We start from the raw sequence: 115,343 nt of genomic DNA, 5'->3' as shown, positions 1-115,343 counted from the left end.
GTCCATCAGCCAGCCCATTTCGTCAGGCCCCGTTCCCATGTCAGGTGCAGGTACATCTTTTTCCGGGCCGAAAATATCAGATAGTGCTTTGGTATACGCTCTTGTAATTTTTTCCAGTTCTGTTTTCGAAAGTGTTCTCGGATCACAGATTATCCCGCCTTTTGCTCCTCCAAATGGAATTCCCGTTACAGCAGATTTCCAGGTCATCCAGGCAGCCAATGCTTTTACTTCATCAAGATTTACGCCTGTGTCGTAACGAATGCCTCCTTTAGACGGTCCTAATGCCGTATTGTGAATGACACGATAGCCTTCAAAATTCTGGATGGTTCCGTTGTCAAGCGTAATTGCAAAATTTACAACGATTTGTTTTTCAGGACGCTGCAATTTCTGCCTGATGGATTCATCCAGATTAAGAATATCGGCGGCGATATTAAATCGATCAATCATGGATTGAAAGGGGTTCTGTTTTATTATTTCTGTACTCATTTTATATCTTTTTAAATTGGGGATTTTCTTTTTTTCAGTGCTTCTAATTCCTGCAACACATACAACATGGTATTTTCATCAGACAGCACTGCATCATTATGTTGGTATTTCTATTTGATCTCATCTTATCATTTTTTAATAATTCTAAAAAAAGCCTTTCATGGTGCATGAAAGGCTAAAAAAAAAAATAACTAACAAGTCCATTTTCTATTAAGGCCATTTCATTGCATAGTTCATCATGCAACACATCGTGAAGCTGCACATAAACGGACTGCTATTTTGGCTATAGTTTTTCATTGTCATTGCAAATTTATAAATTACTTTATATATTCTATAGAATTAGTCGAATTAATTTTAAATAAAATGAAATATATTATAAAACAGGCTGTAAATAAAGACTTTAGAAAAGTAAAAAAATTACTGTAATTGTGAAAAAACTATAAAAACAATGGCAATTAAGGCTAAAAAGAGCCCAATGAAATTAATTTTGGATAGTTTTTCCTTAAAAAAAAGCAGGCCCACCACACTCCCAAGAATGATGACTCCCATATTCATTCCGGCAAAAACAGTCGAAGGATTTTCAGCAAATGCTTTATGCGCTTTCAGGTAAAACAGAATATTTCCGAAATTAAAGAGCCCTACCAAACCCCCAAAAAGAATGTTTTTGGATTCGAATCGCGCTTTTTTATTTATAAATTCATAAGCAATAATAAGCAACGCGACAAATAATGCAATCGCAAAGACGACCAATAATGATGTGGGATAAGGCAACGTAGTAAAAAGAGCAATTTGCTTAAAAAGAATATCGATAACCCCAAAACCAAATAGGACAATTGCCGGATACATCCACTTATTTCCGGTATTTGCAGCTGGCTTTTTTAAGATCAGTAAGAGTGCCACAAAACCTGTCAGAAGCCCAATGACCTTATAGCGGTTGAATTCTTCGTTAAAAATAAACCAGGCAGCCAGAATAGGAATAAACAGTGATAATCGCTGGGCTGCATCGGTTTTTACGATTCCCATGTGCTTTATCGACGCCACCAAAAACAGGAACACCACAGGCAGCAAAATTCCAATGGCGACATAAATCGTCCAGGGTGCGTTTACAGTAACCTCAGTCAGATCCGGACTGAAAGTAAAATAACAAAGCAGCATGGCAAAAACATAATTGAAAGCGACAATCTGTGCCGGATTTGTATTGTATTTTCTGGTGATTTTAAAAATAATGCCCACAACAACACTGCAGATAATACTTAAAGCGAGAAATAACATAAGGTTTCTTTTTGAATGCAAAAATAACGTTTATCTCTTTTAAAATTTCCAAAAAAAGTATATTAATCCACCTTAAGCCAGCCCGTAATGCTCATTCGCGTATTTTGGGTAACCAAAACTTCGTGCACCAGTTCGTCACTTTTGAAGAAAACAGTTTTACCCTGAGTTGGCGAAATCTTCTGATTGTTATTGAGTTGATGAATCAGCAGTTCTCCGCCATCCACTTCCTGCCAGTTGCTATTGAGATAACTGATCATTGAATACTTGCGACTGGGATTGTTTTTGAACTGATCTAAATGTTTCAGGTAAAAATCTCCTTTTTCGTATAGTGCATAATGAAACTCATAGCCTGTAATTCCGGTATAGCAGCTTTCATTGAGGTACACTATAAAAGCTTCGATTTTGGTAAAAAATTCATTTTCAAAAACATTATTATGCTTTTTATCCAGCCAGTAAATAGAATCGCTTCTGATGGCTCCATCGTACAACAGTTTATCCGAATTTCCGATTCCGGCGGTTACCAATGCATTTCTCTGATTTAAATCGAGTAAATTCTGTTTTAAGTGATTGGCCAGTTCAGGGGTTAAAAAATGCTCCGCTATGCCTACTTTATTCTCGATGTACGAAGCAATCAGATCTTCAAAACTATCTTCCATTTTATTTTTAGGAAAGACTGCAATTACAGCCAACGGAACAAGGTAGTTGAATTTAAACTGGTAAAGGGGATTTTAGAAATAATAAACTGTTTGGATATTATTTACTAGTGTTTAAAAAATAAACCCGACAGGTTAAAAAAACCTGTCGGGTTTGAAATTCTATACTATCACAACTATTTACAATTTACTAATGTAACTTCCATACATATCTTTAAACTGATGTCCTTTTGCAAAACGGTCTTTACTCAGCTTTTTGTATTCAACTAAAGCCCATAAAATAAACTCTTTCATGAAATACTCATCTTTTTTATCGAGCTGAGGCTGGTATTTTTTCACTAAAACATCCAGAGGAGTTACTTCGTCTAAGATACTTTGATATTCTTCGTCAGTGCAATCGTCCAGCAATTCGAAACCGCTTTCTGCAAAGAACCATTCAATCAAATCAGAATAAGGTGTTTTTTCGCCCGGCTTTTCTAATTTTTCAATCTTAGGAAAATGCTCCGAAAACAACGTTCTCACTGCCAAGCCTATCAAAGTCTGCGCTACAAAAGCTGCTCCCTCCTGCTCGCCTTCGTAAACTAATTCGACTTTCCCTGTGATAGCAGGAATGATTCCAATGAAATCAGACAAACGAAGAGTAGTTTTATCTGCTCCGGCAATCAAAGCACGACGTTCTGCGGTACTAATTAAATTTTCGAAAGCCGTAATACTCATTCTGGCACTTACCCCACTTTTATTATCAATATATTCACTTTCGCGCGCTTCAAAGCTTATTTGCTCCAGAATATCTTTAGCCAGACCGGGAACGTATACCGTTTCGCTTTGGTTTTGATCTAATTTAGCTTCCTGCTCCGTAATGGTTCTGGCGATGGATACTGTTTCAGGATAGTGCGTTAAAATTTGCGAACCAATTCTGTCTTTTAGCGGTGTAACGATACTTCCCCTGTTGGTATAATCTTCCGGATTTGCAGTAAAAACAAACTGCATATCAAGCGGCATTCTCAATTTGAAACCTCTGATCTGAATATCGCCTTCCTGCAAAATATTAAACAAAGCCACCTGAATTCTGGCCTGTAAATCCGGTAATTCGTTAATCACAAAGATACAGCGGTTTGCTCTTGGAATCATTCCGAAGTGGATCACGCGATCGTCTGCATAGGACAATTTTAGATTTGCAGCTTTAATCGGATCGACATCACCAATTAAATCCGCAACCGTTACATCCGGAGTAGCCAGTTTTTCGAAAAACCGTTCACTCCTGTGCAACCAAGAAATTGGAGTTTCATCGCCTTTTTCAGCAATTAAATCTTTTGCGAATCGGGAAATCGGATTCAACGGATCGTCATTGATTTCAGAGCCTGAAACAAACGGAATGTACTCGTCCAGCAACTCGATCATTTTACGGGCCAGACGTGTTTTTGCCTGTCCGCGCAGTCCTAATAAATTGATATTGTGACGGGATAAAATGGCTCTTTCCAATTCCGGAATTACCGTGTTCTCAAAACCGTGCACGCCTTCAAAAACAGGCTGTCCGGATTTGATCTTCTCCCGAAGATTGTTTCTCAATTCGTCTTTGATACCTGTACTTTTATATCCTGAGGCTTTTAACTGACCTAATGTATTTATGTTCTTTATTTCCATTTTTATTGAAATAGCTATTTTGTTATTTATATTTTTTGTTTTGTACAAATGCAGTTACTTTGAGAAGACGCACTGCTGTGCGCCTCTACGGATATTCGTTGTCTAAAAAACGCTTCGACTCCGCTCAGCGGGACAATCAAAATCTATTTAAAAAAACCTTTGAACCTTTGCTGCTATGAACCTTTATGCCTCTTCAATTTCGATTCTTCGCTGTGAGGAGACGCACTGCTGTGCGCCTCTACGATATACGATGTCCAAAAAACGCTTCGACTCCGCTCAGCGGGACAATAAAAACCTATTTATAAAAACCTTTGAACCTTTGCTGCTATGAACCTTTATGCCTCTTCAATTTCGATTCTTCGCTGTGAGGAGACGCACTGCTATGCGCCTCTACAAGATACGTTTTCTAAAAAAAACGCTTCGACTCCGCTCAGCGGGAAAATCAAAACCTATTTAAAAAACCTTTGAACCTTTGCTGCTATGAACCTTTATTCCACTTCAATTTCGATTCTTTGCTGTGAGGAGACGCACTGCTATGCGCCTCTACAAGATACGTTTTCTAAAAAAAACGCTTCGACTCCGCTCAGCGGGACAATCAAAACCTATTTAAAAAAAACTTTGAACCTTTGCTACTATTAACCTTTATGCCTCTTCAATTTCGATTCTTCGCTGTGAGGAGACGCACTGCTGTGCGCCTCTACGATATACGATGTCCAAAAAACGCCTCGACTCCACTCAGCGGGACAATCAAAACCTATTTAAAAAAACATTTGAACCTTTGCTGCTATGAACCTTTATTCTTTTTCAATTTCGATTCTTCGCTGTGAGAAGACGCACTGCTGTGCGCCTCTACGATATCCGATCTCTAAAAAACGCTTCGACTCCGCTCAGCGGGACAACCGAAAACTGAGACTGAGACTGAAAACTACCTAACCCTCTTCTTCCTATTCGTTTCATAATCCTCAAAAATCATTTCACCCAAACCTTTCAGTCCGGTGTAAAATGCTTTTCCCTGATTCGCTTCTGTAAAATGATTTACAAAACGCTGCAAATAAGGATCATTTGCAATCATAAAAGTAGTAATCGGAATGTGTAATTTTCGGGCTTGCTGTGCCTGTGTGTAACATTTATCTACAATATAGTCGTCGAGCCCGTTACTGTTCATATAATAGGAACCATCACGCTCACGCACGCAGCTTGGTTTCCCGTCGGTAATCATAAAAATCTGCTTGTTGGTATTTCGCTTTCTGCGTAAAATATCCATCGCCAACTGAAGTCCCGCAACGGTATTGGTGTGATAAGGACCCACTTGTAAATACGGTAAATCTTTAATTGGAATGGTCCAGGCATCATTTCCGAAAACCAAAATATCAAGTGTATCTTTCGGGTAACGGGTGGTGATCAATTCAGCTAAAGCCATGGCTACTTTTTTGGCCGGTGTGATTCGGTCTTCGCCGTACAAAATCATACTGTGGCTGATATCAATCATCAGGACAGTGCTCATTTGTGCCTTGTACTGTGTCTCTTCTACTACCAAATCATTTTCGGTAAGCATAAAACTCTCCACACCATTATTGATTTGGGCATTTCTTAAACTTTCTGTTAAGGAAATACGTTCTAAACCGTCTCCGAAATTAAATTCACGAAACTCTCCGGTATGCTCATCACCGTTTCCGGCATGTTTGGTTTTGTGGTTTCCGCTTCCGGAACGCTTTAAATTACCAAAAATCTGATCTAAAGCCTGCTGCCTTATTGCACGTTCTGTTTTAGCAGTGATTCCAAAGCCAGGCGTACCATCGTCTTTGGCTTCGTCTTTTATGTAACCTTTCTTTTTTAAATCTTCGATAAAATCATCGATTGTGTAGTTCTCGTCGGTAAGTTTGTACTCTTTATCGAGCTCCCTGAGCCAGTCTATAGCTTCGTCAAAATCACCCGAAGTATGGGTGATCAGCTCTTTGAAAATACCAAAAAGTTTTTCAAACGGAGACTGAAACGGGGCTTCGTAAGTCTTAAAATAAAAACCTTTTTTAAAATCATTTTTCATAATTCTAAAATTACGGTTTTTTAGAATTACGAAAAAAGAAACGTTTATTAATTTTTAGTTAAAAAAATATCAGACAATAGACGGAAATTAGCTATAAATCTATAAATTATTCAAACTTTCCATCCCTATAAAACCAGACACCGTTTTCACACCTGAAAGTTGAAAATTCGTAATGTGTCTGAGGCTTTTGATCCGCATTTATAAAATAGGCCTTAAATTCAACCGTATCTTCAGAAGAACTTAGAATTTCCAATTTTTGCCACTGGTTAGCGGTCGCCCATTTCAGAATTTCTGCTTTTGAATAATACTGTCTTTCCGAAACATGTGTGGTTTCTACAAGATAGTCGGCATGGTGAGTCGCATAGGCCGAATATCTCGAACGCATTAAAGTCAATGCATCAGGTGCTTTTTGATTTTGCTGAAGATACAGTCCGCAACAAGTCTCAAAAGGCAAACCCGTATCACAAAAACATTTTTTACTCTCCATCAACCTGCTCTTCTCCGTTGATTTTTACATGCAGCTGATTCAGTAAAACCTGGTATCTGCTGATTTCTCTCAATTCTTCATCTTCTTCAGCATGATCCAGCATTTCATCTAAGGTTTCATTTACTTCCAGTAATTTATTGTTGGCTTCCCTGTCATTTTTTGCGGCAATCAAATCAATTATTTCCTGCACGCTTGCTTTTAAATCTTCGAATTTTGTATTCATATTTAATGTTCTTTTTTGGTTTCTGGTTTAAAATTTTATCACCACCTGAAACTATTTTTCTATTCTTCCTTTTTATCTTCGTTAAACTTTCTCACAATCTCTTTTAGCTTTTCCTTTCGTGCGATTACAGCCTGCTTGGCTTTATCCTGCGCTTTATGCAGCTTGTCATTGTGTTTTTTAATATTTCTCTCGTTGTTGCGTCCCATTATATCTCTCTTTTAATTTCGTCTAATGTTTTTTCGGTATAGATCAGTTCTGTAATTATTTCCGCTCTCAAAACATCTATATCTTCTTCAAAATGTTTTGCCCAGGAAGTTAATTGCTGCAAATTCCGAATCTGTTTGATGCGTTTGGTGGTTTCAAAACTGGTTCTTAAAACAGCTTTCTTATCATAATCCGGATTATTCCTGTGCTGATACGTAACGGTATTTTTTTCAAAATCTGCCTGAATATAATACAATTTATCTGTAGTATTGTCCGGGTAAAATTCGCTCCAGGCAGCAAAACCGGTTTTAGTTTTCGATGGAGTTTCGGGTTCCATCGCCACTAAACGCCACTTGCTGTTGGCCAGTCTTCCCCAGTGGTTGGAAACCCTGTACATTCCTTCTTCTGTATAATAATAGGTGCTTCCTGCTTTGCTTTCGAACTGAATTTTTAAACCGGTAACTTCATCCTGTAAAACTTCATGAAAAACACAAAATGTATTTTTAAAAGAATTCGGATGGGGTCTAAAGTTTTTTTGCATATGCAAATATACTGAGATTGTCGCAAACTCCCCAAACAAACAATATATTGATTAACTTTGCAGCTTCAATTCTAAAAATAAAAAGTCATGTCGAAAGGATCACACGAAAAAATGTTGCAAAAAGGAGTTTACACCGGCATCATTGAGAAAGATGAAAACAACAATTATTTTTGTGGAGAATATCTTTTGGATTATAAATTAGCGCACTCCAATTTTAATGTAGGAGATATGATCACAATCAAATCTGTTATTGAGAATCCAAGCGATATCAGCTACGACAAATATCCTAAGAAGTCTAAAAACTTCGATAAGGCGAATTACAAACCGGAGCAGAAGTAGTTTTTAGTTTTCAGTCGCAGTTTTCAGTCGCAGCCGTGGTTCTAGTATACTTTCCCGCTGAGACTGAAGACTGAGACTGAGACTATAAAAAAAACGAATATTTTTTCCTTCAAAACTAAAAAGTTAAAAAAAAGTGTACCTTTGCAAAAAATTTGTCGTTTTGAAGTATTAAATACAGATTTCAAACTAATAGACAATAAGTTACCTTTTATTTATGAAAAAAATAGTTGAATACCGTAAGTTATTAAACGTAGAAAAAACTGCAGAATTAAAAGATTTGAAAACCATTTATCGTAATGCGATGAAAGAATCTCATCCTGATAAATTTCAAGGTGATGAAGCTGGTTTGAAAGCTGCAGAAGAAAAAAGTAAAGCTATCATTGAAGCTTATCACTTTTTGGTAAGCATTAATCCTGAAACGATTAAAGCTAACTTACCTGAATACACTGAAACAATTTCGACTTGTTCAATTACAGATTATAAATTTGTTGAAGGTCGTTTGATTATCGATTTCTCTAACGGTAGTGTTTATGAATACATCAGTGTTCCTAAAGCTACTTATGTAAAAATGGTAAACGCAGATTCTCCCGGAAGATTTGCTAAAAGACATATTCTGAACTCTTTTACCTGGAGAAAGAAAACAAATCAGGAATAGATTTACATTCAAATTATCTATAAAAGCATTCTGGCAACAGGATGCTTTTTTTATGCTTTAAAATTAAAGAATTATGCTTTTACATCCTTAATTCTGTTATTATTAAAAGTTTTTAATTAAATTTCACACACAAATACCCTGATAACATGCGAATTACGCACTTAAAAACTATAACAAAATTTTAGGCAACAAAATTCTTTATATTTTATATTTTTAGATACTTTTGTTGCACAAATCAATTAACTAATTAATTTTTTATAATGAAAAAAATATTTTTTTTACTTACTGCTTCTGTAGCAATCATTTCATGCAGCAAAGTTAAAGACGGAGAGTACCTAATTACAGGAACTGCAAAAGGAATTGAAAACGGAAAAACTATCATTCTTCAGGGTCAGGATCCTACTACAAAAATGGCAGTAGCCCTTGATACCGTAAAAGTTGAAAACGGAAAATTTGAAATAAAAGGAAAAGTAACTGAACCAGCTTTCCATACGTTGATCCTTCAGGGTGCTAACGGACCAATCCCTTTTATTCTGGAGACCGGAGAAATCACTATCGCTATTGATAAAGACAGTATCCATAAATCTAAAATTTCAGGAACTTACAATAATGATGAGTATGTGAAATTCAATGAAGAACTTACTAAAACTCAAAAGAGATTAGCTGATTTTCAGAAAAACAACACTCAGAAAATGCAAGCGGCTCAACAAGCTCAGGATACTGCAACTATCAATGGTTTGATGAAACAGTATATGACTATTCAAACTGAAGTACAGGCTGATTCTAAAAAGAAATATGTAGCTTACGCTGAAAGTCACCCGAAATCATACATTTCTGCTTTAATTATTCAGGGTATGTTAGGAGATCCTTCTACTGATATTAAAAAAGCTGAGACTTTGTACAATTCATTAGATGAGTCATTAAAAAATACAGCTCCTGGTAAAGAAATCAAAGCAAAAATAGGTCAAGCAAAAATGCCTGCAGTTGGTGCAACAGCTCCTTCTGTTGGTAACGCTAAATGAAGATCAGATTTTTCTGCGCCTAATCCGGAAGGGAAAGTAATTTCTCTTAAACAAAGTTTAGGCAAAGTAACAATTGTTGATTTCTGGGCTTCATGGTGCGGACCATGCAGAAAAGAAAATCCGAACGTTGTAGCTATTTATAAAGAGTTACATTCAAAAGGACTTAATATTGTTGGTGTTTCTTTAGACAAAGAAGCTGGTGCCTGGAAAGAAGCCATTGCAAAAGACGGATTAAACTGGACACAGGTTTCAAACTTAAAATACTGGGACGAACCAATCGCTAAACAATACAATGTTGAATCGATTCCCGCAACTTTTATACTTGATGCAACAGGAAAAGTAGTTGCACAGGATTTAAGAGGTCCTGAATTAAGAGCGAAAATCTTAGAGCTTTTAGCTAAATAATACCAATATTCAGCATAAAATAAAAAAATCTCCCTAGCGGAGATTTTTTTATTTTATTCAATACCAACCAATTAAAAAATATCTTGAAAATAACTTAAAATTAAGTGCGATTTTAGTTTGTAAACATCAAAAACGTTTATATATTTGCAACCGCTTAGCACAACAAAGCGCATCAATACAAGCTTCGGGGAGATACTCAAGCGGCCAACGAGGGCAGACTGTAAATCTGCTGTGTGAACTTCGCAGGTTCGAATCCTGCTCTCCCCACCAAAAAAGTCCTAATGAAAATTAGGACTTTTTTTTATGGATAAAATTGAAAAAATCTAAATTCAGGATTCTCAGTTTTTTTCATTTAGAGCTCAAAAATTTTGCGACAATATCCTGGCACATTTTAGTATGGAGCTGCCGTCAATTTTGCCACAAAAAGTTACGGTGTTTCTTAAAGATATTCATTAGTCTAAGTTTTGTGTCAGAATCGCGGCATATAAGTATTTTTGAAATCCAGATATCCAGAAAAAGCAATATTACACCCTATACATAAAACGATAAAAGACATCTGAATGCAGATGCCTTTTATAAGTTAGCCGTTATAGTATTATTATGCTATCACTACGTTTACGCAGAGAAGACTCTTATTTTTAATTCTTATGAGAAATATTCTTTTCAGAAACAAAAAATATATTTTTAACGGGATTCATTAAAGCTTTTGTCCAGTGGAGCATGAATACTTTTTTCAAAATGAGAATAAATCCGGTAAAAGAACTTGGTTTTTGTATGTAGAGGTTTGCCCCCTTTTCAAAAGTCTCTTCAATATCTTTAGGATGATTGGAAGTAGAGAGCATAACCGCAGGAATCTCCTTAAGTTCCTGATCGCTCTTTATTTCTGCGAGTGCTTCCTTGCCTCCTTTAACAGGCATATTTATATCTATAAAAACAATATCAGGTTTTGATTCAGCCGGATCTTTCAGGGTATTAATCAATTCCTCCCCGTTTTCTACCGTAATAACTTCAGAAGGGACTTTTGTTGCATTAAGCGCTTCCATAAATAATTCCTGATCATCCTGATCATCCTCAGCTAATATAATTTTTACTGGTTCTTTTTCTTCTGGTTCATTAGAAGTCACGACTGAATTTTTAAGACTTGTCATATTGAAGCGATTTTACAATTTCCAAAAGTACTATATAAATGCTTAATAAAATTTAGACAAAGTAATAATATTTAAATATATTTTTTTTACTTAATATTCACAGAACATAACTGTTAGGGGACTAATTATATTGAAGTTGTGCAATCATTAGTATTAATTGTATAACATAACTTTTTAGGCAGCGCACTACTTTAGTATAAACCATAAAGCTAATAGATGTGCAGAATAACTTAATTTTTCTACAAGATATACTACTACATACTCCAATCCCCACTGCAGTTTATTGTACTGACGATTTAGTAATTTCCTTTGCTAATCCCGCCATGCGCAATTTATGGAATAAGGGCGAGCAGGTTATTGGCAAAAAATTCGCTGATATTATTGCTGATTTTCACAACGATTCGATTAGCGAAGAAATTCTAAGGGTAATGAAGACCGGAATACCTTTTCAGTTCAATGACCAAAAAATAAAGGGAGCACAGACGCCACTTTTTTTTAATTATAATTTTACCCCTCTTCGCAATGAACAGGGAGTTATTTATGGCATCTTACATACTTGTACAGAGGTCACCAAGTTACATGAAGCAAAAAGTCAAATAGTAAATTCCGATGAAATGCTGACCATGGCGATCGAAGCCTGTGGCATGGGAACATATGAAATCGACCTTATAACAAACAAGATAAAAACTTCTGATAATTTTAAAAAGCTCTGGTCCATCGACTCTGAAATTACCAGAGAGACACTGGTCGCAAAATTAAATCCGGACGATTTCCATCTCCGGGAAAAAGCTCATAAAAATGCACTGGAAAACGGAGTAGTCTGCTACGAAGCCAGAGTCATACAGAAAAACAACTCCGAAAAATGGATTAAGGTTTTTGGAAAAATCATAAAAGACGAAAAGGGTGATCCATCGACAATCTTAGGAGTTGTGCAGGATATACATGACCAAAAAGAATTTGAAGCAGCACTGCAAAGAAAAATCGAAGAAAGCACCTCAGAACTCCGACGATCTAATGATGATCTGCTGCATTTTGCCAATGTGGTGAGTCATGATCTTCAGGAACCGGTCAGGAAAATTAAAATCTTTAATGACTTCTTAAAAAATGAGATTGCAAACCAGTTACCGGATCGCTCCGTTATGCACCTAAACAAAATTGACCATTCTGCAAATCGTATGCAATGCATAATTGAAGGGCTCCTGGCCTACTCTACTATTGACAAGAACACTCAGCCAGTTGAAAAGATTTCCCTAAATGACCTATTGGAAAACATCAGAACAGATCTTGAGCTTATGATAAAAGAAAAAGACGCTATTCTGATTATAAACGATCTTCCTGAAATTGAGGGAGCACCTATTCTGCTTCAACAGCTATTCTACAATCTTATCCAAAATGCATTGAAATTCACAAAAGCCAATCAGCCTCCCAGAATTATTATTACATCGAGCATAAAAAATATCGATTCGGTTGAATCTATTGAAATTTCCTTCAGGGATAATGGCATTGGCGTGGATCCTCTTTATGCAGAAAAAATATTTACTGCTTTTGAAAGGCTTCATTCCAAGAATGAATACGAGGGAAACGGAATAGGTCTGGCACTTTGTCAAAAGGTAATCAAGAGACACAATGGAACTATAGTGGCTAAAGGAGAAAAAGAAAATGGTGCCGAATTTATAGTTACCCTCCCCCTTAAGCAAGCCACCAAAAGCATCTAGAAATAACTATTATTGCCACAAAACTTTGTATAATATTTCTATTTAAAGAAAACTATTCGGCTAACCCTTTTGCAAAAAAGATATACTATACAAACAAAATCAAGCAATTAGAAAACAAATAGTCATCCTGCCATCGATACCAGTACCTTTCAAAGACGGACTTGAACTGACAAATTCCCCGCTTACACCCTGTACTTCTTACTACCCATAACATAAGTTCGAAAATAAAAATACCTCGCCATGAAGTTATCGTAGGCACTACTAAAAATGAACTAATCTGATCTACTGTGATAAAAAAGGCAGCTCTAAAATGTGAGCTGCCTTTTATATTCATGAAAACATTACAGTACAATTTTAATTAATGTGCCTATTATCAACCAGTCGTACTATTTTTTTGACATTATTACAATAGCTTAAAATAACACTATTTTTTTAGAAACCGATTGTTTTTTGATCGGTTTTTGCTTTTTAAGACTTATTCCGTTATAAGATAAATTGCAAAAGTTACCTTTTTAACTTGTTTTAATAGTTTTTTACTTATATTTTAGATGTTTTTAATGAATTTTCTTCTTTTTTTAAATATTTATATTTTTTGTATAAAATCAGTCAGTTGGCTATTAAATTATTATTTTTTATTTTAATTTTATTTTACTATTGAATTATTCGTATTTATTTTAGTCAATAAATATTTTTAATGTTTTTATTTTTACTATTTTTTGCTTATAATTTAAATAAAACAAAAAACAACCGATTGTTTTATTAATTGTTTTTTTATATTTGTTAGTGATATAATTACCTCAAACTGATTCATTTTGAATCAATCTTGAAAAAATCAAAATAGTAACTAAATAAATAGTACCACTTATGAACTAATACAATTAGACTAAAAACCATTTAACTATTTAAACCAAATAAAAAAACTATTGATATGAATTTAAAACTCAAAATTGCACTAATCGGACTGCTGATCGTGGGCAGTCATAGTATCATGGCACAATCAAAGACCATTTATGGCGTGATTACTGACCCTTCGGGGATTCCGTTACCGGGTGCCAGTATTAATGTAGAAGGAACGCAGAATAGCGCATCAACAGATTTTGACGGTAAATACTCTTTAAAAGGGGTTAATCCTACCGATAAAATAACTTATTCCTTTGTTGGATTAATCTCACAGACTATCACAGTGGGTGAAAGAAGTTCAATTAATGTTACTCTTATTCAATCCACACAAAATTTAAATGAAGTCGTTATAGCCTATGGTACTCAAAAAAGAACCAAGATTACAGGAGCGGTTTCGACTGTAAGTTCAAAGGACATTACTGCGGTACCTATTACTAACGCTGAATCAGCTTTACAAGGACGTGCCGCGGGGGTTACAGTTGTAAATGGCGCACCTGGTTCCAATCCCACTGTTAGCATTCGAGGTCTGGCTACTATGGGAAACAGTGCTCCCTTATATGTGATTGACGGGGTTTTAACTGGTAATCTTTCTGGTTTAAGTCCAAACGATATTGAGAGTATATCTGTTCTGAAAGATGCTTCTACCACAGCTTTATATGGCTCTAAGGCCTTTAACGGTGTTATCGTAGTTACCACTAAAAAAGGAAAAAAAGGTCCGGGACAGCTAACCTTTAGTACTTACGTTGGCGGACAGGAAGTGACAAAGAGATATAATGTTTTAAATACCCAGCAGTATCTTCAATACGCAAAAGCTTTAGGGAGTGATTTAACAGCAAGAGCGGCTGAATTTGGAAATATAACTACAAACTGGCAGGATCAGATTTTTCAAACCGGAATTATGCAGGATTACAATTTGAGTTTTTCAAATGGTACTGAGAATTCTACAAGTCGTTATTCTGCTGAATATTTAAAACAGGAAGGAGCTATTATTAATACAGGTTTCGAACGTTATTCTTTTAGGGCAAATAACACGCAGGATATTGGCAAGCTAAGGATAGGAAGTAACATTGGCGTTTCTTTCAGTACTATTGATCCTGAACGTGCTTCAGGAGGAAGAACATTATTAGAGCATGCCATTAAAATGGCCCCGTATTTTCCAATTTACAATGAAAATAGTGTAGGCGGCTATCAGGGACCTAGCGCTATAGATGGTAATGACGCAGAAAACCCTGTTCGTGTGGCTAATTTAGGATATCAGAAAATAAATAACTTATCCATTATTGGAAATATTTTCGCTGAATTAGAAATTTATAAAGGACTGAAATTCAGATCACAAGTTTCCTTAGATTATTATACAGGTAAAGATCATACTTTTGTCCCAAGCTTTCAGGATGGTTCTTATCATAAACAGGCATTTTCTACAACAAACGAAACAAATTCCCAAGGCCAGACTATCGTTTTTGACAATAGTTTAACTTATAAAACAACTATTGCAAACAAGCACAATCTTGAAGTGTTAGGAGTTATTACCAAAATTGATGGAAAATCACAAAATGTAGCAGCCGGAAGCCGCTACTATATTTCAAACGAAATTGATCAGCTTCGCTATAATGAGGGAAGTTTAGGATCTGCCAATTATGAAGAAAAAAACATTGGCTATATTGCCCGTATCAATTATGACTATGATGAAAAATATATCCTGGCTGTTTCAGGACGCAGAGATGCATCTTCACGTTTTGGGGCTAATAACCGCTGGGGAAATTTCTATTCTGTTGCTGTGGGCTGGAATATAGCTAAGGAAAATTTCATGCAGAATTCTATTTTCAGTACATTAAAACTTAGAGCCAGTACAGGAACGACAGGAAATGACAGGATAGACAATTATCAGTATAGTGCTACTCTACTGGCAAATTATAATTATCCAATTGGAGGTGCGAATGCGCCAGGTGTTTCTTTGGGTGTTGCGGCTAATCCAAACTTAAAATGGGAGTCAAAACTAGACAGGAATATCGGTTTTGATTTTGGTCTTTTTGATGAAAAAATAACGGGATCCTTTGAATATTTCAATAATAAGAGCAGTGATATTCTTTTTGCGGTACCTCTTGCAGCTTCTGTTGGATCTGCGGGCGGCGGAACTCAAATTCAAAATATTGCAGACGTAAAAGTAAGCGGTTATGAATTGTCAATTGGTTACAATGACAGAAAAGGAGATTTTACATGGTCTGCTGTGGCTAATTTGGGAACAAGCAAAAATGAGGTAGTGAGCCTCGCGCCAGGAGTGTCAGGTGTATTAGGAGGTCCTTCTGCCAGAGCAGGTTTAGAAAATTTCTCCAGATTAGAAGTCGGACAGCCCTTATTTTATTTTTACGGATATCAGACCAATGGAATTTATCAAAACCAGGCAGAAGTTGATGCGGTTTTTGGACCGGGGCAGACTACTATTAAACCGGGGGATATTAAAATAGTCGATAGAGACGGTAATAAAATTATCAATGCAGATGATAAGACAAATATCGGAAATCCATACCCGGATTTCACTTACGGTTTAAACCTCAGTGCAGCCTATAAAAACTTCGATTTCAATTGTTTTATAACTGGGGTTGCGGGTAACGATATTTATAATGCAAATACTTTTGATCTAAAAGGAATGAACCGCTTGTTTAACGCCAGCACAGATGTTTTAGACAGGGCAACTGTTGTAAATGGCGTTGTTACAAATCCTTCGGCTACATTACCAAGAGCACAGGGAGCAGATATCAACTGGTCTTCAGCAAACCAGCGTTACATAGAAGATGGTTCTTACACCAGATTAAAAAACATCGCTCTGGGATATACATTATCAGGAGATGCTTTTAAAAGCTATTTTTCAAAAGCAAGATTCTATGTAAGCGGACAAAACCTTATAACAATTACAAACTACTCCGGTTTAGATCCTGAAATTACCCGTGCTGATGCCAATGCAAATTCAGCAGGGATTGATTTGGGAAGGTACCCACAGCCGAAATCGGTGATTTTTGGAATTGATGTTACATTTTAATATTTAGAGACGATGAAAAAAATTAAATATATACTTATAGTACTGTCCGGAGTTTTAAGCATAACTTCATGTGACACGAGCGAATTAGAATTAACTAATCCTAATACTTTATCGCCTGAAACTTTCTTTAAAAACGAAACACAGGTTCAGTCTGCCGTAAATGCTTCCTATGCAAATCTTCAGACAAGAGGTCTGTATGGCAGAAATCTTTTTTTCGCCATGGATCTTATGGGGCATGATGCTTTAGGAAACCCGCAGTTAGAGGGTAACAAGAAACCTTTTCAGGATTTTTCTTTTAACGGGGGAAATGATATTATTCAATATTACTGGGAATCTTGTTATACGGGAATCTCCAGAGCAAACTTTGTACTGGATAACGAGCCGAAAATCAATGCTCTTTCAGATATTGTTTTATCTCAGGAAAAAAAGAAGAAATATTTAGCAGAAGCTCATTTTTTAAGAGCATACTATTATTTTCTGTTAGTAAGACGTTTTGGTGATTTACCAATTTATAAATCAGGCACTATAATCGGAAACGCCAGAAGCCCCAAAGCAGAGGTATATGCCCTGATTGAAGACGATCTTGTATTTGCGTCACAAAATCTTTTGCCAAAAGCTTCAGAATCGGCAGGGAGAGCTAATAAAGAAGCGGCTTATGCGCATTTGGGCAAGGTGTTATTATATCAAAAGAAATATACTGAAGCTTTAGCTGCTTTTAACAATGTTACAGGTTACAGCCTTGAAGACAAAGGTAATTTTTACAACAACTTTATGGAAGAAACAGAACATGGTAAAGAATCGATTTTTGAGATAGAGTTTGACGAGAAAAATGGAACTGGTGATCAATGGGGAGCTGTTGGTGATAGCGGTGGAACGGGTTTTGAGGAGTCAACACTCAGAGGTCAGGAATACGGAAATCTGAGCTGGTACAATGTTTATCCGTCAGATAATCTGTTAGATTCGTATGAAGCAGGTGATAACCGTTTTGGCGATACTTTTTATGTGCCAGGTTCCTCTTATTTAAAAGGAACCAAGGTAATGGTAGCAAGTAATTTTACTACCTCTGCAGGTATTAGAAGAGCGGGCTGGAAAAAATATCAAAATTATTACACAAGGGAAGATGAAGCAACACGATCAAGCATTAACTTTAAAGTGATGCGTTATGCAGATGTATTGCTTATGAAAGCCGAATGCGAAAACCAAAGAGATGGCGGTTCGCAGACAGCAGCTATTGCATACATTAAAGAAGTCCGCGACAGAGCAAACCTGACAACTACTATTGCACCAAACAAAGATGCGGTTTTTGCCGCAATTGTTCACGAACGTCAGGTAGAATTTGCCGGAGAACAATCTCGTTTTGATGATCTCATAAGATGGGGCCTAGCAAGTACTGTATTACAAGGAACAGGTTTTACTGCCGGTAAAAGCGAATTATGGCCAATACCAAACAGGGAAACATCTTCCAATCCTAAAATAAAACCAAGTGATAATAATCCTGGTTATTAAGGAAATTTAAATTTTGGTTAGTTTAAGTTAAGTTAGTTGGATAAACAGCGCAATGAAATGCGCTGTTTATTTGTTTACAGAAATGCAATTGAAGAAAAACGAATTGCATTTTCAAATTATTTAATTAAGTCAAAAAATGAAAAATACAGATAAAAAGAATCAAAGATTGAGTTTAATTAAAATTTCAGTTTTGGTAATGATCTTTATTTTGACTGCTCCCATTTTAATGATAGGGCAGAATAAGAAAACGGATAAATCAGAACTCAAAAGACCTCAATACCGGAACCTTTTCAAAGAAGCAGGGTACAGCCAGAACGAAATAGACAAGAAATTAGCCAAAGCCTATTATGATGTTTTTGAAGGACCGGATAAAGTTTATTTTGAAGAAGGCGATTCATTAGGTTACGTTTCTGATGTCAAAAATAAAGATGCCCGTACCGAAGGAATGTCATACGGAATGATGATTGCCGTTCAGCTCAATAAAAAAGATGTTTTTGATCGTCTCTGGAGATGGTCAGTAAAATACATGCAGCATCAGGAAGGACCAAGAGAAGGGTACTTTGCATGGAGTGTAAATCCGGAGACCAAAAAACAAAACTCTCCCGGTTCTGCTTCAGACGGGGAATTGTATTATATCACCAGCCTGCTTTTTGCTTCTAATAAATGGGGTAATGAGACGGGAATAAACTACTACAAAGAAGCTAGAAGAATTTTAGATGCCATGTGGAAAAAAAATGGTACTGACAATGTGCATAATATTATAAATACAGAACATAAGCAGATTTCCTTTGTGCCGGAAGGAGGAGGTTACAATTGGACAGATCCTTCTTATCATATTCCTGCATTTTACGAAATATGGGTATTGTATGCCAAAGACGGTCATGAGAAGTTTTATAAAGAATGCGCCGATGTTTCGCGTAATTTTTTACATAAAGCCTGCCATCCTGTGACGGGGCTAAATTCAGATTATACGGAGTTTAACGGTGAACCGCATCCAACACCCTGGATGCCTCCGGGATTCCGCTATGACTCCTGGCGCGTTCCTATGAATATTGCAATGGATTATACCTGGTACGGAAAAGATAAAGAATGGCAGGAAGACTATGCCAAACGATTTCAAAATTTCCTAAGATCGAAAGGATTAAATACATATAAAGATCAGTTTAATCCGGATGGTTCTTCTCCAGAGTTTATTCTTCAGGCTGGTCCGGTCAAAAAACTTAGACATTCGATCGGGTTAGTAGGAACCGCAGCAACAGCATCATTAGTTAATAAAGATAAAGCAAGTATGGATTTTGTTCATGCTGTTTGGAATGCCAAACTTGAACCTTATGAAGACGGTTACTTTGATCCATATTATGATGGATTACTATATCTCTTCAGTTTAATGCATCTTAGCGGAAACTACCAGATTATAGCCCAAAGGGTTCAGTAAATTTTAAATCTCTGATCCTGCTGCAGGATTGTATTATTATTTTTCAGAAAAACATAACGTCCTGATTTATCTTCTTCCAGTATAATATCATCCGCTTTGCCATGCATAATGCAATATACTAATTGCTTTGTTTCGCTATTTCAAAAATATAATTTGGTTAAAACTTTGCCATACTTCTTGCAGCAATAATTATAATGGTGTTTACCAGCTCATGTACCAAATCCTCTTTATATAAATCCTTTTGGGTTTGTTCCTTGTATATTGCCTCAATCACCCAGGGTATAAAGCCCTTGTCAAATACATTCCTTAGAATACAATCATTAATATGGCTGGCATTCTTTAGAATATATTCCAATCGTTGTAAATTGTGTCTGCTGAAATTATTATGCTCTATATGAATATTATTAAATCTTAGAAAAAAGAACTCTGTCTCTTTTTCCACTGTAAAATGATGCGTATCCTCTGGTGTGATCAAAAAAAGCTGGCCAGCATGATAATCGCATTCTGACTCATTTAGATAATGCTTACCTGTTCCTGAACGGATAAAGACCAGTTCGAAAAAGTTATGCCGCTGCTCAATCTTGGAAAAAGCACTGGCTGCTATAAAAAAGATTTCGTAAGGGCTATGTATATTTTCTTTTTTCATGGTATAAATCAGTAAATAACCTTAACTAAAAGATTGTCGGAATGCTATGGGGGACTGATTAGTCTTGCTTTTAAATAGTTTACTAAAAGATTGAGAGTGCTCAAATCCTAACAGGAAGGCTATTTCACTCACCGAGTAGTTTGTAATCGACAGCATTTCCTTTGCTTTTTCAATTAGCTTTTCATGTATATGCTGCTGTGTGGTTAATCCTGTCATAGATTTTAGCATTCCGCTTAAGTAATCTGAAGAAACATGAAGCTGCCCGGCAAGGTAACTGACTGAAGGCAGACCTCTTTGACTATTATCCAATCCATCGAAATAGACGGTAAGCAATTCATTCAGGCGATCTAATATTTGATGGTTAGTGATTCTTCGTGTCATAAATTGGCGCTGATAAAACCTTTCGGAATAACTAAGAAGGGATTCAAGCTGCGTTATTATAATATCATGGCTGAACTTATCCATATTATTACAATATTCCCGTTCAATATTTTGAATAATTTGAGTCAGTATCAATTCTTCTTTATCTGAAAGAAACAGCGCTTCGTTGACGGAATAACCAAAGAAATCAAATTTTCTTATTTTTTGTGTCAGCGAAGTATTCCAAAGCAGATCAGGATGAATAAGCAGCATCCAGCCCGATTGTTCAGCACTGCTGTATTTTTCAGGATTTAAAACGGATATCTGGCCGGGTGCCATAAAACTTAAGACACCATTATCAAAATCATATTCCTGCTGGCCATATTTAAATTTTACAGGCCCCTTAAAATTCTTCTTTAGTGATATACTATAAAATCCATAAACAATTGATTCCGGCAGATTTACCGGAATCTCTTTAAAAGGCTTTATCTGAATTACACTGATCATTGGATGCTCAGGTTTATCCAGGTGCAGCAGCTTATGAAACTCGCTGATTGATTTAATCTGATAGGGCTTTGCTCTCTCCATCGAATAATAATAACTTAGTTTTTATAATATACTTTAAGTGCGCATTCAACACTTTGTTTATAAGAAAGTGTGGGACGGCTTAATAATTGGCGTATGTCGGAAGGGTCTCCTACCATATCGGCCCCTAACCCATCAAGTACTCCTTTAATTGCTCCTTTTGGCGACTTGGAAATTAGCTGTATGAGCGGTGAAAAAAAACGCAGTAAGGCAAATGGAATATGAATTTTTGAAGGATGCCTGCGGCCCAGCACATCGGCAGCCGAATCAATTAGCTGATCCGCTGTAAGCACATCATCACTGCCCACCTCATAACATTTCCCATAAGCCTCTTCTTTATTTTGTACTCCGGCAAGATAGTAGGTAAGATCATTAATAGCGATACATCTAAATTTATTTCGCCCGTTTCCCAGAACAAAAGATACGCTTTTTTGGGCATTTGCCAATGCCATATTAAATCCTTGTCCGCCAATGCCGACAATCATGCCTGGTTGTATAACTGTTACATTAAGGCCGCTATTCAATAAATACTGCTGTGTTTTCCATCGTCCTGACGTCCATGCGTCCTTGTTCCCCTCTGAAATTCCTAACGATGTCAAATAGACAATACGATCTACCCCATTGTCTTTACAAGCCTGCACTATGTTTTGCAGTCCATTTAACTCGATGTCCATGAATTCCTTTTCTAAAGTATTTTCATGCTGAGGTGCAAGGGTATGAATACAGATATAAACAGCATCAATTGCTGCCAGAGCACTTTTAACAGATGCAAAATCTGATATATCCCCTTTAAAGATTTCACAGCCCTCCTCAGCAAAATATTTAATCTTATCAGGACTTCGCGCCAGACAGCGCACTTTATAGCTGTCTGCCAACAATTGTTTTGTTAAATAGCTCCCTACAAATCCTGATGCGCCGATTACTAAAACATTTTTCATAATATAGTGGTTTAAGATTGTAAAGGTCATCTTATATGTAGCAGCAGCTGTAGCCAAAAACGGTCTTGTTGTAGTCAAAATCCAGTAACGAATCCATTTCCACAATGTAATTAAAAGTTATACATCTTAAGCGAGTAAAGTATATTTTCAGCATGCAGGCCTGCTTTTTTACGTACCCAGTTATTAATCCACCTGCCAATAACCGGAAAGTGTGAGTAATGTACTTCTACGCGAGTACAGGTATCACTGCCTCTAGGTTCGAGAATAATGTAATAAAGCATTTTCCTGACAACATTCGCATTGAGTATTTGCTGGGCATAGACTGTCTTATCCGGCCAGGGATTAGACACTGTTTCAATTTTAAGATTGTGGGAATCAAGAACGCATATATGCCTTGTCCCAACCCGGTTGAGCTGTTGTGTTATGGAAAATACCTTCTTTACTTCTCTATCCCAATCGGGAAGCAATGAAATATTTATAAGAAGTTTATGAAGCTTTTCTGCAGCATGGTTCAGCAATTCCTCCCGCACAACAGGATCAGGCATTATAAATGGTTTACTCAGGTGTTTAGGAGGATGAAGTTTTGAGCGAAGCAAGGAAAGCGGATGAAACGTATAGGTAAGGTTTCCCAGATCTTCATAGTAGGACTGATCCTGAAAAGTATCCAGCCAGGTGGGATCGGAAAGCGATTTGGATTCAGTGTAGGCATTGAACTGTGATGTCAGCATCAGGTACTCCTGGTGTGGAATAGAATTTTTTAGCAGCCTGTGCAGGCGGATAAGTTCAATACCGAATGGCTTGCGGAACCCGCGTACTTTCAGCAGTTCTATCGTACCGGCATGAGCAATGATTTTAATGGTAAGATCTTCAGCAGTGGCACATGCCCCGCATTGGCATATTCGTGACTCCCGGTATCGTGACAGGTGATTATGAAAAGCCAGAAAAAAACGCTCTGAAAGCTGAAGCACTTCAGCACGGGAGGCCATACGTTGATAACGGTAGAAAAGGACAGCATCCCCTTCTATCTCTGCCACGGTCAAACCCAAAAAATCAGCAGCAATCACAGCCTCCAGCAGTTCGGCAATGATATGCTGGCTGTGAGTGATCTCAGTCTCGTTGACAAAGCGGGTAAATCCGCTGATATCTGCAATTACAAGCAGGGATGCTTTAGCTTCTGACATAGTTAATTATTTTGTTTACACATCCTATCTGAAATAGGCAATTACGAGTGTTCCGCCCATGATGACAGCTGCACTTACCTTTTGGCGCAAAGAAAGATGCTGCCTAAGTAGCATATTAGAGAGGAGTGCAAGAGGAACAAATATTTGTCAATTTACAGGTAACTTCCGAAACGCTCGAAATGGCAGCTATAACCTCCGGGATTCTTAATCAGATAGTCCTGATGGTACTCTTCCGCCGGCCAGAACTTTGTAAATGGCTCGAGGGTAGTAACTACCTTCGAAGGCCAGCGTTTCGAATCATCGACTATACCGATAACCTCCACGGCAACTTCTGCCTCTTGTTCATTTTGTATAAATAATGCCGAGCGATAACTTGCACCTCTGTCATTGCCCTGCCTGTCAACAGTAGTTGGGTCATGTAAGGTAAAAAAATAATCCAGCAGTTCTTTGTAAGAAGTTATATTTGCGTCATAAGTAATCTCAATACCTTCAGCATGACCGGGATGATTCTTGTAGGTTGGGTCATCATTTTTCCCTCCCAGATAGCCGACTTCCGTATCTGTAACTCCGGGGCGTAATCTGAAGAGATCTTCCATACCCCAGAAGCAGCCACCTGCCACATATGCTTTTCGTATATTTTCCATGTTATTAGATTTTAAATGCGTTTTTTAAAATAGTGAATCATTCGTTGATTTGTTCCAGGGCAACTGCATTTATGCAGTATCGCAGACCACTTGGTGCGGGTCCGTCAGGAAAGACGTGCCCAAGATGTGCGTCACATACATTGCACAAAACCTCTATCCTCTCCATACCATAGCCCTTATCTCTTTTATGGGCTATATTCTCTATTGCTACAGGTTGGGTAAAGGAAGGCCATCCTGACTTGCTTGCAAATTTTTCTGATGCGTCAAATAAGGCTGTACCGCAGCAAATGCATTTGTACCTTCCTGGTTCAAATAAGCTGCACATCTCGGAGCTGTGGGCTCTCTCCGTTCCTTTCTGCCTGGTTACAAAATAAGAATCGGGGGTCAGTAATTCCTTCCACTTCTGATCGGTCATCTCTACCCTTGTGGGTGGTTTTGGATTTTCGCCAGAAGCGAACCTGATAACGTCATTCCAGTCAATCATAACATATTAATTTAAAGGTTATTTTAAATTGTACGATCTGTATCTAAAATTGGTGCAACCAGTATTTGATTCCTTAGCCTTCGATATACCGACTTAGTAAATCGTACATATACCCTGTCTTTAGTGTCATAGCCCACCAGCTCCTGTACATTCCCAAAGGGACAGCCCGGGGCGCCTGCGCTATGCCCGTCAACCAGGATATAGCGTGTCGGCTGCGCATCATAGGATGCCGCGTTAACCCTTTCATCAATTGTTTTCATTGTTTTGTTTTTCTTTTAATTTGCCATGATCTAAAGGTTAAAATCCTTTCACCGCAATTAAAAATCTTCTCTGACCCTAGCTGCAAACCTGCTGCGTAATAAGTTGAGTTTTGGACTGATATAAAGCTGGCAGAAAGGTCCACCTTTGTTTTTACTGTAATAGTTCAGCTGATTTTCTGCATTCAGCCTAAATTCCTGCAAAGGCAATATTTGAGTAATATAATGGGTTTTGTTTTCACTGGAGAGTCGTGCCACGCTGGCATGAAGACCTGTGCTGTCCTTATCGTCAAAATAATATAGTGCCGATCGGTACTTGGTCCTCATTTTATGCTCATTGCTGCTGCTATGGGTAAGCAGGTGTATCTCGATGAGTACATCATAAGGAATAATATTGTTGTCAAAATTTACGATAACACCTTCAGAAAAATCATCGTAGGGTGCGATCGAGGCGATCCATCCCTGCTCTACTTTGATTACGCCATGCAGGGCCTGAAAAACAGCTTCGGTGCACCAGTGGCAGCCGCCTCCAAACCCAAGTTTAGTTATATTTCCCATAGATTTTCTTTTGTGCTCAACGCTTGCATCTACTCTATACCTGTTATCGAATTCCCTTTACTAGTAATAGTAAAGGCTTACAATAATGGCTATTATTGATGCTATAAGCGCTATCCCGGCAAGTATGACTGAGTAAAGAGTAAGTTTGTTATTAAACGATGAATTGTTATAAGAGATCAGCTTTAGACAGGCGTCGCCCTTCATTACGAAATTGCATTCCAGATGGCTATCCAGCTCATGGTACTCTATAGGTCCATGATCGCTGAGAGCATGATGGAAAGTATCATAGAACCAGGTCTTGACAGCTACCTCAATATAATAGTTACTAAAATCATAGCCTTCCTGCTCCAGTTTCTCACGAAGCCTAATAAAAGAAAGACCACTCTCAACATTAGCCCTGCCTATTTTCAAAATATCCAAATAGAGTGAATCATAGACTGTCATAATATGCTGTGCCATATTTTTGGGTATGGTTTTATGGGCAAACCAAAAGCAGTTATTTACTGATCGGTTTTGGACTCACCACCGGGTTTTTGTATTTATAGTCCGTTACTAAACCTTCACGCGTGTTCTCATTCTCAGGATTCCCATCACCATATCCTTTTGCTGCAAGGATAACAGGATAATATTGGTAGAATACGTCGCCGTCAATGGCATGCTGAACATGGCATGACGCACACTGGTTGCCTAATGGAGCAGACTTTTCATTTAACTTATTTTTCTTGAAATCCGCATAGCCGAAATAGTTCCATCCCTCGTGCATATCAGGAAATCGTTTGCTGTCTTTTACAGCAGCTGCAAGTTCAAAATGCGCGCCCTGGAAAAACCCATTTCCTACGGATGAAATTGTATCACCGGAATGCAATAGTTCTTTTACAAGAATAGTGCCTTCTTTCCAGGTTCCGTGTTTTTTCCAATATGCATAGCCCACAGGATCTACATAAACATTTTGGAAATCAGGAAATACAGCTTTAGGGTCATGTGATTTTGGGGTGGTGGCTGTTCCTGCAAAAACCCATGTTCTGTAATTTACGGGTCGGATCAGGTTGTTGTCAGCATCAAATTCAGCATAAACTGTTTCCTTTTCAACTTGTTCACTTTGTCCGCTCTTGGTTTTTGTATCCTGACAAGAATACAGTGTCGCCGCCAGCATGCTAAACATTAAAAGCAGCACAACGGATTGGTTTGAATTGATTTTCATAAGTACATAATTTTGTATTAATAATGGTAATTATAATGGCAATGCTTCGTTTACTTACTGTGAGGATTTCAGTTTTGCCTCAGGTGCTGCTCGATGCGGTGCCTGAGCAGCTTCTTATAACCATCGTCCAGCTTTATTTCGGGGTGATGCTTCTTAAAAAAGTTTCGTACAAGCTTATTAATCAGAATGCTCTGCTTCATATATATTATACACGCAGCACACCCCTTCAGATGCAGTTCCAGTTCAAACTGTTCCATAGTCGAAATGGGTTCTATTTGCTGTTTTTCGATAAGCATAGTGGCTTTTTTGCAGTTGTAAGCTATTTTCTCTAACTCTCTCTCATTTAATATTTTCATTTTCATCTCCATTTAATTAGATCCAGTTTTTTTGAAGACATGACCTTAAGTTCACCTTCGCCCTGTGAATAATAACCCAGAAATTGGATGGGGATAAGCCCATGACTTCACAGATCGATTTGGAGGGTTCCTCGTCGACATGCTTCATCGTAAATACGGCTAGCCACAAGGCAGGCAGCTTTTTCATGCATGCCTGCAGGATTGCTTGGAATTCCCTGTCTTCTATAATATCAGGCTGCTCGCAAAAATACTCAGCAGGGTTATGACCACTATTCCAATGCCCGTTATCGGGGTCAAAAAATTCTTCTTCCTGCCCTTGCGCCGCACGGTTATTGGTACGCAATCCGGAAGACCGGCTGCGGTATACATCTGCAATTTTGTGTTTTAGTATTGCGGTAAGCCAGGTCTTTTCAGAGCTAAGCCCATTAAAACCCTTCATAGCCGCCAGGGCAGCCAGAAATGTTTCCTGAACAAGGTCTTTCGCAAGTTCGTCGTCATACAACCTGACTGCCGCGTAGCTGTAGAGATAATCGGAATAATTTTCAACCCAATTATTGGGATCCAGTTTCTTTTTTTCCTGTATATCGACTCTTCTTTCGCTTCCATGCATAGCATAAATATTTCGTTATGGTTAAGGTTCCGCTCAATTATAAATTGTCTTCTCTTTTACCGCTTAGTCGGGGGGAGCCTAAGAACCTTACAAAAAAGTTATCTAGTGCTGGAATCTGCTGATAAGCTGAAAATTATCTATTGGAATGCCACGGCAGATGCATCATTTGGATTAGCCTGCCAGCGTATAATGCCTGGATATATCAAAGAACTTCTGCAGAAAAGGCTTCTTAGAGCTGTGATTTTTTCTTATTGTAAGCAATAAGCGCATCAGCTGCAGTCCACATGGCACTGCCAAGAAGTACAATATCCTTGAGTATAAAGCCTCCGTCACTCGGTACCGGAAGACCCTCCTGGGTTATCCACATTCCCGGTGTTGAAATCAGAAAAGTAAGACTAGTGATAAACATAAGCACAGCTCCAAAGCTGCCATAGGCAGAGAGTTTTGGTTGCCATGGTTTTATGGCTATCAGAACGGCAAGGACAATTTCGACAGCACCAATCAGTGCAGACACCTGTCCAACACTTAATAATCTGTAAAGCCATGACATAAACGGACTGTTTGCTACAAGGGGCTGAATTGCCTCAGCTTCAAAGGCATAAAATTTGAATACCCCAAAGCTCAATAGCAGTAAAACCAGCGAATAGCGGGTAGCTACTGTACCAACAGTGTTAAGCTGCTCTGTAGTAATACTGGAAAAAATAGTTTTGGAAATACTCTCAGTTTGAAAAGAATTACCTTGGTAAGCGGATGATGAATTTTTCATAATACTTAAATTTAATAATTAATAAAACTTTATTTGTTACATTTAAAGATGTGTCTTTAATTACAGGGAATAGCTAAAATATTAATATAAAACTTTTAAAGTTATATTTAAAAAGCTGAATTATCCCTGCTCTTTCATGTGTTTTTATTTACACGCCACACTGACTAATTGATTTTCTGAATCAAGGACATGTTGAAGTTTCGTATAAAGATCTGCTATAGTTTGTTTTTCAAGTACAGGTCGCATCGCAAGTTCGGCAGCGCTGAATGGTGCATTCACCAATTGCGATAAATTTCTGCTTACCGGGCATTCCGGGTTTACCTTAGGCTTATTGAAAAGTTCACGGTCGCTTACAGCAAGGTAAATTTCCCATAGCGAGATTTGTTCTACCTTTTTAGTCAGATGAAATCCCCCCTGTTTTCCTGCCACACTCGCCAATATACCGGCAGAACGCAATTCGGTTGCTATGCGGCGTATTACAACCGGATTAGTATTGACACTCTCCCCTAGCTCCTTGGAAGACAAAAGCGCTTCTCCCCTGAAATGGAGGTAAAGGCAGATATGAATGGCGGTAGTATATTTTGCGTCAGCTTTCATCGTTCGTAAATGTTTTTACAAATGTAACAAATAAAGTTTCATTTAAAAAAATATTTTGCAATATTTTTTTCATTATTTCATTATAATCCCTGTAAACACTGTAGAATATTTTAATAACTACTGCTATTTTATTCTTTAAACTGCCACAAAACTTTGAAATATTACTCATTACCATTAAGTAAAAGCATAAAAATATACCTCCCACTCTTTGTATCTGCCGCCTGCAAGAAATTGGAATCGCAAAAAGTTAAACCAGTTCAACCTTATTTCCTAAACCAGTTCATTTTTATTTTTATTATTCTGTCCAAACTTTGCAATGTCAATAAAGACAATTAATTTAAATATAATAAAAATGAAAAATTACATCCTGCTTTCGGCTTTTTCCATTCTTTCCATAGCATGTAACAACGACGATAAAGATTCAAAGCCTAAGCACCCATCGCTGCAAGAAAAATACACTATCAATGAAATTGGAGTGTATCCTGAGGGAATTGATTACGATTCCAAAAATGAAAAATTTCTATATGGCTCCATGTATAAAGGCACGGTATATTCTCTGAGCCCAAAGGGAGAAGTTAAATCATTTGCAACAAGCAGCAAATTGGTTTTACCAACCGGACTATTTACAGATGAGGTGCGAAACAGGCTAATAGTAGCCAACGCCGATTTAGGAATATCTCAGAAAAGTACTGAAGGAAGCGCCGGCTCAGTCGCAACCGTCGCTATATTTAATCTTGATACAGGTGCACTAATTAAAGAAATTGACTTAAAAAATTTCACTCCAGGTGCGGGATCATGCCCGAATGATATTGCTGTGGACTCTAATGGAATTATTTATGTTACCGATTCATTTTCCCCAGTTATCTATAAAATTGACAACAACTATACTGCATCTGTCTTTCTAAATAATGCTTTATTTGAGCCCGCAGCTGGTGCATTTGGTCTGAATGGAATTGTTTTCCATCCTGACGGTTACCTGCTGGCTGCTAAATCTGACACTGCAAAAATATTTAAGATACCCCTTTCTAACCCTCAAAATAGTACTGAAGTTACAGGTATGCAGTTCGCCTCGCCCGATGGACTCGAACTGGACAAGGACAATAACCTTGTTGTGGTTGAAAATGGGCTTGGACTTGGAAAGAGCTACACATTTAAAAGCACTGACAACTGGGCAAGTGCTTCGAAGGTCAGCGAAACAAATATCGGAAAGGATGAGTTTCCTACAACAGCAGCTCTTGCTTCAGATGGCAATGTTTATGTTATCAATTCTAAATTAGGGAAACTACTGGGCGGCGATCAATCACAATCCACTTTTGTCATTCAAAAAATAAAATAATTCCCGAGTTATTAAGATAAACCCTATGTCCAAAAAAACGACATAGGGTTTTATTTTTCATAAATATTTAAAACACCAATCTTCCACATAACCTTGGTTAGCCAAAAAGCGGGTTGAGTAGAGAGATCCTCTTCAATTTACAGCCATAAATATAGATTCTTATAAGGCAATCATAAGGGTTACCTTATTGACCACTCCGACTGCTGCGGATGTTCTTTTCAATAAACCACTTTGTAAAACCGCTACCTCAGCGGGCTTCTAAATTATCAAAACCAACCGTTACTCATTACGTATAAAAATACAGCGTTGAATGTACAATATAGCTGATGTAACAAATAGATTTTTCATCATTTGATATTCAAAATGATCAGGCAGTTTTGTCTCAGCAGATATGTGATCTCGAGAAATTTGAATTTTATTAAAATAAAAATTATAATAATTGTAAGGAGTTAGCTACTGTTCCGACTAAGGGATTAACGATATAATCATAATAACATATTTAAAACGAGCAATATGGAAAAACGAATTATCAATAAATAACTACCAAAAGAGTACCCGGACTTCACAGTTACGGACTCTTGCCTTATAATAAAAGTATTTACTAATTCATAAAAATCAAAATCATGAAAATCAAAATCACAATCCTGACCCTCTTAATTTCGTGCATAACCATATCCGCTTTTGCTCAGAAAAAAGAAAAAACACCTGATTATGCGGCAATAGTCCGTAAGTTCCATGACAACTATTCCAAAGGGCTTGTTGAGGCTAACGGGGAAATGGTTGACCCTAATGTTATAATTGAAGTCAACGGCGGGGCCAAAAATAAGATCAACGGCGAGACCTTCACAGGGAAAGAAGCCTTCGTTGAATTTTTAAAACGTGACAAACGTATGTTTAAGGATGGCAAACTCACCCATCTTCAATTGATTACCCAAGGGCGTGAGGTTGCAGTTCGCTTTTATATGGAAGGAACACATACCGGTCCTATTCAGACCCCCGACGGCGTAATAGAGCCTACCGGAAAAAAAGTGCATTTGGAGGTTACCGAATTTGCCTATTTTTCACCTGAAGGCAAGTTGCTGCATGTACACACGCTTTACAACACTCTGGGACTTCTGACGCAGCTCAAAGCCAAATAAATCCGAAGATTAACCCACGTCGGCCCAGCTGACCAGATAATTATTTTTTAGAATCTTTAATCAATTGGAAGTATTTAAATATAAATCATGACGATATAAAGCTCGCAACTCCATACGAATAGCAATTTGAGCGTACCCAATATACTTTCATGATCGTTCTAACAATTAAACCGAAATAAATATGAAAAAATTAATTTATCTCTTAGCAATCTCTGCATCATTAGCTATGCAGTCGTGCAAAAACAATTCTGAAAGTTCAACAAACAATTCTGACAGCACAGCAAATGCGGTCAATAACAAAAAAAAACAAATTATGGAAAAACGAATTATTAATCCTTGGGATTATCAGGACAATTTTGGATACGTTCAGGCAGTTGAAATTAAAAACCCACAAGGAACCTTGTACTGTGCAGGGCAGGCGGCATTGAATGCAGAAGGACAGCCTAGTTCGGCCGATATGCCGGGCCAACTGACGCAGTCACTCGAAAATCTGGAAATAGTCATTGCTAAATCGGGGTATAATTGTAAGGATATTGTCAGACTGAATTTTTATACGACATCAGTTCCGGAATTACTTGCTTGCTGGAAGATCTTCACTGACTGGGCGGCCAGGCACGATGTGAAACAGGCAAGCACGATGCTCGAAGTAAAAGGACTCTTCATTGAGTCATTGAAAGTAGAAATAGAAGCTACGGTCGTTAAATAACCGAATTAAACAAGAAGTTATCTGCAAGATGATTTTAGTTTTTTTTGGAATCAATAGGGATTCTTTAGATGTAAATCATGACGATTTGAAGCATATGGGGATAGAAATTTTAATACATCCAATGCTTTTAAGATCGTTGTAACAATTAAACCAACATACATATGAAAAAATTAATGTATCTATTCGCAATCTCTGCATCCATAGCCATGCAGTCCTGCAAAAACAATTCTGAAAGTTCAGCAGATATTGCTGGCAGCACGGCAATTGCAGCCGATTCAGCCAGCACATCCGAAACACCTGCAGCTGAAGTGGCTTCGGGCGGCACCGACATTAAAGGAATAGTCTGGAAAGAGCTAGAGAAGCTACCGCTGGCGTCCGATCCCGCGAAGGAAGAAAGCATCGGTATTGCGGTGATCCAGCCTAGCGCACCAGCCGAGAAGCATAGTCACGCGGAAAATGAGATTGGTTACGTTCTCGAGGGTGAGTCTGAGCTCGAGGTAGAGGGACAGCCATCACGCACTATTAGAGCCGGCGACAGCTTTGCGATCCCGGCAGGCAGGGTACACCGGGCCAAGCCTACGGGAAGCGTACCGCTTAAGGTAGTCGTAACCTACATCGTTGCAAAAGGGGAACCGCTGGCAAGGCCTGCAAAATAATTCATTCTGGCGGCCGGTCACTGCTATGGCATCGCCTCATAGATTTTCAAGAATGTGACTGGTTTGTATACTTTACGCAGCGCAAATTGGTTTTGTTACGGTTTCTAAATTATCACAACCATAAGTAATCGAAACGTTTCTTAGCAGGAATATTATACACTCTGCCACTGTGCAATTTGGCCGGCCTGATGTTACAATTGTCTTTGATGTAAATGCAGAACAGGCTGCAGCATCAAGAAAAAAAGCTTTTGCAGATGCTGCCAAAAATAAATACCGGGCTGCCTCCGATCATATCTCCTTTCCAGGAATTAGTCACATAAGAGCTGAAAGTGCCGGATTTAAATGGTTTCCTGTACATTATTCGACAAATGGACATGGGCATTAGAATACCGAACCTTCTCATTTGAGTTGCTGTTCCTTTTGTGTGTAATGCTTTTTTTAATTAGCTGTATCTTTGTGTTTTAGGTGACCAGTATTGCTACATATTGGTTACAAAAAATAAACTTTTTTTAGTCTCTTTGCATTACTAATTTAAAATCTGATAAAATGAAACGTCTTTTTTTTAACATTCTAATTATCGTAAGTAGTTGTGTAGGTGTATCTGCTCAGCAAAAAAATTATACTGCCGGATATTACGGCATCAAAGTTGGAGAATTTACAGTTACTGCATTACTTGATGGGACTGTACCTGTAGATGCTAACAAATTATTGGTCTCCAGCAATAAAAAACAAGTAGATCAACTACTAGAAGAATCGTTTATAAATAATCCTGTTGAAACGTCTATAAACGCCTATTTAATTAAAACGCCGCAAAGGCTTATACTTGTTGATGCCGGTGCAGGAGAGCTTTTTAAAAGTCCGGTATCCGGAAATTTAACTGAAAGTATTCAAAATGCAGGTTACAAGGCTGAACAAATAACAGATATACTCCTTACACATATCCATTTAGACCATTCGGGAGGATTGACTGTCAAAGGAAATATTCAGTTTCCTAATGCCGTTGTGCATGTTGATAAAAATGAACTGGACTTTTGGTTACAACACGAAAAACCTGCTGTTGATGAACCTGCAGGATACACCGCAAATCGCGGAGCCTTTTTAGCCTTGAAGCCTTACATACAAAAAGGCAGTGTTAAGACATTTCAAGGAGCTGCAGAACTATTTCCAGGCATTAGTTCTGCTCCTTATTACGGTCATACTTATGGGCATTGTGTATATGTATTGAAAAGTAATCGGGAAAAACTTGTATTTATTGGTGATTTAGTACATATTGGTGCAGTTCAGTTCCAAGCACCTAGGCTGTCTAACGAATTTGATTTCGATAAAATTAAGGCAATAGCGCAGCGGGAAAAAATATATAAGGAGGCTGCTAATGAAAATTACCTTATAGCCGCCGATCATATTGCATTTCCTGGATTTGGCAGGTTAAAAAAAGATGGTGACGGTTACAAATGGATTCCTTCTAATTTTAGCAGTACAGGAAGTACCAGGTAAACTATATTTTAAAGGATAGAAATCTTTTATATTTCTTTTTACCAACAAAATAGTCATATTATTTATTAAGTCCGAAAATAAAATTCGTACGATCTGAATCTTCCTAATCTGCCCCAGACAGAGATTTAAAGGTCATTAACTTTCATACGGATTTACATGAAATGGACATCATACCTGAAAGTGGAGATTTAAGCACTAGTGGATCCCTTTTTGCCACAAAAAGCTAAGGCGAATTACAAAGATATTTTACTTGTATAAACATTAGGGCAGAATCGTGCCACAAGGTATTTAAACCATTAAAATTCAACAAAATAAACCACTAAGAAGCTTAGCTTCGAAACGTATTAAAGCTATTTTATTTCTATTTATTTTATTTCGTTAACAGATTAGGTCCCGTTCCCGCTACGGAGAATAACCCCTCAAAATTTTGATGGGTCATTTTTTTTATTTATTATTTGTATTTAATCTAAATAAAGCTAGATTTGCATTCTAAAAATAAATAACCGCCATGAAATTATCTTTCTCATTTATGCTGCTCGCCATTTTTAATATTGGTATGGCACAAAATGCTAAAATTACCGGAAAAATTGTTTCCGAAAATAACGAAGCCATCTCTTATGCTTCTGTCTCAATTAAAAGCCTTAAAAAAAATGCCAGTTCTGACAATAAAGGAAATTTTGAAATTGATAACCTGTCGCCAGGAAATTATACTTTATCTTTTTCGTCAATGGGCTTTTCAGCTCAGGAAAAAAATGTGGAACTTCATGAAAATGAAAACCTTGAAGTTTCGATAGTTTTACAGGAAAACATCAATACGCTTCAGGCTGTAGAAATTACAGGACGTAAAGAGAAATCATATAAAAATACGAAATCTTTTATTGGAGCCAAAACAGAAATCGCTTTAAAAGATCTACCACAAGCAGTTTCGTATGCGACCAAAGAATTAATAGCAGATCAGGGATCTATACGTGTAGGCGAAGTGGTAAAAAATTTCAGTGGTGTGAGCCAGTTTACTTTTTACGATGATATTTCGATTAGAGGTTTTAGAATTAACGGAGGAAGTAACACGCAATTGCTAAATGGTATGCGAACCTCTACAGGATTTTGGAAACAGCCGCTTGCCAATTATCTGGAACGTGTTGAAGTTTTAAAAGGACCTTCATCCGCCCTTTTTGGAAACGCTTCTCCGGGAGGAGTGATAAACAGAGTAACAAAAAAACCTTTGGACCAAGCCGCAAACAGCGTGAGTTTTTCTACCGGAAGTTTCAATACTTTGAGGGCTTTAGCTGATTTTACAGGACCATTAACAGAAGACAAATCGCTTTTATACAGATTGAATTTGGGTTATGAAAATGCAAATTCTTTTAGAGATTTACAATTCGATAAAAATATTGTGCTTGCTCCTTCCCTTTCCTTTCTTCCAAATGATAAAACCAGTGTCAATTTTGATTTAATTTATACCAGTTCAAAAAGTATACTGGACCGTGGACAGTCGACCTATGAAAATAATTTATACTCAACTAAAACTTCCAATTCATTAAATTCTACGAATGATTATTTAAACGAAGAAACATACATCGTAACGACTTCCTTAAATCATCAATTTACAGATCGTTTGTCCTTTTCAGGATCTTACATACGTACGGGGTATACAGAAGATCTTTTAGAACATCGCGGCGCAAACAAATATGCATCTGCCGGTGACGGATCTACTATTCCAACTGCAATAGAAATGCAGGTTTTTATGCGAAAACGTAAACGTTATATCGATAATCTTTCTACCTTTTTTAAATACGAAGCCAAAACAGGAGCTTTAGAGCATAACCTGATCCTGGGTTACGATTATGCCCAGGAGGAAGTTCCTTCGGGAGGTTCGCAACTGCAGGCCACAGGATATAGAAATGCTGCAAATACAGGATCGATTGCAACTTATAACCCGGCCAATAAAGCTAGTTATTTATTGGATGCCAAAGGTAATCCGGTGCCAAACGTGGCGCATTTTGATTTGACAAATCCATCAGGATCACAACAGTTAAAAGACATGAGCAAGTATTTTTATGCAGCCCGTCCTTTCGATCCTACTTTTTATTCATTATACGGAGTTTATCTTCAGGATCATGTTAAGTTTGGTGCATTTCAGGCTTTAATTGGAGTGCGTTACGACGAATACAGCGATAAGGAAAACTACAAAAAAACGAATGAAGGTAAAGTAAAACAACATTCGTTTTTACCACGTTTTGGACTAACTTATACCGTTAACCCAAACATTAATTTATACGGAACTTATGTAAAAGGTTATAATCCTCAAACGGCTTCTTCCTTATCAAATCCAAATGCCGGAGGGCCATTTGATCCGTTAGAAAGTAATATGATCGAGTTTGGAGGAAAATCTTCCTGGTTTAAAGATAAACTTTTTATAACCGTTGCCCTTTTTAAAATTCAGCAGAAAAACACTTTATATCCGGCAAACGATACTACAAATCCTGATTTGATGCGTGCTATTGGTGAAGAAGAATCCAAAGGCATTGAAATTGATTTGAACGGAAATATCACAAGAAACTGGAGCATCTCTGCCGCCTATTCTTATAATGAAGCCGCAATTTCTGAAAGCCCGATTGAATCTGAAATTGGAAGACAAAAACCAAATACTCCACGTCAGCAGGGGAATTTGTGGACACGTTATAATTTTACAGACGGAGCTTTGAAAGATTTTGGACTTGGTTTTGGAAGCAATTTTGCGACTACACGTACACTGAGCCAAACCAATACTCAGACGCTTCCGGGATATACCTTATTTAATGCTGCATTGTATTACAACATTAATAAATTTAAAATTCAGGTAAATGCCAATAACATACTAAACAAAACATATTGGGTTGGTGGTTATGATTTTATTCGTTTGTTCCCGGGTGCGCCTTCAAACTGGCTTTTAACTCTTGGTTACTCCTTTTAAAAACTTCTGCATTATACTTGAATCCGATTTTTTGCACTTTCATTACATGAATAAAACATTTAAAAAAAATATTAGTTTTTTACATTTATGGCTCGGACTTTCGTCCGGGCTTATTGTATTTATCGTAGCTCTTACCGGAAGTATTTTAGTTTTTGAAGAAGAAATTGATGCTTTTGTCAATCCTGAATTTTATAAGGTTTCGACTATCGGAACAAAAAAATTACCTGTTGATCCTTATGTTAACGCGATCACGAAAAAATATGGAATAACAGAATTAGATCGTATTCAGACTTATACAGATCCGGAGAGAACTGTAATTATTTCCGGAACCGATGCCGATAAAAGAGATCGGATTTTTTCCGTAGATCCCTATACCGGAAAGGTATTGGGAACAATTCCTGAAAAAAGCAGGTTTTTTTCTGTAATACTCGATTTACATCGTCATTTGCTTTTAGGGAAAGCGGGCAAACTTATTACGGGCTGCAGCGGTCTGATTTTCGTTTTTATGCTGATTTCGGGTCTTATTTTATGGTGGCCGAAAAAAAAGAAAAACCTAAAGCAGAGATTAACCGTAAAATGGAATGCTTCCTTTAAAAGAGTCAATTGGGATTTTCATTCTACCTTTGGTTTCTACACCTTATTGTTTCTTCTAACCATATCGCTGACCGGATTAACCTGGTCTTTTAAATGGTTTGAGAGCGGTATCTACTTATTGGCAGACGGGACAACCAAAAAGCCTTCGGCTAAAGTTGAAAATCCAACAAAAACAGATCCTAAACCTGACAAAACATATTTTTATCAAAAGATACTTTTGAAAACAGACAGTATTTATAAATATAAAGGAGATACTCAAATCAGAATCCCATCTGATACGATAAACAGCATAATGGTAATTAAACTAAATCTTGAAAAATCGATTCCAAATATTTCAAGTATGGTTTATTTTGATAAATATACAGGTGAACTTTTAAAAATCAAGCCTTACGAATCTTTCAGCAATGGCGATAAAATACGCCGTCTTATTTATCCCATTCATACCGGAAGCATCTATGGTTATCCAACAAAAATTCTGGCTTTTTTGGTCTGTCTTTTCGCAGTAACCCTCCCGGTAACCGGATTTTTAATCTGGTGGGGAAGAAAATTAAAAAAAGTCAGTAAATTTTAACCCTAAATATTTTAGTATTACTTTTCATATTTTGTTAATTTGAAGCGTTTTCAATTGTAATCTATAAACAAATTTAGTTGTTTGCTTTCTTAAAACGCGCTGTCGGCATTTTTAAAGCCCCTTGTTAAGGCTTTGACATCAGTTATATCAGCTGCGATAATTTCTGCATCCAAGCCACGATATTTTTCCAGTTTTTCCGTGTGCCTTGCTATCAATTTTACATGATGCCCTTCATTCAGAAGGTTCTCCGCAATTTTGCTTCCGACTGTCCCTGTTGCTCCGAGTATTACTATTTTTCGTTTCATTTCGTTTAAATTTTAATGATTAATTACATTACAAAGATGTTGTGACTGAGGGGGATAAACTTGTATCAAATCACTGTTCTGAAGCAGGATTATTATTGGAGATTACCACTATACATTCCTCCGTCAAAATGAACCGAACCGTTCTGTGTCATGAACAGTACAACATCACTTGTTTCAACCGACCGAAATGCTGGGCTCTCCTTTTCAATTAATGCACTTTCACCAGTAGTAAGCAAAGTGTTTTCATTGACATTTATCGCTCCGTCGAATACATAAAAAAGGAATACCACATTTTCGGCCGGGGATTCAGGCAGGAAAATTTCCTCGCCCTTTTCTAATCGTAAATCCATCAACCAGGTTTGACTTCTTATTTGCAAAGGGTAATCATCTCCTTTACCCGCTATTTTCCTCCATTGATTTTTACTGTAGATTTCGCCTAATTGATGAAACTGGACTTGCGGGTTCAAACCGTTAATTTCCGGTCTGATAAATATCTGCAACCCATTTAAAACTCCTCCTTCTTCCAAAACCTGTTCCTCGTGGAAGAAACTTGCCCCTGCATTCATCATCATCAATTTCCGATTAGAAAGAACATTCGTGTATGATTCGGAGTCACGGTGTTTGACTTCACCACTTCTTAAATAGGTCAGGATTTCATCATCTTTATGTGGATGCATCGGGATAAGCGTTCCGGGAGTAATCCGTGCATGGTCTATTCTTCCTATTGTGGAATAACCGGTGTCATTTAGTTGAGGCCGGATAAGTCCCGGATATAAAATTTGAATTCCAAAACCACCGTGCTGTTTACCATATTTTATGGCATTGTCAATTTTAGCTATCATCTTTGTGATTATTGGTGTCCTTAATTTATTTCTACGACAACTTTACCAATGTAACCTCCCTTTTCAGCGTACTGATAGGCTTCTTTGTATTGTGTAAATGGAAATACTTTATTAACTTCTATATCCAATCCCCCCATTACTGCATTCAACAAAACATTTGTATGTTTAAGTGATGGACTGGAAAGTAGTACAATGTGCTTTTTACCTGTAAATAGATTTTTTAAAATTGATCCTGGAATTTCAATTGGTTTTGGCGTTGGGTTTAGGAAAATGGATTTTGGCTTCATTATTTGTCTGGCGCTTTTGTATCCCATTTTACCTGATAAATCGATGACAATATCATAAGTGAGTTTGCTTAAAAGCACATTTTCTTTACTATAGTCGATTACAGTATCTGCACCCCATTTTTTTGCAAATTCCACACCTTTATTACTTGTAACTGCAGTAACCTTAGCGCCACGTTGTTTTAATAGCTGAAGTAAGAACATGCCGAAACCGCCGGTTGCTCCATTTACCAGAATGGTAGTCCCCGAATCGATTTTACCCATTTTTTGCAGTGCTGTCAATGCTGCTGTACCGACTACCGGAATTGAGGCAGCCTGAAAGAAATTGACAGTAGATGGTTTTTTCCAGATTAATGAAGCCGGCACTGCAACATATTCGGCTGAAGCACCCTCTTTCATCATGTCTTTAACAACCCCAAAAACTTCGTCTCCGATTTTAAAACCGTTTACAGAAGATCCTGCCTCCGTAACAATTCCTGCAAAGTCAGCAGCTGTGTTTTTTGGGAATTTCGAACCGGACATTAATTTCATTTCGCCTTTTCTAATTTTCCAGTCCATTGGATTGATAGAAAATGCTTTTACTTTTACCAATACCTGATTTGAATTGATAGTAGGTTTTGGTTGTTCTACAGTTTGCAAAACATTTGAGTTTCCAAACTTTTGATAGGCTATTGCTTTCATCTTATTATTTTTTTTTTAAATGTTTAATTTGATATGACAAAATTGCAAACAACCCGGACGGGAAACTTGTATCAAATCACTATAGTGTTTTGAAAGCAAAAACGATTATCATGAAAAAAGAAAGAGGTACCAACTTTTATGTTGGTACCTCTCTGGAAGTGGTATTTAATTTATAATAATAACGCTAGTACACCTGTATCAAATCGCTGCTGAATTTTAGGGCTTTAGGTGGCATACCAAACATTTCATACATGTACTTGTTTAATTGTGGAAGGTCATAAAAGCCGGTGTCGTAAGCAATATCAGTTAAGCTTCTTTCTTTATCTGATAGGGTAAGGTAGATTACCTGGCGTAAACGTGTCCACAATAAATATTTAGACAGGCTGCTGCCAGTTTGCTGCTTGAAAAGTGATGCTAAACGAGATGGGGAAAGGAAAACTATATCTGCAAAGGTTTGTGGTGTAATATCTGATTTATAGTAATTATCCCTTATATACTCCACTATTTTCGTAACCCTTTCATCAAAAACTACAGTTGGTATTTTAGAGATCAAAGCATCTATAACATGGTGAACGTCTAAACTATCTTTAGCTGTTTGAAAGAAGGTGTGTGTTTCAGATGGCGAATCAAAAACAATATATTCTTCGTTTTCCTTAAATCTGCCTGCCAACTCTAAACCAATATCAGAATAGGGCTCAATATTAAGAACATTTAATGTCCCTTTTTCTGCCACACAAAAATGCGTAACATGAGGCTTTATCAAAAAGCCGTGGATACGCTCCTTAAGCTTACCGCTAATTGTTGAATTGAAAGGCGTGTCATTTGACAACACTATCTGATATGCAGAATGATGATGAATTTCAACGGTAAGATTTCGTGCCTGAAGGCCTAGAATAAATGGGTTCATAATTCAGTTTTTATTTATTGACTAGTTCTTTAATAATAAGCAGCAATAAATCAATTATTCAATAAATATATTAAAAATCTTTAGATCGTATTTAAATTTGTCAGTATTGGAAATTTTTTGAACTACGCTTAAATTCCGATTTTAGTTTTTCTGCAGAAAGCGAAAATTTCTTGTTTGCCGGAACTTAACTTTAAAATATCAAAAAAGGGTCAAAACAGCCATAAAGTGTTCGATTGTAATCCCTGAAAACCCGCTCATCTAAAAAAGATTGATGTTCATCCAATTTGTAATATCATTATAAGATAAGAGATTATATTTACAGCTCTATATCACTGTTTTTAATAGATACGAATTCCAGATAAATGAAAAAGTTAGTATTTAATTTTTTGTGGCAGGGCCTTAAAAAAGGAAACAACATTTTCCCTCCCTCTTTTCATGGGTATTTTTTTCTCTGGGCCATCTTTTTTTCTTTTAGCAGCAAAGTTTTTCCACAGGATTTATTAGTCTCTCCAATCGAAAACAGACACCAGCTCAATGAGGAAAAAATCAGGCATTTTATTGAACTGCAGGATGGCAGAATAGGTGTTTTTACTGAGGGAATGCTCAACTTGTATGATGGAGCAGATTTTAAGACAATAGAAATTGACGATGATAATTCTGCTCCTCTGATAGCATACAGGGGATTTCATCACAGTTATTTCGAGCATAATCGCATTTGGTTTAAGTATAAAGGGAAGATCAGCCTGATTAATGTTTCAAAAGAAAAGAGTGAAGCTGATCCAATTCAAACGCTGCGTTTTTTAGGATTTAAAGGCACACCGGTTGATTTATTTGTTGATGAAAAAAAAGATATATGGGTCATAAATGATTTGGGGGCACTGCTTTGTTACAAGCAGGATTCAAAAAAGGTGGTCTGCTTTTTAAAGAAAATTTTTATTAAGGGCAGTCCTGATGAACTGGTTTACGATGTTGTTGTTCATGAACAAAAAGTATATTTAATTTATAAATCCGGATTAATCCGTTGTTTTGACTATTTCACATCAAAAGAGATTTATAAACTATCTGTTGTCAAAGATACCTTAGATGATTTTACTGATTGGAATCACACCACGGCGGTTGGTAAATATCTATACCTTGTAAGGTCCGGAATCGGGAAAGGACAGTTTATCCGATATGATACGCAGACCCGGCAGTCCATAGTCTTATTACAAGCCAACACCTACTGGCTTAACACCTTTGCGGCAAATAAGAATGGGGACTTTTTCATTAGCTGCAGCAAAGGGCTTTGGTACTTTAGGTCAGGCAGTACCGTGGGTAGTTTTTATCCTGAGTTAAATTTAACCGAAAAAGACAAAATAAAAACCGAAGTAAGTACTGTTTTATTTGATTATCAGGGGGGGCTTTGGATAGGGACCTTAAACAAAGGAATTTATTATCATCATCCGGATCGTTCTCGCTTTAAATATTATCAAAAAAGCAATTTCAACTTAAAAGATAATGACGAATTTCAGGTAAATTGTTTTGAAGAAACTGGTAACGGGAAATTACTTATTGGTACAAATCAAGGACTTTATATAACCAGACTTCCTCTCACTCATAGTAAATCATTCAAGGTTTTGCTCCCTCAGTTGCAGTGCCATTCTCTGCTAAAAGATGCTGCGGGTCACGTATGGATTTCGACCAATAAAGGACTATATGTATTTGGGACAAATGGCTTAATAAAACAATACACAAAACAATTTACCAATAGTGTTTACCAAACCACAAAAGACGAAATATTTGTCTGCACTGATTCCGGAATTTTCAAGTGGAATAATTCTTTACAGTCTTTTGGCTTATCTTTTTTGATTAATTCTCCTGTTGATGTATTTCAAATCACCCAGTGGAATCATCAATTGATAGGCATTTCTTCTAATGGTCCTTTTATGATGAATATTGCAGGTAATAAAATTATAATGCCTTTAGCAAAAGGGCAGAAAAGAATGCCTATGTTTAGCCAGAAGAACCATAAATACAGTTGCCTTTTATCTGATTCTGACCAGGATTTATGGCTGGGAACTTATAATGGACTGACAATTTGGGATCATAAAAAACAAAAATTATATGAATTAAATACCGATAGAGGTTTAGTCAATAATAGCATTAAGGCGATAGTGGAAGATATAGATCGTTCCTTTTGGGTTACCACTTCGCGTGGTGTAAGCCATATTATTAAAAAAAGGGCCGCAAACCAGCTTACTTTCAGAATCGTAAATTATGATAAATTTACCGGAGTGCTGGAATATCCATTTACGGATCGTGCTGCGCTTATTTCTTCAAAAAACGGATTGTTTATCGGGGGAATAGACGGCATGAATAATCTAAAAAGAAATGATATCAGAGACAAACAGTATGTTCTTAATCCGATATTATTTAATTTTAAATTGTTTGGCAAAAATGTGACAAGTGGTCAGAAAGTAAACAAAGAGATTATTTCACAAAATGCCATAGCATCAACCGATACTTTAAAGCTAAAATATGATCAAAACTTTTTTAGCATTGGGTTTTCCGGACTCAATTATATCAATGAGTCACACACTTATTTCAGATATAAGCTGGATCATATCGATCACAATTGGCGCAGCGAAAATTCTACCGCCGGAATAGGTGAAGCCAGTTATACCAATATAACTCCGGGCCATTATATGTTTATGGTGCAGGCCAGTTCTGACGGTCTTCATTGGCCAGGCAGGAAAAAAAATCTTTTAATAATCATTGAGCCCCCTATATGGGATACGATTCTTGCCAGAGTACTTTATTTGCTATTATTGTGTATGGGGATTACTTTTATTTCTAAGGCGCTTATAAAACGTAATGCTTTAATTCGCAGGAAGCAACAAGATTATGCTATAGAGATGGCAAAGTCGGATTTTATAACCAATATGAGTCATGAATTGCGTACGCCCCTGACACTAATAATAACACCTTTAAAATCGCTGCTTGTAAAAGTAGAAGATCAGAAAATAAAAAAAGAACTGCTTCAAATTAGCTCCAGTAGCGACCTTTTACTGGATACAGTCAATCAGCTGCTTGATTTTAAAAAGATTGATACCGGAGAAGAAATACTGCATCGCAATTTTTATGATAATCTTTCATTCATCACTGAATTGTGTAAAGCCTATGTATCAATAGCAGAGGAAAAGGAAATTGATTTTATCTGGGATATTGATCCGCAAAACGATGATTTATATCTGGACAGGCAAAAAATTACCAGAGTAATAATTAACCTGCTTTCCAATGCTTTTAAATTTACAGGATCCGGGGGTACCGTTAAATTTTCAGCTGTAATTGACAACAAGGATAAAGTTCTGATAATTTTGGTTGAAGATTCAGGAATTGGAATTCCTAAAACAGAAATAGATAATGTTTTTAATCGTTTTTATCAGGCCAACAATCAAAATGGGGGATCTTCTGGCAGCGGCATAGGCCTTTATATTGTAAAATATTATGCAGCATTGCATGGCGGGTGGGCAGGCGTAACGAGTAATCCAGGGCAGGGAACTTGTTTTAAGGTACTGTTTTCCGTTGGTAAAGAAACCGAATTAACCTCTTTTAAAGAAGGAGAAGAATCAACAAGAAAAAATATACTTATTGTTGAGGATCACATTATTTTTAGAAGTTATCTGGCAGATGAATTGAAAAAGCATTATAATGTGATCACAGCCAATAATGGAGAAGACGGTTTAAAGAAAGCAATATTTCATGTTCCGGATCTTATCGTAACAGATATGATGATGCCCCTAATGGATGGTCCTGAATTAAGTCAGGCCGTTCGAAATACTATTGCCGTGAGTCATATTCCCATTATTATGCTTACGGGAAGAAGCTCTGATGAGTCCAGATTTGAAGGTTATAGCGCTGGAATCGATGCCTATATGGTAAAACCCTTTGATATTAATTTGCTGCTGCTTCGAATTAATAAACTGCTGGAGATAAACGAGACAAGGCGAAAAACATTTATTGATAAAAAGGAAGTACAAATTGATGCCTTAACAGATAATCCAATTGATCAGGAGTTTTTAAAACGTACTTTTCAGTGTGTCGTAAATAATTTGTCTAATTCTGATTATACAGTAGAAAGGTTCAGTGAGGATATGAATATGGATCGTACTGGTTTATATCGAAAACTTATGGCACTTACAGCTCATTCTCCCACAAATTTTATTCGTATTATCCGGCTTAAAAAAGCAGCTGAATTATTATTGGATAAAAGACTGACCATTGCAGAGGTATCTGATCAGGTAGGTTTTAATAGTATTTCTTACTTTACCAAATGTTTTCATGATGCTTTCGGTAAAACACCCAGCCAGAGCAGGGAGTAAAACATTAAAAAAAATAAATTAATTATTTTTTAATGTTTTGATAAAGTGTGTTTTAGAATTAAACACTATTTAGTTTCAACCTGAGTTATAATTTTTTCAACATAGTTTAAAGGCTATAAAAATGACAAAACTTATTTTTATCAGACTATAAAGTATTGAGCTCAATTAGAAGTGAAGATTATTTACTCCTTATGTACTTTGTTGCTTTTTTGCCTTGATAGTAATGGGCAGAAATTCCAGAAAAAAATTTCTTTACAGTATAGCCTGAAACAGAGCCAGGCAGCAACAATTTGTCCATTCAAAGCTCCTTCCACTGCGGTGCAGAGTTACTTTATGAATTTGCACCAGCTGATGTAGTTTGAAATGTAAACTTATAAAACAAATTCAAATGGCGGAAAAAATAAACGAAAATATAAAAAGCATCAGGGAACTTAAAGATTATACTCAGGAATATATGGCCGTAATGCTTAACATTACCCAGGCGGGCTACAGTAAGATTGAAAAAGGTACCATAACGCTGAGTTGCGATAAATTAGAAGAGATCGCGTTTATATTTGAAATGGATCTCATTAATCTTATAGCGTTTGAAAGCAGTCTGTACCTTAAGAACGATTTTATGAAGTTCAACACCTCTGAGCAGGGTAATCTTTCTAACATTGAGATGCTCTACCAGGATAAAATTATACTGCTGGAGAAACTGCTGGATAAGACCAATAATGAACTTGAAAATTACAAGGATAAATATGGTGGCCTTTAAATATTGGTTTTCGGACCGTTTTTTTAGTACTATAGCTGATGATGAATGACAACAGAACCGCGGTGGTGTATTTGTTTGAAACATTTATAAATAACCCCGGCTTTAAGACAAAATGGTTTTGAAATTATCGTTAATTATTACTGTAAGTTATATTTTACATCCGGAACAAAAGCTATATACTGCCAGACTGCTGTATTTTTATAAAGTCAGGGCTGCACTTTTTTTATAGTGCTGAAAAGATTCGGCGATTGGCCAGTTTTAAATTTGGTAACAGAAGTTAATAATATGATTAATTCTATCGTTAACCCTAATTCGGATTTGGTTCTAATAATCATTGCTCTTGCCTACGGATACTATATTATCATGATAAAAAAGAAAAAAAGGTAAGTGCTGTAAAGTACTTACAACTTTATAAAAACAGATAGAAGCATAAAATGGAAGATTATGTTTTTATGGACAGCCGTCTTGTATTTCATGCAAGGCGGTTTTTTTGCGGGTTGCAAACTTAAGGTTCAAATCCTGCTGCTCTCCCACCAAAAAAATCCTAATGAAAATTAGAACTTTTTTAATGAATAAAATTTAAAAAATCTAAATTCCGGATTCCGGATTAATCCTAAAACAGTAGTTTCTGTTTATGTGTTTTTATTGCGCGACAAAGTTGTTACAAAGAAAGAATTTTATCTAGTTACAAAAAAAGTTAATAGTCTTTTCGATAGTGCTTTCGTGGGGCGTAACAAGCAATACAGAACCACCAAATGGAGTTGACACATAACGACGGGTGATATTCGTAAACTTCCCCCTCTGCACAGTTGGAAATCCATCGGTGTCAAATTCGTACGAATAGTCAATTTTAGTAGTGTCACGTGTTGAGTAACGATGTGCTATAATTTCAATATTCTTTAGCATCTTTTTTTCGGAAGAGGTCTCATTGGCAAAGAACAATTGGTAGGGAACATAATTAGGAAGGTATTGCAAAGATTGCTGATTTGACACATTTGAGATAAAAAGCAATCCCACAGGTCCCTCGAAATAAGGCTTTACTTTGTTTTCCCTGTCCAGGAAATAAGTATAGGTGTAATCAGCAGTATAATATTCCTGCGAATCAAGGTCGTAAAGGTTCTGAACTGATTTTTTACTTAAATTGCCATCTGCATATTCGTAGCTGGTTGTCACCTCTGCCGTAGTTCCTATTTTGTGTGTCGTGATTCCGGTCAGGACATTGCTGTCATCATAGTGTGCGTCAGTAGATGAAACTAATACACCCAGCGCATTGAACTCCGATTGTTTTATTACTTTTCCGCCGGAATTATATTCCAATCGGTAGGACGATTCCAGATTATTGCCTATAGATTTTGATACTTTATCAACATTTCCCTGCGCATTGTAGTCTATTTTAAAAATTCTTGTTATCGGCGGTTCTGCCGGAGCAGCCTTATTATATTCCCTGGTGGTTATTTCTATCGGCTTGTCCTGCGAATTATATACTATAGTATTGGTATCGCCTCCGAAAGATATTTGGCCGGGCCTGTTTTTGCATGCGAGTGTATTTATTTCTTTAGGAACTTCCTGAGACGAATTGTCACTGCTGCAGGAAGAAAACAGTAATAGAATTAATGCCATACCTGCAAAGAATTTAAAATGAAATTGATCATTTTTTTTCACTGGCCCTGAAGTGCCTGATGCAATATTTTTTCGTGTTGTTATCATAATTCTTAAAATTAGTAAAGTGAACAATTATTTTTACAAAACACAGAAGTGGAATTAAGTCAGATCTCCTTAAAATAGACCTGATCACATGTAACACCTGACTTATGGTTAATTTGACTATAATGGTACGCATTACTTTTTATACTTCCTAATTATATTTCTGTTACCTGTAATTAGGAAGTATATAAATAAAACTTTACTACTCCAAAAATAGAAATCCAAAAGTAGGTGTTGAAAATCTTCCGGCATAAATCAAGATTGCTGCCTTTTTCGCACACGACTTTGTCCTCTTTTTGTATGGTAAAAAGAACTATATCGGTCAATGCCAAAATGTCCCATAAACAGGGGCTGATTATTTAGGGATAAGGTAGGTAATGATAGATAAAAATACCATTTCATCACTGGACAAAAATCAAGAAATACTTACTAGCTCATCTGCAATTAATGCAACAGAAGTACTCCTCCGTTGCAGGGAATTTCAATTTCAGCTTCCTGATTTTTTTTAAGTTTTAATGTTTCTTTTTTTCCTTTTAATTGCGCATCATCTGAATAATATTTTAAAGTGGTTCCCGAAGCAATCATAGGCAGTTTTAGTTTAATTTTCAGGGTTTCTTTCTGAGCATTTATACCCGCGATATACCACTTAATTCCTTTTCGGCGGGCAATAATGACATATTTACCTGGATATCCTTCCAGAAAACGAACCTCATCCCAGGTTGTTGGAACTTCTTTTATAAAATTAACAGCCCACTCCGGAGCATCGGTTAAATTGTTTGGTGCCAATGCAAAATGCTGCACGCCACTTTGAAAAAGTACGGCTGTAGCCAAAGCAAATACATCAGAAGTAATTCGTTTTGAACCTTTATTGGGGATATTATCACTATTGTAAAATTTATTTAAGGCACTTCCGCCAAAATCCATACTGCCAACTGTATTTCGAATAAAAGTATGTGTCGCCGCATTTGCAGCTTCATTATCACAGCTTACCTGCCCAAAATGCAGATTTTCGCTCGCCAAAACCGCCTCGCTTGCTGCATAATTCGGATACATACGCTCCCAGCCTCTCGGCAATGTACAGCCATGGAAAATAACCATTATACCAAAATCATTCGCATCTGTCAGGATATCTTCGTATAACTTCATGGTGACTTGTTTGTCTCCGCCGAAAAAATCTACTTTAATTCCTTTTACGCCAATACTTTTCATCCACGCCATTTCCTGACGACGAACTGCTGCATTATCCATCATGCCTCTTGGTCCCTGCGGTGCATCATTCCAGTACCCATTTGAGTTGTACCATAAATACAAACCCACGTTTTTTGATCGCCCGTATTCCGCTAATTCGGCAATTTTATCTTTTCCGATCTGTGTATCCCAAAGTGCATCAATGAGGATGGTTTCATACCCCAAAGCATTACTGAAATCGATGTATTGTTTTTGTACCGGAAAAGTGGTGTTGTTGTCCATTTTCATAATCCAGCTCCAGGTGCCTTTTGTATATTGATATTCTTTTGAGGCTTTGTATTTTGGCTGAACCAAATCAAACGGAATTGTCGTGGCTACAATAGGCCCGAGCGTTTCACCTACTGTAATAGTCCGCCACGGAGTTTCTCCGGGAAGTGCAATTCCAGGTGCTGTAGTTCCGTTTCCATTGTTTTCCCCTGCCATTGGAAAACCAATCGTGTACAATCCTTTTTCACGACCGATTAATCTGCTGCCACAGTAATTTCCGTCAACGCCGGTCTCAGATATTAAAACCCAGCCGTTATTATTTACTTTAAAAAGACACGGAAATGTATAGCCTTCGCCAATGCCGTTTTTGCCCATTGCCTCATCTAATGCGTACGATGTTTCATAACTTGGTGCAGTTCTGGCATATCCTGTCATGGGTTTGCTTTGCGGGCAAAGAAATGTCGTTGTTCCCTGAGGCAGAAGAAAACCTGAAGCTTCTTCCTGCACCACACAGGCACGTGTTTCTTTTTGTGAATGAATTTTATATTTAAAAGCCACATTATTATTGCTAACCCTGAAAATTACATCAATCGCAGGTTTCGTTTCTTTAGTAAAAGAAAAGATCGCTTCGTTAGCTTCATAATGTATATTACTTTGCTTGATATTAGGCAATTGATACGTTTCATCAATTTTATTTTGATCCGGATTTTGTTTTAAAACCAATCCTGCTGAAAAGTCACCCACATTTGTTTTTAAACCAAGCGGAGAATTTTCTAAGAACGTTTTTTCATTGTATGAAATGCTATAAAAAGGCATTCCGCCTGAGATTGAAACAGAAACTTTTAATTTCCCATCCGGACTTTTTACAACTGATTGTGCACTTAATTTTAAAAAACTGAACAGACATACACATAAAACATACTTAAAATTCATAACACACTTTTGATTAATTACTTTATTAATTGGTAACAGGACAGGAAGTTTATTGAATTGACACTTTAGTCATTTTTAAATCTTTAGCGTCTGAACTCGTTCCGTACAACACTTCATATTCTCCGGAAGTTATATTCATTCCGATGTTTTTTGCGTCATAAAATTCAAATGACGAAGGCGGCAAATCGATTGATACATTCTGGCTTTCGCCTGCTTTTAATTGAATTCGTTTAAAAGCTTTCAGTGTTTTTAAAGGACCATTGGTATCATTAACTTTTCGGATATAAACCTGAACAATCTCTGTTCCTTCTCGTTTACTTGTATTTTTAATCGAAAAGTTTAATTGTGTATTTTCATTCGCTTTTATTTTTGTCTTGACCAGATTTGCTTTTCCAATTTGGAATTTAGAATAGCTTAAACCAAAACCAAACGGAAATAAAACATTTGTCGTGTATCTGTACGTACGTCCTTTCATCGAATAATCTTCAAAATCACCTAAGACTTCCGAATTTTTATAAAAGGAAACCGGCAGTTTTCCAGCGGGATTATAATCTCCAAAAAGAACATCTGCCACAGCCTGGCCTCCGGATTCTCCCGGATACCATGCTTGTAAAATGGCGTCGCAGCTTGCTGTTTCAGGATCCAGAGCAATTGCAGAACCGGAACAGTTTACAAAAATTACTTTTTTACCTGCCGCTTTCAGTTCCTGTAAACATTTTCTTTGTACTGCAGGAAGTTCAATATTGGTTCGGTCACCGCCTTTAAAACCGGGATAAGAAACCGGCATTTCTTCTCCTTCCAGCAAAGTCGAAAGCCCACCGACAAAAATTACCGTATCGATACCTTTTAATTTTTGAAGCAATGCTGCGAAATTGATATCATGTTCTTTTCCAAAATCGAATTCAAGATTTGCCTGCCAATTGTTGGATTGTGCGTACAGAATTTCAATTTTATATTTTTTACCGGCTTCAACTGCAAATTTAAATTTACCGGGAAGCGTTCTCCAATTGGTGTATTTTGCTGAAGATTTATCATTCACCAATAATTCAAAAGCTCCGGTAGCGCCTGTTTTAAAAACAAGACTGTCATTTTCTTTAGCCACAAATTCGGTTTCATATTTTGCCGAAAATCCTTCTAATTTCACTCCCGAAGCAAATTCATGCTGTCCGGCAGTCGTCATTTTTATCGGGTTTACAATTTGCTGTACTATAATGCTGTTGCCTTCTCTGTTTGGATTGTTCCAATACGTGGCTTTCATTCCTTTTTTTCCTTCAAATGAAATTTGGTCAAAATAACTTTGGTTTACCTTGTCTTCTACCAAATCACAGGCTTTATCATACACGATTTTATTTGCGCTAACTTTTGATTCTATTCCGCTTTTAATGGTAATAGTTTTAACAGGCGTTCCGTTGTAATTTCCCCATAACATGGGTTCATTATCGGCATTTGGGCCAATAACGGCCACTTTATTAATTACTTTGTTTAAAGGCAGAATATTGTTTTTATTCTGCAAAAGCGTCATCGATTTTTGCGCCATTTCGAGCGCTAATTTCTGGTGCTCTTTGCTATTCAGCACCGAAGCCGGAATTTGAGCCCACGGCACGATGGCGTCATCATCCATTTCGCCTAAATCGAAACGGCCGGTTAAAACACGAAGCAGGCTTTTATCAATATCAGCTTCTTTTATTAAGTCTTTCTCAACCGCTTCCGGTAAGTTTTTAAACGGATATTTCTCCCAGACACATTCTACATCGGTTCCTGCCAGAACGGCTTTTGATGCGGCATGTGTTGCATCTGACGAAACTTTGTGCGTGGTATAAAAATCTGTAACGGCTCCGCAATCTGAAACAACCATGTATTTGTACCCCCACTCATCACGTAAAATTCGTTGCAATAAACGCGTATTACTACAGCAAGGTTCATCATCCAATCGCTGATAGGCACACATAACCTGACGCACATCAGCGTCTTGTACCAATGCTTTAAAAGCCGGCAAATAAGTTTCGTATAATTCACGCGGATCAACATTATTCAAATTCAGTTCGTGTCGGCTCCATTCCGGTCCTGAATGCACGGCAAAATGTTTGGCGCAGGCCAGAAGTTTGCGGTATTTGGCACCTGCCGGACCCTGAAGTCCTTTCACAACTGAAATTCCCATTCGGGAAGTTAAATACGGATCTTCACCATACGTTTCCTGCCCACGTCCCCAGCGCGGATCCCTGAAAATATTGACATTCGGTGTCCAGACTGAAAGACTCAGAAATCGTTTGTTTTCGTTACCGCCCTGAATCCATTGGTTGTATTTGGCACGGGCTTCATCAGAAACTGCATTAAAAACATTGTATACCAACTGATCGTCAAATGAAGCTGCCATACCTATAGGTTCCGGAAAAACAGTAACATTATCGTTGTTCGCATAACCGTGCAGCGCTTCGCTCCACCAATTGAATTTTTTAATGCCAAGTCTTGGTATCGGATCACTTTGATCACACATTAATGCCGCTTTTTCTTCAAGTGTTAATTTTGAAATTAAATCTTTTGCACGTTCTGTTGAACTCAGAGATGCATCCTTAAAACGGTATTGCTGTGCGTTTACACTAAAAATACAAACACAACTTATGATAAACAGATAACTAATTTTCATGATTTTCTGAATTATATAATGAATATTTTGCGACGCTAATCGACTACTAATTTTTTTAAATTTGATCTTCGATATGAAAAAAATCAAAGTCAACAAAGCCTCCCACGCTTTTTGTGGCATAGTTGAATAACCCAAATCGATAGCCCATAAAATGAGGAAGTGTATATGGCAGTTTTATTTTTTTTCCAATACTGATCCATTTTTTTCCATCTAAACTGTAAAAAAACCGGCCTTCATCTGCCTTATCTTTAAAATTGCATTCTGCCTTGAAATAAACTTTATTTTGGGTTAAAGGAATACTTTCTATTGTTGTTGGAATATCGTTCAGTGCTTCAATCATTACGATTTTTTTTGAATCTTTTTCAGCTTTTACGCCAACTAATCCGTACTCTTTTTGCAATAAAGAAAGTCCTGCAAAGTCACCGTCTTTCATTTTAGAAACCTCAACCAGAATTGTTCCTGAACTTTCCGGGCCAAAAGTTCTTTGCGTTAACGTATTTTTCGCCTGAACAAAACTGCTGTCGGTTCTTCCGGTTTTTAACCTTAAAAAACCTTTTCTTTCTTTTACCGACCAAAGCGAATTGTCCGGATTATGATTCCATTGCCAGACCAAAGGCAAATCGGGATCATTTTTTTTCCGGTTAAAATCATCCGAATTTACAATTCCGGGAATTAAACCTTTGCTTGCCGGTAAATCAAGATTCTCCGGCACTTTGTTATTTTCGCCTAAAACTGGCCAGTCATTTTTCCATTTCACCGGAACCAGATAAGGAATTCGCCCTACACCGCCAAAATCCCTGAACAAATAAGAGAACCATTTTCCGTCTGGTGTATCGATAAGTCCGCCCTGGGCAACACCTAAATCCTGTAAACCGACTTTTCCTTCCCACGGGCCTGTAATATTATCTGCCCTGTGTACAATTACCGTTCGCATTCCGTCTTTTGGCCAGACGATGTTAAACAGGTAATATTTGCCTTTGATTTTAAAAAGCTGTGAACCTTCAGATTGCAGCATAATATTGTTACCAGCAGGTGCACTGGCATTTTCTATCAGCACTTTTTCTGTTTCTCCTTTTATATTTGATAAGTCTGAATTTAATTCTACAATATGCAGTTTTCCTGCACCCCAAACCATATAAGTCTTTCCGTCATCATCAAAAAAAATTGAATGATCGTGATAGGAAGTGTTCAAAACTACCCGGTTCCAAGAGCCTTTTTCTATATCTTTTGTCGAAAAAATATAGGTTTTGCCCATCGTTCCCGAGAAGGTGCTTACATAATAAATTCCATTGTGATAATTGAGACTGCTCGCCCACGAACCTCTTCCGTAATCATTTTTTCCATTATCCAGATTTAGTTTATCGTTATCATTTTCTAATGTTTGATAAGCATAGCTGACAATTTTCCAATTTACTAAGTCGGTAGATTTCATAATGGGAACACCGGGATTCATGTGCATGGTCGTACTGCTCATGTAATAAATATCGTTTACACGAATGATAGACATATCAGGAACATCGGCAAAAATGACCGGATTCTTCGCCTTATTTTGTCCATAATTACACAGACTAAAAAGCAGAACAAGACTAAAAAAAACGTTTCTAATTTTCATCTGGTTTATTTTTTTAATCCTTTAAAATTCTGAATTGATGAAACCTCGGACTATTGCTGCCATCAATAGATTTTATTGTAATGTTTACAATTTCAATTTTTTCAACTTTTAATCGAATGGTTTTATTTTCCAGAGCAATAATCTGTGCTGGTTTTTCATTGATAAGAATGGTGATTTTATCTGTTTTAGAATCGTCTGTACAACTTATATCCAGATATTTTCCGGACTTATTTTTATTTAATAACTGATAGGAAATATACGATCGCGTACTTCTCCAGGCCATTGTATCATCATAACCCGAATCACTTTTTTCGCCTTTATATCCGTGATCCACTTCTGACTGCTGTTCGCCGCAATTAATTTTATCGATAGTTTTAGCTTCCAAAGCCAATGCTTCAATTTCCTGCTGTTTTAAAAGAGCATGCTTTTCCTGATACTGTTCTTTGGTATAATTTTGAAAATACATTTGATAACGCGCGTCATGAACTTCAAAAAACGGCTGTAATTCTAAAGAATCTAAACGAAAATGAAGGTTTCCTGATTCCTTCAATTTTGCGATATAAGCTGATTTTTCACCTATCATTTCATATGCCTGATCCAAAGGATAATATTTACCTGAGGCAACATGTCCCATTCGGCTGTCATCGGCAAATAATCCGTCTAAATCTTTATTTGATGTTTTGACTGCCAATACAATAGGTCCGTTTACAAAAGCACTCCAGTTTGAGCCGTCCGGCAAATTTTCCAGATGTGTCGAAGTCTTAAATGTAACTGTGATCTGATCTCCTGATTTCCATTTTCGTTTGAGCACTACATAACTGGAGGGCTTTGCTTCTATTTTCTGAATTTTTCCATTGATTGAAATTTCAAAATTTTCAGCCCATTCCGGACAACGGATATTCATCAAAAATGTCTCGCTTTTCTTTAGTTTTAAAACAAGGTCTGTGCTATTCTGATAGGGGAATTTTGTACTTTGTTCGATGTAAATATTCTTTTCTTTCCAGTCTAAAGTGGACGGAATAAAAAGATTTACAAAAACATCATTTTCTGTATGGCTGTAGATTAACTCTCCATATTTAGAATGGTTTTCAAGCCCTGAACCCACACAACACCACATACTGGTTTCGGGTTGAGAATAGACGCGATAATGATTGGGTCTGATGGGTGTAAAATAAACAAACCCTCCTTTTTCCGGATGCTGGCTCGAAAGAATATGATTGTAAAGCGTTCGCTCGTAAAAATCAAGATAACTTACCTGGTTTTTGTCCAGAAACAACGCTTTGCTCAAACGTTCCATATTGTAGGAGTTACATGTTTCCGGTCCCTGATTTGATTTTAACATGCCGCTAAAATCTTCGGTTGGATTAAAATGTTCGGCAACACTGTTTCCGCCAAAAGCTACGCTGCGTTTTTGGGTAACGGTTTCCCAGAAAAACTGCGCGGCATCTGTCCAGTCTTTGTTTCCGGAAAGTACACCGATTTTCTCAAACCCAATTACTTTCGGTATTTGGGTATTGGCATGCAATCCTGTTAACTTATCTTCTTTTTTCTCTAGCGGAACTAATATCGCCAAATGCGACATTTTCTCGGCGGTTTCCAGGTATTTCTTGTCCTTTGTAATGATATACAAATCGGCAAAAGATTCGTTTATACCGCCGTGTTCTGTTTTTAATATATTTTGAATCTGCTCCTCTGAAAGCGGACGAATTAATTCGATGAACCAATCGCCCAGTTTTATTAAAACCTGTTTTGCTTTTTCATTTCCGGTGTAACGATACGTATCGATTAAACCGGCAAAAAGCTTGTGAATATTGTACAACGGCACCCAGGTATTGTTTAATCCAAAATTACTTCCGTCAATGTCTCCGTTGTGAATTCGGTCCCAAAAAACTTTTCCCTGCGGAATTCCGCCCACATACCCATTACCATTTTTTTGCTGACATTTTTCCAACTCCGAAATCATATAATCCAATCGGTTTTTAACTTCCGTATTTCCGGTCGAAGCATACATCATCGCCAATGCCGAAAGATAATGTCCGGCAATATGCCCGTCAAGTCCTATGCTTTCCCAATTGCCGTAACGTTCTGCTTTTACGGGTATTCCCGAAGCGATAAGATACGGCGCTAAAAGCCGGTCCGGATTGAGTTCTAAAATATACTTCAGATCTACATCCTGAGCATTTTTAAATACTCCTTTAGTTAGTCTTACCTCGTTCAAGTCAAATGTTTTCATTTGAGCTTCTGTCACATGGCACAGTAACAGTGTACAAAAACAAAATATAAAACTGTATTTCATTCTAATTTTTTTTAATCTTTTAAATATTTTTCCTTTTTCTTACGAACAGATTGACCCTATTTATTTTTTAGAACAAGAAATAAGACTAAAGAATACTATTCTTAAAACTAGAAAATGAACTAGTTCTATCGGCTGTTTGTTAAAAGTGTAAAAATAACACTTTTTAAAATGTAAAAAATAATTCTTCAATAAAAAAGCCCTATTTTTATCATTTATGTTTTTAAATCAAATATTTTTAAGAAAATAACTCAAAATAAAAAGAAATCATTTAGATATTACATTTTAATTCAAATACCAGGCAAATAAATTTTGCTTCCTTCGCAGATCATGAAAATCCGAAAACCTATGATAATTTAATATCGCAGGGTAAATATTCTTGTAGTCCAGCTTTAAAGCCACCATTGTTTTAGGAGGCTTTGCAACTCTTTTCTTATCTGTTATCCTGAATTTTAATCTTTATTTTTTTATAAATTTTCTACTTATTTTAGATTTATCTTTTGTTCCGTTAATAAAATAAACTCCTGCAGGCAGTGATTCTATTTTTATTCTGGTGTTGCCGTTTTTCAAGGTTCCTGAATTCACTAAACTGCCCTGAACATTAAAAATTTTATACTCAAAATCAGAAGTCATCTTATCAATAAAAATTTCCTCCAACGCAGGATTTGGATATAATTTGAAACCAGCTTCCTCTAATTCATTTTGAACCGTGCCTAATGTGGTAAATTCCAATGGAAGCACGGTGGCATTATAACCGCTTTTTTCACTTAAGTAAAAATTAAATGATGAAATTAAGGGTTCACTTCCTGCTGCTACAGGATAAAATGCAGTAACATTATTTACTGTCTTCATTGTATAACTTCCTGCAGGCGCTTTAACACCAATGTAAACCGGATTTATTTTATTGACAGTTAAATTTTTTGGTGTTGAAACATTTCCGGTACCACTGAAAACAAATGTACCTGAACCGCTCAGTAAAACAGGGGTATTTGCCGGAATGACACCTTCAATTTTATTACAGATTATTTTAACGGATGAAGGCTGTAGCGTGTAAGCCATTACATCCTGAGGTATAGTGGCTTCATACGGAAGAACCAAAACATCATAACCTGTAATAGTTTTGGTAAAAGAAGCAGCTATTGCCGAAAAGCCGAAAGGAACATTAAAATCTCCTCCCTGATCCATAAGTTTTAGACTGTTACACGTTGTTCCTGATACCACATTATCAGCAGTATTATTAGCCGCTACATAAAAAATACTGTTTTTATTTGCTGATTTGGCATGCCAATCCTCAGATGAACTGATACCGGTGGCGTTTCTAAAATCTAATGATACATAGCTGGTGTTTTGCAGAGCATCCATCAGAAGGCTGTCATTATTGGAATATATTCCTCCAAATTCGGCTGATTTTTCGTCAGCAATATTAAAATATACATCGCCCAAATTTAAAGTAAGTACTGAACTGTAATTTGAATTTCGTAAACCAATAATTCCGGTACATCCATCTGTAAGAACGGATTTAGAAATATCAAATGTCAAATCAAATTCGACGCCGGCAGGGAAATTAAACTTTCCGTAATTTTTAGATTTTACTTCGCCATTGTCATTGATATAATACAAAGTCGTATTGTCAGTATTGGCTTGATTTGCACTAGTAAAACTTTTAACATGCAGTATAAATTTATTGTAACGGTTGTCTAATTTCAAATATCCGTTAGAATCGTTCATACTGGTACTTATTAATGGGCTTGCGTTTGAAAATGTCACTGTCTTACCGCTCATTTGATAGGTTGTTCCAAATGCAGGATTTGTGACAGACTGATTTTCAATTTTAGCGTAATGAACTTCTTTACCGGTCATTTGTGAAGGTACCCTTTCCTTGCTCTTTTCAAATGTCAGCGTAATAAAACTTGAAGCATCTATACTTATTACCGGACGAAATGTTTCAGCAAAACTTATCGCCGTATTTTGTACATCAATACTCTGGCTGGTAATTGTTTTAGTTCCTTTTACAGAATAAAATGGCAAATCGACAGTAAGATTATAGGTGTTTTGTGATGGATTAATTATAGTAAGAACAATTTTATCGCCTGTATCATTTATATACGAAGAACCTTTAAGCTGTGCAGTAGTGTCACTCCACGTTGATTCTACACGTGTTGTACCTGTAGTGAATTTTGCATATTGCGAAAGTATATGCCCTCTTTTGGTAATTTCTCCGGATACTGTTCCGTTTGTTCCATCTCCCATCAGTGCATAATATCGTTTAGCGGAATAATGAATCCAGGCATTAACATTTCCTAACAAAGCATCATTCACACTGTTTGCGAAACTAAAAGCATCAATTCCCCAATCAAAATCACGAACCGTACCTCCGGAATTCCAGTTAATGAGATATTCTGTCATCCATATTTCCTTGTTATAATTCTGAAATTGTTTGTATTTGGACTGAATACCTCCATACTGATGAACACCGTAGACTTCAAAGTTTTGCATGACATCGGCATCGAGAAAAGCATTTGAAAAAGCATCTGAATAACCAACACTTTCCGGTGCAATAACTTTACAATTAATAAGATGTCCGTAATTTTTAACAAATGCAGCGATTTGTGCGGGTGTCCATATACAGCCTTGATAAGTCGCTCTTTCATCAGGCTCATTTTGAATTGAAATATAATCGAGTTCTACTCCATTATCACGAAGATAGGTTACATAACGATTAAGATACAAAGCATAATCTTCATAATGTTCTTCTTTCAGATAGCCAATTTGCTCCACTCCATTTTCATCTGTGTAAACGGCAACTTCACTGTTGTTCGTTTTCCATTCTGCGGGCATTGTCCAGGGACTTGCAAAAATCTTTAATCCCAAATCATTTTTGGCTAATTTTGCAGTTGCAAGCGATGAGGACCAGTTACTCTCTCCCGGAATATAAAGACGCATAATGTTATAACCGGCTTCACTGTTTGCTCCCCACATTTTTTTAATTTCTTCAACAGACATGTGATTGTAACCAAACTGGGGACTGCATACAAAACCTCCAAAACCAGTAACTTTTTGATATGTCCTATTTTTATCAATTTGTACTTTCGCATTTTGCGCACTTAACTGAACAGATGACACCAATAAAAAGGCAAACCATATTGAACTTAGCTTGTATAATTTTTTCATATTCTACTAAAATTTAATCCGTTAAAAATTTAGAATTTAATATTACTTTCAGGAGGTCCGAGATAAGACGGCTTTAATCCTCCGGTATTAATGACAATTTTCTGCAGCACAATTCCGGGATCTAAAACACGAAAGCGCAAAACATGTATTCCGGGTTTCAAAATGGTATGTTTAGTACCCGAATGAATCAGGTGTTCGGCCTGCCATTTTCCTAATTCACCACGGTAATGTCCGTTAAAATTTATGGTTTGCGGTTTTTCTTCATCAAAAGAAACCTCATAACGAAGGCCTTTGTTGCTGTTGAAATTAAGTGTTGGTGCCAAAAGCAGTTCCAGATTAAATTCTCCTGTTGAAGTAAAATCAATTTCATACTCCACAAAAATATTGTCGTTCTGAGTAGGATATTTATTTTGCAGAAATGTCGTAATTCCGCTTTTTGTTTTTCCAAAATCAGGAATAACTTCCCAGTGAATGGCAGCTGAATTATTTACTTTAGAAAAATGTTCTGCCTCGATAGAAACATATCCGTCCTTTTCTACGAATACCTTTGAAACTAGCTGCTCTTTTTCTGAAACATAAGTGATTTCCGGCAAAATGTTTTTCGGAGTATCATGCCAGGCCTTATACCCAATTCGCATCTGATCCATCATATGTGCCCATTTTCCACCTGAAATTTCATTGTTGTATTTGTTTTGAAGTACAGAATCTCTTTCAAAATTTCTTTTTACCTGATCTGCAAAAGTATTAGCCAGAATGTTTTTCTCTGCCGCCAGCTTTCTGTTATTCGCCTGGGCAAAATACATTTCATAAAGGTTACTGCAGGCATCTATAGGATACAAAACCAATTGAAAATAAGCATCCTGATATTCCTTTGGAATCTCATTGTAAATTCGATAGGCATCGAGCGCCAGATTTTTGTACTCATTGACAACCGTTTGAAATTCATTGTAATTTTCCAGACTGTAGGTTTTGCTGTCGAGCATTTCGGGAGTAACTCTTCGATTAAATTTTGGATAGGTATTTAATAGTCTTGCGATCTCTTTGGCATGTTTTGTTCCGAACTGATCTGCAGCCCATTTCTCTGTAAATTCAAAAAGATTTTGAGAATTAAACTTTTTAGGATTCCACGCCATTTCTAAAAAGAAACTGATCGGAAATTCCATTGGCTTTAAATCTCCAACATTTACAATCCAGACTTTATCAACGCCATGTTCGTAACTCAGATTCATCTGTTCCCAAACTCTTTGTATCGGACTTATATTGATCCATTTCGAATTTCTTGGACCTCCCACATAATCAAAATGATAATACATGCCGTAACCGCCTTTATGCAACCGTTTTGTCACGTCTGGAAGCTTGCGCACATTTCCCCAATTGTCATCGCAGAAAAGTAAAATCACATCATCCGGAACACGCATTCCCTGATCATAATAATCCTGAACTTCCTTATACAAAGCCCAAACCTGAGGTGTTTTTTCAGGCTTTTTTTGCGTTACGTCAGCAATAATTTTTCGTTGCTCTTTTACGATATTTTCCAGCAAAGCAATGTTGGTTCCTTCGCTCATGGCTTCATCACCGTCTCCGCGCATTCCTACCGTTATAAGCTTTTCCCAATTTTTGCTGCGTTCTAATCCTCCTTTCCAGAATTCATCCAGAACGGTTTTATTTTTATTATAATCCCAAACATTCGGGAGGTTATTTTTTTTAATATACCGGTGCCAGTCGGTTTGTGCCAGAGCCATTGGTTCGTGGTGCGATGTACCGATGATAATTCCCATTTCATTGGCAAGTGGTCCGCTGGCGGGATCATCATCATAAAATGCATTTCCCCACATCGCCGGCCAGATATAATTGGCTTTTAGCCGAAGCAGTAATTCAAAAACTTTTTCGTAAAACTTGCTGTTAAATCCGCCAAATGTTGCTTTCGACCAGCCGCTTAATGCCGGCGCTTCGTCATTGATAAAAATTCCTCTGTATTTTACGGCAGGTTCTCCATCGCTATAAATTCCTTTTACAAAATACAGATTGTCTTTTTTCTCCACAGGCACATCAGCCCAGTAATACCAGGGCGAAACGCCAATTTGTTTGGATAATTCGTAAATGCCGTAAATCGTTCCGCGTTTGTCACTTCCGGCAATTACGATGGCCTCTTCTACTCCTTTGAATGGATTTTTAATGTTTTGAATACTAAATTTTTCATTTTTGCCTTTGAGCTGTTTTCCATCGATTTTATTTGCTTTAACTAAATCATCAATAACAGAATTGGTTCCGATTGTTCCAATAATAATTAGTGGTGATGATGAATTTGGTTTCTGATTTAAGATCGACGGTTTTTCTCCCGTAACTTTTTCAAAATCAGACTGCAAATTAGTGATTGCACGCAAAATACCGGCATCTGTTCCGTTACTAACCAGAAAGGATAAGGATGAAGATTTCTCTTTCAGTACCATAACATTGTCCCCTTTTTGAGTGGTGACAAACGACTGCGCTTTTAAAAAAGTACAACTAAAAACGATAAGAAATAAGAGGCTATATTTTGAAAATGTATTCATGAACTTTATTATTATGCAATTCAATTACTATTTTAAAATCTTTATTTCTGCTGAAACAATAATGGCGCAAACATAAATAAATCGTGCCTCCAAACCGGCCAGGTATGTCCGCCCGGATATTCACGGTATTTATATTTGATTCCGAGCTGATCGAACTTTTTCATCATTATTTTACAATTTTCAAAAGCAATATCTTCTTTGCCGCCCATAGAAATCCAAAATTCTTTGATGTTCGCATTAATCGTCCCAACATTATTTTTCATAAACTCGTATTGCGGATCAGATAAAGTAGTATTATTGGCCCACCAGCCTGAACTAAAAACGCCTATATAAGAAAACAAATCAGAATTTTTAACGCCCGCATAAAGCGTTTGCAAACCTCCCATTGATAATCCGGCCAAAGCTCTGTTTTAGCATCTTTTACAACTTTAAAATTGCTTTCTACAAAAGGAATCGCTCCGGTTTTTAATTCATTTTCAAAAGCTTTCAATGCATTTTCATTGAAACCTGCCACGCCGCCTGTATTTCCCATATTGCCGTCAAGCATGGCAATTATCATTGGCTTTGCTTTATTTTCGGCAATTAAATTGTCTAAAATTAAGTTTGCTTTCCCCTGCGTCGCCCAGCCTGTTTGATCCTCGCCTCCGCCATGAAGGAGATATAAAACAGGATATTTTTCTGTCGAATTATCGTAACCCGGAGGTGTATACACATACATTTCACGCCACGAATTGGTTGTTTTTGAAAAGTATTGATTTATTCGAATGTCACCATGCGGAACGTCTTTTAAAGCATAAAAATTTCCTTCTTTATTTGGAATTTCAATACCGCTTGCCATACGCCCCATACCGTAAAATGTCTGACTTGACGGATCTGCGACAGCAACACCATCAATCAGCAGGGAATAATAATTAAATCCTTTGTTAATTACCTCTGTGGTTACAGTCCAAAATCCTTCTGAATCCCTTGTCATATCGTATTTTTTGCCCAAATCGATTTGTACTTTTGAAGCTTGGGGAGCGTTGACTTTAAAAAGCACTTTGTTATCCGGTAATATTTGAGGATACTTTGCAGTGCGAATATTCGTTTGTGCAGGATTACCCAAAACGGTATAAGCTGCAAAATTGGATTGATCGACAGGTTTAAACAAAAACTGTGAAAACATATATAATCCGTTTTTCCATACTTTAAAATCGTGGACTCCGGGCTCGATATAATAAATATGAGGCACATCATTTTTATACAAATAATCGTGCGTTCGTTTACTGTTTTCGATAAGCCAGTCGTTATCCCCGCAGGAAATCCAGAGCAGTTTTAATTTCTTTTTTGCCTCTTCTGGATTGGGAAGTAATTCTTGGGGCATTTTAGTATTGGGAGCTGCTGAGAAAGCGCCAACCCAGGCAAATTTATCCAGATTCCCCAATCCGAAATTTAAGGATTGTCCGCCGCCCATTGATAATCCGGCGATTGCGCGGTCCTCTCTGTCCTTCAGAACCGGGTATTTTTTTTCGATAAACGGAATCAGATCATTTAGTAAATCTTTTTCAAACACAGCAAAAGCCTGTACTTTATCGGACGCCATTATATTTCCGGTCGCACTGTCGTCTTTCATTGCCCTGCCGTTTGGCATGACTACAATCATGGGTTCAATTTTTCCTTCTGCAAAAAGGTTGTCTAATATAATTTGCGGATTCCCTCCGTTGAGCCATTCTTTTTCATCGCCGCCTATTCCGTGTAAAAGATACAAAACCGGATATTTTTTCTTTTTATTAAATCCCGGAGGCGTATAGACAGTCGCCTTTCTTGTAGAACCAACCGTTTTAGACTCATAACTAATTGTTTCTGTTTTTCCTGCCGGAATATTGGTATTTAACTGATCAAAACCAAGGGGAGCCTGCACTATAAAGGGCGTTTTTCCATCAGCCAATTTATATCCCAATAACGAAAGCATTTTATCAGCATAACGTCTTCCTAAATCTCTGTAACCTGCGGCATTAAAATGCAAAAAGTCAGGTTCTGCCGTACATCCTTTAGATGAAATAACATACGAATTGGGAATCGTTTTTGGCAGTGTCGCAATAATTTTATTCATGCTGCCACATTTACCGTTCTGGTCTTCGTTTACGGTTTCTCCCGATAACAGCGGTACTTTTTTCGGATCCAGATTTAGATCTTTCATTAAATTATCGTAGACAATTTTGACTTTTTTTGTCCAAAGTGTATCTCCTGTATTCGATTCTCCCTGATGCAGTAAAATGCCTTTAATAACTCCTTTTTTCTGTGCTGTTTTTGCCAGTTCGACCAATCTTGCATATGGATTTCCGTCGTATTCTTTTAGAATGCCTTTCATCCAGTCTGGCGCCGTTGCTACATATTCTGCTGCTTTATCTTTGTCAAAAAGTTCTATTTTGCATCCTCCAACGGCTACATTGATTACGCCAACTTTTATATTTTTAGGGAGATTGGCTACCAGATTTCGTCCAAAATAATCAACCGGCGTTAGTCCGGTACTGCAACGGCACAATGGCGGTATGGCGGTATACCAATTTCCTTTATCACGTTTCAGTTCAGGACAATTGACGGCTTGTAAAACCTGAAATCGATCGTCGACACCTACTTTATCCTGTGGTTCTATTTTGGCATATCCTTCCATATTGGATTGGCCAAAACTCAGATAAATATGAAAGTTGGAATCCTGGGAATACCCCTTTTGTGCTATTGAAAAAAGAAACGTGAAGGCGAAAAATCTAAGTATTGATTTCATTGTTGATTTGTTTTTATTATCAAAAAATCATTTTAACCGAATTCAAATATGCAAAACTGTTATTTAAATAAATTGAGATCTATAACTTCTCCCATTTTAACATAACCTGCTTCATTTGGATGCAAAAAATCGCCGTCGTGCAGGTTAGATGATATTGTTTTTGAACCTTCTTCTGAAACCATTGCTTTATCAAAATCAATTACGGCATCAAAGGATTTGCTATTTCTGATCCAGGCATTTACAATATCACGGGCTTCTTGTTTGTGAGGAGCATCATAAAATGATTTCTGAAAGGGCAAAATGGTACAGCCGTAGACTTTAATTCCTTTGGCATGCGCTTTGTCAATCATCAGTTTATAAGCTTCAATTAGTTCCTGCGCTTTTATTGGTGCATCTTCGGGATTTTTAATTCCTCCAATATCGTTTATGCCTTCGAGAATTACGAGCCATTTTGTGCCTTTTTGAGATAGTACATCCCTGTCAAAACGATTTAAAGCCGTTGGGCCTAATCCGCCTTTCACAACACAATTTCCTCCAATTCCTAAATTCAACACACCTGTTTTTTCTGTTTTTTTATTGGCCGATAATCGTGCCGATAAAATATCTGTCCAGCGATTTTGTTTGTTGGTTCCTGAGCCTCGGCCGTCTGTAATGGAATTTCCCAAACAAACGATATTCGCAGTCCATTTATCGGCCAGGACGTCCAATCCCATAATCGAATACCAGTGATCTGTTTTTACGGCGCCATCAAAAGCCGAATTTTGAATCTGATCGCCTTCAAGAATATAAGAAGTGGTTCGCGAACCGGGATGTCCCGATGTTTTTTGCGACGTATTTCCGTAATGGATGGTAATCGCCAAAAGCTGTCCGGGTTGTAATTCAAAATCAAAAGCATCTGAAAAAACTTCCTGCTCCGTATTTATGGTTATCTCAGATTTTCCGTTAAAACGAAGTTCTTTTTGAGAATTGGGATCAATACCGGGTGCATTGACAACATTGGCCACACTAACTGATTTTAAAACCGTTGGCTGATCGCTGAAAATATTGGAAAAACGCAATCTCATCCGTTTTCCACCAATAGAAACCCTGATAATTTGTCGAAGTGTATTTTCTGAAAGTCCCGGAGCGGGCGGCATATTGTTGGGTTCGACCAGCATTTGCGCGCAAGCCCAGGTTCCGACCCAATTCTCCGTTTTTGATTTGCCCTGTGCCATTATCGACGACTGACCGGACGCACAACACAAAACCAAAAAGAAGATTTGTACAAACAACAATCCTTTAAAATGTTCCTTTTTCATGTTTTATTTTTTATTGCGGCTGAGCATCATTTGCAGCTGTTGCATACAATCCCACCAAAGCTCCTGTAAAACCTCCGGCCATATTGGTTGAAAGAATATCGCCTGAAACCGGTTCGCCTAAGTTTTGAAAATCGGTACCATTTAGTGCATAGCTAAATTCGTAACGGTCTCCGGTGGCTTTTACCTGAAGACGTATGTTTTTTTTGATTTCAATTCTGGCACTTGCCATTATTTTTGACTGCCCTTTTTCTGTTCTTTCTAACAAAATATAGGTGTCTTTGCCTTTTTTGGTGATGCCAAATACATAATTAAAACGCTCGTTTTGCAGGCATGTAATTCCGGCCAGATCTTTTTCAGATTCTGGTTTGTACTCTATGGTCGCGGCAAAAGAAAATGTGTTGTGCATTTGTCTGTAAAAGAGTGTCGACGTAGGTTTCAGTTCCTTGATATTAACATCGAAAGGATTAATCTGAAGTCCTTTTTTGGTTACCGCAATAAAATTTTCACGCGGCCCCCGAAGTCCGATCCATCTGTAATCTAATTTATCGGAAGTAAAATTTTCGGTAAACGTAAAATTTCCATTTGGGAAAAATCCGTCTTTGCCTGTTTTGTTTTCGGTAACACCTTTTGGCATTTTAATTTTTGGTTCTAAAGGCACTAATCCGTTTTCAAAAACCGGAAAAGTTCCTGACCAGTCTACCGGAAGCATAAAAGTTTCACGTCCTGTATTTACCCTGTCTTTATCATTCGGACGAACGCCTAAAAATACGCCGTAATATTTATTATCAGGTCCGAGGACTAAATCGGCGTGTCCGGCCCAGTCTACCTTGTCTTTTCTGTTTTTCGGAAAATATCTCTGGGTCAGAATCGGGTTGTTTGATGCCGGTTTAAAAGGCCCTTTCGGACTGTCACTGATAAAAATAACTTCACTGTGATTTCCGCCTGTACCTCCTTCAGCACACATTAAATAATAATGACCGTCTTTTTTATACAAATGAGGTGCTTCAATCCAGATTGGTTTTTTAGAAAGGTCTACTCCGCCATCTACAATAATTTTATCCGTTCCAGGAATGACCTGATCTTTCGCAAGATCATATTCCCAAACTTTAATAACACGATGTCCCTGATACAGTTCTTTTCCTTTATCCGGAGCGTCATTATGTACTATATAGCCTTTGCCGTTATCATCAAAAAAAATACAAGGGTCGATTCCTTCAAAACCTAATTTGATTGGGCTCCCCCAGCCTTTCATCGGATCTTTTGTTTTTACTATTATATTGCCCAAACCTCCTGAAAAGGCTGTTACAATCATATAAAAAGTGTCATTATGAGGATTATACGTAATTCCCGGTGCATATACCCCCTGGCTTATACCGGTATCGTGCGGATTGAATTCGGAGACTTTATTTAATACGCCTCCCAGGTCTGTCCAATTCACTAAATCTTTAGAATGAAAAACAGGTACGCCCGGAAACATAGCAAATGAAGAACACACCATAAAATAATCATCGCCCTTTCTGGTAATAGCAGGATCCGGATAACAGCCCTGTAAAACGGGAGAATAAAACTCATCCGGCTTTAAGGGATTATTTTTATAAATACTATCATTTCCCTGATACACAACATTAGAAAAAACAGGTGGTTTTACATTCTGTTTTCCGGTAATGGTATCTTTAACAGCAATTCCTGTAAAAGAAAAGAGAAACGTTATGGCTACTAAGAGAACGAATTGTCGCTGTTTCATTTTGTATTTTTTCTTGTTTTATTTTTATACCGATTTACCAGATTTTAACTAAAAAAATCCACGCTAATCAGCTTAAATACGTGTCATCCGTGTTCTGTTTCCAAATTGAATTCACAATTTAAAAGCCGAGGAAATTATCCCTCGGCTAAGCTTCAACTAACTTATAAATTTATTTATGTTCAAAATATTTATTAATTGTATCCCGGATTTTGGTAGGCTTTTTTATCTGCATCAGACATTTCCATACCATCTATTTGCCCTTGCGGAATAGGACGAAGATAATGATAAGGCTGTATTGTTCTTGTTACAACTTCCGGTGTATGCTGTCCGTAATTTGATCCGCCTATTGTATATTTTCCGGCAAGTTCATTCCATTTTTGAGTTCGTACCAAATCGTACCAGCGATACCCTTCTCCATAATACTCACGGGAACGTTCAGCCAGAATATAATTAATATCAATTACGGCAGGAGTTGTACTTGTTAGCAAAGCGCTGTTGTCTGCTGTTTTTGCCACTCTGCCATTATTATCCCAACGCCATTTTCCTGCACGGGCTCTTATTACATTGATAAGATCTCTTGCTGATATTGCGCCTGTTGCTCCTTTTACCGCTGCTTCTGCCGCAACAAAATAAAGTTCGGAGAATTTAGCCACCGGATAAGGTCTTGTACTTCCTGCATTTGGCTGTCCTAATCCTCCGGCATTATCGGTACGATATGGGCCCAATTTCCATAAACCGGGATATACTATTCTGCTTATTCCCGATGGAGAAATTACATAATCAGATCTGCCCGGTAAAACTCCGGCACCAACACCGTTATCGCCTGCTCCGGCAGGATATGTAATTGGTGCAGACGGTTCATCATTAAGAAAAGTTACAATAGCATCGCCTGGTTTTACCGGTAATCCGTTAGCATTATATAATGTTGCTACATCGGTTAATCCTGTTCCCAGTAAATTCCAGTTGCCACGATAAACAGTTGCAAATGTTCCGTCATATCTTGAATCGTTTGTTTTATCTGTAAAAGTTTTTGTAAAGACTTCAATAGGCGGCACCATTCTTACCCATGGACGTCCCAAGAATTGATCAGCCGCACGCTGCACCGTAGAAACAGAAGCTCCGGAAGCATTTTTACTTCTTATAGAAGTATAATTAAATGTTCCCATCCAGCCTGCAAAATTATCCGGTGCCCCTCCGCTGCCATAGGTAAGGCTTGCTCCGTTATAATATTCGCTGGCTTCTGTATGGTCTGCATAAAGCATTAACTCTTTATTTCGATCATTAGATCCTAAGTTTACATCATAATAATAAGGCAATAATGCATAAGATCCCGGATTATTAATTCCCTCCAAAGCTATATTATAAGCCTCCTGAAAATACCATTGCGCGTTGTGCCCGTCAGGATCTGTTCTTGGTGTGTCCGGATAAGTAGGAATATTGTTTGGATTTTCTAACCACCATGCATATGTTAAATAAGCTTTTGCTAAGATTAAACGAGCTAAAGTTTTAGTTGCCGTACCTGTTAATCTTGGCGCATCAGGCAATTCTTTTACTGCTGCTGTTAAATCCGGAAAAATAGCTTTGGTATATACTTCTGTTACGGTATTTCGTTTTGAAGATCTGGACGGTTTACTATTAAATTTTAGTTCGCCTGTTCCTAAATCTAAAGGAACGCCTCCAAAATTCTGTACTAATAAAAAATAATCAAAAGCCCTGAAAAATTTAGATTCGGCAATTAAGCTGCTTGCTACACCTACTGCTGCACCATTTTCAATAATTCCGCTTGCCGTATTAATATCATTATAAGAATTATTCCATACGACATCGGCTCTGCTCGAAGTGGCATTTATAATCCCAACTCCTGATAAGTCATGATCTTTGAAATTTCCGTCGGCTTGCTGCCCGTAAGTATTTTCATCTGTACCGGTCTGAACGGAATTGTAATAATAGGCCTGCCCGTATATCCAGCGCAAATGTGCATAATGCGAGGTTAAGCCCTGTAGCACTCCCTGTTCTGTTTTAAAATAACCCGGTTCATAAAAATCATGTGGTTTTTCTTCTAAAATATCAGAGCAGCCCGCAAAGGAGAACAAAGCTACTGATCCTATAATTAAGTTTTTAAAAATATATCGTTTCATGGTTCTTCTTGATTAAAATGTTAAATTAAGTCCGAATAAAAAATTTCTGGTCGAAGGTGTATTGGTTCCAATAACCAAAAACCTGCGTTGGTAAGTACCTGTTACGGCCTGATTTTCATCTCCAAAAGAATTTGTTTCAGGATCCATTCCTGATTTTCTGTTGTAAGGAGAGAAAAGTACAAACGGATTTTGCGCTGTAAAATAAAGTCTCAGCTTCTGAATCCCTAAATTTCTCATAAATTCCTGATCTAAAGTATATCCAAGAGTTAATGCTCTGATTTTTACGTATGATGCATCAAAATAGCCCATCGTAGAAATGTATTTTGGATTATCACCACTTCTAATTCCTCTTGGATTAGGGAATTCAGCATCTCTGTTATCCGGTGTCCAGTAATCTACATCAACATTACTTCTTCTGCCATTTAAAAGATTTAAGTAACTGTTACCTCCATAAAGTGTGCTGATTAAAACACCGCCGCTTTTGAATGCCCCAACTGCAGAAAAATCGAAACCTTTATACGTTAAATTGGTATTAAAACCACCCTGAAAATCCGGGTCTGTTTCGATTATTTGTCGGTCACTTGCATTAATGGCGCGTGTTGGTGTTCCATCCGGATTAAAACCTCCTGTATACTTAACTTTGATAGATCCTACCACTGTTCCTTGTTGGTTGATACCAGTTGGTCCGGGTTCTAATGTAGACATATAGGGATCACCTTCCTGCCAGATGCCAACTTTTTCGTAATCATAAATAGAATTGATATTATAACCTACAAACCATGAGTTAGCCTCATCTCTTTGTGCTCCCGAAGCAAGTTTTACTAACTTATTTTGATTGGCATATAAATTGAACCCAACGGTCCAGCTCAACCCTTTTGGATTATCAAGGATAACTCCGTTTAAAGCTATTTCGAAACCTTTGTTTTCAGTTTCACCAACATTACCTACATAACTGCTAACTCCTGATGTTGCCGGAAGATTTACTCTTTGCAGCAAATCTTTTGTATTTGTTTTGTAATATTCGATTGTTCCTGACAAACGATTGTTAAGGAATGCAAAATCTAATCCGTAATTCCATGTTGTCGAATATTCCCATCCTAAATCCGGATTAGGCAATGTTGTAACATATACACCAGTAGAATTCGTATTTCCAAAATTATAAGGTCTTGTACTTAACGCTCCCAAAGTCTGATACGGATCTACAGCCTGATTAGAAGTTTCTCCGTAACCTGCGCGTACTTTAAATAAATTAACCCATGAAAGTTTTTTCATGAAAGATTCATTTGAAATTGTCCATCCTGCAGAAACAGCCGGATAAGTTACCCATTTATTTCCTTTGGACAATCGTGATGAACCATCTGAACGAATTGTTCCGGAAATAAAATATTTATTATCGTACGAATACATCGCTCTGGCCATATAGGAGCTTAATCCCCATTGTGTGTAATCCTGATTGGCAGGATTTATAACCGCTTCTTCTTCACTCTGACCTAAGTTGTAAAATTGAAATGCATCCGAAGTAATTCCGTTTCTTGATATCTGTGAAGTATTACCTGTAAACTGCTCATTTGAATATAATCCAACAAAATTTACGGTATGTTTTTCTGCAAAAGTTTTATCGTATGTGATAAGGTTTTCAATAAGCCATTGCGTTGATAATGTGTTGGTGATAGAGGCATTAGAAATGGTAGTAGGATTTACATCAAATACTCCCTGCCCTTCATAATAACCACTATTGGACAAACGTAAATTTAAACCGGTATTCATACGGTATTTCAAACCTTCTACCCCCGGTATTTTCACCTCCGCAAAAATATTATTATAAGAACTGAAAGCCCTGGTTTGATTCACATACGATTCTCCTAAATTGTTAATGGATTCCCTGGTGTAAACCCAGTTTTCATCTGCTCCCATTCTAACTGTTCTTTTTAGAGATCCATCGGGATTGTAAGGATTGGCTAATGGAGAGGTTCCCAGAATAGTCCCTGTACCTATATTATCGCCATTAGTAACAGAATAGTTACTATTCATATTAAATCCTATACGGAAAGCGCTGCCTATCTGCTGATCTAATCCGGATCTAATACTGTAGCGTTCGTATTTTTGGCCAGGCAGAACAGACTCTTCTTTATAATAGCCCAAGCCCGCATTATACGCTCCGCGCTCCGTACCTCCGGAAACACTTACATCATGACTAACCATTTCACCAGCGCCGTAAAGCGACTTCTGCCAGTCTGTATTGTTACCTCTTGCTTCATCAATACCATCTGTATATAAAGTGGAATAATCGCGAAGCGCCGCAAATTTTGCACCATTCATCATATCGTATTTACCAAAAACCTGCTTGATACCACTGAATCCATTATAATTAAAGGTAGCTTTTTGATTTTTACGTCCTTTGTTACTTGTTATCAATATGACCCCGTTTGCACCACGCGAACCATAAATAGCTGTTGCTGATGCATCTTTTAAAACATCTACAGATTTGATATCTACGGGATTTATGTCTCCGATAGAACCTGCAAACGGAACTCCGTCCAAAACAATTAAAGGATCATTACTTCCCGTTAAAGATCGGGTACCGCGAATACGAATCTGCATGGCAGCTCCAGGTTTTGTCGAAGTCTGAGTTAAATCCACACCTGCAAGTCTTCCCTGTAATGCCTGGGTTACGTTGGCAGCGGGTACTTCATTCAATTCGCTTCCTCCAATAGATGCTACGGATCCGGTTACGGCTTCCTTTCTTTGTGTTCCGTACCCAATAACAACTACTTCTTTTAATTGCGCTGAATCTTCTTCAAGACTTACATTAATTAGGGTTTGTCCATTTACTGTTACTTCTTTGTTTCTTAAACCTATAAAGCTAAAAACAAGAACACCGTTAGAAGGCACATTGATAGTATAAGTACCGTCGAAACCGGTGCTTACTCCATTTTTTGTTCCTTTTAAATTCACATTAGCACCGGGAATTGGACCATTGGCATCTGATACGGTTCCGGTAACTTTTGTCTGCGCACCCGAGTGGAGCGATAGCGCAAACATTAAGATCAAAAAATAAAAGCATTTTTGATGCTTCAATTTACTTGTAACAAAAAAGTTAGTCATAAAAATTGATGTTAGATAGTTAAAATTTAATTGGTTTAGTTAATAAGTGTATTTAATACAAATATAAAAAAAAGCAGTTAATACACAATCGGTTGTTTGTTATTTTTTTATATAATTAGTAAAAAAATACACTTTAAAAAACATTGTGAATAATTATAACCCTAAAATAATGAACAATATTAATTATCAGAATTGGTTTTAATCAGAATTTTGATAATAACACCAGGTTATTTCTATTTAACTAAAAAAAAGATAAAAAGATAAAAATTAAGAACGCCGGTAGCAAACCTGAGAAGAAGAACATTATTCAAAGTAAAAATATTGTTAAAATGAAAGTTTAACCAAGAAGTTAGCTTAGTATTGACGTCTGATGGCTAAATATTCAGATGCAGAAAAGCAGCAGAAAGCACCGAAAAGCAATCGGTTGTTATGTAAAATACAAAAGCTCCTTTCAAATTTAATTTCAAAAGGAACTTTAAGATATAAAATCATTAAAATTTATCTTATCAAACTGGCAGTAAGATCTTTATAATTTCATTCTTTTGGCATCTTCAATAAATTGATTTAGCCCGATATCCGTTAATGGATGTTTTAATAATCCTTTAATAGCAGAAAGTGGTCCCGTCATAACATCAGAGCCTGCTTTGGCACAATTTACAATATGCATCGTATGCCTGATCGAAGCTGACAGAATTTGGGTTTTGTATTCATAATTATCATAAATTTCCCTTATCTCTTCAATTAAGTGCATCCCATCTGTTGAGATATCATCAAGCCTTCCCAAAAAAGGAGAAACGTACGTTGCACCTGCTTTTGCGGCTAATAATGCCTGTCCTGGAGAGAATACTAAAGTAACATTGGTTTTGATTCCTTTTAATGAAAAATACTTACAGGCTTTTATGCCATCGCCAATCATGGGTAACTTCACCACAATTTGCGGATGCAGCGCTGCCAATTCTTCGCCTTCCCGCACCATTCCATCATAGTCTGTTGAAACAACTTCTGCCGAAACATCTCCATCTACGATATTACAGATATTTAAATAATGCTTCAAAATGTTATCTTTTCCTGTAATTCCTTCTTTTGCCATCAACGACGGATTTGTTGTTACCCCGTCCAGAACACCCATTTCCTGTGCTTCCTGAATGTCCTGTAAATTGGCTGTATCTATAAAAAATTTCATTTTTTGTGGTTTTAATTTGGTTGGTTAATCAGCGTGTTTTTTTCATTCCTCTTTTTTTCGGAATGATACTGATTGTGGTTATTTTGTACTAAATATTTTTTTAATACTTCTCGAAAAGTATAGTTATAGAAAGCTAATCAGAAATTAACTTTCTATAACTATCACATCAGTTAAATATACTGATTAATAATATTTTCAAACAATTCCTGTTTCCCGCTTTGTAATGACAATTCACCATTTTGATTTGCGATATCGTACAAGTCTTTCAGGTTTAATTTTCCTTCAGCAAAATCTTTTCCTTTTCCGGAATCAAAAGAACTGTATCTTTCTTTTCTCAATTTTTCATATGGAGAAGAAGTAATAATTTTATCCGCCGTTAATAATGCTCTTGCAAAAGTATCCGCACCACCGATATGCGCATGGAAAACGTCTTCAAGATCAGTCGAATTCCTTCTGATTTTTGCATCGAAGTTTACACCACCGCCTTGTAGTCCGCCAGCTTTTAAGAAAACAAGCATCGCTTCGGTAGTTTCCTGAATGTTGTTTGGAAACTGATCTGTATCCCAGCCATTTTGGTAATCCCCCCTGTTAGCATCAATACTTCCTAACATTCCGGCTTTTGCAGCTACTTCCAGTTCATGCTGAAAAGTATGCTGAGCCAAAGTTGCGTGGTTTACTTCGATATTAATTTTGAAATCTTTATCCAAGCCATATTCGCGTAAAAATCCAATGGCTGTTGCCGAGTCAAAATCGTATTGATGTTTTGATGGCTCCATTGGTTTTGGCTCTATAAAGAAAGTTCCTTTAAATCCCTGTGCTCTGGCGTAATCTCTTGACATTGTTAAGAATTGCGCCATATGGTCTAATTCTCTTCCCATATCGGTGTTTAAAAGAGACATGTAACCTTCTCTTCCTCCCCAGAATACATAATTTTCCCCATCTAAAGCAATCGTTGCGTCAAGTGCTAATTTTACCTGCCCTCCTGCTCTTGCTACTACATTAAAATCCGGATTTGTAGCCGCTCCGTTCATGAATCTCGGGTTCGAGAAACAGTTTGAAGTTCCCCAAAGCAATTTAATTCCTGATTCTGCTTTCTTCTGTTTTAGATATTCTGTAATCGTTGCCAGACGTTTTTCAGATTCTGCGAAAGTGGGTCCTTCAGCAATCAAATCATAATCGTGAAAACAGAAATAATCAAATCCCATTTTGCTGATAAATTCAAATGCAGCATCGGCTTTATCTTTTGCCGCCTGAATTGGATCTGAAGACTGATCCCACGCAAAATTCTGAGTTCCCGGTCCAAACGGATCGCTTCCTTGTCCGCAGAAAGTGTGCCAGTACGCAATAGCAAATCTAAAGTGCTCCCGCATTGTTTTTCCTGCCACAACCTGATCCGGATTGTAGTATTTAAATGCTAACGGATTATCAGATTCTTTACCTTCAAATTTTATCTGGCCTATGCCTTTGTAATATTCTTTATTGCCTAAAACTATCATCTTGTTCTTTATTTATGTGTTACTATTAGTTCTAATTCCTGTTTCCATTTTTGATATGCCTTTTGGTAAGGTTCCGCATTTTTAAGTGGTAAAAAAGTCATTACGTGATCGTTGGTTGTAATACTCGAACCAAATTTGCTGTAATCGCCATCTTTTAAACCAACTGCTCTTGCGGCTCCTACTGCTCCTGTTGTATTGTAAATTTCGATTTCGTGACTGATCAGTGTTGCCACTGTATTCGAAAAAATCTCGGAACGGAACAAATTATCGTTTCCCGCTCTGATCACATTAATCGTTGCATTATCATCCTTTAAGCATTCCATTCCGTACACAAATGAAAAAGCGATTCCTTCAAGAGAAGCCCTGAACAAATGCGCACTATTGTGAATATTTAAGTTGAGATTTAAAAAATGTGTTCCGATGTTTTTATTGTTGAACATGCGTTCTGCCCCATTTCCAAACGGAATCACGACAACACCATCAGAACCTATATCAATTTTTGAAGCTTTACGATTCATAGATTCGTAGGTTTCATCGCCCATATTATTGCGCAGCCAGCGATACTGGATTCCGGCCCCGTTGATATTTAAAAGTTTACCGACACGCGGTTTTTTTTCTTCGTAATTAACATGCACAAAATTGTTTACTCTTGTACTTTTTCCGGACGACATTTCGCTAACGGCATAAAAAACACCCGAAGTTCCGCCGGTTGCAGCAACCTCTCCCGGATTTAAAACATTTAGAGCCAAGGCATTATTAGGCTGGTCTCCCGCTCTGTAAACCACCGGAATACCAACCGGAAGTCCTGATTCTTTAGCCCCCTTTTCGTTTAAAACTCCCTGATTGGTAAAATTCTCAACAATATCTGCCGTTAAGGATGGATCGATTCCGTAATAGTCCAATAACCAATTGGCTACTTTGTTTTCTTTATAATCCCAAAGCATTCCTTCAGACAAACCGTTTTTTGTGGTGGTAATTTTTCCTGTCAGTTTTAGCGCAATATAATCGCCCGGAAGCATGTATTTGTAAATCTTGCTGTAGATTTCAGGTTCGTTTTCTTTGACCCATTTTAATTTTGAAGCGGTAAAATTTCCCGGAGAATTCAGCAAATGTTCCATACATTTTTCTTCTCCGATTTCGGCGAAAGCCTTGTTGCCAATTTCGACCGCACGGCTGTCACACCAGATAATCGAGTTTCGCAATGCATTTCCGTCTTTATCTACGATAACCAGTCCGTGCATCTGGTACGAAATACCAACTCCGGTAATTTTTGACGCTTCGATATTTGCTTCACGAATCGCTCTTTTTGTTGCGGTGCAAATGTGCTCCCACCAAATTTCAGGATTTTGTTCTGCCCAGTCAGAATGAAGGGCGACAATTTCCATTTCGTTTTGAGGTTCGTTCAAAACAATTATTTTTTTTCCTGTTTCTGCTTCTACCAAAGCCACTTTTACAGACGAACTTCCAATATCAAATCCTATATAATACATAACTTACTGATTCTTAAAATTAAATTTGCCGGCCTGAATTGTCATCATTTTAAATTTCAATTAAAAATTAAAATTAATATCCCTTTGAGATAAAACCTCGTGCTGCCGGATATTAAGACTATAAAACCTTGCCGCTCTGTGGGATACATCTTCTTCTTTTTCATTTGAATCATGGACGATTCCGGTCTGCAAAAGCTTTCTTCTAAAATTGGATTTATTTATTTCGATTCCGAGGATTTCTTCATACAGATTTATAACCTGCAGCAATGTAAATTTCTCCGGTAATAAATTAAATCCGACGGCACTTTTGCAGATATTCCGGCGTAATTCTTTTAAACTAAAATCCAGAATTATTTTATGTTTATCGTTTAAACCTGCAATTTCCCTAATACCAATCCATTTAACATCACTATTAGCAATAGTATCTTTGCTGCTATCTCTTTTCACCAAAGCATAATAAGCAATCGAAATATCTTCCTTCAATGAAGAAGAGGGCTGATAGCTAAATGCTTTTAACTGCTCTAAGAAAAATTGATCGCCTCCAATATAATTCTTCAGGATATTATGAGCCGTACTCAATATTGTTTCGCCTTTTTTAATGTAATCGCTGGCCAATTTCCAAGATATAATTCCCTCATGGTCTTGCTGTTTTACCAATAAAACTTTAAGGCTGTTGTTTTCAAAATTGAATATTACACAATCAATTTCTATTTTGTTTGTACTATATTGCCTGGCAATTTTTCTGATTTTTTCATCTCCCCTTTTCATAGAAAATAAATTTTAATGAATTACTTTTCTTCTGCCTAATCTCCTAATCTTCTACTATGTAAGGGTCTATTGTTATGATTGAACCATCTTCCAGGTAATCTATTTTGGTCACTTTCATACTTCGCAAATGCGTTACGCCTTTTGATAAACTCGAATCATGATAAAACAAATACCATTCATCTTCGACTTTACAAATAGAATGGTGCGATGTCCAGCCTACAACCGGATTCAAAATTCTACCCTGATACGTAAACGGCCCATACGGATTATCGCCAATAGCATAACAAATAAAATGCGTATCACCTGTTGAGTACGAAAAATAATATTTATCGTTGTATTTATGTACCCACGAAGCTTCAAAAAAACGACGATCGTTATCTCCGGCTAATAAAATTTTTCCGTTTTCATCCAGAATTTCAATCTCTTTTGGTTCTTCTGCAAATTCCAGCATGTCATCTTTAAGCAATGCCACAATTGGTCCTAAAGCAGGTTCATTTGCCAGAGGTTCTTCATGATTTACATCAAATTTATTGTTCCTGTATTTTTGAAGCTGGCCGCCCCAAATGCCGCCAAAATAAATATAATGTTTCCCATCAGCATCTTCAAAAACAGCAGGGTCAATACTATAACTTCCTTTAATAGCTTCCGGTTCAGGCAAAAATGGCCCGACAGGGGAATCACTTATCGCAACGCCAATCTGGAAAATTCCGTTAGCGCGTTTTGCGGGAAAATACAAATAGAATTTCCCGTTTTTACAGGCTGCATCCGGTGCCCACATTTGCTTTTCGGCCCAGGCCACATCATCAACATGAAGCGCAACTCCGTTATCAATAGTTTCAGCATTAATGTTTTCCATTGAAAAAACATGATAATCTTCCATTCCAAAATGATCACCGTTATCGTTAAACGGTATACCTGCATCAATATCATGCGACGGATAAATATAAATTTTGCCATTAAAAACATGTGCCGATGGATCTGCCGTATAAATATGAGAAACCAAAGGCTGAGAAATGGCTTTTTTATTAATTTGCTCGAAATTAATTTGTTCAGTACTATCTTCAGGCATAGTTGTATTGTGTTTTATAAAATAATTAAGTTCTTCTTTCTTTTAAATCTGTCTCTATCTGTACTTCCATTTTTTTATCGATTTTATAGAAAAACAATAGTGTAACGCCAATTAAAAAGGGTATTGCGGGAAAAATGCTTACCAGTAATTTGATTCCGTTTATGGCAAGACCGGTTTGGCTTGAAGCATTTGGCACATACTGAAAATACCCTAAAAACGAAGTCGTAAGAGCCCCGCCAATACTCAATCCGGCCTTTAAGCCCACCATCATGGCAGAGAAAATAATAGCCGTTGCACGACGGTTATTCAGCCATTCCGAATAATCAGCCACATCTGCAATCATCGCCCACAAAAGCGGAATCGTTATTCCGTAGAAAAAACCATGTAAAATTTGAGAGAAAAACATAAAACTGATTGCCGCTGCCGGAAAGAAATAAAATGCGATAATAAACAAGGTTGAAATGAATAAAAACAATCCGAAAATATTTCGCTTTCCGTATTTATCAGCCAGACTTTTAGATAATGTAATCCCCACAATCATGAAAATAATGCCGCCTGCATTAAACAATCCAAAACCGGCAGAAACAGGATCACTTCCAAAATAGTTCAATTTTAGTGCCGATAAAACATCCAAAACAGGCTGGATAAAAATCGCAAGCTGTTGTTTGTCTACATAATTTTCAAAATAATATACATAAGACCCGCCTTTCATTGCCAGAGTAATGAATACCAGTGTAGTAAGACTTAACATAATAATCCACGGTTTGTTTTTCATCAAATCGCTTAAATCTTCCTTAATGCTTGATTTTTGTTCCGGTTTTGGAATAATACGTTCTTTTGTAGTTAAAAATGTGATTAACAACATAATTGTTCCGATTACTGCCAAAACAGTCATTACCTTTTCGATACCAATGGCTTTGTCGCCGTTTCCGGCACTTTTAATAATGCCCAGCATAAAAACCTGAACAAAGAACTGGGCAAACATTACCGCCACAAAACGATAAGCGGACATACTGTTTCTCTCGCGCATATCGCCCGTTATAACCCCGCTTAAAGCTGAATAGGGTAAATTATTACTGGCGTAAAAAAGCAGCAATAACGTATAGGTGACAACAGCATAAATTACTTTTCCGTGATAAGAGAAATTTGGTGTTGTAAAAGCCAGTAAAGCGATGGCACCAAGGGGGATTGCGGTGATTAAAATCCAGGGCCTGAATTTTCCCCATTTAGTGCGGGTTCTGTCTGCCAAAACACCAATAATTGGATTAAATACAAAAGCAGCAATCAAACCTACGACCAGCATAATTATAGAAGAATCTGTTGGGGATAATCCGTAGATATCGGTATAAAAATAAGCGAGGTAAGTCATTAAGGTCTGGAAAACAAGATTTGCCGCTAAGTCCCCTAAACTGTATCCAATTTTCTCTTTAACAGATAATTTTTGTGAAATGTAATTCATTCTTGGTGTGGTTATTTTTTGGTTAGCTTTTCCTGCAGGGTTTCTTTTTTTTTTAACATTTCGTGAAAGAGAATCACATGCAGCAATCAACGTACTGTTAATTTCATCACATAGTGTTTATCTTCTTTAAAACGACAAAATCGATCAAAACAATCGGTTGTGTAAAATTATATAAAAAAAGAGAATTAGCAAGTCAAAATTTAATTATTTCATTATATAAAACAAAAAACGCATTCGGTTGTGTACTTCATAAAAAAAAGTGTATTTACCACAAATTTTTATTGTTTTATTTCTTTTAACTGAATTACGCTGTTATATGCTTTTTTGGGATTTAAGTTTTTATCAAATAACAAGGGGTAATTTGTCCTGCCTTTTACAGGCCAGTCGTTTAACCAGGACTGTCCATCGTGAACGCCCCAAAATGTAACGCGGCTAATTTTGTCTTTGTGTTTTAAAAATAATTTAAAAATAGCAGCATAACGTTCTGCCAGTTTATTTTGTACTGCATCCGGAAGCTTTTCAGGATACGGATTCATTTTAGGATCACCCTCAAAATTTTGGTTTACATCTGCACCGCTAAAATCTTTTGGATTTGGCAAAACGGAAATATCAAGTTCTGTAAAAGCAACCTTAATACCAAGGGCCGAATATTCCAAAATACTTTTTTCAATTTCTTCTAATGACGGATAATCTAATTTCCAGTGTGCCTGAATACCAACGCCGTCAATTTTACCGCCACCTGCTTTTATTTTCCTGATTAAAGCAATATTTCCTGCTCTTTTGGCCGGTTCTTCATTATTATAATCGTTGTAATATAAATCTACTTTTGGGTCTGCAGCGGCAGCGAGTTTAAAAGCATCTATAAGATATTGTTCGCCCAGTTTGTCCAGAAAAATTGATTTTCTTAACGTTCCGTCTTCGTTTAAAGCTTCATTCACCACATCCCACGAATCTACTTTGCCTTTGTATTTAGAAACAATCGTCTTAATATGATCTTTCATGAAAGCTTTCATTTCTGTGCTGTCCTTAATTTTTTGCATCCATGGCGCCAGCTGACTGTGCCAGATCAGGGTATGACCGTGAATAAACATTTTGTTTTTTTTACCATACGCTATAAATTTATCGGTAAGCGCAAAATCATATTTATCTTTAAAGGGATGTATAAACATCGACTTCATAATGTTTTCCGCTGTGATAGCATTAAACTCTTTTTTGATCAACGCATCTTCTTTGCTGTTTTTTTCTTCAATCTGATCTGCACTCAGGGCAGTTCCAATATAAAAATCATTTTTATAGCTTTCCTTTAAAGAAACAGGATCTTTTTCTTTTTGCGCATTACAGCTGTTGAAAACTAAGACAGACAAAAGCAGCAGAGAGTGGTTAAATAATCTCATGTTTATTGGTTTAAGTTAATATTTAGTATCTTTTACTTCGTAGAAAATCATTTACGTCAATTCTTTCAGTTTATAAGCGATACCCATTTCCAGCCCTCTTAATTCCGCAAGACCTTTTAGTCTTCCTGTCAGAGAATAACCGGGATAGGTTTCTTTTTCCTTATCAGCCTCATGCAAAAAGCCATGATCCGGACGCATTGGCAAACTTATTTTTCTGGTATTCATTAGCAGCAGGATTTTCTCGACAATCCTTTCCATTTTGGCATCACCGTTCAAATGTTCCGATTCCCTGAAAATAGTTTCGCTTTCGCGGAAGGTGTTTCGAAGATGTAAAAAGTGAATTCTATCTCCGAAATCATCGATAATTCTCTCCAGATTATTTTTCGGATCTGCCCCCAAAGAACCTGTACAATAACACAATCCATTCGAATTAAAAGGAACGGCATTTAAAATGGCTTTTATATCTTCTTCGGTAGAAACAATTCTGGGCAGGCCCAAAACTGAAAACGGCGGATCATCGGGATGTATGGCTAACTTAGCATCATATGCAGCAGCCACCGGCGCAACTTCTGATAAAAAATAAATCAGGTTTTCTCTTAGTTTTTCATTATTGATATGGGCATAATTATCTAATAAAGAGAGAATTTGTTCTGCCGTAAAATGGATTGTACTTCCCGGTAATCCCAGTAAAACATTCTTAAATAATAAGGCTTTTTCTTCTTCAGAAAGTTTATTTCCAAATTGTAATGCATTTTCTTTTTCCTTATCCGAATAATCATTTTCAGCATTGGGTCTTTTTAGCAGGAAAATATCAAAATAAGTAAATGCATCCTGGTTGTATAAAAGCGCTTTACTATCATCTTCATTACTAAAATTATGATCCGTTCGAACCCAGTCCAAAATTGGCATAAAATTATAGGTGATTATTTTAATACCGCAATCTGCTAAGTTTTTGATGCTTATTTTATAATTTTCAATGTATTGCAGATAATTTCCGGTCGCGCGTTTTATTTCTTCATGAACCGGCAAACTTTCAACGACTGTCCATTCTAAACCTGAATTTCTTACAATTTGCTGTCTTTCCTCAATGTTTTCAACAGTCCATATTTCACCGACAGGAATTTGATGCAAGGCCGTAACAATTCCGGTTGCTCCGGCTTGTTTTATATCTAATAAACTTACGTTGTCATTTGGTCCAAACCAACGCATTGTTTGCTGCATTTTTATCATACTGAGTATTTTTTTTAATCTCGCAAAGTCACAGGTTCTTAAAAACCAATACTATTTCCGCCATCAACAGGCAAAACGGTTCCGGTGGTGTATTTTGATTCGCTCAGGGCGAAATAATAAACGGCATCTGCAATGTCTGAGGGCTCTCCCAAAAAGCCCATTGGCGTTCTTCCCAGTACTTTATTTTTTCTTTCCGGATCATTATCAAGTGCTGCAGAAGACATTTTGGTTTTAATAAATCCCGGAGCGATGCAATTGACACGAATACCAAAAGGTGCCAATTCTACAGCCATTGCTCTGGTCATCGATTCGATCGCGCCTTTACTGGCCGAATATGCAATTACTTTTGGAATACCATATTGCGACGCCATTGAACTGATATTGACGATACTTCCTCCGTTATTTTCTTTCATGTTTTTCACAACGGCTTTACTAACAGCAAAAACACTCAAAAGATTGGTGTGAATTACAGATAAAAAATCTTCATCGGTAACGTCTGTGAATTCTTTTTTCAGATTGATTCCTGCATTATTGACCAAAATATCAATTGGATTTTCTTTGGTAATATTTTCGATCATTTCACCAATTCCCGCTATCTCATTCAGGTCATATAAAACCGGAACTGCATTTGGTCCAATTTCTTGGCAGGCATCTTCCGTTTTTTCTTTTGATCTTCCAATTATATAGGTTTTAATGCCGTTATCGCATAATTTTTTTGCTGTTGCAAATCCCAAACCTGAATTTCCTCCGGTTACAATTGCTGTTTTTATACTCATATTTTTTTTACTTTGAATATTAATTTCCTGGTGCAAAAGGAAATTTTAATGATTTAAAATAGTCTAAAGACTGTGTTGCTTTTTCAACGCCTAAAGGTAATTCCTTTCCTGAATATTGCTGAAAATAGAGCAAACACGCATCCCTCCACCATTTTGCTTCTTTATACTGAATTTCCAGCAACATCTGAACCTCCTTAAAACGTTCATCATCAACATATTTTTGCGATTTATTCCAAACGTTTTTCATTGCTGCAACCTGATTTACGCCTTCCTGATATTTCAAGGCCAGACCATTCCAAATTGTCTGACCATTTTTTAATTTATAATCCCAGGAAACATGATGAAACCATAACAAATCCTTTTCAGGACAGGTTTCGAGATTGTCAAACATTTTTTGAACTTCGGGAGCATATTGTGCGGTGGCATTAGTTCCTGTTTTGCAACGGTCGAAACCAATTCCGTTTGTATCGGCTTTGTGATAATACACCGGATTCCATTCCGGTCGTGACAAATTGGAAACCCACGGACCCGGACCATAATGATGCCCCGTGTCCATAATGTGATGCAAACCAAACGGTGTCATATAATTTACAACTGCTTCACGCGACTGAAGCATCATTTCTTTTACTGGTTTTACAAAATTTTCATCGTTTGAAAAAGTGCATCGCAGCCATTCCTCTGCAATGGTTTCTGAATCCAAGTACGGATTCCAGGCCAATCGCCCAAAGCCGTACCAGTTTGCCTGCGCAAAAGGATGTCCCGTCCAGTTTAAGTCATTACCGATATTCGAAACTCCTGCAATTCCGGTTAGTTTTGTTTTGTTGAAAGAGCCTTCAATAATTTTGGCAACCGTTGTACCTTTTCCTTTTTGATACGTATCTGATTCTAAAACTTCCTGAAATAATTTGGGCAGAAAAACGAGATGTGTGCTAAAACCCAAATATTCCTGAGTGATTTGAAATTCCATCATCAAAGGTGTTTTTGGCATCGCGCCAAACATGGGATGAAAAGGCTCACGAGGCTGAAAATCAATCGCTCCGTTTTTGACCTGAACAATTACATTCTCTTTAAATTTTCCGTCATAAGGCACGAATTCGGCGTAGGCCTGTTTGGCACGATCGTTTGCATCATGCTCTGAATAGACAAAAGCGCGCCACATAATAACACCTCCAAAAGGTGCTACGGCGTCGGCCAGCATATTGGCGCCATCGACGTGATCTCTGCCATAATTTTGCGGACCCGGCTGCCCTTCTGAATTTGCTTTTACCAGAAATCCTCCAAAATCCGGAATTCGTTTATAAATTTCTTTGGCTTTGTTTTTCCACCAATTGCTAACTTCCGGATCTTTGGGATCGGCTGTTTTTAAACCTCCAATTTCGATTGGTGCCGAGAATCGGGCCGTTAAATAAACTTTGATTCCGTACGGTCTGAAAACATTTGCTAAAGCCTCAACTTTTTCTAAATATTGCGGCGTCAGAATTAAAGCGTTTGCGTTTACGTTGGTTAACACCGTTCCGTTAATTCCTATTGATGCATTTGCGCGGGCATAATCAATATAACGCTGATCGATAAAATCAGGCAGTTTTTGCCAGTTCCATAACGAAAATCCGGCATAACCGCGTTCTACGGTTCGGTCTAAATTATCCCAGTGATTTAAGATTCTGATATTTGTTTTTGGTGAATCAGGAATATTCAAATTTGTGATCAATTTATTGGTTTGAATCAATCTCAGAAAACTGTAAACCCCATATAAAACCCCAATATCTTTTTTTCCTGTAATGATAATCTGTTTTTGATTTTTTATCGAAATGGATTTAATAATAAAACCTTCGTCATTTATTTGATCGAAATTTCCAATCTCTTTTTGAATTTCGGAAGTTAAAAATTCCCGTGAACCTATAATAATGTTATGATCTCCTGTAATAACCGGTTTGTTTTCAAATTTCTTCCCCAACATTTCATTCAAACCAAATTGCAGTTCTGTAAAGGCAATTTTTGCACTTTCCGATTTTTCCAAAGAAACAATCCCCTGAATAGTAGAAAGATATTGCGTTTTTAAATCAGCGTTATCAATCTTAGTGTATTGCAGCCATAATTTATAATCTTTTTGAGCTGATGAAGACCAGCACACTATAAAAAACAAGAAGACAGACTGGAGAAATTTATTTTTAAGATGTGTCATTTGGCTTTTCTGTCAATTTAATTTAAAGTACAAATCAAAAATTTTACTCAAAACCCTACTATTTAGCAAAAAAAGTGCTAAAAAAATATACTTTCAAAAAAAATTATCAAGTTGCAATCGGTTGTGCTAAAATACAAAAATAAGGGAATAAAAAAATAAAAATTGATTTTTTTTAATTTGGGAATCACTTTAAACAAATGCTGTAAAACATAACCAACGGTTTCAACCGTTGGACGCAGAATGATTATCGATATGTCTCCCAAGCCTGAAACCTTGGGCTATATGGAAAGAAATCAGAAGATTTGGAGAAAATTTGATATAAAAAAACCTGTTAATCGCAATTAACAGGTTTATATATAATTAAAAAGAGAACCTAAATCCTCTTAGAGGATTCACGCACAAGAACTTGTGTATTTAAAAACGTAATTTCTTTGGCATCTTCTTCCTTAACCGATTTCAGGTTTTTAATAATTAGTTCAGCTGCTGCTTTGCCCATTTTTTCAGCCGGATGCGTTATAGTTGAAATATTCGGTTCTATAATCTTAGAGATTGGATCGTCGTTAAAACCAATTACCGCGAAATCTTCCGGTATTTTAATTCCTCTTTTTTTAGCTGTCTGTACAGCACTTACAGCCAAAATATCTCCGGGCGCGAAAAGACCATCGGGACGCACCTTTAAATCAAATAATTGATTACAGGCCTTTACCCCATCTTCATAGGTCATTTCCTTTAAATTTATAATCAGCTTTTCATCAACAGGAAGTTCGTGCTCCAATAAAGCATCCATATATCCCCTTTTGCGCTCATTATAAAGTGTCCCGAATTCTGATCCCGCAGTTAAATGTGCAATTCTTTTGCAGCCTTGTTCAATAAGATGTTTTGTTGCTTTGTATCCCGCCAGGTAATTATTTATAACGACCCGAAACGTATCATAATCTCTCGGAACCCTGTCTACAAATACAAGGGGAATATTGTTATTGGAAAATTGTTTAAAATGAGCTGTATCCTTTGTCTCCATAGCAAGAGAACAGATCACTCCGCTTACTCTGTTACTATATAAGGATTTAGCCAGATTCACTTCCATTTCGTACGAATCATGCGACTGCATAATAATAACTGAATATTCAGATTTTTGAGCGGTAATTTCGATACCACTGATCAAAGAAGACAAAAAGGGCTGTGTTATGGTTGGAATTAAAATCCCAATAGTTTTTGATGTATTGCCACGCAAGCCTGCCGCCAGCGTATTGGGAACAAATCCCATTTCTTTCGCTGTCTGCTTCACCTTTTTAATGGTCTTATCACTAATAGTATGATGATCTTTTAAAGCCCGTGAAATTGTCGATGTCGCAAGATTAAGCTTCTCGGCAATGTCATATATCGTTACATGTCTGTGTTCTTCCATTACTTATAATACTAGAATCAGTAAATGTAATTATTTTAATGATACATCAATTCATTGTGCACGCATTTAGCACACTAAAATTGTTATTCTAAAATATTCAATGGAGAAGGATCAAAAATTATTGCTTGCAGCCCTATTCAAAACATATTTTTTTTATTATAAAAAATTATGTTTCTTTACACAATCGGTTGTTTGTTTACTTACTGTTATGCTGCATTTTAAAAATTGTAAAACCAAAAAGCTTATGAAATCACCAAAATCCGGATACCTGTTATTACTTTTTATTACGTTTTTTTGCTTTGGACAAGAAAAATCAGGAAAATTTTTATTTCAGAACCCTAACCTCTCTTTTGAAGAACGGGTAGATGATCTTGTGGGCCGGCTGACTCTGGAAGAAAAAGTTTCTCAAATGCTGAATGCATCTCCCGCAATTCCACGTCTTGGCATAATTGCTTACGACTGGTGGAATGAAACTTTACATGGTGTAGCACGGACTCCTTTTAAAACAACGGTTTACCCGCAGGCGATTGCCATGGCGGCGACATTCGATAGAAATTCTCTTTTTAAAATGGCCGATTATTCAGCTTTGGAAGGAAGAGCAATTTACAATAAAGCCTTAGAATTAAACCGAACAAATGAGCGTTATATGGGACTCACATACTGGACACCGAATATTAATATTTTTCGTGATCCGCGTTGGGGACGCGGTCAGGAAACCTACGGTGAAGATCCGTACCTGACCGGTATACTAGGCGATTCCTTTGTGAGAGGACTTCAGGGCGACGATCCTAAATACTTAAAAGCAGCGGCATGTGCCAAACATTATGCCGTACACAGCGGTCCGGAATCGTTGCGCCATACTTTTGATGTGGATGTAACGCCTTATGAGCTTTGGGATACCTATCTTCCTGCGTTTCAAAAATTAATAACAGGATCAAAAGTAGCCGGCGTGATGTGTGCTTACAATGCTTTCAGAACACAGCCGTGCTGCGCGAGTGACGTTCTGATGACAGATATTTTACGTAATCAATGGAAATTTGAGGGTTACGTAACCTCAGACTGTTGGGCAATTGACGATTTTTTTAAGAACCATAAAACGCATCCTGATGCTGAATCAGCTTCAGCAGATGCTGTTTTTCACGGCACCGATATTGACTGTGGTACGGATGCTTACAAAGCTTTGGTTCAGGCAGTAAAAAATGGAAAAATCAGTGAAAAACAAATAGACATTTCGGTAAAAAGACTTTTTATGATCCGATTCAGGCTCGGTATGTTTGATCCTGTTGCCATGGTCAGGTATGCACAGACACCTGCATCTGTTCTCGAAAGTCCCGAGCATGGTCAGCATGCGTTACAAATGGCCAGAGCATCAATGGTTTTACTACGCAATGAAAAAAATATATTGCCGCTGAGCAAAAAATTAAAAAAGATTGTAGTTCTGGGGCCTAATGCAGATAATGCTATTTCAATATTAGGAAATTACAATGGAACTCCCGGTAAATTGACAACGGTTTTAAATGGAATCAAAGAAAAACTGGGCAATAGTACGGAAGTTGTTTATGAACAGGCAATTAATTTTACCAATGATACTTTATTAGTCTATCAAAATCTGAAAAATCAATATCACTACGAAGGAAAAGCGGGGTTTAAAGCAGAATATTTTGACAATGTTGATTTATCAGGAAGTCCTGTTGCGGTAAGAACGGAACCGGAAATTAATAACTTTTGGCAGGAAGGCGAAGCTGTTCTGAAAAATATTAAGGCCAATCATTTCTCTGCGCGTTATACCACAAACTTTACTGCAGACAAAGACGGTTCTGTTACATTCGAACTTAGCGCTGATGACGGCTATCGTTTTCTAATTGATGGAAAAGAAGTCGTAAACGCCTGGAAAAAAAACAGATGGGGAGAAAAAACTTTTCAGTTAACGACCAAAAAAAATACAGTTTATAAGCTAGTTTTAGAATACTGGCAGGGCGAAGGAAAAGCAAACGTAGCCTTACGCACCGGAAATTTTGTAAAAACTGATTTTGCGAAATTAACGGACCGAAACAAAGATGCCGATGCTTTTATATTTGTCGGAGGCATATCACCTCAACTTGAAGGAGAAGAAATGCCGGTTAATTTTCCGGGCTTTTCCGGTGGTGACCGTACTTCTATTCTGCTTCCTGAAGTACAAACTCAATTAATGAAGGCACTAAAAAGCTCAGGAAAACCAGTTGTTTTTGTAATGATGACAGGAAGTGCCATTGCAATTCCGTGGGAAGCAGAAAACATTCCTGCAGTGCTGAATGCGTGGTACGGCGGTCAGGCGACAGGAACTGCAGTAGCCGATATTCTGTTTGGAGATTATAATCCGGCAGGAAGACTGCCTGTCACTTTTTACAAAAGCGATTCAGACTTGTCTTCGTTTGTTGATTACAGTATGGACAACAAAACGTATCGCTATTTTAGGGGGATGCCCCTTTTTGGTTTTGGATATGGTTTGAGCTATACTTCTTTTAAATACGATCAGTTAACTATTCCTTCTAAAATAAAAAAGAATGAAATTGTTCCGGTGTCGGTAAAAATAACCAATACCGGCAAAACAGAAGGCGAAGAAGTGGCCCAATTGTATATCATCAATCAGAATCCGTCTGTAAAAGCACCACTGAAAAGTCTAAAAGGATTTGAACGTTTTAATTTAAAACCAGACGAAAGCAAGACCATCACTTTTAATCTGTCCCCTGAAGACCTTTGTTATGTGACTGCCGAAGGAAAGTTAAAGCAATACGAAGGTAAAGTTAAACTTACTGTTGGCGGTGCTCAGCCAGATGAAAAAAATCCAATAAAAAGTAACATCCTGTCCCAAATTATTGAAATAGAGAACTAAGCAGGTATGACATCCTGTTAAGAACCAATTTATAATTTCAAATTGCGTCCGCAATGCGGACGCAATTAAGCTGAACGAAATACAAGCTTATCCTGTCCGTTGATAAGCTGTAAGAAGAAAAATCTATATCGCTGAAATCATGAAAAACAATGGGAACCACTGCAATTATGCACATCTCCCGTGGATTCTCCAATTTTTGAACTTTTGTTATTTAAAGATTGTTAATTCATAATTATTATAGCGCAGTTAGCACACCGCCATCTACTCTGGTAACTGCTCCGTTGGTTGCTGAGGATAAAGGACTGCAGAGATACACTGCCATGTTAGCGATTTCAGAAGGATTAATAAAACGCTGAAGAAGTGAGGTTGGATTGGTATTTTGTATAACAAGTTCTTTCATTTGTGCCTCTGACAGCTGTTGTGCCCTGGCAATCCGTGACACCACCTCTGCAACACCATCGGAATACGTAGGCCCTCCTACGATAGAGTTAACCGTAACCTGAGTATTTTTTGTGAGTTTGGAAAGGCCGTTGCTAATGGAAAGCAAAGCGGTTTTGGTCATTCCGTAATGGATCATGTTCTCTGGAATATTGACTCCGGATTCACTGCTGATAAACAGCACCCTGCCCCAGCCTCTTTCCATCATTTTTGGGAACAATACTCTTGAGAGCCTGATGCTGCTCATGACATTAATCTCAAATATTGATAACCATTGCTCATCTGTAATGTCTATAAAATCCCTGAGTTCAAAAACCCCAACATTATGAATCAGAATATCCACCTGTGGCAAAGTGCCTATTAAAGCATTAACCTGCTCCACATCTGAAAAATCAGCAGCTATACCCAACACTTCTGCCTGCGGTATTTCTTGCCTGAGTTTTTGAATAGCGGCATCGATTTTAGCCTGGTTTCTACCGTTTATGATAACAGTGGCACCTTCAGCAAGAAGCTGTTGGGCAATGGCATAACCTATGCCCTGAGTAGAACCGCTGATAAAAGCGGTCTTTGACTGTAATTGTAAATCCATTATATATTATTTTGTATTGATTACTACAAAAATGATCTTGAAAAGATCTGCTGCTGTCACTATTCAATAAAAACAGGTTAATTTATTTTGTATTGATTGTTACAAAAAAAAATAAAAAAAACTTAGCTCAATATACTAAGCTGCATTTCTATTTGGGCTTTAAGAATTGTATTGTCGGGATACATACGTCTTGTCGCATTAAATCCGTTCCAGAAGGTTATTAAGTAACGTCCCAGAATCTCTGCGTTGGTCTTATTTTTCATGATTCCGTCCTTTTGCGCTTTAGCAATGACAGCCGTATACATTTGTTCCACTTCTTTTAAAACCTTTACTGCTTCTTTCTCCAGCAACTCATCTACAAAAGTCATCTCTGTAACCGTATTAACAATCAGACAGCCCTGCAAGTGGGTCTGTTTGTCAGAATCCGCCAGCGAGCGGTAAAAATCTTTAATCACTTCAAGTGGCGCTGCACTTGCATCAACGATGGCCTTAAACTCGGCGAAAGCTTCTCTTCTCTGTTGAATAGCCCTGGAAAACAATTCCTTTTTGCCTCCTTTGAAAGTATTATAAAAACTGCCGCTTCCAATCTGCATGGCTTTTAGCAAATCTTCCAATGAAGTTGCCGTATACCCTTTCTGCCAGAAAACATGCTGTGCCTTTTCCAGCAGTTCCTGTTCTTTAAAAATCGTAGGCCTTCCTCTCATAACAGCATTATTGTATTGATCGATACAAAAATAAAATCTTTCTTTTAAAAACCAAGATTTTTTAATGCTTTTTTTTTAAAAACACACAAGTATCTTGCTATCCCCGTTTTAGATCTGAAAATCATCAAAACGCCTTTTTTTAAGGATTTTTGAATCACGGATGCAAAAAACCCGCCTTTTACAATGAAAAGACGGGCCGTCCATAAAAACATAATCTTCCAATTTTATGCTTCTATTTATTTTTGATGTATTTGTATGTTATTTTTAATGAGGTTCATGATCATTGCGTTTACCTAATTGCTGTACTGAGCTGAACAGTATTCCGATATTTATTTAAAAGAGCCGCCCGGCAAGGCAGCTCTTTTTAGTCTGCAAATTCGTTAACTAATTCAAATTCAAAGAAACGTAAGTTTTCTTTTAAGACTATTAAAATTAAAGTGAAGAATTGCCGTTCTTTTATCGCTAAATGCTATTTTGACGCATTTTGAGCTGTTTTAGGCTGCATTACAACCTCGACTTTATCAGCGCCCGGTACTACTTCTCCTGCATATTTTTTTATATCTTTTACCGAAATGCTCTTAATTAATTTCTCATATTCAGTATTGCTTATGAATTTATCATTTGTCTTTAGCTGATCAACAATAGTATTCATCCAATACGAATTTGACTTAATGTTCTGCTGATTGCTTTTTATCAAATCTTCTTTTATGTCTGATAAATCTTTATCTGAAACATTATTTTTGACAATATTATCAAGCTCGGTATAGACAATTTGCAGCAGTTTGCTGTCTTTTTCAGGATTACAGTCAAAGCTTACACGAAGAGAAAAAACCGGAGATGGATTTTTAGACAATGAACTCTCCGTTTGCACTCCATAACTTCCTCCCTCGTCTTCTCTGATTTGATCCAAATAGCGTTTGTCTAATAATTGGGAAAGCATGTATGCCATAATCTGGTTTTTCACTGAAAATGTTACATTTTTATTTTCCAGATGCACATAAATACTAGTTTTAGGAACACTCATTTCCCTGATCAGTTTTTCTTTAGAAAATCCTTTTGCCGTTCCAATTTTATGACCCGTAAAGTTTTCCTGAGTTTGAGTTCCCGGGAGATTTCCTAAGTATTTATTGATGGCTGCAAGATCACTTTGAGCAATATTTCCAACAAAAACAAAAGTAAAATCAGAAGCATTAGAGATACGTTCTTTGTAAATTTCAGAAGCATCATCAAATTTTAATTCTTTAAGATTTTCTTTCTTTAAAAGAAAAGTCCGCTTGCTGTGATTACTATCTAATAAAGCGATAGAATCACCAAATATTTTACTGTTATTTTCCGTTACGTTTTCGAGTGCATTGCTGTAGTAATCGATAATCCGCTTGTAGGCCTGAGTTTCAAATCTTGGCTTTTTAAAGTACAAATAGGTTAGCTGTAAAAGCGTTTCTAAATCTTTTTTTACGGCACTTCCGCTAAAACCTTCATAGTAATCTCCAATATACGGACTCACTTTAACTGTTTTCCCGGAAAGCTGTTTTTGTAAGTCGGTCACTTTAAAATCTCCTAAACCTGAATTTTTAGCCAAAGCGGCTGCAATTTGGGACGATCCTAAATCTTTTTCCGGCAATACCGAAATTCCACCCGGACTAAAAGCAGAAAACAGAATCTGATCTTGTGCTAAAGCTGTTGGATAAATAATTACTTTGGCGCCGTTTTCTAAAACAAATCCTTTTGCTTCTTTGATTCCTTTAAGTTCAAATTTTTTCGAAATTGGCTTCATGGTAAGTTGGTCCGTCACCAAATCGGCTTTTGCAATTGTTTCAGTGTAAGGTTCTAACTTTTGCTCTTTTATTTTTTTTATTGCTGATGTATAATCCGTTTCCGCAGGATACGTTACATTTTCTTTTTCTGGTCCTGAAACCGTTAAAACCTGATTGTTTTCTGTTGGAAGAGCACGAAACACATTATTGATTTCAGTAAGATCCATTTTAGCCAAAGTCATTTTTACGAATTCGGCCTCATCTTCCAAACTCATCACCGGCGAAGCTTCTAAAAAGTAATTCTGCAATTGCGATGCCCAGCTTTCGTTACTGATTTTATCTTTGTTTTTTAACTGATTTTCATAACCTGTTCGCATATTTTCTTTCACACGATCCAGTTCTTCTTTCGTAAAACCATTTTGAATGGCTCTCTCATATTCTGTGTAAGCCTGTTGAAAAGCTTCCAGCAATCTTCCGTTTTTAGGATTTATGGTCAAAGTAAAAAAGGACGTTAATCGTGTTAAACCTGAATAACTTAAACCTGCTCCCAACAAAGCAGTTTCATTATTTACGGCATACTCCCTAAAACGATTATTCATCATTTGTAAAGCCAATTGTTCTGCAATACTATTTTCAAATGCTGCAAGATCCTGAACGTCCTTTTTTTTCTTTTTAAAGTTTAATGCGATAGAAGTTTTCTGCGCTTCTTTGTCTACCGCCAGTTTGTACAAAAGTTTTTCATTATCCGGGATGGATTCATAAGTACGTGCTGCATAATTTGAAGGCATAATAATTGAACCCATTATTTTCTTTACCTTCTCTTCTATTTTTGCCGGATCTATATCTCCTACAATAATTACTGCCTGATGGTTTGGCAGGTACCATTTTTTATAATAATCTCTTAGTTGCTGGTACTTGAAATGATCTATAAGATCCATATCACCCAAAACATCTCTTTTTGCGTATTTTGAACCGTTGTAAATGACAGGTTCAAGCTGCGATCCTATTCTTAAATCGGCATTTCTTCTTGTACGCCATTCTTCGTGGATTACACCTCTTTCAGCATCAATTTCGGTGTCTTTTAAGGATAAAAAACCGGACCAATCGTGTAAAACATATAAACATGAATCTAACAAAGCGGGATTTTTAACCGGTACATTACTTAAATTGTAAACTGTTTCATCATGTGCTGTATAGGCATTGATGTCCCGCCCAAAGGTAACACCGTGTTTGGCCAGCATATTGATCATGCCTTTTCCTTTAAAATGTTCTGTTCCGTTAAAAGCCATGTGCTCCAGAAAATGTGCTAATCCGTTTTGATTATCATCTTCTAAAATAGCTCCAACATTCTGAACAAAATAAAAATCGGCTCTTTCTTGTGGCCATTCGTTATGCAGAATAAAATATTGCATTCCGTTCGGTAAAGTCCCGTGTACCACATCTTTTCGTAACGGAATTGTGGTTTTAAACTGCGCTGACATTTGGGTTAAGCCCAAAAGTAGAAAATGCACCAGAAATATATATTTTTTCATTTTGTTGCTATAAATGTTCTTTTTGATTGATTTTTTCTGATTAACTTAATTGGATAAGCGTTTTTTGCTGTTCATTTGAAAATTTTAGAAAAACCTCAAATAACAGTCTCATTAATTTGCTTACCTGAACGCGGATGAAACAGATTCGCTTTGCGAAAACACGGATTGAAACGGATTTTAACATCTGTGTTTATCAGTATTTTCACGATAGCGAATCCGTAAAATCAGCGTCTAATATTATTGATGATCAATTATTTATATTACATCCAGTCCGGACGGTCTGCTCCTTTTAGGTAATAATCAAAATATTGCTGCATTTTGTTTGTCCAGTCTTTTCTGTTTGCGGCATCTTCAAGGGTATGACCTTCTTTTTTGTAGTTCACCAATACAGCCGGTTTTCCTAAACGACGAAGTGCAAAAAACAAAGATTGTCCTTCCTGATAAGGCACCGCGCGGTCATTATCATTGTGAAAGATAAGTACCGGTGTTTTGATATTTTTTGCTGCAAAAAGGGGTGAATTTTTAATGTATCCGTCAAGATTTTCATGCATAGCACTTCCCATACGCAATTGGTCGGCCTCATATTTAAACATTGTAGAAATACCATTTGATCTCATAATTGGATAATTGGCAGTAAAATTGCTTACGCCCGAGGCAACAATAGCACAAGTAAAAATATCGGTTTTAGTTATTAGGAAAGAAGTTTCGTAACCGCCAAAACTGTGTCCCTGAATTCCTATTTTCCCTTTTTCGGTAATGCCTTGTGAAATTAAATAGTCAACCCCGCTAACAACATCATTGTAAACGCTGTTTCCAACTTCACCATAAACATAATGTACATCGGGCTGAAAAACAATATAACCTCTGCTTACGTATGTTGGAATATTAATGTTTGCAGTGCTGACTTCAGGCAGCTGGTACGCATTGAACTCCTCGGTATGTTTTTCGTAAAAATGAACTACTACAGGATATGTTTTTTTACTGTCGTAGTTGTCCGGAAGATATAGATTTCCCTGATTTTCTTTTCCGCTGAAGCTTTTCCATGTCAATACTTTCGAAGTACCCCAGGCAAAGTCTTTTTGCTGTGGATTGATATCGGTAATTTTGGATTGTGAGCCAAAACCAGAAGTTCCCCACCATAAATCCGGAAAAGTTGTATAACTTTCTTTTGTAAATAAAACACTAGAGTTATCACCAGAAACTGCTTCAATCCGAACATTATAATTTGGGCTGGAAAATACTTTGTCTACCGAATTATTGTTGATTAACTTGTAAACACCTTTTGATTTATGCTCAAAGTCAAAACCAATCAAAGTAATTGCTTTTTTCTGATCCAAATTGCCCATAAAACCTGTTTCGTTACAGCGTAATTCGACATTGTTTTTTCTTCCGTATCCCTGAGTTACGGAATACGCAGGTTTTTGATTCGTTAGATCGATCGCCCACAAATCAAATTGATCGTATAAAACTACCGTATTTCCATTGTTTAGCCAGCCGGCAATTCCGTATGCTGTGTTAAGATTTGCCATATCTACATTAGGATTTGAAACAGGAAAAGGAATTTGTTTACTAATGTTTTTAAATTTCATAGAAGCAGTGTCAAAAACCATCCATTCTTTTTGTTTTTCATCATCTAAAATAGCATACGTTCCTTGTGTATTCCATGATGGACTTCCAAAAACTCCTGTTAGTACTTTTATAGATTTTCCAGTCGAAGCATCGATCCAGTAAATATCGTTACGCTCATTAAAAGTCCAGTCTACTTCTACCTTATACGGTTTTTTATCGATAGCAAAAAGACCTTTAAAATCACCCGATTCCGGTACAATTACCTGATCAAATTCTCCCGCCGCAGCTACTTTAATCACTTTATTGTTTTTGATATCATAAAGAAACTTGGGTTCACTGGGCAGTATTTTTGAATTTCGAAGCATTTCCTGTCTGCGCTCCAGACTTCCCTGGTCGTATTTCCAGATTTCAACTCCCGATTTTGGAATTTGTGTATTTTCCTGACGCTTGTTTCCAAAAACTTGCAACTGAATATAATTCGTATTCTCAGTCAATCCATAAGCTGTTTTTGAAATAGAATAGTCGGAATCATTTAGTTTAACGTCGTCGTAATTAAATATCAATTTAACAGAATTGTCTTTCAAACTAAAGTAATATACCAAATTAAAATCTGCACTGTTGGTTCCTTTCAAAGTAAAACTCCCGCCATCTTCTTTTCCATTTAACTGAAAATCGCCAAAATCAGCTGCTTTTCCAGTGTAAACAGTTTGCTGTTTGCCGCCTGGAACCCCTTGTTTCAGATATACCTGATCCTTTTCTATCTGTACATAAATAATTGCGTTGTTCTTTAAAAAATGAGATGATTTTATATTGTTTACAGAAATGCTGTCGTTCGTTTCTATGTTGTAACAAACCAAACGCTGCAGAAAAAAATCTCCTTTTACAGCTTCAGGACGTGTATAATATAAAATATCTGTTCCTTCAAGAGCATTGGTATAATGTTTGGATTTCCAAAGCTTTTTTACGCCTGTTTTTAGGTTTTGCAAAAGCGTACTGTCGTTTTTGCTGTACTGAATCCAGTCTTTTTTTCCAATGAATTTTAAATCGCTGACATTATTCAACACCAGGCGTTTTCCTTTTGGAGTTTCCTGAATAATGATTTGCTTATCGTTTTCTTTTTCCTCATCCTGAAATACAGTGCTGTACGACATCCACTTACCATTATAAGATAACGATTTGCTGCCAATTCTTTTCCATGATTCGTAGGCCGATTCGTCAACTGTTTTTTTCTGTGCAGATAAACTGTGTATACCCATTGAAAGTATACACAGTAAAACTATTTTTTTCATATTTTTTTTATTTTCAAAAAGAAATTATTCTTTCTTTAAAGCATTAATAACATTTGTAAGCTCGTCTACAAGCTGCCCGGGATTTCCCGAATATCCTTCTGATGTAAATCGAATCTGGCCGTTTTTGATTACTACTTTTCTCGGAATCCCGCTTGATTTAAAAATGGCTGCATATTTAGAAAACGATTCATTGTTTGTTCCGCCGCCTTTTTTCACAAGGTCAAAATAAGTATCAAGCTTTAAACCTTTTTCTTTTAAATAGGCCAATGCCTCTTTTTTATAGCCTTCTTTGGTTTCCTGAGTGCTTATAAAATAAACTTCAACCTGTTTGTCCTCTTTAAAATTTGTTACCAGTTGCTGCATCGCCGGAAATGCTTTTTTGCAGGGTCCGCACCAGGTTGCCCAAAAATCAATTACAATGATTTTTCCGTTGTCTAAAGCCAATTGTTTTTCTTTTCCGTCTGCCGTCTGCACTTTAATTGTTGGCGCGGGAACCGGATTCATAAGAACGATTTTTTCTTCAGAATTGTTTTCTTTCTTCAACTGTTCTAAATAGGCAGGAAAATCACTTTCTTTTTTTCCTTCTTTTAAGTAAGCTTCTTTTAGTTTAGCTGTTAATCCTTCAGATAATGTATTAGCTCTTGCTGCAATTTTTAAAACTTCAATAACTGGTTTGTTTAAAGCTTCAAGTGCTCTTACGTGAATATCATTCACACTTGCTTTTTCGTAACGTTTTTGAAACGGCAGTAATTCAAAAGTCTCTAAAACTTCTTTGTACTTTTTCAACATATCATACATACGAATCTGAATCACTAACTGATCGTTAAGTCTATCCTTAGCATTTTCAGTGGCCTGATTTGGTGACCAGTAAATTCCCTGCATGTAGGACAGGTCGTTTACTTTTTGCTGCATCTGCTGAATCATTGGTACCGCCATGGTTTCTATTGTTGCCGGATCAACTATCTTTAAATACAAAGCTTTTGAAATATTCTGATGGTACGCATCATTCAGGTTAGCAAAATTCATGGTTGGAATTAAAGCTAAAACACTGTTATAGTCTTTGGTCTCAAAATAATATCCAAATTGCGTTTTTACAATGTTATCATAGATATACTTTTGCGAATCCGGTACATCAGAAGTGTATGGAAAATCAGCTAAAAACTGAGTTATAACTTTGTTTTTCTCCGGAGCATCTGCAATTGGCATAATTTTCTGATATGCTTTAAAACGCATAAAAGCTCCTTTTGGAAATTGTTTTTGAATGACGGTTTCAAGAGAATCCGCTTTTGGTTTATCTTTAAGATCAAATAAATATAAACTGTGCACTTTTAGAAAAACTTCTTCAGGCTGACCGTTCATTTTCTTTACAAAATCTCCTAAAAAACGGTGTCCTAATTCATCAAATTTCTCCGGTTTCTGAACTTTTAAAATCTTGATATAAGTATCAATGAATTTCGGGAAGTTTTCACCATGATCTGCAACTTCTTTTTTCAACCAATATTCTGAAGCGTCTCCGTTTATTGTAAAATCTTTAAAATAACCGTTAAACTGACTGTTGAAATCTTTGTTTCTAAAAGTTGCCCAGGCCAAATCTGCTCCCGGCATTTTTACTTTTGGCTCTTTAAAAACAACCAAAAGATAACCGGTGTCCTGTCCGGAATCTGTAACTAAACCGTTATCTGTATTTCCATAAAATCGGAAAGCCATAAAACCGCAATTTTTAGGAACAGTGTATTCTACATTCCAGGCAGTACCGTTTTTCTTCATTTTAAGATCTTCGATTTCCCATCTGTAATCGTTAAAAACATAGGCATAACCGTTGATTTCTTTGATGCTTTCCAGCGGTCCGCCTTTTGCTTCATAAGTCATGCTCATCGTTAATCCCGGGATTGGCACATCCGCCATTCCTTTTAATCTTAACTTTGTTTCCTGGCTTGTAACGTGTAAGGTAAAGGCGCAAAAGGCCAGTACCAAAAATTTGATATTTACTATTTTCTTTAACATTGCTGTATTTTTTTATTTCCCCAGTTCCGGGTTTAAATCGATGTAATTTTGATTGATCGGGAACACATATCCGTCGCTATTCGGCTCAAGCGTATAGGTTTGTCCTTTAAAAACTCTGGAATATGTTTTTTGATAAAGCGGATCAAGATTTAATCTTCTCTGATCGAACCATCGAAATCCTCTGCCTATAAGTTCTTTTTGTCTTTCGACCAATGCCAGATTCAAAGCTTCTGTATTTGTAGTCGCGGCTACTTCGTAATTTGTCGCAGTTTTATATCTTTTTGCTCTCAAAATATTCAGATTTTCAACTGCTTTTTCCGGCTGTCCTAATCTGGCATAACATTCGGCTGAGATCAAATACATTTCCGGAACCGATACTCCAATATTAATTCCGGTAGTCGGACTATAATTTGCAATTCCAAAACCTCTTCCTGTATAACCTGGGAAAAAATTTGTTCCTGCTATGGTGTAATAATTGTAACGAAGGTCATTGCTTTCAAAACTATTTAGTAAATCGTTTGATAGCGGAGCACCTCTGTACATAAACAATACTGTTTTCGAAAATATAATCTCAGGATTCTGGATTAAAACCGGGTAGCTAAATCCGGAAGCAAATGTATTTAAGTTGATTAAACTGCTTTGCATTTCAAGTGCTTTTTGAGCATTGTCAAGGCTTAACTGATACGATCCCATATAAAGATACGTTCTGGCAAATAATGCATAAACCGCGCTTTTTGAAGGCAAAACATTAAATGGAGGCGTATCCTGAATATCATTGGCTAAGGCACTTTGCAAATCGGAAATAATCTGATCGTACACTTGCCCCACTGTACTTCTTTCCAAAGAAGAAAATAAATCCGGTTTTAATAATAACGGAACTGCTTTTTCTGAATTGGCTGAAGCCGGATTAAATTGCGGACCGTAAACATTTACCAGTTGTAAATATGCAAACGCCCTGTGTACAAAAGCCTCAGCATAAATTTCTTTTTTTTCCGCAGCTGTTCCGCCTTCACTGCTCATAACACCATCGATGATGACATTGCTGTAATAAATGGCTTTGTACAGCCCGTTCCAGTCTGAATCTCCCTGAGATGGATCGTATATTTTTTCCTGCCAGGTATAACTGTTACTCCAAATGGTCGAAACACCTGTTTGATAGGTTGTCGGAAATTCTACCTCTGCACTGGCCAGCAGGTGAATACCGCCAGAAGCTGTCATATCGGTATAATTATTAGCCAAACCTCTGTAATCTGAGGTGTATTTTAAAACTCTGTTGTTTCCAACCTGTTCTACTTCAACATAATCTCTGCAAGAGTTTAATAGAAGTATTGGAAGGAATATATATAAGGTGAATTTTAGTAATTTCATAAAGTCTGTTTTTTAAAATTAAAAACTGCAATTAAATTGTAAAGTATAATTACGTTGAGGCGCAAGTGTGTTGTAGTTATTGGTTGACAAATACTGCGGATCAATCCCCAAGTCATTCTTAACCCACAATAATCCTAAATTTCTCGCTGCAAAATTGAAGCTCAATGACTTTATAAAAGTTTTTGCCAGCCATTCTGACGGAACATTATACCCCAGCGAAATTTGCTGCAAACGAATATTATCTGCAGGTAAAATATTGATGTCTGCATTTTGATAGCGATTTAAACTATTATAACTAATGTTGGCCAGGCCGGGAACATTTGTAAACACTTCGTCTCCGGCTTGTCTCCAGCGATCAGCAATTAATTCATCTTTTGCTACTGCACCATACTGTACTCCTGAATAGGATGGATAATTTTGCAATACGGTATTTCTAAATACGTGGCCTGCATAATAAGTCATCTGAACACCCAGCATGAAATTCTTATACGAGAAATTATTCATAAATCCACCAAAATAAGGCGCCACCGTGGTTCCCATATATTTTAGGTCGTCTTTGTTAATTGTTGAAATACCCTGGGACGCATTTACAACCGTACCGTCTTTTCTATAAACTGTAGATTGTCCATTAGCATCCAGACCTGCCCAATTGTAAGCATATATATATCCTATTGGTTTGCCCTCAACTGTTGCTCCCCCTAAATATTGATTTGCTGTCGTAGCTTTAAAACGGGAATCTGTGACTTCATTGGTGTTGTATGCAAAAGTTACCATACTGTTCCATTTGAAACCTGAGTTTACAATAAGTCCTGAAATATTTAAATCAACCCCGTGACCTTTTAGTGTACCGGTGTTATAGGTTAAATATGACCAGCCGTATGTTGGGTTGTAAGGCAGATTGGTTAGGATATCGTAAGATTTTTTATAATACAAATCAGCACTTCCGCGAAGGCGATTATTAAAAACGGCGTAATCCAAACCAAAATTAAGTGTCTTTGTTGTTTCCCATTTAATCTCAGGATTTTCCGGTAATGATATAGAAGCTGTTGGTAATTGTGTGTTAAAATCAACAGAACCTACAGAAATTAAAGCACTTTGACTTCCAAAACCACCCGGTGGAGTACTTCCTCCTGCACCATAAGTAACTCTCGCAGATAAATTGCTTAACCAGCTTACTTCTTTTAAGAAAAACTCTTTATTAATATCCCACTTAACACCTGCAGACCATAATGGTAATGCTCTGTCTTTTCTGGAAGCTCCAAGAATATTAGCATCATCAAAACGAACACTTCCTGACACGTGATACCTGTTCATAAAATCATAAGAACCTAACCCGTAATAAGACAAGTAACGATCTCTATATTTACTAATGCCGTTATCAGAAGTTCCGATAATATTCTGCCAGCCGTAAATAGTTGTATAATAAGCTGTTGGATTTACAGATTGTCCTGAATTTGTATCTGTGTCATAACCGTAATATCTTTGGCTTGATCCTTCTCTGTGTTCCTCTCTGATTTCTGAACCTGCTAAAAAGTGCAAGGCATTATCCTGATCAAAATTCCTGTTTATATTCATCTGAAAACGCATGCTTTGCGATTCATTCGAAGTATTGGTATTGTACAAATAAGATCCTACAGGTATACCGTAAACTAATTTACCGGCAGTATTTACAGAAGTTGCTTCATTGATCATATTTCTTGCAAAATAGCTGTCCCGTTCACTTAAAGATTTGGTTTTGTTACCAATGGAAGTATACATTCCTGAAGCTTCAAAATTCAGCCAGCTATTTACTGTCGCCGTTAAACTGGCGTTCAATCGTATGTTGGCTCCTTTGGTTATAACATTCGAATAATTGAGCTCATCAAGATAATTATAAGTCCAGGGTAAATATCCCTGGGTTTCAAATCCTTTGGCAACTTCTGGTCTGAAAATGATATAACGATCAATTCCGTTTCCGTTTTCATCAGCAATCATATCGTATGGGCGCACTGCAGAATTTGATACGTTTGATAACGCTTCGTTTACAGTCGTATTGGCCTGATAAGTTGAAGAAACGTAATTTATTCCTGTGTTTAATTTTAAAAAACTTTTAAGCTGAAAAGAATTATTTAACGTTATATTGTACGATTGAGATTCGTTACCCCGCATTGCTGCCTCATCTTTATTAAAACCTAAAGACAAGTAATACGTACTTTTATCACTTCCGCCACTTACAGATAAGTCATATTGTCTGGTTGCAGAATTTCTTAATAAGTATTTGCTGATTTGATTAAGATTGTCATTCTGTGCCAATTTATCTAATAACCGATCTCTTTCTGCCATAGAAATTGTTCCTCTTTGTTGCTGAAACATGATTTCCTGGGCAGCACTGGGATTTTTTGCCTGCCAGTTACCAATATCATCAACTACAAAGCCACCACTAACAAGATCCTTTTCGTAATCAATATACTGAGCTGTATTCATGACACGCAATTTCCCCAAATCCATTTTATCACCTATTGTAGTTGTGGTACTAAAATTAATGACCGGTTCTCCTTTTTTACCTTTTTTTGTGGTTACCACAATTACTCCGTCGGCAGCACGGGATCCCCAGATAGAAGATGCAGCAGCATCTTTTAAAACCGTAATACTCTCTATGTCATCTACATTAACGTAACTTAAAATTGATGCACCCGACACCCCCATTTTGGTAAACCCAAAATCGCTTACGGGCTGTGGAAAACCGTCAATAACTATCAATGGTCTGCCACTGCCGCTATAATTATTTGTTCCTCTTACTGAAATATTACCCGTTCTCTGATCGACTTTTACTCCAGCCATTTTCCCTTCAATTCTTGAAGCAATATCTACGGTAGGAACCTCTGCAAGTTCTTTGGCGCCCATAACTTCAAAAGATCCTGTAACTCTTTCTTTAGGAATATCAGTATACCCGTTGGAAGCCACTACGGCTACTCCTGTCAACTCCATTACATCCTGAGTTAAGATAACTTTGATGAATTTTTGGTTATTTACCCCAACAATTTTCGATTTAAAACCTAAATAGTCAAAACGAACAGAATCATTGGCTGCGACTCTTATCCTGTAATCTCCTTTGTCGCGTGTAATGTCCCAATTGCTTTGATTGCTTAACAATACAACATTTACTCCAATTAACGGATTTCCGTTTTTATCGGTAACAAATCCGGTCAAATCATATTGCTCCTGCTGTACTTTTTTAGTTTTCCTGATAACAACCTGCTTATCGATGATGGTATATGTTAATCCGGTATTTGCTAATGCATTGTTCAGGATTTGTTCAACAGTTCCATATTGATTAACGCTCACTTTTTTTGTAGACGAGATTAAGTCATCATTATAAAAAAACACATAATCGCTCTTTTGCTGAATGGTGCTGAAAAGCGTTTGCAGTGAAGCACCCTGAACCTTAACAGAGATTTCATTTTGCGCTTTTGCAACATTGGCATAAATGCTGGTTAATCCTAAATAGAGAACTAAAATGAATACTCTCATAAATAAAATAAAAGTAAGGTTGATGATTTTTTTAGGCAATAGAAAGCCTATATCATGATTTTTATTCATAATTTTGTTGTAGTTTATCGATAATTGCATTCGCAATTAAAATTTTACATAAGCCAAGAGATGTTCGAGCATCTTTTGGTTTTTTTTTGGTTAGTCTTTTTAGATAGTTTAATTTGAAGTTTTATTACATCATAGGCAGTATAATTTTAGTTTTTCAGTTTAGTTTATAGTTATTTTTCTGGTCTTATCATCATATGACAATGCAAGACCCGTAGTTGCTTCTAATGTTTTAATTACCTTATCCAGATCATCATTAAGTTTAAATGCTCCTGAATAAGTTTCATTTTGGTTTACAGTTCCTTTAATCACAAAATTTACGTTATAGTATCTTGTTAATTTATCTAAAACCAGGGGTAATTTTTCCTGAGAAAATTCATAATATCCTTTTCTCCATGAAAATAAAGTCTCAACATTCTGAACCGTCGTTTTCATTGTCTGCCTTTTTTTATCCAAAGCTGCAATCATTCCCGGTTTAAGAACTGCCTGAATCGTATCAGTATCGAAAAAGCCTTTTTTGGCATAAGCTACCTGCACTTTTCCTCTTAGTAATGCGGTAGAAACTTTTGCATCTTTAGTATAACAGCTTACATTAAATAATGTTCCTAGTACACGAACACTGTAGTTATTCGCTGCTTTTACAAAAAATGGTTTTGCTGCATTGTGTGCCACATCAAAAATTGCTTCCCCTTCTAAAAAAACTTCTCTGGATTCATCATTAAAAGCAGTTGGATAAATCAATTTAGATCCTGAATTCAGCCAGACTAAAGTTCCGTCTGCCAGACTAAGCTGTGCTCTTTTTCCGTAAGGAACTAAGACCGTATTGTACTGTGGTTCCAGTGTATTTTTTTGGTTAATCTGTTTGTTGTTAATATTAACTTTATCTCCTGATGCATTATATGCAATTGTTGTGCTGTCACCTACCGCAATAGCTTCCTGATTTGATAATACTAATCTAACCTGGCTGCTTTTTGCAAAAGAAGAAACTGCTGTCATATTGCTTTTTGCAAATTGCTCAATCGGACTTATTACTTTTTGTTCCTGTTTAAAAACAGCCGTAATTCCGAGAGCTATACAAAACACAGCCGCTGCACTCCAGGAAAGGGTACGGAGTTTTTTTCTTCTGGTTCGCTGTTTTTCAAATGCAAGGCTTTCTTCAATTCTTGCTTTTAAAGCAGCTTTATCTTTTTTGGGTAAAATTTTAAAATTTGGGTACAAGATGTTTTTCTTTTTTGATTCTTAATGGTATAAGAATCAAAAGGGCAAAGCATAGACAAAAAAAATAATGTTTTTTTAATCTTTTTTTAAAGTTTCTTTCGAAGTTCTTTTAAAGACCTGTAAATAAGCGTTCTACAAGAATCAAGGCTGATTTCAAGATTGGAAGAAATTTCCTCATAAGACAAATCCTCACTAAACCTAAGATGAAGCGCATACCGCTGTTTTTTGGTAAGCGAAGCCAAAGCCAAAGCTAAACTGGCATTTTTATTTAAGGTTGTTTCGTTAAAGATAAGTTCATCTTCGGCTGAATCTGTTTTGTAAGCACCTTCTGAAACAATATCAAGACGTACGGTTTTGTTCTGTGCTTTTAGTTTTTTAAAAATATCATTCTGCAGTGTTTTGAAAAGATACGATTTAACTACTACATCTGCAGAAATTGTAGTGCGGTAACGATGAATATTGACAAAAACATCGTGTATGGCATCTTGCACTAAAGACTCATCCTTAGTGTATTGCATTCCAAACGTAAAAAGTATATTTATGTACCGATCATATAATTTATGATAAGCGTTAACATCTCCCTTTTTTATTTGACTCCATAAATCAATATCTCTTTTTTCATTCTTCATTGAAGATTCCTTGCCTTTAAGAGTTGTTCACTACAAAACTAAATAATTTAAAAAATTATCAATAAAATTTTCATTTTTATTTCAAACTTTATAAGTATTTCGGTAATAAGAAAAAATAATACTACATTTTAACACTCTCATGCAGAATTTACTATTAGTCCTAAATAAAAGTTTCTAAAATAAACAATCCTGCAGCTATTTGATAACTGCAGGATTGTTTGAGGAAAAAATATTTTATAAATTACATCGCTGAGATGACGAACTCACTTCGTCGGTTTTTTAAATGTTCTTCTTCAGAACATTTAACACCGTCTTTACATCTGTTTAGCAATTTGCTTTCACCATAACCTTTTCCTTTCAGACGATCGGCCGTGATGCCTTTTCCTACGAGCCATGCCATGATCGATTTTGCTCTTTTATCAGAAAGTAACAAATTTGATTTCGTTGATGCACGGCTGTCAGTATGCGAGCGTATATTGATTTTTATTGCCGGATATTCCTGCATTACAGCTAAAATCTTCTCGAGCTCTATTGCCGCAGCATCCGTGATATTCCATTTCCCAAGATTAAAATAAATCATTGAAATGTTGAGCGTTTTAGCCAGGTCTGTCCCTACTTTAATGGTTTTTATTGACGGAATTTCCATCACTGTGATTTTTTCTTTTTCCAGGCTAAAATCCAGTTTGTTTTCTGCACTCGGAGAAATTGAAATCGTATTCTCTTTCGTTGGATACAATTCTGTTTCTACCTTAACCGAATATCTTTTGCTGCAATTTACTTTAAAGCTATAGGTTCCGTCCTGCAAAGTTATTGCCTGGTCAGTTATCTGATTATTTTCATTAAGCAATGTTATTTTAGCCCCCTGGATAACTATGTTGGATTTATTCTCAAAAATAGTTCCGGCTAAAGTTCTTTCGCAAATCAGTTTTTTTGTCTCTGTAAATTTATAAATATCATCATTGCCTGCCCCTCCTTTTCTGTTAGATGAAAAATATCCTTTACTGCTATTACTATCAATAATAAAAGCAAAATCATCAAACATTGTATTTACCGGCTCTCCTATATTCTGAACCTGATCGAAAATTCCATTTTCCAAAATTTTTGAAACAAATATATCCAGTCCACCAAGTCCCGGGCGTCCATCTGTTGCAAAATACAATTGATTATCTCCTGAAATAAATGGAAAAGTTTCTCTTCCTTCTGTATTAATTCCAACGCCCAGGTTTTCCGGTTTCCCGAATGTTCCATCGGCATTAATCGTAACACTATACAAATCAGACTGGCCTAAAGTTCCAGGCATGTCTGATGCAAAATAAAGTTTCTTTTCGTCTACACTTAAAGCAGGATGTGCTGTACTGTATTTATCACTGTTGAATGGCAATTCTTTTATATCTGACCAGCTGCCATCTACCAGATTTGCTTTATACAATTTCAGTAAGGTAATGTTCTTATTGTCTTTACCCCGTTTTCCATACAAATAATTATTTCGGGTAAAATACATTGTTTTTCCGTCTTTGGTAAACACGGGAGTCGATTCATTAAATTTAGAATTAATCTCTCTGTTTAAAAGCACGGGATTAACAACATCCCCATCTGGATTAATAGGTGCTATATATAAATTCGAAAAATTTTTATTAGTCCATTTAAATGTTTTCCCTTCTTTTTTTCCAATTTTTCGGGCAGAACTAAAAACCAAATTAGTATTGAAAAATGCGCTTCCAAAATCTGAATTTTCTGAATTTAGCGCTACAGGCGAAATTTCAAATCGGCCGGAATTTAATTTAATCTGTTCCAGGTAATTTTTATTGTTTTGGAACAAAATTCCCCTGCTGTCAGTGTTGGTCTTTTTAATGAACTCTTCCAGCATTTTATCTGCTTTTGCATAATCACCAATCGATTTTAATGACTGTCCATATCGGTATAAGTATTCCGGCTCCTGCTTCTCATTTAAGGCAAAAAGCCTACTATAATAGGTTGCTGCTTTTGGCAGCTCAGCATTAAAATAGTAGGCGTTGCCCAATCGCTGGAACATTTTTTCATCTTCAAATCCTTTCGCCGCCAGCTTTTCATAAATTTCTATGGCATCTGCGAAAGCATAATTATTATATTCTTTTTCTGCTTTGGCCAAAAGTGACTTTTGGGCAATTGCCTGATAACAAAAAAGAGACAGAAAGAGTATGAGTACTATTTTTTTCATTTTCATAATTAGAAAAATCTTGGTGATGTAATTCGGTTATAACTATTCATAAATTCAAAACGAAGGAATATCTCATGAGAGCCGGAGTTGTAGTTGCTTAACCTGGTCGTTTCCCTGTCATAAGCATAGCCAATATACATGCTTTTATTAAGCTGAAATCCAGCCATTGCACTTAAGGCAGCACTCCATCTGTATGAAACACCGACAACAAATTTTTCGTTAAACATGAAATTGGCTGACGCATCAAGCTGTAGCGGAGAACCTTCAATTGCTTTAGCTAATACTGCGGGTTTGAACTTTATCATTTCATACTGATCCAGATTAAACACATAACCGGCTATTAAATAATAATTAATCTTCTCTTTATATATTGCAGTTTCATTATCATCGAAACGATTTGTTTCGATAAAATTAGGAACAGACAAACCTATATAACCCTTGTCTGAATGCCAGTATACTCCTGCCCCTACATTTGGTGAAAATTTATTTTTAAAGTTCGAAAACTGAGGATCTCCCTGATGTTCCGGATTCAGTTTGTTTGGATCAAGGTTAAAAATATTGGCAGATCCTTTTATACCAAAAGAAAGTTTGGTTGTGGCAGATGTTGGAATGGAATAAGAGAAGTCTATTGAAAAATTGTTCTCATTTGTGGGTCCTATCTTATCATTTACTAATGAAAACCCCAATCCAACTTTATCATTTACCGGTGTATTTAATGATAAAGCACCCGTTTCAGGCGCACCATCAAGTCCAACCCATTGTGTACGGTACAATCCAAATATACTCATAACGCCTCTCGAACCAGCATAGGCAGGATTTATATTGATGGTATTGTGCATATATTGCGTAAACTGCGCATCCTGTTGTGCAAAACCTGCCACAGAACAAAACAATAAAACTAAAGCTAATTTTTTCATTTGTTTATTTTTAAATAATGGCTTAACTTATAGCTAAGCCATTTTTATTAGTATAGAAATATTATCTGGTGAGATATAAATAACCTGCCTGCTGTTGAGGCTTAGATTGATTATCCTTGTATCGTATGATATAATAATATGTTCCTTCAGGTAAACCTTCTGATTGTTTTACAGTTGTTCTGCCTTCTGAAAAACCTCTAAATGCCACATCATTGTTGTTATAATGGTCTCTTTCGAAAACCAGGACACCCCAACGGTTGAAAATCTGAACGGTGTTATCAGGATAGCACTCCATTCCACGAATGTAAAATCTCTCGTTTTTCTCGTCTCCGTTTAAAGAAACTGCGTTATGGACTTCCAGATCACAACCATTTAAATTGATTACAGTTGGTTTGTCACTGCCTTCATTCTCAGAATCTGAATTATCAGATGTAGTAATACCGCTCTGAGTAACTCCTGAAACTGTTGCCTGATTACTTACTACACCAGCATTTATGTCTGCCTGGGTTAAAGTGTAAGTACCGGTGAATGTAACGGTATCGCTTTCGCCAACGCCCAAATTAATTGGACCGCCGGTGATTACTACTCCTGGTAAAAGGTCTTTAATAAGAACATTCTCCAATGCAGTATTACCCGTATTTTTAACCGTGAAAGTATAGGTTATAGTTTCTCCCGCTTCAGGAAATCCATTTCCGTTGTTATCATTTAATGAGGCTTTCATAATGAGTGAGACTGCCGGTGTTTCAACAAAAATGTGAACTGTTGCAGTAGTGCAATTATTTGCATTTGCTTTTTCACAAATTTGGTAAGTTAAAATATAGTCATCTCCTTTAGTTCCCGCTGCTACATTTATAGTTCCGTTGTCATTTAAAGTAATTCCTGCTGGGAAATCTTGTCCTTTTAAAATAACATCTGCAGGATTAACCGGAACTCCGTTTAATTTATCATTGTCTAAAACATTAATGACTTCCAATGAACCTTTAATTCCGTCTGCAACAGCATCATCATTTTCAGCAACGATTCCGAATTGAGGTCGTGCATTACATCCAACTTGTGCCGAAGGGTAGTTTACAAGTACCGATTTATTAGGATTTAATGTAAACTGGATAGTCACAGCCGGTCTCGTTAATTCAAATCCGTCATTACCTTCTATCCATTTCCCGTTTAGCAATATCCATCCCGGCCAGTCGATTGGTTTGTTATTACTGTCCAGTACTGTACCAGGCCACAACACGGTACCGTTTAAAGGCATGTTGCTTTGTGTTGCCACAATATGGTTAGCACTGTCAATCCAGTTAATAGTAACCAGCCCTTTTGGTGTAAAATTATCAGCAGTAACTTTATAGGTTACGTAAGCTGTATTATCAGAACAGTAGCTTTCTGCTGTTACAGTCATTTCAGGCGCTATAACGGTTACCGTGGCTGTTGCAGTTGTACAATTGCTGCCGTTTGCTGCTTCGCAGATTTGGTATGTTAGTGTGTAAGTTCCTGCCGGAGTATTTGGAGCAATTTGAGCTGTTCCGTCTGATTTTAATGTCAATAGTCCTTTTGGATCCGGTATTAGTACTTCTAATTTAATATCAGAAAGCACTATTGGATTATTGTCTAAAGTGTCATTATCTAAAACATTGATCACATCAACGCTTTCGTTAATACCGACAACTGAACCAATTTCGTCATTAACTGCATCTATCTTCCTTTTATCAACTGAAATTGTAATGACAGCCGGTGTACTATCTACAGCACCATTGTTGTCTGTTACTGTAAATGTAAACGTATCGTTTCCTGAGAAAGCACCATTTGGATTGTAAGTCAACATAGCTGCTTCTGCAGGCGTCAATACCTGATTTACTAAAATTGGTGTCCCTGATAGTGCTAATATTCCATTTGATGGTAAGGTTACTACAATATAATTTACAACCACTCCGTCAGAATCTGTCGCTGTCAGAGCATTAATTGCCGTAGCACCAGCACCCGAAGGAATAGCAGCATTAGTATCATCTTTTGCAACAGGAGCATTATTTTCAATTGGAATTGTAATTGTTGCTGACCCTGAAACTGCTCCCAGATTATCTGTTGCAGTAAACATAAAAGTATCTAAACCAGTATAAGTTCCACTTGGATCATAAGTTAGCATTGCTGCTTCAGCAGGTGTTAAAATTTGATTTACTGTAATTGGAATACCTGCTAGCGCTAATAGTCCGTTTGTTGGTAAACTAATCACCTTGTAAGAAGCAATTGTTCCGTCGACATCTGTTGCAGAAAGTGCATTAATTAAAGTTGCTTCTGCAATTGATGAAATGCCGGTGTTTGTATCGTAGTTTGCAATTGGAGCATCATTGGCAGCCGTAACTGTGATAAGCTCGCTGGCAGTAGCTGTAACGTTTCCGTCACTGATCACATAAGGGATGCTGATGGCCGTTGCAGAATTGTAGTTTGCATCAGGTGTGAAGGTAATCACGCCCAAAGCAGAGATGTTTACCGTTCCGTTTGAAACCGCTATGGTTTGAACACCGCCTGTCAGAACCTTTCCGTTGATAGAGGTTACTGTCAGCGTATCTCCGTCAAGGTCCGTATCCAAAGCCAGTGGGTTCAGGGTTATCGTATTGTCTTCCGCAACAGTGTAGGTATCGTTAACCGCAACCGGAGCATCATTGGCAGCCGTAACTGTGATAAGCTCGGTGGCAGTAGCTGTAACGGTTCCGTCACTGATCACATAAGGGATACTGATAGCCGTTGCAGAATTATAGTTCGCATCAGGTGTGAAGGTAATCACGCCCAAAGCAGAGATATTTACCGTTCCGTTTGAAACTGGTATGGTTTGGACACCGCCTGTCAAGGCAGTTCCGTTGATAGAGGTCACTGTCAGGGTATCTCCGTCAAGGTCCGTATCCAAAGCAAGTGGGTTCAGGGTTACCGTATTGTCTTCCGCAACAGTGTAGGTATCGTTGACCGCAACCGGAGCATCATTGGCAGCCGTAACTGTGATAAGCTCATTGGCAGTAGCTGTAACGGTTCCGTCACTGATCACGTAAGGGATACTGATAGCCGTTGCAGAATTATAGTTCGCATCAGGTGTGAAGGTAATCACGCCCAAAGCAGAGATATTTACCGTTCCGTTTGAAACCGCTATGGTTTGGACACCGCCTGTCAGAACCGTTCCGTTGATAGAGGTCACTGTCAGGGTATCTCCGTCAAGGTCTGTATCCAAAGCCAGTGGGTTCAGGGTTACCGTATTGTCTTCCACAACAGTGTAGGTATCGTTGACCGCAACCGGAGCATCATTGGCAGCCGTAACTGTGATAAGTTCACTGGCAGTAGCTGTAACGGTTCCATCGCTGATCACATAAGGGATGCTGATGGCTGTTGCAGAATTATAGTTCGCATCGGGTGTGAAGGTAATCACGCCCAAAGCAGAGATGTTTACCGTTCCGTTTGAAACCGGTATGGTTTGAACACCACCTGTCAAGGCGGTTCCGTTGATAGAGGTCACTGTGAGGGTATCTCCGTCAAGGTCCGTATCCAAAGCCAGTGGGTTCAGGGTTATCGTATTGTCTTCCGCAACAGTGTAGGTATCGTTGACCGCAACCGGAGCATCATTGGCAGCCGTAACTGTGATAAGCTCACTGGCAGTAGCTGTAACGGTTCCGTCACTGATCACATAAGGGATGCTGATGGCCGTTGCAGAATTATAGTTCGCATCAGGTGTGAAGGTAATCACGCCCAAAGCAGAGATGTTTACCGTTCCGTTTGAAACCGGTATGGTTTGAACACCGCCTGTCAGAACCGTTCCGTTGATAGAGGTTACTGTCAGTGTATCTCCGTCAAGGTCCATATCCAAAGCCAGTGGGTTCAGGGTTATCGTATTGTCTTCCGCAACAGTGTAGCTATCGTTAACCGCAACCGGAGCATCATTGGCAGCCGTAACTGTGATAAGCTCATTGGCAGTAGCTGTAACGGTTCCATCGCTGATCACATAAGGGATGCTGATGGCCGTTGCAGAATTGTAGTTTGCATCAGGTGTGAAGGTAATCACGCCCAAAGCAGAGATGTTTACCGTTCCGTTTGAAACTATTATGGTTTGAACACCACCTGTCAAGGCAGTTCCATTGATAGAGGTCACTGTCAGGGTATCTCCGTCAAGGTCCGTATCCAAAGCCAGTGGGTTCAGGGTTACCGTATTGTCTTCCACAACAGTGTAAGTATCGTTGACCGCAACCGGAGCATGATTGACATTTGGAATCTCAGTATCTGTATTGTTGCCCGGTGTCGGGTCATTTTCCAATCCGGTGATAACAGCGGTATTGCTGTATGAACCTGTTGCGTTTACTGTTGCT

The 115,343-nt window shown here is 37.1% G+C and carries 81 protein-coding genes, 1 tRNA gene and 1 pseudogene (1 of these 83 running past the window's edge); 20 read left to right on the top strand and 63 right to left on the bottom strand.

What is annotated here, in order from left to right:
• The 9 genes from LPB89_RS16575 to LPB89_RS16535 all read right to left on the bottom strand — a co-directional run.
• Window positions 1–486, bottom strand: partial view of a Glu/Leu/Phe/Val dehydrogenase gene (locus tag LPB89_RS16575; RefSeq protein WP_230702802.1) — the 5' portion only. 801 nt of this gene lie to the left of the window's left edge; the window shows 486 of its 1,287 coding nt (coding positions 1–486); it begins with the start codon at window positions 484–486; its stop codon lies off the left edge, out of view.
• Between the two features lie 417 nt (window positions 487–903).
• Window positions 904–1,758: a DMT family transporter gene (locus LPB89_RS16570; RefSeq protein ID WP_230702801.1), complete on the bottom strand. Its 855-nt coding sequence runs from the start codon at window positions 1,756–1,758 to the stop codon at window positions 904–906.
• Between the two features lie 62 nt (window positions 1,759–1,820).
• Window positions 1,821–2,414, bottom strand: a complete 594-nt coding sequence (locus LPB89_RS16565) for a 2OG-Fe(II) oxygenase family protein (RefSeq protein WP_230702800.1) — start codon at window positions 2,412–2,414, stop codon at window positions 1,821–1,823.
• A gap of 177 nt (window positions 2,415–2,591) precedes the next feature.
• Complete coding sequence (locus LPB89_RS16560) at window positions 2,592–4,055, bottom strand: magnesium chelatase (RefSeq protein WP_230702799.1); 1,464 nt, start codon at window positions 4,053–4,055, stop codon at window positions 2,592–2,594.
• A 925-nt stretch (window positions 4,056–4,980) separates the two neighbouring features.
• Complete coding sequence (locus LPB89_RS16555) at window positions 4,981–6,099, bottom strand: VWA domain-containing protein (RefSeq protein ID WP_230702798.1); 1,119 nt, start codon at window positions 6,097–6,099, stop codon at window positions 4,981–4,983.
• A 106-nt stretch (window positions 6,100–6,205) separates the two neighbouring features.
• Window positions 6,206–6,586 (bottom strand): YchJ family protein, encoded by a 381-nt coding sequence (locus tag LPB89_RS16550; protein ID WP_230702797.1) that lies wholly within the window; start codon window positions 6,584–6,586, stop codon window positions 6,206–6,208.
• Window positions 6,576–6,809: a hypothetical protein gene (locus tag LPB89_RS16545; protein ID WP_230702796.1), complete on the bottom strand. Its 234-nt coding sequence runs from the start codon at window positions 6,807–6,809 to the stop codon at window positions 6,576–6,578. The genes LPB89_RS16550 and LPB89_RS16545 overlap by 11 nt, the downstream gene beginning before the upstream one ends.
• 59 nt (window positions 6,810–6,868) lie before the next feature.
• Window positions 6,869–7,015 (bottom strand): hypothetical protein, encoded by a 147-nt coding sequence (locus tag LPB89_RS16540; RefSeq protein WP_167470919.1) that lies wholly within the window; start codon window positions 7,013–7,015, stop codon window positions 6,869–6,871.
• Window positions 7,015–7,554 carry a hypothetical protein gene (locus LPB89_RS16535; RefSeq protein WP_230702795.1) on the bottom strand — a complete coding sequence of 180 codons (540 nt, stop codon included), beginning with the start codon at window positions 7,552–7,554 and terminating at the stop codon, window positions 7,015–7,017. The genes LPB89_RS16540 and LPB89_RS16535 overlap by 1 nt, the downstream gene beginning before the upstream one ends.
• 87 nt (window positions 7,555–7,641) lie before the next feature.
• Here LPB89_RS16535 and LPB89_RS16530 point away from each other — a divergent pair, with 87 nt between their 5' ends.
• From LPB89_RS16530 to LPB89_RS16515, 5 genes and pseudogenes are all read left to right on the top strand, one after another.
• Window positions 7,642–7,893, top strand: coding sequence for a hypothetical protein (locus LPB89_RS16530; protein WP_127336708.1), 252 nt, complete (start codon window positions 7,642–7,644; stop codon window positions 7,891–7,893).
• A gap of 214 nt (window positions 7,894–8,107) precedes the next feature.
• Window positions 8,108–8,548 carry a KTSC domain-containing protein gene (locus LPB89_RS16525; RefSeq protein ID WP_230702794.1) on the top strand — a complete coding sequence of 147 codons (441 nt, stop codon included), beginning with the start codon at window positions 8,108–8,110 and terminating at the stop codon, window positions 8,546–8,548.
• A gap of 260 nt (window positions 8,549–8,808) precedes the next feature.
• Window positions 8,809–9,570 carry a DUF4369 domain-containing protein gene (locus tag LPB89_RS16520; protein WP_230702793.1) on the top strand — a complete coding sequence of 254 codons (762 nt, stop codon included), beginning with the start codon at window positions 8,809–8,811 and terminating at the stop codon, window positions 9,568–9,570.
• Window positions 9,571–9,588: 18 nt separating this feature from the next.
• A pseudogene (locus LPB89_RS22040) lies at window positions 9,589–9,975 on the top strand (peroxiredoxin family protein); the annotation flags it as partial.
• Window positions 9,976–10,161: 186 nt separating this feature from the next.
• Window positions 10,162–10,245, top strand: a tRNA-Tyr gene (locus tag LPB89_RS16515).
• A gap of 368 nt (window positions 10,246–10,613) precedes the next feature.
• On the opposite strand, the gene LPB89_RS16510 is transcribed toward LPB89_RS16515, so the two are convergent.
• Window positions 10,614–11,123, bottom strand: coding sequence for a response regulator (locus LPB89_RS16510; protein WP_230702792.1), 510 nt, complete (start codon window positions 11,121–11,123; stop codon window positions 10,614–10,616).
• 218 nt (window positions 11,124–11,341) lie between these two features.
• Between LPB89_RS16510 and LPB89_RS16505 the strand changes: the two genes are divergently transcribed.
• The 4 genes from LPB89_RS16505 to LPB89_RS16490 all read left to right on the top strand — a co-directional run bounded on the left by LPB89_RS16505 (window position 11,342) and on the right by LPB89_RS16490 (window position 19,716).
• The gene (locus LPB89_RS16505; protein WP_230702791.1) at window positions 11,342–12,838 is read left to right on the top strand and encodes an ATP-binding protein; all 1,497 of its coding nucleotides are present in this window, start codon (window positions 11,342–11,344) and stop codon (window positions 12,836–12,838) included.
• A 928-nt stretch (window positions 12,839–13,766) separates the two neighbouring features.
• Window positions 13,767–16,775 carry a TonB-dependent receptor gene (locus LPB89_RS16500; RefSeq protein ID WP_230702790.1) on the top strand — a complete coding sequence of 1,003 codons (3,009 nt, stop codon included), beginning with the start codon at window positions 13,767–13,769 and terminating at the stop codon, window positions 16,773–16,775.
• A gap of 12 nt (window positions 16,776–16,787) precedes the next feature.
• On the top strand, window positions 16,788–18,281 hold the full coding sequence (locus LPB89_RS16495) for a RagB/SusD family nutrient uptake outer membrane protein (RefSeq protein WP_230702789.1): 1,494 nt from the start codon (window positions 16,788–16,790) through the stop codon (window positions 18,279–18,281).
• A 136-nt stretch (window positions 18,282–18,417) separates the two neighbouring features.
• Window positions 18,418–19,716 carry a glycosyl hydrolase family 8 gene (locus LPB89_RS16490; RefSeq protein WP_230702788.1) on the top strand — a complete coding sequence of 433 codons (1,299 nt, stop codon included), beginning with the start codon at window positions 18,418–18,420 and terminating at the stop codon, window positions 19,714–19,716.
• Between the two features lie 157 nt (window positions 19,717–19,873).
• Here the strand turns inward: LPB89_RS16490 and LPB89_RS16485 are convergent, their stop codons facing one another.
• From LPB89_RS16485 to LPB89_RS16425, 13 genes are all read right to left on the bottom strand, one after another.
• Window positions 19,874–20,362 (bottom strand): AraC family ligand binding domain-containing protein, encoded by a 489-nt coding sequence (locus LPB89_RS16485; RefSeq protein ID WP_230702787.1) that lies wholly within the window; start codon window positions 20,360–20,362, stop codon window positions 19,874–19,876.
• 21 nt (window positions 20,363–20,383) lie between these two features.
• Window positions 20,384–21,310, bottom strand: a complete 927-nt coding sequence (locus LPB89_RS16480) for an AraC family transcriptional regulator (RefSeq protein ID WP_230702786.1) — start codon at window positions 21,308–21,310, stop codon at window positions 20,384–20,386.
• A gap of 14 nt (window positions 21,311–21,324) precedes the next feature.
• Window positions 21,325–22,245: an SDR family oxidoreductase gene (locus LPB89_RS16475; RefSeq protein ID WP_230702785.1), complete on the bottom strand. Its 921-nt coding sequence runs from the start codon at window positions 22,243–22,245 to the stop codon at window positions 21,325–21,327.
• A 110-nt stretch (window positions 22,246–22,355) separates the two neighbouring features.
• A complete protein-coding gene (locus LPB89_RS16470; protein WP_230702784.1) occupies window positions 22,356–23,426 on the bottom strand; it encodes a DUF2652 domain-containing protein in 1,071 nt (356 codons plus the stop codon).
• Between the two features lie 152 nt (window positions 23,427–23,578).
• A complete protein-coding gene (gene msrA, locus LPB89_RS16465; protein ID WP_230702783.1) occupies window positions 23,579–24,070 on the bottom strand; it encodes a peptide-methionine (S)-S-oxide reductase MsrA in 492 nt (163 codons plus the stop codon).
• 37 nt (window positions 24,071–24,107) lie between these two features.
• A complete protein-coding gene (gene msrB / locus LPB89_RS16460; protein WP_230702782.1) occupies window positions 24,108–24,554 on the bottom strand; it encodes a peptide-methionine (R)-S-oxide reductase MsrB in 447 nt (148 codons plus the stop codon).
• Window positions 24,555–24,871: 317 nt separating this feature from the next.
• The gene (locus tag LPB89_RS16455) at window positions 24,872–25,369 is read right to left on the bottom strand and encodes a peptide-methionine (S)-S-oxide reductase (protein WP_230702781.1); all 498 of its coding nucleotides are present in this window, start codon (window positions 25,367–25,369) and stop codon (window positions 24,872–24,874) included.
• Window positions 25,370–25,429: 60 nt separating this feature from the next.
• Window positions 25,430–25,828, bottom strand: coding sequence for a hypothetical protein (locus tag LPB89_RS16450; RefSeq protein ID WP_230702780.1), 399 nt, complete (start codon window positions 25,826–25,828; stop codon window positions 25,430–25,432).
• Window positions 25,829–25,865: 37 nt separating this feature from the next.
• Window positions 25,866–26,570, bottom strand: coding sequence for a cytochrome P460 family protein (locus LPB89_RS16445; RefSeq protein ID WP_230702779.1), 705 nt, complete (start codon window positions 26,568–26,570; stop codon window positions 25,866–25,868).
• 68 nt (window positions 26,571–26,638) lie between these two features.
• On the bottom strand, window positions 26,639–26,926 hold the full coding sequence (locus LPB89_RS16440) for a hypothetical protein (protein ID WP_230702778.1): 288 nt from the start codon (window positions 26,924–26,926) through the stop codon (window positions 26,639–26,641).
• Between the two features lie 16 nt (window positions 26,927–26,942).
• On the bottom strand, window positions 26,943–27,536 hold the full coding sequence (locus LPB89_RS16435) for a sigma-70 family RNA polymerase sigma factor (protein WP_230702777.1): 594 nt from the start codon (window positions 27,534–27,536) through the stop codon (window positions 26,943–26,945).
• 229 nt (window positions 27,537–27,765) lie between these two features.
• Window positions 27,766–28,302 (bottom strand): YkgB family protein, encoded by a 537-nt coding sequence (locus LPB89_RS16430; protein ID WP_230702776.1) that lies wholly within the window; start codon window positions 28,300–28,302, stop codon window positions 27,766–27,768.
• A 144-nt stretch (window positions 28,303–28,446) separates the two neighbouring features.
• Entirely contained in the window at window positions 28,447–28,899 is a 453-nt protein-coding gene (locus tag LPB89_RS16425) for an Rrf2 family transcriptional regulator (protein WP_230702775.1), read from the bottom strand.
• Between the two features lie 352 nt (window positions 28,900–29,251).
• Here LPB89_RS16425 and LPB89_RS16420 point away from each other — a divergent pair, with 352 nt between their 5' ends.
• The 8 genes from LPB89_RS16420 (at window position 29,252) to LPB89_RS16385 (ending at window position 38,348) form a co-directional block, all read left to right on the top strand.
• Entirely contained in the window at window positions 29,252–30,235 is a 984-nt protein-coding gene (locus LPB89_RS16420) for an SMP-30/gluconolactonase/LRE family protein (protein ID WP_230702774.1), read from the top strand.
• 623 nt (window positions 30,236–30,858) lie between these two features.
• Window positions 30,859–31,374 (top strand): ester cyclase, encoded by a 516-nt coding sequence (locus tag LPB89_RS16415; RefSeq protein ID WP_230702773.1) that lies wholly within the window; start codon window positions 30,859–30,861, stop codon window positions 31,372–31,374.
• Window positions 31,375–31,555: 181 nt separating this feature from the next.
• Window positions 31,556–32,080 (top strand): RidA family protein, encoded by a 525-nt coding sequence (locus LPB89_RS16410; protein ID WP_370635548.1) that lies wholly within the window; start codon window positions 31,556–31,558, stop codon window positions 32,078–32,080.
• A 161-nt stretch (window positions 32,081–32,241) separates the two neighbouring features.
• Entirely contained in the window at window positions 32,242–32,736 is a 495-nt protein-coding gene (locus tag LPB89_RS16405) for a cupin domain-containing protein (protein ID WP_230702772.1), read from the top strand.
• A gap of 169 nt (window positions 32,737–32,905) precedes the next feature.
• Window positions 32,906–33,121 (top strand): hypothetical protein, encoded by a 216-nt coding sequence (locus LPB89_RS16400; RefSeq protein ID WP_230702771.1) that lies wholly within the window; start codon window positions 32,906–32,908, stop codon window positions 33,119–33,121.
• A 161-nt stretch (window positions 33,122–33,282) separates the two neighbouring features.
• Complete coding sequence (locus tag LPB89_RS16395; protein ID WP_230702770.1) at window positions 33,283–34,230, top strand: MBL fold metallo-hydrolase; 948 nt, start codon at window positions 33,283–33,285, stop codon at window positions 34,228–34,230.
• A 508-nt stretch (window positions 34,231–34,738) separates the two neighbouring features.
• Window positions 34,739–37,183, top strand: a complete 2,445-nt coding sequence (locus LPB89_RS16390; RefSeq protein ID WP_230702769.1) for a TonB-dependent receptor — start codon at window positions 34,739–34,741, stop codon at window positions 37,181–37,183.
• A 46-nt stretch (window positions 37,184–37,229) separates the two neighbouring features.
• Window positions 37,230–38,348 carry a PepSY domain-containing protein gene (locus LPB89_RS16385; RefSeq protein ID WP_230702768.1) on the top strand — a complete coding sequence of 373 codons (1,119 nt, stop codon included), beginning with the start codon at window positions 37,230–37,232 and terminating at the stop codon, window positions 38,346–38,348.
• Window positions 38,349–38,437: 89 nt separating this feature from the next.
• Here LPB89_RS16385 and LPB89_RS16380 read toward each other — a convergent pair whose 3' ends face one another.
• The 4 genes from LPB89_RS16380 to LPB89_RS16365 all read right to left on the bottom strand — a co-directional run bounded on the left by LPB89_RS16380 (window position 38,438) and on the right by LPB89_RS16365 (window position 41,367).
• Window positions 38,438–38,653 (bottom strand): SDR family oxidoreductase, encoded by a 216-nt coding sequence (locus LPB89_RS16380; protein ID WP_230702767.1) that lies wholly within the window; start codon window positions 38,651–38,653, stop codon window positions 38,438–38,440.
• Window positions 38,654–38,745: 92 nt separating this feature from the next.
• Entirely contained in the window at window positions 38,746–39,495 is a 750-nt protein-coding gene (locus tag LPB89_RS16375; protein WP_230702766.1) for a pirin family protein, read from the bottom strand.
• A 20-nt stretch (window positions 39,496–39,515) separates the two neighbouring features.
• Entirely contained in the window at window positions 39,516–40,460 is a 945-nt protein-coding gene (locus LPB89_RS16370; RefSeq protein ID WP_230702765.1) for an NAD(P)-dependent alcohol dehydrogenase, read from the bottom strand.
• A 184-nt stretch (window positions 40,461–40,644) separates the two neighbouring features.
• Entirely contained in the window at window positions 40,645–41,367 is a 723-nt protein-coding gene (locus tag LPB89_RS16365; RefSeq protein ID WP_230702764.1) for a helix-turn-helix domain-containing protein, read from the bottom strand.
• Between the two features lie 362 nt (window positions 41,368–41,729).
• Between LPB89_RS16365 and LPB89_RS16360 the strand changes: the two genes are divergently transcribed.
• Both LPB89_RS16360 and LPB89_RS16355 read left to right on the top strand, forming a co-directional pair.
• Entirely contained in the window at window positions 41,730–45,728 is a 3,999-nt protein-coding gene (locus LPB89_RS16360; protein WP_230702763.1) for a hybrid sensor histidine kinase/response regulator transcription factor, read from the top strand.
• Window positions 45,729–46,116: 388 nt separating this feature from the next.
• The gene (locus LPB89_RS16355) at window positions 46,117–46,485 is read left to right on the top strand and encodes a helix-turn-helix transcriptional regulator (protein WP_230702762.1); all 369 of its coding nucleotides are present in this window, start codon (window positions 46,117–46,119) and stop codon (window positions 46,483–46,485) included.
• A 681-nt stretch (window positions 46,486–47,166) separates the two neighbouring features.
• Here LPB89_RS16355 and LPB89_RS16350 read toward each other — a convergent pair.
• From LPB89_RS16350 to LPB89_RS16240, 24 genes are all read right to left on the bottom strand, one after another.
• A complete protein-coding gene (locus LPB89_RS16350; RefSeq protein WP_230702761.1) occupies window positions 47,167–48,105 on the bottom strand; it encodes a hypothetical protein in 939 nt (312 codons plus the stop codon).
• A gap of 528 nt (window positions 48,106–48,633) precedes the next feature.
• Window positions 48,634–50,577 (bottom strand): glycoside hydrolase family 97 protein, encoded by a 1,944-nt coding sequence (locus LPB89_RS16345; protein WP_230702760.1) that lies wholly within the window; start codon window positions 50,575–50,577, stop codon window positions 48,634–48,636.
• 49 nt (window positions 50,578–50,626) lie between these two features.
• Window positions 50,627–53,221 (bottom strand): xylan 1,4-beta-xylosidase, encoded by a 2,595-nt coding sequence (gene xyl3A, locus LPB89_RS16340; protein WP_230702759.1) that lies wholly within the window; start codon window positions 53,219–53,221, stop codon window positions 50,627–50,629.
• 55 nt (window positions 53,222–53,276) lie between these two features.
• Window positions 53,277–54,833 carry a glycoside hydrolase 43 family protein gene (locus LPB89_RS16335; protein WP_230702758.1) on the bottom strand — a complete coding sequence of 519 codons (1,557 nt, stop codon included), beginning with the start codon at window positions 54,831–54,833 and terminating at the stop codon, window positions 53,277–53,279.
• A 13-nt stretch (window positions 54,834–54,846) separates the two neighbouring features.
• Window positions 54,847–57,066 (bottom strand): glycoside hydrolase family 127 protein, encoded by a 2,220-nt coding sequence (locus LPB89_RS16330; protein ID WP_230702757.1) that lies wholly within the window; start codon window positions 57,064–57,066, stop codon window positions 54,847–54,849.
• 519 nt (window positions 57,067–57,585) lie between these two features.
• Entirely contained in the window at window positions 57,586–60,297 is a 2,712-nt protein-coding gene (locus LPB89_RS16325) for a T9SS type A sorting domain-containing protein (RefSeq protein WP_230702756.1), read from the bottom strand.
• Between the two features lie 29 nt (window positions 60,298–60,326).
• Window positions 60,327–62,849 (bottom strand): glycosyl hydrolase 115 family protein, encoded by a 2,523-nt coding sequence (locus tag LPB89_RS16320; protein WP_230702755.1) that lies wholly within the window; start codon window positions 62,847–62,849, stop codon window positions 60,327–60,329.
• A gap of 41 nt (window positions 62,850–62,890) precedes the next feature.
• Window positions 62,891–63,235: an esterase family protein gene (locus LPB89_RS21980; RefSeq protein WP_255667768.1), complete on the bottom strand. Its 345-nt coding sequence runs from the start codon at window positions 63,233–63,235 to the stop codon at window positions 62,891–62,893.
• Window positions 63,175–65,613: an alpha/beta hydrolase-fold protein gene (locus tag LPB89_RS16315; protein ID WP_255667765.1), complete on the bottom strand. Its 2,439-nt coding sequence runs from the start codon at window positions 65,611–65,613 to the stop codon at window positions 63,175–63,177. Before LPB89_RS16315 ends, LPB89_RS21980 begins: the two co-directional genes overlap by 61 nt.
• A gap of 59 nt (window positions 65,614–65,672) precedes the next feature.
• Window positions 65,673–66,911: an SGNH/GDSL hydrolase family protein gene (locus LPB89_RS16310; protein WP_230702754.1), complete on the bottom strand. Its 1,239-nt coding sequence runs from the start codon at window positions 66,909–66,911 to the stop codon at window positions 65,673–65,675.
• A 10-nt stretch (window positions 66,912–66,921) separates the two neighbouring features.
• The gene (locus LPB89_RS16305) at window positions 66,922–68,655 is read right to left on the bottom strand and encodes a glycoside hydrolase family 43 protein (protein ID WP_230702753.1); all 1,734 of its coding nucleotides are present in this window, start codon (window positions 68,653–68,655) and stop codon (window positions 66,922–66,924) included.
• Between the two features lie 191 nt (window positions 68,656–68,846).
• Window positions 68,847–70,793 (bottom strand): RagB/SusD family nutrient uptake outer membrane protein, encoded by a 1,947-nt coding sequence (locus LPB89_RS16300; RefSeq protein ID WP_230702752.1) that lies wholly within the window; start codon window positions 70,791–70,793, stop codon window positions 68,847–68,849.
• A 12-nt stretch (window positions 70,794–70,805) separates the two neighbouring features.
• A complete protein-coding gene (locus tag LPB89_RS16295) occupies window positions 70,806–73,898 on the bottom strand; it encodes a TonB-dependent receptor (protein ID WP_230702751.1) in 3,093 nt (1,030 codons plus the stop codon).
• 526 nt (window positions 73,899–74,424) lie between these two features.
• Window positions 74,425–75,081, bottom strand: a complete 657-nt coding sequence (gene fsa / locus LPB89_RS16290) for a fructose-6-phosphate aldolase (protein WP_230702750.1) — start codon at window positions 75,079–75,081, stop codon at window positions 74,425–74,427.
• A gap of 170 nt (window positions 75,082–75,251) precedes the next feature.
• Window positions 75,252–76,577, bottom strand: a complete 1,326-nt coding sequence (gene xylA, locus LPB89_RS16285) for a xylose isomerase (protein ID WP_230702749.1) — start codon at window positions 76,575–76,577, stop codon at window positions 75,252–75,254.
• Window positions 76,578–76,585: 8 nt separating this feature from the next.
• A complete protein-coding gene (locus tag LPB89_RS16280) occupies window positions 76,586–78,067 on the bottom strand; it encodes a xylulokinase (protein ID WP_230702748.1) in 1,482 nt (493 codons plus the stop codon).
• A 60-nt stretch (window positions 78,068–78,127) separates the two neighbouring features.
• On the bottom strand, window positions 78,128–78,835 hold the full coding sequence (locus tag LPB89_RS16275; protein ID WP_230702747.1) for an NUDIX hydrolase: 708 nt from the start codon (window positions 78,833–78,835) through the stop codon (window positions 78,128–78,130).
• A 43-nt stretch (window positions 78,836–78,878) separates the two neighbouring features.
• Window positions 78,879–79,904, bottom strand: coding sequence for a glycoside hydrolase family 43 protein (locus LPB89_RS16270; RefSeq protein WP_230702746.1), 1,026 nt, complete (start codon window positions 79,902–79,904; stop codon window positions 78,879–78,881).
• A 25-nt stretch (window positions 79,905–79,929) separates the two neighbouring features.
• Complete coding sequence (locus LPB89_RS16265) at window positions 79,930–81,363, bottom strand: MFS transporter (protein WP_230702745.1); 1,434 nt, start codon at window positions 81,361–81,363, stop codon at window positions 79,930–79,932.
• Between the two features lie 278 nt (window positions 81,364–81,641).
• A complete protein-coding gene (locus LPB89_RS16260; RefSeq protein WP_230702744.1) occupies window positions 81,642–82,757 on the bottom strand; it encodes an endo-1,4-beta-xylanase in 1,116 nt (371 codons plus the stop codon).
• Window positions 82,758–82,808: 51 nt separating this feature from the next.
• Window positions 82,809–83,978 carry a mannonate dehydratase gene (uxuA, locus tag LPB89_RS16255; RefSeq protein ID WP_230702933.1) on the bottom strand — a complete coding sequence of 390 codons (1,170 nt, stop codon included), beginning with the start codon at window positions 83,976–83,978 and terminating at the stop codon, window positions 82,809–82,811.
• Window positions 83,979–84,025: 47 nt separating this feature from the next.
• A complete protein-coding gene (locus tag LPB89_RS16250) occupies window positions 84,026–84,763 on the bottom strand; it encodes an SDR family NAD(P)-dependent oxidoreductase (protein ID WP_230702743.1) in 738 nt (245 codons plus the stop codon).
• 19 nt (window positions 84,764–84,782) lie between these two features.
• Window positions 84,783–86,945, bottom strand: a complete 2,163-nt coding sequence (locus LPB89_RS16245; protein ID WP_230702742.1) for an alpha-glucuronidase family glycosyl hydrolase — start codon at window positions 86,943–86,945, stop codon at window positions 84,783–84,785.
• A 373-nt stretch (window positions 86,946–87,318) separates the two neighbouring features.
• The gene (locus LPB89_RS16240; protein ID WP_230702741.1) at window positions 87,319–88,350 is read right to left on the bottom strand and encodes a LacI family DNA-binding transcriptional regulator; all 1,032 of its coding nucleotides are present in this window, start codon (window positions 88,348–88,350) and stop codon (window positions 87,319–87,321) included.
• A 244-nt stretch (window positions 88,351–88,594) separates the two neighbouring features.
• Here LPB89_RS16240 and LPB89_RS16235 point away from each other — a divergent pair, with 244 nt between their 5' ends.
• Window positions 88,595–91,222 (top strand): beta-glucosidase, encoded by a 2,628-nt coding sequence (locus LPB89_RS16235; RefSeq protein ID WP_230702740.1) that lies wholly within the window; start codon window positions 88,595–88,597, stop codon window positions 91,220–91,222.
• 235 nt (window positions 91,223–91,457) lie between these two features.
• Here the strand turns inward: LPB89_RS16235 and LPB89_RS16230 are convergent, their stop codons facing one another.
• From LPB89_RS16230 to LPB89_RS16175, 12 genes are all read right to left on the bottom strand, one after another.
• Entirely contained in the window at window positions 91,458–92,249 is a 792-nt protein-coding gene (locus tag LPB89_RS16230; protein ID WP_230702739.1) for an SDR family NAD(P)-dependent oxidoreductase, read from the bottom strand.
• Window positions 92,250–92,371: 122 nt separating this feature from the next.
• A complete protein-coding gene (locus LPB89_RS16225; protein WP_230702738.1) occupies window positions 92,372–92,953 on the bottom strand; it encodes a TetR/AcrR family transcriptional regulator in 582 nt (193 codons plus the stop codon).
• 469 nt (window positions 92,954–93,422) lie between these two features.
• Window positions 93,423–96,239 carry a pitrilysin family protein gene (locus LPB89_RS16220; protein WP_230702737.1) on the bottom strand — a complete coding sequence of 939 codons (2,817 nt, stop codon included), beginning with the start codon at window positions 96,237–96,239 and terminating at the stop codon, window positions 93,423–93,425.
• A 260-nt stretch (window positions 96,240–96,499) separates the two neighbouring features.
• Window positions 96,500–99,097, bottom strand: a complete 2,598-nt coding sequence (locus LPB89_RS16215; protein ID WP_230702736.1) for a S9 family peptidase — start codon at window positions 99,095–99,097, stop codon at window positions 96,500–96,502.
• Window positions 99,098–99,121: 24 nt separating this feature from the next.
• On the bottom strand, window positions 99,122–101,101 hold the full coding sequence (locus tag LPB89_RS16210; RefSeq protein WP_230702735.1) for a TlpA disulfide reductase family protein: 1,980 nt from the start codon (window positions 101,099–101,101) through the stop codon (window positions 99,122–99,124).
• Window positions 101,102–101,113: 12 nt separating this feature from the next.
• The gene (locus LPB89_RS16205) at window positions 101,114–102,469 is read right to left on the bottom strand and encodes a RagB/SusD family nutrient uptake outer membrane protein (protein WP_230702734.1); all 1,356 of its coding nucleotides are present in this window, start codon (window positions 102,467–102,469) and stop codon (window positions 101,114–101,116) included.
• An 18-nt stretch (window positions 102,470–102,487) separates the two neighbouring features.
• Window positions 102,488–106,048: a SusC/RagA family TonB-linked outer membrane protein gene (locus LPB89_RS16200; protein ID WP_230702733.1), complete on the bottom strand. Its 3,561-nt coding sequence runs from the start codon at window positions 106,046–106,048 to the stop codon at window positions 102,488–102,490.
• 159 nt (window positions 106,049–106,207) lie between these two features.
• Complete coding sequence (locus LPB89_RS16195; RefSeq protein ID WP_230702732.1) at window positions 106,208–107,263, bottom strand: FecR family protein; 1,056 nt, start codon at window positions 107,261–107,263, stop codon at window positions 106,208–106,210.
• 86 nt (window positions 107,264–107,349) lie between these two features.
• A complete protein-coding gene (locus LPB89_RS16190; RefSeq protein ID WP_230702731.1) occupies window positions 107,350–107,892 on the bottom strand; it encodes an RNA polymerase sigma factor in 543 nt (180 codons plus the stop codon).
• 241 nt (window positions 107,893–108,133) lie between these two features.
• The gene (locus LPB89_RS16185; RefSeq protein ID WP_370635546.1) at window positions 108,134–110,089 is read right to left on the bottom strand and encodes an OmpA family protein; all 1,956 of its coding nucleotides are present in this window, start codon (window positions 110,087–110,089) and stop codon (window positions 108,134–108,136) included.
• A gap of 8 nt (window positions 110,090–110,097) precedes the next feature.
• A complete protein-coding gene (locus LPB89_RS16180) occupies window positions 110,098–111,006 on the bottom strand; it encodes a type IX secretion system membrane protein PorP/SprF (protein ID WP_230702729.1) in 909 nt (302 codons plus the stop codon).
• A gap of 61 nt (window positions 111,007–111,067) precedes the next feature.
• Window positions 111,068–115,343, bottom strand: a 4,276-nt coding sequence (locus LPB89_RS16175) for an Ig-like domain-containing protein (RefSeq protein ID WP_230702728.1), incomplete at its 5' end; no start/stop codon positions are given.

The organism is Flavobacterium sp. ENC, from assembly GCF_020991415.1.
GTDB lineage: Bacteria > Bacteroidota > Bacteroidia > Flavobacteriales > Flavobacteriaceae > Flavobacterium.
Note: the sequence above shows the minus strand (reverse complement) of the source record. Positions and strands in the feature narration are given on the sequence as shown.

What these genes read in the sequence shown, in the direction of transcription:
- LPB89_RS16440 (WP_230702778.1), bottom strand. Translation starts at nt 26,926, where the DNA reads ATGAAAATATTAAATGAGAGAGAGTTAGAGAAAATAGCTTACAACTGC.
- LPB89_RS16335 (WP_230702758.1), bottom strand. Translation starts at nt 54,833, where the DNA reads ATGAAAATTAGAAACGTTTTTTTTAGTCTTGTTCTGCTTTTTAGTCTG.
- LPB89_RS16240 (WP_230702741.1), bottom strand. Translation starts at nt 88,350, where the DNA reads ATGGAAGAACACAGACATGTAACGATATATGACATTGCCGAGAAGCTT.
- LPB89_RS16345 (WP_230702760.1), bottom strand. Translation starts at nt 50,577, where the DNA reads ATGAATTTTAAGTATGTTTTATGTGTATGTCTGTTCAGTTTTTTAAAA.
- LPB89_RS21980 (WP_255667768.1), bottom strand. Translation starts at nt 63,235, where the DNA reads ATGGGAGGTTTGCAAACGCTTTATGCGGGCGTTAAAAATTCTGATTTG.
- LPB89_RS16435 (WP_230702777.1), bottom strand. Translation starts at nt 27,536, where the DNA reads ATGCATGGAAGCGAAAGAAGAGTCGATATACAGGAAAAAAAGAAACTG.
- LPB89_RS16310 (WP_230702754.1), bottom strand. Translation starts at nt 66,911, where the DNA reads ATGAAAAAGGAACATTTTAAAGGATTGTTGTTTGTACAAATCTTCTTT.
- LPB89_RS16560 (WP_230702799.1), bottom strand. Translation starts at nt 4,055, where the DNA reads ATGGAAATAAAGAACATAAATACATTAGGTCAGTTAAAAGCCTCAGGA.
- uxuA (WP_230702933.1), bottom strand. Translation starts at nt 83,978, where the DNA reads ATGCAGCAAACAATGCGTTGGTTTGGACCAAATGACAACGTAAGTTTA.
- LPB89_RS16215 (WP_230702736.1), bottom strand. Translation starts at nt 99,097, where the DNA reads ATGAAAAAAATAGTTTTACTGTGTATACTTTCAATGGGTATACACAGT.
- LPB89_RS16360 (WP_230702763.1), top strand. Translation starts at nt 41,730, where the DNA reads ATGAAAAAGTTAGTATTTAATTTTTTGTGGCAGGGCCTTAAAAAAGGA.
- LPB89_RS16495 (WP_230702789.1), top strand. Translation starts at nt 16,788, where the DNA reads ATGAAAAAAATTAAATATATACTTATAGTACTGTCCGGAGTTTTAAGC.
- LPB89_RS16425 (WP_230702775.1), bottom strand. Translation starts at nt 28,899, where the DNA reads ATGAAAGCTGACGCAAAATATACTACCGCCATTCATATCTGCCTTTAC.
- LPB89_RS16410 (WP_370635548.1), top strand. Translation starts at nt 31,556, where the DNA reads ATGAAAAAATTAATTTATCTCTTAGCAATCTCTGCATCATTAGCTATG.
- LPB89_RS16450 (WP_230702780.1), bottom strand. Translation starts at nt 25,828, where the DNA reads ATGGCACAGCATATTATGACAGTCTATGATTCACTCTATTTGGATATT.
- LPB89_RS16445 (WP_230702779.1), bottom strand. Translation starts at nt 26,570, where the DNA reads ATGAAAATCAATTCAAACCAATCCGTTGTGCTGCTTTTAATGTTTAGC.
- LPB89_RS16525 (WP_230702794.1), top strand. Translation starts at nt 8,108, where the DNA reads ATGAAAAAAATAGTTGAATACCGTAAGTTATTAAACGTAGAAAAAACT.
- LPB89_RS16570 (WP_230702801.1), bottom strand. Translation starts at nt 1,758, where the DNA reads ATGTTATTTCTCGCTTTAAGTATTATCTGCAGTGTTGTTGTGGGCATT.
- LPB89_RS16250 (WP_230702743.1), bottom strand. Translation starts at nt 84,763, where the DNA reads ATGAGTATAAAAACAGCAATTGTAACCGGAGGAAATTCAGGTTTGGGA.
- LPB89_RS16550 (WP_230702797.1), bottom strand. Translation starts at nt 6,586, where the DNA reads ATGGAGAGTAAAAAATGTTTTTGTGATACGGGTTTGCCTTTTGAGACT.
- LPB89_RS16485 (WP_230702787.1), bottom strand. Translation starts at nt 20,362, where the DNA reads ATGAAAAAAGAAAATATACATAGCCCTTACGAAATCTTTTTTATAGCA.
- LPB89_RS16520 (WP_230702793.1), top strand. Translation starts at nt 8,809, where the DNA reads ATGAAAAAAATATTTTTTTTACTTACTGCTTCTGTAGCAATCATTTCA.
- LPB89_RS16470 (WP_230702784.1), bottom strand. Translation starts at nt 23,426, where the DNA reads ATGTCAGAAGCTAAAGCATCCCTGCTTGTAATTGCAGATATCAGCGGA.
- LPB89_RS16555 (WP_230702798.1), bottom strand. Translation starts at nt 6,099, where the DNA reads ATGAAAAATGATTTTAAAAAAGGTTTTTATTTTAAGACTTACGAAGCC.
- xyl3A (WP_230702759.1), bottom strand. Translation starts at nt 53,221, where the DNA reads ATGAAAATTAGTTATCTGTTTATCATAAGTTGTGTTTGTATTTTTAGT.
- LPB89_RS16220 (WP_230702737.1), bottom strand. Translation starts at nt 96,239, where the DNA reads ATGAAAAAATATATATTTCTGGTGCATTTTCTACTTTTGGGCTTAACC.
- LPB89_RS16415 (WP_230702773.1), top strand. Translation starts at nt 30,859, where the DNA reads ATGAAAATCAAAATCACAATCCTGACCCTCTTAATTTCGTGCATAACC.
- LPB89_RS16180 (WP_230702729.1), bottom strand. Translation starts at nt 111,006, where the DNA reads ATGAAAAAATTAGCTTTAGTTTTATTGTTTTGTTCTGTGGCAGGTTTT.
- LPB89_RS16325 (WP_230702756.1), bottom strand. Translation starts at nt 60,297, where the DNA reads ATGAAAAAATTATACAAGCTAAGTTCAATATGGTTTGCCTTTTTATTG.
- LPB89_RS16230 (WP_230702739.1), bottom strand. Translation starts at nt 92,249, where the DNA reads ATGGATTTACAATTACAGTCAAAGACCGCTTTTATCAGCGGTTCTACT.
- msrA (WP_230702783.1), bottom strand. Translation starts at nt 24,070, where the DNA reads ATGGAAAATATACGAAAAGCATATGTGGCAGGTGGCTGCTTCTGGGGT.
- LPB89_RS16330 (WP_230702757.1), bottom strand. Translation starts at nt 57,066, where the DNA reads ATGAAAACATTTGACTTGAACGAGGTAAGACTAACTAAAGGAGTATTT.
- LPB89_RS16270 (WP_230702746.1), bottom strand. Translation starts at nt 79,904, where the DNA reads ATGCCTGAAGATAGTACTGAACAAATTAATTTCGAGCAAATTAATAAA.
- LPB89_RS16275 (WP_230702747.1), bottom strand. Translation starts at nt 78,835, where the DNA reads ATGAAAAGGGGAGATGAAAAAATCAGAAAAATTGCCAGGCAATATAGT.
- LPB89_RS16355 (WP_230702762.1), top strand. Translation starts at nt 46,117, where the DNA reads ATGGCGGAAAAAATAAACGAAAATATAAAAAGCATCAGGGAACTTAAA.
- msrB (WP_230702782.1), bottom strand. Translation starts at nt 24,554, where the DNA reads ATGATTGACTGGAATGACGTTATCAGGTTCGCTTCTGGCGAAAATCCA.
- LPB89_RS16480 (WP_230702786.1), bottom strand. Translation starts at nt 21,310, where the DNA reads ATGGAGAGAGCAAAGCCCTATCAGATTAAATCAATCAGCGAGTTTCAT.
- LPB89_RS16305 (WP_230702753.1), bottom strand. Translation starts at nt 68,655, where the DNA reads ATGAAACAGCGACAATTCGTTCTCTTAGTAGCCATAACGTTTCTCTTT.
- LPB89_RS16235 (WP_230702740.1), top strand. Translation starts at nt 88,595, where the DNA reads ATGAAATCACCAAAATCCGGATACCTGTTATTACTTTTTATTACGTTT.
- LPB89_RS16420 (WP_230702774.1), top strand. Translation starts at nt 29,252, where the DNA reads ATGAAAAATTACATCCTGCTTTCGGCTTTTTCCATTCTTTCCATAGCA.
- LPB89_RS16365 (WP_230702764.1), bottom strand. Translation starts at nt 41,367, where the DNA reads ATGAACCCATTTATTCTAGGCCTTCAGGCACGAAATCTTACCGTTGAA.
- xylA (WP_230702749.1), bottom strand. Translation starts at nt 76,577, where the DNA reads ATGATAGTTTTAGGCAATAAAGAATATTACAAAGGCATAGGCCAGATA.
- LPB89_RS16350 (WP_230702761.1), bottom strand. Translation starts at nt 48,105, where the DNA reads ATGGCATTAATTCTATTACTGTTTTCTTCCTGCAGCAGTGACAATTCG.
- LPB89_RS16185 (WP_370635546.1), bottom strand. Translation starts at nt 110,089, where the DNA reads ATGAAAAAAATAGTACTCATACTCTTTCTGTCTCTTTTTTGTTATCAG.
- LPB89_RS16530 (WP_127336708.1), top strand. Translation starts at nt 7,642, where the DNA reads ATGTCGAAAGGATCACACGAAAAAATGTTGCAAAAAGGAGTTTACACC.
- LPB89_RS16545 (WP_230702796.1), bottom strand. Translation starts at nt 6,809, where the DNA reads ATGAATACAAAATTCGAAGATTTAAAAGCAAGCGTGCAGGAAATAATT.
- LPB89_RS16370 (WP_230702765.1), bottom strand. Translation starts at nt 40,460, where the DNA reads ATGAAAGCAATAGCCTATCAAAAGTTTGGAAACTCAAATGTTTTGCAA.
- LPB89_RS16210 (WP_230702735.1), bottom strand. Translation starts at nt 101,101, where the DNA reads ATGTTAAAGAAAATAGTAAATATCAAATTTTTGGTACTGGCCTTTTGC.
- LPB89_RS16200 (WP_230702733.1), bottom strand. Translation starts at nt 106,048, where the DNA reads ATGAATAAAAATCATGATATAGGCTTTCTATTGCCTAAAAAAATCATC.
- LPB89_RS16510 (WP_230702792.1), bottom strand. Translation starts at nt 11,123, where the DNA reads ATGACAAGTCTTAAAAATTCAGTCGTGACTTCTAATGAACCAGAAGAA.
- LPB89_RS16540 (WP_167470919.1), bottom strand. Translation starts at nt 7,015, where the DNA reads ATGGGACGCAACAACGAGAGAAATATTAAAAAACACAATGACAAGCTG.
- LPB89_RS16535 (WP_230702795.1), bottom strand. Translation starts at nt 7,554, where the DNA reads ATGCAAAAAAACTTTAGACCCCATCCGAATTCTTTTAAAAATACATTT.
- LPB89_RS16205 (WP_230702734.1), bottom strand. Translation starts at nt 102,469, where the DNA reads ATGAAATTACTAAAATTCACCTTATATATATTCCTTCCAATACTTCTA.
- LPB89_RS16300 (WP_230702752.1), bottom strand. Translation starts at nt 70,793, where the DNA reads ATGAAACGATATATTTTTAAAAACTTAATTATAGGATCAGTAGCTTTG.
- LPB89_RS16475 (WP_230702785.1), bottom strand. Translation starts at nt 22,245, where the DNA reads ATGAAAAATGTTTTAGTAATCGGCGCATCAGGATTTGTAGGGAGCTAT.
- LPB89_RS16405 (WP_230702772.1), top strand. Translation starts at nt 32,242, where the DNA reads ATGAAAAAATTAATGTATCTATTCGCAATCTCTGCATCCATAGCCATG.
- LPB89_RS16395 (WP_230702770.1), top strand. Translation starts at nt 33,283, where the DNA reads ATGAAACGTCTTTTTTTTAACATTCTAATTATCGTAAGTAGTTGTGTA.
- LPB89_RS16375 (WP_230702766.1), bottom strand. Translation starts at nt 39,495, where the DNA reads ATGATAGCTAAAATTGACAATGCCATAAAATATGGTAAACAGCACGGT.
- LPB89_RS16315 (WP_255667765.1), bottom strand. Translation starts at nt 65,613, where the DNA reads ATGAAATCAATACTTAGATTTTTCGCCTTCACGTTTCTTTTTTCAATA.
- LPB89_RS16295 (WP_230702751.1), bottom strand. Translation starts at nt 73,898, where the DNA reads ATGACTAACTTTTTTGTTACAAGTAAATTGAAGCATCAAAAATGCTTT.
- LPB89_RS16390 (WP_230702769.1), top strand. Translation starts at nt 34,739, where the DNA reads ATGAAATTATCTTTCTCATTTATGCTGCTCGCCATTTTTAATATTGGT.
- LPB89_RS16190 (WP_230702731.1), bottom strand. Translation starts at nt 107,892, where the DNA reads ATGAAGAATGAAAAAAGAGATATTGATTTATGGAGTCAAATAAAAAAG.
- LPB89_RS16320 (WP_230702755.1), bottom strand. Translation starts at nt 62,849, where the DNA reads ATGAATACATTTTCAAAATATAGCCTCTTATTTCTTATCGTTTTTAGT.
- LPB89_RS16280 (WP_230702748.1), bottom strand. Translation starts at nt 78,067, where the DNA reads ATGTATTATATAGGATTTGATATTGGAAGTTCGTCTGTAAAAGTGGCT.
- LPB89_RS16225 (WP_230702738.1), bottom strand. Translation starts at nt 92,953, where the DNA reads ATGAGAGGAAGGCCTACGATTTTTAAAGAACAGGAACTGCTGGAAAAG.
- LPB89_RS16490 (WP_230702788.1), top strand. Translation starts at nt 18,418, where the DNA reads ATGAAAAATACAGATAAAAAGAATCAAAGATTGAGTTTAATTAAAATT.
- LPB89_RS16380 (WP_230702767.1), bottom strand. Translation starts at nt 38,653, where the DNA reads ATGAAACGAAAAATAGTAATACTCGGAGCAACAGGGACAGTCGGAAGC.
- LPB89_RS16265 (WP_230702745.1), bottom strand. Translation starts at nt 81,363, where the DNA reads ATGAATTACATTTCACAAAAATTATCTGTTAAAGAGAAAATTGGATAC.
- LPB89_RS16385 (WP_230702768.1), top strand. Translation starts at nt 37,230, where the DNA reads ATGAATAAAACATTTAAAAAAAATATTAGTTTTTTACATTTATGGCTC.
- LPB89_RS16565 (WP_230702800.1), bottom strand. Translation starts at nt 2,414, where the DNA reads ATGGAAGATAGTTTTGAAGATCTGATTGCTTCGTACATCGAGAATAAA.
- LPB89_RS16455 (WP_230702781.1), bottom strand. Translation starts at nt 25,369, where the DNA reads ATGGGAAATATAACTAAACTTGGGTTTGGAGGCGGCTGCCACTGGTGC.
- LPB89_RS16430 (WP_230702776.1), bottom strand. Translation starts at nt 28,302, where the DNA reads ATGAAAAATTCATCATCCGCTTACCAAGGTAATTCTTTTCAAACTGAG.
- LPB89_RS16260 (WP_230702744.1), bottom strand. Translation starts at nt 82,757, where the DNA reads ATGAGATTATTTAACCACTCTCTGCTGCTTTTGTCTGTCTTAGTTTTC.
- fsa (WP_230702750.1), bottom strand. Translation starts at nt 75,081, where the DNA reads ATGAAATTTTTTATAGATACAGCCAATTTACAGGACATTCAGGAAGCA.
- LPB89_RS16245 (WP_230702742.1), bottom strand. Translation starts at nt 86,945, where the DNA reads ATGACACATCTTAAAAATAAATTTCTCCAGTCTGTCTTCTTGTTTTTT.
- LPB89_RS16500 (WP_230702790.1), top strand. Translation starts at nt 13,767, where the DNA reads ATGAATTTAAAACTCAAAATTGCACTAATCGGACTGCTGATCGTGGGC.